The organism is Streptomyces sp. DSM 40868 (genome assembly GCF_011820545.1).
Classification (GTDB): domain Bacteria; phylum Actinomycetota; class Actinomycetes; order Streptomycetales; family Streptomycetaceae; genus Streptomyces; species Streptomyces eurythermus.
The window spans coordinates 4,247,501-4,361,055 of the sequence record NZ_CP050504.1; the positions used below are offsets into that span (position 1 = coordinate 4,247,501).

The 113,555-nt window shown below is 72.9% G+C and carries 96 protein-coding genes, 11 tRNA genes, 1 other RNA gene, 2 pseudogenes and 1 riboswitch (2 of these 111 running past the window's edge); of the genes and pseudogenes, 50 read left to right on the forward strand and 60 right to left on the reverse strand.

Annotation, left to right across the window (positions count from 1 at the left end; all coding sequences use genetic code 11):
* A protein-coding gene (locus tag HB370_RS19290; protein WP_244406036.1) for an MFS transporter crosses the window boundary here: on the forward strand, positions 1-539 show its end. The gene continues 751 nt to the left of window position 1, outside the view; 539 of the gene's 1,290 nt are visible here — the last part of the coding sequence; its start codon lies off the left edge, out of view; its stop codon occupies positions 537-539.
* A gap of 82 nt (positions 540-621) precedes the next feature.
* On the opposite strand, the gene HB370_RS19295 is transcribed toward HB370_RS19290, so the two are convergent.
* Positions 622-2,265 (reverse strand): SpoIIE family protein phosphatase, encoded by a 1,644-nt coding sequence (locus tag HB370_RS19295; RefSeq protein WP_030792629.1) that lies wholly within the window; start codon positions 2,263-2,265, stop codon positions 622-624.
* Between the two features lie 137 nt (positions 2,266-2,402).
* Positions 2,403-3,776, reverse strand: coding sequence for an NAD(P)/FAD-dependent oxidoreductase (locus HB370_RS19300; RefSeq protein WP_030792627.1), 1,374 nt, complete (start codon positions 3,774-3,776; stop codon positions 2,403-2,405).
* A gap of 378 nt (positions 3,777-4,154) precedes the next feature.
* On the opposite strand from HB370_RS19300, the gene HB370_RS19305 reads away from it, so the two are divergent.
* Together HB370_RS19305 and HB370_RS19310 are read left to right on the forward strand one after the other, a co-directional pair.
* The gene (locus HB370_RS19305; protein WP_030792625.1) at positions 4,155-4,970 is read left to right on the forward strand and encodes a helix-turn-helix domain-containing protein; all 816 of its coding nucleotides are present in this window, start codon (positions 4,155-4,157) and stop codon (positions 4,968-4,970) included.
* A 1,114-nt stretch (positions 4,971-6,084) separates the two neighbouring features.
* A complete protein-coding gene (locus tag HB370_RS19310; RefSeq protein WP_030792621.1) occupies positions 6,085-7,968 on the forward strand; it encodes a sigma-70 family RNA polymerase sigma factor in 1,884 nt (627 codons plus the stop codon).
* 45 nt (positions 7,969-8,013) lie between these two features.
* Here the strand turns inward: HB370_RS19310 and HB370_RS19315 are convergent, their stop codons facing one another.
* On the reverse strand, positions 8,014-11,334 hold the full coding sequence (locus HB370_RS19315) for a BTAD domain-containing putative transcriptional regulator (protein ID WP_208974418.1): 3,321 nt from the start codon (positions 11,332-11,334) through the stop codon (positions 8,014-8,016).
* 172 nt (positions 11,335-11,506) lie between these two features.
* On the reverse strand, positions 11,507-13,582 hold the full coding sequence (locus tag HB370_RS19320) for an asparagine synthase-related protein (RefSeq protein WP_030792616.1): 2,076 nt from the start codon (positions 13,580-13,582) through the stop codon (positions 11,507-11,509).
* Between the two features lie 711 nt (positions 13,583-14,293).
* On the opposite strand from HB370_RS19320, the gene HB370_RS19325 reads away from it, so the two are divergent.
* The 4 genes from HB370_RS19325 to HB370_RS19340 all read left to right on the forward strand — a co-directional run bounded on the left by HB370_RS19325 (position 14,294) and on the right by HB370_RS19340 (position 19,290).
* Positions 14,294-15,718: a hypothetical protein gene (locus HB370_RS19325; RefSeq protein ID WP_030792613.1), complete on the forward strand. Its 1,425-nt coding sequence runs from the start codon at positions 14,294-14,296 to the stop codon at positions 15,716-15,718.
* A gap of 100 nt (positions 15,719-15,818) precedes the next feature.
* Entirely contained in the window at positions 15,819-17,030 is a 1,212-nt protein-coding gene (lhgO, locus tag HB370_RS19330; RefSeq protein ID WP_030792610.1) for an L-2-hydroxyglutarate oxidase, read from the forward strand.
* 66 nt (positions 17,031-17,096) lie between these two features.
* Entirely contained in the window at positions 17,097-17,912 is an 816-nt protein-coding gene (gene trmB / locus HB370_RS19335) for a tRNA (guanosine(46)-N7)-methyltransferase TrmB (protein WP_030792607.1), read from the forward strand.
* Between the two features lie 82 nt (positions 17,913-17,994).
* Entirely contained in the window at positions 17,995-19,290 is a 1,296-nt protein-coding gene (locus tag HB370_RS19340; protein WP_030792601.1) for a PrsW family intramembrane metalloprotease, read from the forward strand.
* Between the two features lie 4 nt (positions 19,291-19,294).
* Here HB370_RS19340 and HB370_RS19345 read toward each other — a convergent pair whose 3' ends face one another.
* Positions 19,295-20,239: an aldo/keto reductase gene (locus HB370_RS19345; RefSeq protein WP_030792598.1), complete on the reverse strand. Its 945-nt coding sequence runs from the start codon at positions 20,237-20,239 to the stop codon at positions 19,295-19,297.
* A 77-nt stretch (positions 20,240-20,316) separates the two neighbouring features.
* Positions 20,317-21,381 carry a M23 family metallopeptidase gene (locus tag HB370_RS19350; RefSeq protein ID WP_030792595.1) on the reverse strand — a complete coding sequence of 355 codons (1,065 nt, stop codon included), beginning with the start codon at positions 21,379-21,381 and terminating at the stop codon, positions 20,317-20,319.
* A 7-nt stretch (positions 21,382-21,388) separates the two neighbouring features.
* A riboswitch (cyclic di-AMP (ydaO/yuaA leader) is annotated at positions 21,389-21,559 on the reverse strand.
* Positions 21,560-21,891: 332 nt separating this feature from the next.
* On the opposite strand from HB370_RS19350, the gene HB370_RS19355 reads away from it, so the two are divergent.
* Positions 21,892-21,965 (forward strand) — tRNA-Met (locus tag HB370_RS19355).
* 66 nt (positions 21,966-22,031) lie between these two features.
* Here the strand turns inward: HB370_RS19355 and HB370_RS19360 are convergent.
* Positions 22,032-23,165 carry a dihydrofolate reductase family protein gene (locus HB370_RS19360; RefSeq protein WP_030792592.1) on the reverse strand — a complete coding sequence of 378 codons (1,134 nt, stop codon included), beginning with the start codon at positions 23,163-23,165 and terminating at the stop codon, positions 22,032-22,034.
* 80 nt (positions 23,166-23,245) lie between these two features.
* Between HB370_RS19360 and HB370_RS19365 the strand changes: the two genes are divergently transcribed.
* Together HB370_RS19365 and ribA are read left to right on the forward strand one after the other, a co-directional pair.
* Positions 23,246-23,755, forward strand: a complete 510-nt coding sequence (locus tag HB370_RS19365; protein ID WP_030792590.1) for a MarR family transcriptional regulator — start codon at positions 23,246-23,248, stop codon at positions 23,753-23,755.
* Between the two features lie 96 nt (positions 23,756-23,851).
* The gene (ribA, locus tag HB370_RS19370; protein WP_030792586.1) at positions 23,852-24,487 is read left to right on the forward strand and encodes a GTP cyclohydrolase II; all 636 of its coding nucleotides are present in this window, start codon (positions 23,852-23,854) and stop codon (positions 24,485-24,487) included.
* 13 nt (positions 24,488-24,500) lie between these two features.
* On the opposite strand, the gene HB370_RS19375 is transcribed toward ribA, so the two are convergent.
* On the reverse strand, positions 24,501-25,925 hold the full coding sequence (locus HB370_RS19375) for a DHA2 family efflux MFS transporter permease subunit (protein ID WP_030792584.1): 1,425 nt from the start codon (positions 25,923-25,925) through the stop codon (positions 24,501-24,503).
* Between the two features lie 14 nt (positions 25,926-25,939).
* Positions 25,940-26,572, reverse strand: a complete 633-nt coding sequence (locus HB370_RS19380) for an NAD(P)H-dependent oxidoreductase (RefSeq protein WP_030792581.1) — start codon at positions 26,570-26,572, stop codon at positions 25,940-25,942.
* A gap of 148 nt (positions 26,573-26,720) precedes the next feature.
* Between HB370_RS19380 and HB370_RS19385 the strand changes: the two genes are divergently transcribed.
* Positions 26,721-27,407, forward strand: coding sequence for a TetR/AcrR family transcriptional regulator (locus HB370_RS19385; protein ID WP_030792576.1), 687 nt, complete (start codon positions 26,721-26,723; stop codon positions 27,405-27,407).
* Between the two features lie 290 nt (positions 27,408-27,697).
* Here HB370_RS19385 and HB370_RS19395 read toward each other — a convergent pair whose 3' ends face one another.
* The 6 genes from HB370_RS19395 to HB370_RS19420 all read right to left on the reverse strand — a co-directional run bounded on the left by HB370_RS19395 (position 27,698) and on the right by HB370_RS19420 (position 34,265).
* Entirely contained in the window at positions 27,698-28,492 is a 795-nt protein-coding gene (locus tag HB370_RS19395) for an argininosuccinate synthase domain-containing protein (RefSeq protein WP_051816138.1), read from the reverse strand.
* Positions 28,493-28,998: 506 nt separating this feature from the next.
* Positions 28,999-29,071, reverse strand: a tRNA-Lys gene (locus HB370_RS19400).
* 100 nt (positions 29,072-29,171) lie between these two features.
* The gene (locus HB370_RS19405) at positions 29,172-30,689 is read right to left on the reverse strand and encodes an amino acid permease (protein ID WP_030792569.1); all 1,518 of its coding nucleotides are present in this window, start codon (positions 30,687-30,689) and stop codon (positions 29,172-29,174) included.
* A gap of 108 nt (positions 30,690-30,797) precedes the next feature.
* A complete protein-coding gene (locus HB370_RS19410; protein WP_167513000.1) occupies positions 30,798-32,966 on the reverse strand; it encodes a DEAD/DEAH box helicase in 2,169 nt (722 codons plus the stop codon).
* A gap of 246 nt (positions 32,967-33,212) precedes the next feature.
* A complete protein-coding gene (locus HB370_RS19415; protein ID WP_037703090.1) occupies positions 33,213-33,758 on the reverse strand; it encodes a hypothetical protein in 546 nt (181 codons plus the stop codon).
* Between the two features lie 156 nt (positions 33,759-33,914).
* On the reverse strand, positions 33,915-34,265 hold the full coding sequence (locus tag HB370_RS19420) for a metallopeptidase family protein (protein ID WP_030792559.1): 351 nt from the start codon (positions 34,263-34,265) through the stop codon (positions 33,915-33,917).
* Between the two features lie 93 nt (positions 34,266-34,358).
* Between HB370_RS19420 and HB370_RS19425 the strand changes: the two genes are divergently transcribed.
* The 6 genes from HB370_RS19425 (at position 34,359) to HB370_RS19450 (ending at position 37,470) form a co-directional block, all read left to right on the forward strand.
* Positions 34,359-35,879, forward strand: a complete 1,521-nt coding sequence (locus HB370_RS19425) for a metallophosphoesterase (RefSeq protein ID WP_030792556.1) — start codon at positions 34,359-34,361, stop codon at positions 35,877-35,879.
* Between the two features lie 80 nt (positions 35,880-35,959).
* Positions 35,960-36,032, forward strand: a tRNA-Glu gene (locus HB370_RS19430).
* 36 nt (positions 36,033-36,068) lie between these two features.
* A tRNA-Asp gene (locus HB370_RS19435) sits at positions 36,069-36,143 on the forward strand.
* A gap of 24 nt (positions 36,144-36,167) precedes the next feature.
* A tRNA-Phe gene (locus HB370_RS19440) sits at positions 36,168-36,241 on the forward strand.
* 109 nt (positions 36,242-36,350) lie between these two features.
* Positions 36,351-37,046, forward strand: a complete 696-nt coding sequence (locus HB370_RS19445) for a hypothetical protein (RefSeq protein ID WP_030792553.1) — start codon at positions 36,351-36,353, stop codon at positions 37,044-37,046.
* A 103-nt stretch (positions 37,047-37,149) separates the two neighbouring features.
* The gene (locus HB370_RS19450) at positions 37,150-37,470 is read left to right on the forward strand and encodes an ABC transporter ATP-binding protein (protein ID WP_030792550.1); all 321 of its coding nucleotides are present in this window, start codon (positions 37,150-37,152) and stop codon (positions 37,468-37,470) included.
* On the opposite strand, the gene HB370_RS19455 is transcribed toward HB370_RS19450, so the two are convergent.
* Positions 37,467-38,501 carry an ABC transporter permease gene (locus HB370_RS19455; RefSeq protein ID WP_030792547.1) on the reverse strand — a complete coding sequence of 345 codons (1,035 nt, stop codon included), beginning with the start codon at positions 38,499-38,501 and terminating at the stop codon, positions 37,467-37,469. The genes HB370_RS19450 and HB370_RS19455 overlap by 4 nt on opposite strands.
* Before the next feature lie 115 nt (positions 38,502-38,616).
* Between HB370_RS19455 and hrpA the strand changes: the two genes are divergently transcribed.
* The 3 genes from hrpA (at position 38,617) to HB370_RS19470 (ending at position 43,200) form a co-directional block, all read left to right on the forward strand.
* Positions 38,617-42,561 carry an ATP-dependent RNA helicase HrpA gene (gene hrpA / locus HB370_RS19460; protein WP_030792544.1) on the forward strand — a complete coding sequence of 1,315 codons (3,945 nt, stop codon included), beginning with the start codon at positions 38,617-38,619 and terminating at the stop codon, positions 42,559-42,561.
* A gap of 93 nt (positions 42,562-42,654) precedes the next feature.
* Positions 42,655-42,729: transfer RNA gene (locus tag HB370_RS19465), tRNA-Asp, on the forward strand.
* Between the two features lie 279 nt (positions 42,730-43,008).
* Positions 43,009-43,200 carry a DUF6274 family protein gene (locus HB370_RS19470; protein ID WP_030792541.1) on the forward strand — a complete coding sequence of 64 codons (192 nt, stop codon included), beginning with the start codon at positions 43,009-43,011 and terminating at the stop codon, positions 43,198-43,200.
* A 461-nt stretch (positions 43,201-43,661) separates the two neighbouring features.
* Here HB370_RS19470 and bldC read toward each other — a convergent pair whose 3' ends face one another.
* Together bldC and HB370_RS19480 are read right to left on the reverse strand one after the other, a co-directional pair.
* Positions 43,662-43,868: a developmental transcriptional regulator BldC gene (gene bldC / locus HB370_RS19475; RefSeq protein ID WP_003949541.1), complete on the reverse strand. Its 207-nt coding sequence runs from the start codon at positions 43,866-43,868 to the stop codon at positions 43,662-43,664.
* Positions 43,869-44,387: 519 nt separating this feature from the next.
* Positions 44,388-45,230, reverse strand: coding sequence for a hypothetical protein (locus HB370_RS19480; RefSeq protein WP_030792538.1), 843 nt, complete (start codon positions 45,228-45,230; stop codon positions 44,388-44,390).
* Positions 45,231-45,429: 199 nt separating this feature from the next.
* Here HB370_RS19480 and HB370_RS19485 point away from each other — a divergent pair, with 199 nt between their 5' ends.
* Complete coding sequence (locus HB370_RS19485) at positions 45,430-46,536, forward strand: Glu/Leu/Phe/Val dehydrogenase dimerization domain-containing protein (protein WP_030792535.1); 1,107 nt, start codon at positions 45,430-45,432, stop codon at positions 46,534-46,536.
* 290 nt (positions 46,537-46,826) lie between these two features.
* A complete protein-coding gene (locus HB370_RS19490; protein WP_030619673.1) occupies positions 46,827-47,072 on the forward strand; it encodes a DUF3073 domain-containing protein in 246 nt (81 codons plus the stop codon).
* 99 nt (positions 47,073-47,171) lie between these two features.
* Here the strand turns inward: HB370_RS19490 and purM are convergent, their stop codons facing one another.
* From purM to purS, 7 genes are all read right to left on the reverse strand, one after another.
* Positions 47,172-48,236 carry a phosphoribosylformylglycinamidine cyclo-ligase gene (gene purM, locus HB370_RS19495; protein ID WP_030619670.1) on the reverse strand — a complete coding sequence of 355 codons (1,065 nt, stop codon included), beginning with the start codon at positions 48,234-48,236 and terminating at the stop codon, positions 47,172-47,174.
* A 36-nt stretch (positions 48,237-48,272) separates the two neighbouring features.
* Positions 48,273-49,802: an amidophosphoribosyltransferase gene (gene purF, locus HB370_RS19500; RefSeq protein ID WP_030619667.1), complete on the reverse strand. Its 1,530-nt coding sequence runs from the start codon at positions 49,800-49,802 to the stop codon at positions 48,273-48,275.
* 202 nt (positions 49,803-50,004) lie between these two features.
* Positions 50,005-50,454 carry an META domain-containing protein gene (locus HB370_RS19505; RefSeq protein WP_030792531.1) on the reverse strand — a complete coding sequence of 150 codons (450 nt, stop codon included), beginning with the start codon at positions 50,452-50,454 and terminating at the stop codon, positions 50,005-50,007.
* Between the two features lie 35 nt (positions 50,455-50,489).
* Positions 50,490-51,287, reverse strand: a complete 798-nt coding sequence (locus tag HB370_RS19510) for a maleylpyruvate isomerase family mycothiol-dependent enzyme (protein WP_030792527.1) — start codon at positions 51,285-51,287, stop codon at positions 50,490-50,492.
* Positions 51,288-51,430: 143 nt separating this feature from the next.
* Positions 51,431-53,689, reverse strand: a complete 2,259-nt coding sequence (gene purL / locus HB370_RS19515) for a phosphoribosylformylglycinamidine synthase subunit PurL (protein WP_037703081.1) — start codon at positions 53,687-53,689, stop codon at positions 51,431-51,433.
* Positions 53,686-54,366, reverse strand: coding sequence for a phosphoribosylformylglycinamidine synthase subunit PurQ (gene purQ / locus HB370_RS19520; RefSeq protein ID WP_030792523.1), 681 nt, complete (start codon positions 54,364-54,366; stop codon positions 53,686-53,688). Before purQ ends, purL begins: the two co-directional genes overlap by 4 nt.
* Positions 54,363-54,626 carry a phosphoribosylformylglycinamidine synthase subunit PurS gene (gene purS, locus HB370_RS19525; protein ID WP_014673609.1) on the reverse strand — a complete coding sequence of 88 codons (264 nt, stop codon included), beginning with the start codon at positions 54,624-54,626 and terminating at the stop codon, positions 54,363-54,365. The genes purQ and purS overlap by 4 nt, the downstream gene beginning before the upstream one ends.
* 311 nt (positions 54,627-54,937) lie before the next feature.
* On the opposite strand from purS, the gene HB370_RS19530 reads away from it, so the two are divergent.
* From HB370_RS19530 to HB370_RS19565, 8 genes are all read left to right on the forward strand, one after another.
* On the forward strand, positions 54,938-55,255 hold the full coding sequence (locus tag HB370_RS19530) for an Lsr2 family protein (RefSeq protein WP_030619653.1): 318 nt from the start codon (positions 54,938-54,940) through the stop codon (positions 55,253-55,255).
* A gap of 164 nt (positions 55,256-55,419) precedes the next feature.
* Positions 55,420-55,491 (forward strand) — tRNA-Gly (locus tag HB370_RS19535).
* 80 nt (positions 55,492-55,571) lie between these two features.
* A tRNA-Gly gene (locus tag HB370_RS19540) sits at positions 55,572-55,644 on the forward strand.
* Between the two features lie 126 nt (positions 55,645-55,770).
* Positions 55,771-56,715, forward strand: coding sequence for an ABC transporter ATP-binding protein (locus HB370_RS19545; RefSeq protein ID WP_030792521.1), 945 nt, complete (start codon positions 55,771-55,773; stop codon positions 56,713-56,715).
* Positions 56,712-57,491 carry an ABC transporter permease gene (locus HB370_RS19550; RefSeq protein ID WP_030792518.1) on the forward strand — a complete coding sequence of 260 codons (780 nt, stop codon included), beginning with the start codon at positions 56,712-56,714 and terminating at the stop codon, positions 57,489-57,491. The genes HB370_RS19545 and HB370_RS19550 overlap by 4 nt, the downstream gene beginning before the upstream one ends.
* A 13-nt stretch (positions 57,492-57,504) precedes the next feature.
* Positions 57,505-58,758: a histidine kinase gene (locus HB370_RS19555; RefSeq protein ID WP_030792515.1), complete on the forward strand. Its 1,254-nt coding sequence runs from the start codon at positions 57,505-57,507 to the stop codon at positions 58,756-58,758.
* Positions 58,755-59,369, forward strand: a complete 615-nt coding sequence (locus HB370_RS19560; RefSeq protein WP_030792512.1) for a response regulator transcription factor — start codon at positions 58,755-58,757, stop codon at positions 59,367-59,369. The genes HB370_RS19555 and HB370_RS19560 overlap by 4 nt, the downstream gene beginning before the upstream one ends.
* 23 nt (positions 59,370-59,392) lie before the next feature.
* A tRNA-Gly gene (locus tag HB370_RS19565) sits at positions 59,393-59,468 on the forward strand.
* 67 nt (positions 59,469-59,535) lie between these two features.
* On the opposite strand, the gene HB370_RS19570 is transcribed toward HB370_RS19565, so the two are convergent.
* From HB370_RS19570 to ffs, 6 genes are all read right to left on the reverse strand, one after another.
* Positions 59,536-60,435 (reverse strand): phosphoribosylaminoimidazolesuccinocarboxamide synthase, encoded by a 900-nt coding sequence (locus HB370_RS19570; RefSeq protein ID WP_030792509.1) that lies wholly within the window; start codon positions 60,433-60,435, stop codon positions 59,536-59,538.
* Positions 60,436-60,504: 69 nt separating this feature from the next.
* Positions 60,505-62,001, reverse strand: coding sequence for a N,N-dimethylformamidase beta subunit family domain-containing protein (locus tag HB370_RS19575; RefSeq protein ID WP_030792506.1), 1,497 nt, complete (start codon positions 61,999-62,001; stop codon positions 60,505-60,507).
* Positions 62,002-62,280: 279 nt separating this feature from the next.
* Complete coding sequence (locus tag HB370_RS19585) at positions 62,281-64,152, reverse strand: hypothetical protein (protein ID WP_030792504.1); 1,872 nt, start codon at positions 64,150-64,152, stop codon at positions 62,281-62,283.
* A 279-nt stretch (positions 64,153-64,431) separates the two neighbouring features.
* Complete coding sequence (purD, locus tag HB370_RS19590) at positions 64,432-65,691, reverse strand: phosphoribosylamine--glycine ligase (protein WP_030792502.1); 1,260 nt, start codon at positions 65,689-65,691, stop codon at positions 64,432-64,434.
* A gap of 572 nt (positions 65,692-66,263) precedes the next feature.
* Complete coding sequence (locus HB370_RS19595) at positions 66,264-68,612, reverse strand: DNA polymerase III subunit gamma and tau (RefSeq protein ID WP_030785984.1); 2,349 nt, start codon at positions 68,610-68,612, stop codon at positions 66,264-66,266.
* 78 nt (positions 68,613-68,690) lie between these two features.
* Positions 68,691-68,789: signal recognition particle sRNA small type (ffs, locus tag HB370_RS19600), an RNA gene on the reverse strand.
* Positions 68,790-68,908: 119 nt separating this feature from the next.
* Between ffs and HB370_RS19605 the strand changes: the two genes are divergently transcribed.
* Positions 68,909-68,996, forward strand: a tRNA-Ser gene (locus HB370_RS19605).
* A 62-nt stretch (positions 68,997-69,058) separates the two neighbouring features.
* On the opposite strand, the gene HB370_RS19610 is transcribed toward HB370_RS19605, so the two are convergent.
* The 17 genes from HB370_RS19610 to HB370_RS19690 form a co-directional block, all read right to left on the reverse strand.
* The gene (locus HB370_RS19610) at positions 69,059-70,342 is read right to left on the reverse strand and encodes a site-specific integrase (protein WP_030785989.1); all 1,284 of its coding nucleotides are present in this window, start codon (positions 70,340-70,342) and stop codon (positions 69,059-69,061) included.
* A 78-nt stretch (positions 70,343-70,420) separates the two neighbouring features.
* The gene (locus HB370_RS19615; protein WP_030785991.1) at positions 70,421-70,639 is read right to left on the reverse strand and encodes an excisionase family DNA-binding protein; all 219 of its coding nucleotides are present in this window, start codon (positions 70,637-70,639) and stop codon (positions 70,421-70,423) included.
* A gap of 475 nt (positions 70,640-71,114) precedes the next feature.
* Positions 71,115-72,590, reverse strand: a complete 1,476-nt coding sequence (locus HB370_RS19620; RefSeq protein ID WP_030785994.1) for a hypothetical protein — start codon at positions 72,588-72,590, stop codon at positions 71,115-71,117.
* 2 nt (positions 72,591-72,592) lie between these two features.
* Positions 72,593-73,435 carry a bifunctional DNA primase/polymerase gene (locus HB370_RS19625; RefSeq protein ID WP_030785998.1) on the reverse strand — a complete coding sequence of 281 codons (843 nt, stop codon included), beginning with the start codon at positions 73,433-73,435 and terminating at the stop codon, positions 72,593-72,595.
* On the reverse strand, positions 73,432-74,169 hold the full coding sequence (locus tag HB370_RS19630) for a DNA cytosine methyltransferase (protein WP_030786001.1): 738 nt from the start codon (positions 74,167-74,169) through the stop codon (positions 73,432-73,434). Before HB370_RS19630 ends, HB370_RS19625 begins: the two co-directional genes overlap by 4 nt.
* Positions 74,170-74,255: 86 nt before the next feature.
* Positions 74,256-74,531, reverse strand: a complete 276-nt coding sequence (locus HB370_RS19635) for a hypothetical protein (RefSeq protein ID WP_051815877.1) — start codon at positions 74,529-74,531, stop codon at positions 74,256-74,258.
* Position 74,532: 1 nt separating this feature from the next.
* Positions 74,533-74,694, reverse strand: a complete 162-nt coding sequence (locus tag HB370_RS19640; RefSeq protein WP_157855597.1) for a hypothetical protein — start codon at positions 74,692-74,694, stop codon at positions 74,533-74,535.
* 13 nt (positions 74,695-74,707) lie between these two features.
* Positions 74,708-75,214, reverse strand: a complete 507-nt coding sequence (locus HB370_RS19645) for a hypothetical protein (RefSeq protein WP_030786006.1) — start codon at positions 75,212-75,214, stop codon at positions 74,708-74,710.
* A 207-nt stretch (positions 75,215-75,421) separates the two neighbouring features.
* Entirely contained in the window at positions 75,422-77,581 is a 2,160-nt protein-coding gene (locus HB370_RS19650) for an FtsK/SpoIIIE domain-containing protein (RefSeq protein ID WP_030786009.1), read from the reverse strand.
* A 162-nt stretch (positions 77,582-77,743) separates the two neighbouring features.
* Positions 77,744-77,920 carry a hypothetical protein gene (locus HB370_RS19655; protein WP_030786011.1) on the reverse strand — a complete coding sequence of 59 codons (177 nt, stop codon included), beginning with the start codon at positions 77,918-77,920 and terminating at the stop codon, positions 77,744-77,746.
* Positions 77,917-78,234, reverse strand: a complete 318-nt coding sequence (locus HB370_RS19660; protein ID WP_030786013.1) for a hypothetical protein — start codon at positions 78,232-78,234, stop codon at positions 77,917-77,919. Before HB370_RS19660 ends, HB370_RS19655 begins: the two co-directional genes overlap by 4 nt.
* Positions 78,234-78,581: an RRQRL motif-containing zinc-binding protein gene (locus tag HB370_RS19665; RefSeq protein WP_030786015.1), complete on the reverse strand. Its 348-nt coding sequence runs from the start codon at positions 78,579-78,581 to the stop codon at positions 78,234-78,236. Before HB370_RS19665 ends, HB370_RS19660 begins: the two co-directional genes overlap by 1 nt.
* Positions 78,581-79,723: a hypothetical protein gene (locus HB370_RS19670; protein WP_030786018.1), complete on the reverse strand. Its 1,143-nt coding sequence runs from the start codon at positions 79,721-79,723 to the stop codon at positions 78,581-78,583. The genes HB370_RS19665 and HB370_RS19670 overlap by 1 nt, the downstream gene beginning before the upstream one ends.
* Positions 79,720-80,004 carry a hypothetical protein gene (locus HB370_RS19675; RefSeq protein ID WP_030786020.1) on the reverse strand — a complete coding sequence of 95 codons (285 nt, stop codon included), beginning with the start codon at positions 80,002-80,004 and terminating at the stop codon, positions 79,720-79,722. Before HB370_RS19675 ends, HB370_RS19670 begins: the two co-directional genes overlap by 4 nt.
* On the reverse strand, positions 80,001-80,450 hold the full coding sequence (locus tag HB370_RS19680; RefSeq protein WP_030786023.1) for a Pycsar system effector family protein: 450 nt from the start codon (positions 80,448-80,450) through the stop codon (positions 80,001-80,003). Before HB370_RS19680 ends, HB370_RS19675 begins: the two co-directional genes overlap by 4 nt.
* Complete coding sequence (locus HB370_RS19685) at positions 80,447-81,220, reverse strand: NUDIX domain-containing protein (protein WP_030786026.1); 774 nt, start codon at positions 81,218-81,220, stop codon at positions 80,447-80,449. Before HB370_RS19685 ends, HB370_RS19680 begins: the two co-directional genes overlap by 4 nt.
* A complete protein-coding gene (locus HB370_RS19690) occupies positions 81,217-81,483 on the reverse strand; it encodes a DUF6284 family protein (protein ID WP_030786029.1) in 267 nt (88 codons plus the stop codon). Before HB370_RS19690 ends, HB370_RS19685 begins: the two co-directional genes overlap by 4 nt.
* Before the next feature lie 578 nt (positions 81,484-82,061).
* Between HB370_RS19690 and HB370_RS19695 the strand changes: the two genes are divergently transcribed.
* Both HB370_RS19695 and HB370_RS19700 read left to right on the forward strand, forming a co-directional pair.
* Entirely contained in the window at positions 82,062-82,907 is an 846-nt protein-coding gene (locus HB370_RS19695) for a sigma-70 region 4 domain-containing protein (protein WP_030786032.1), read from the forward strand.
* Between the two features lie 4 nt (positions 82,908-82,911).
* The gene (locus tag HB370_RS19700) at positions 82,912-83,718 is read left to right on the forward strand and encodes a protein phosphatase 2C domain-containing protein (RefSeq protein ID WP_030786036.1); all 807 of its coding nucleotides are present in this window, start codon (positions 82,912-82,914) and stop codon (positions 83,716-83,718) included.
* A gap of 995 nt (positions 83,719-84,713) precedes the next feature.
* Here HB370_RS19700 and HB370_RS19705 read toward each other — a convergent pair.
* The 4 genes from HB370_RS19705 to HB370_RS19720 all read right to left on the reverse strand — a co-directional run bounded on the left by HB370_RS19705 (position 84,714) and on the right by HB370_RS19720 (position 90,631).
* The gene (locus HB370_RS19705) at positions 84,714-86,405 is read right to left on the reverse strand and encodes a copper resistance protein CopC (RefSeq protein WP_030786039.1); all 1,692 of its coding nucleotides are present in this window, start codon (positions 86,403-86,405) and stop codon (positions 84,714-84,716) included.
* Between the two features lie 238 nt (positions 86,406-86,643).
* Entirely contained in the window at positions 86,644-87,423 is a 780-nt protein-coding gene (locus HB370_RS19710) for an SDR family NAD(P)-dependent oxidoreductase (RefSeq protein WP_030786042.1), read from the reverse strand.
* Positions 87,420-87,896, reverse strand: a complete 477-nt coding sequence (locus HB370_RS19715) for a cupin domain-containing protein (protein WP_030786044.1) — start codon at positions 87,894-87,896, stop codon at positions 87,420-87,422. The genes HB370_RS19710 and HB370_RS19715 overlap by 4 nt, the downstream gene beginning before the upstream one ends.
* Entirely contained in the window at positions 87,893-90,631 is a 2,739-nt protein-coding gene (locus HB370_RS19720) for a GNAT family N-acetyltransferase (protein WP_030786046.1), read from the reverse strand. The genes HB370_RS19715 and HB370_RS19720 overlap by 4 nt, the downstream gene beginning before the upstream one ends.
* Before the next feature lie 81 nt (positions 90,632-90,712).
* On the opposite strand from HB370_RS19720, the gene HB370_RS19725 reads away from it, so the two are divergent.
* From HB370_RS19725 to HB370_RS19735, 3 genes are all read left to right on the forward strand, one after another.
* Positions 90,713-91,456 (forward strand): siderophore-interacting protein, encoded by a 744-nt coding sequence (locus tag HB370_RS19725; RefSeq protein ID WP_030786049.1) that lies wholly within the window; start codon positions 90,713-90,715, stop codon positions 91,454-91,456.
* 37 nt (positions 91,457-91,493) lie between these two features.
* Positions 91,494-92,078 (forward strand): HhH-GPD-type base excision DNA repair protein, encoded by a 585-nt coding sequence (locus tag HB370_RS19730; protein WP_030786052.1) that lies wholly within the window; start codon positions 91,494-91,496, stop codon positions 92,076-92,078.
* 67 nt (positions 92,079-92,145) lie between these two features.
* Positions 92,146-92,841 (forward strand): HdeD family acid-resistance protein, encoded by a 696-nt coding sequence (locus HB370_RS19735; protein WP_030786055.1) that lies wholly within the window; start codon positions 92,146-92,148, stop codon positions 92,839-92,841.
* Positions 92,842-92,892: 51 nt separating this feature from the next.
* Here the strand turns inward: HB370_RS19735 and HB370_RS19740 are convergent, their stop codons facing one another.
* Complete coding sequence (locus HB370_RS19740) at positions 92,893-94,461, reverse strand: helicase HerA-like domain-containing protein (protein ID WP_030786058.1); 1,569 nt, start codon at positions 94,459-94,461, stop codon at positions 92,893-92,895.
* A 134-nt stretch (positions 94,462-94,595) separates the two neighbouring features.
* On the opposite strand from HB370_RS19740, the gene HB370_RS19745 reads away from it, so the two are divergent.
* Both HB370_RS19745 and HB370_RS19750 read left to right on the forward strand, forming a co-directional pair.
* A complete protein-coding gene (locus HB370_RS19745) occupies positions 94,596-94,892 on the forward strand; it encodes a type II toxin-antitoxin system VapB family antitoxin (RefSeq protein ID WP_004943146.1) in 297 nt (98 codons plus the stop codon).
* A 98-nt stretch (positions 94,893-94,990) separates the two neighbouring features.
* Positions 94,991-95,641 carry a LytR C-terminal domain-containing protein gene (locus tag HB370_RS19750; protein ID WP_078637603.1) on the forward strand — a complete coding sequence of 217 codons (651 nt, stop codon included), beginning with the start codon at positions 94,991-94,993 and terminating at the stop codon, positions 95,639-95,641.
* An 80-nt stretch (positions 95,642-95,721) separates the two neighbouring features.
* Here HB370_RS19750 and upp read toward each other — a convergent pair whose 3' ends face one another.
* Positions 95,722-96,357 (reverse strand): uracil phosphoribosyltransferase, encoded by a 636-nt coding sequence (gene upp / locus HB370_RS19755; protein WP_030786066.1) that lies wholly within the window; start codon positions 96,355-96,357, stop codon positions 95,722-95,724.
* Positions 96,358-96,452: 95 nt separating this feature from the next.
* Between upp and HB370_RS19760 the strand changes: the two genes are divergently transcribed.
* The 8 genes from HB370_RS19760 to HB370_RS19795 all read left to right on the forward strand — a co-directional run bounded on the left by HB370_RS19760 (position 96,453) and on the right by HB370_RS19795 (position 101,181).
* The gene (locus HB370_RS19760; RefSeq protein ID WP_030786069.1) at positions 96,453-96,632 is read left to right on the forward strand and encodes a hypothetical protein; all 180 of its coding nucleotides are present in this window, start codon (positions 96,453-96,455) and stop codon (positions 96,630-96,632) included.
* Positions 96,633-96,934: 302 nt separating this feature from the next.
* Positions 96,935-97,468: a hypothetical protein gene (locus HB370_RS19765; protein WP_030786072.1), complete on the forward strand. Its 534-nt coding sequence runs from the start codon at positions 96,935-96,937 to the stop codon at positions 97,466-97,468.
* Positions 97,469-97,557: 89 nt separating this feature from the next.
* Positions 97,558-98,019, forward strand: coding sequence for a tRNA adenosine(34) deaminase TadA (gene tadA, locus HB370_RS19770; protein ID WP_030786075.1), 462 nt, complete (start codon positions 97,558-97,560; stop codon positions 98,017-98,019).
* Positions 98,020-98,089: 70 nt separating this feature from the next.
* Positions 98,090-98,174 (forward strand) — tRNA-Ser (locus HB370_RS19775).
* Positions 98,175-98,330: 156 nt separating this feature from the next.
* Positions 98,331-98,510: a hypothetical protein gene (locus HB370_RS19780; protein ID WP_030786078.1), complete on the forward strand. Its 180-nt coding sequence runs from the start codon at positions 98,331-98,333 to the stop codon at positions 98,508-98,510.
* A gap of 9 nt (positions 98,511-98,519) precedes the next feature.
* On the forward strand, positions 98,520-98,813 hold the full coding sequence (locus HB370_RS19785) for a Dabb family protein (protein ID WP_030786080.1): 294 nt from the start codon (positions 98,520-98,522) through the stop codon (positions 98,811-98,813).
* 184 nt (positions 98,814-98,997) lie between these two features.
* Positions 98,998-99,834 carry an RNA polymerase sigma factor SigF gene (locus HB370_RS19790; protein WP_030786081.1) on the forward strand — a complete coding sequence of 279 codons (837 nt, stop codon included), beginning with the start codon at positions 98,998-99,000 and terminating at the stop codon, positions 99,832-99,834.
* 369 nt (positions 99,835-100,203) lie between these two features.
* Entirely contained in the window at positions 100,204-101,181 is a 978-nt protein-coding gene (locus HB370_RS19795) for an RNA polymerase sigma factor SigF (RefSeq protein WP_030786084.1), read from the forward strand.
* An 843-nt stretch (positions 101,182-102,024) separates the two neighbouring features.
* Here HB370_RS19795 and HB370_RS19800 read toward each other — a convergent pair.
* Positions 102,025-102,228: a hypothetical protein gene (locus HB370_RS19800; RefSeq protein WP_030786087.1), complete on the reverse strand. Its 204-nt coding sequence runs from the start codon at positions 102,226-102,228 to the stop codon at positions 102,025-102,027.
* A gap of 206 nt (positions 102,229-102,434) precedes the next feature.
* Here HB370_RS19800 and HB370_RS19805 point away from each other — a divergent pair, with 206 nt between their 5' ends.
* From HB370_RS19805 to HB370_RS19820, 4 genes and pseudogenes are all read left to right on the forward strand, one after another.
* The gene (locus HB370_RS19805; protein WP_030786090.1) at positions 102,435-102,929 is read left to right on the forward strand and encodes a MarR family transcriptional regulator; all 495 of its coding nucleotides are present in this window, start codon (positions 102,435-102,437) and stop codon (positions 102,927-102,929) included.
* Between the two features lie 82 nt (positions 102,930-103,011).
* Positions 103,012-105,463: pseudogene (locus tag HB370_RS19810) on the forward strand (MFS transporter).
* Positions 105,464-105,566: 103 nt separating this feature from the next.
* Positions 105,567-106,388, forward strand: coding sequence for a YceI family protein (locus HB370_RS19815; protein ID WP_030786095.1), 822 nt, complete (start codon positions 105,567-105,569; stop codon positions 106,386-106,388).
* Between the two features lie 49 nt (positions 106,389-106,437).
* Complete coding sequence (locus tag HB370_RS19820; protein ID WP_030786098.1) at positions 106,438-106,908, forward strand: PPOX class F420-dependent oxidoreductase; 471 nt, start codon at positions 106,438-106,440, stop codon at positions 106,906-106,908.
* Here HB370_RS19820 and HB370_RS19825 read toward each other — a convergent pair whose 3' ends face one another.
* From HB370_RS19825 to HB370_RS19845, 5 genes and pseudogenes are all read right to left on the reverse strand, one after another.
* A complete protein-coding gene (locus tag HB370_RS19825) occupies positions 106,909-107,667 on the reverse strand; it encodes a TetR/AcrR family transcriptional regulator (RefSeq protein ID WP_030786101.1) in 759 nt (252 codons plus the stop codon).
* A 102-nt stretch (positions 107,668-107,769) separates the two neighbouring features.
* Positions 107,770-109,155 (reverse strand): MFS transporter, encoded by a 1,386-nt coding sequence (locus tag HB370_RS19830; RefSeq protein WP_244405566.1) that lies wholly within the window; start codon positions 109,153-109,155, stop codon positions 107,770-107,772.
* Between the two features lie 62 nt (positions 109,156-109,217).
* A complete protein-coding gene (locus HB370_RS19835; protein WP_078637615.1) occupies positions 109,218-111,383 on the reverse strand; it encodes a glycosyltransferase family 39 protein in 2,166 nt (721 codons plus the stop codon).
* On the reverse strand, positions 111,380-112,777 hold the full coding sequence (locus tag HB370_RS19840) for a bifunctional glycosyltransferase family 2/GtrA family protein (protein WP_030786108.1): 1,398 nt from the start codon (positions 112,775-112,777) through the stop codon (positions 111,380-111,382). The genes HB370_RS19835 and HB370_RS19840 overlap by 4 nt, the downstream gene beginning before the upstream one ends.
* A gap of 509 nt (positions 112,778-113,286) precedes the next feature.
* A pseudogene (locus HB370_RS19845) lies at positions 113,287-113,555 on the reverse strand (HAMP domain-containing sensor histidine kinase) (its annotated part continues 1,270 nt past the right edge of the window); the annotation flags it as partial.

The window sequence follows — 113,555 nt, forward strand, 5'->3', positions numbered from 1 at the left end:
TGGGAACGGCGCTGGCCGCGAACACGCTGATGATCGTGGTCGCCCAGTTCGCCGTGCTGCGGCTCGTGGAGCGGCGCCGGCGGTCCCGGGTCATCGCCGCGGTCGGCCTGATCTGGGCCGTCGCATGGCTGGCCGCCGGGTACGCGGGGCTGGGGCACGGCAGCCAGGAGATGGCCACGGCCGCCTTCGTGTCGACCTACGCGCTGTTCGGGCTGGGAGAGGCGATGCTGTCGCCGACGGTCGCGCCGCTGGTCGCCGATCTGGCGCCGGAAGGGCTGGCCGGTCAGTACAACTCGGCCTTCGCGCTGGTCAAGCAGCTGGCACTGGCGGTCGGTCCGGCGGTGGGCGGTCCCCTGGGCGCCTCCCTGCACGCGCCGTACATCGTGACCTTCCTGCTGTTCTCGCTGTCGATCACCGTGCTGGCCCTGCGGCTGGGGCGGCGCCTGACCGCGGTGCAGGACCGGCCGTGGACCGGGCGGGAGAGCCGGGTGGTCAGCCGGGGCCAGGCGACTGCGGAGCCGGTGACGGCCGAGGCGTAGGACCGCGCCCCGCAGGGGCGCGGGGAACTGCGCGACCGGCCACGGGGCACCGCGCCCGGCAGCGGGCCCGCGCCCCCGGCGCTCACTCCTTCGGCAGGACGAACTCGCACCAGACCGCCTTGCCGCCGCCCGGTGTGCGGCGGCAGCCCCAGCTGGAGGCGATCGTCGCCACGATGGCGATGCCCCGGCCGGACTCGTCGCCCGGTTCCGCGCGCCGTCGGCGCGGCAGGTGGTCGTCGCCGTCCGTGACCTCGATGATCAGACGGCGGTCGGTGCGGCGCAGGCGCAGCCGCATGGGCGGGATGCCGTGCTGGAGGGAGTTGGCGACCAGCTCGCTCGTGGCGAGGACGCCGAGGTCGTGCAGCTCGGCGGGGAAGCGCCAGCTGGTCAGCACGCCGGAGGCGAACGCCCGGGCGCGGGGTGCCGCCTCGACGCCGCCGAGGAGTTCCAGGGCCGCGTTGCGGAAGAGATCGCCGTCGGGGCCCGTACGCGCCGGGTGCTGGAGGACGAGGACGGCCACGTCGTCGTCGTGGTCGGCGGTGACGCCGGCCGAGCGGACCAGGCGGTCGCAGACGACCTGCGGGGTGCCGGTGGCGCCGGCGAGGGCGCCTTCGAGCGCGGCGATGCTCTCGTCTAGGTCGGCGTCCCGGCGTTCCACCAGGCCGTCGGTGTAGAGGACGGCCGTGGCGCCGGGGCCGAGGGCGATGCAGCCGGAGGAGTGCATCCAGCCGCCGGTGCCGAGCGGCGGGCCGGTGGGTTCGTCGGCGCGGGCGACCACGCCGTTCTCGTCGCGGACCAGGATCGGCAGATGGCCGGCCGACGCGTACACCAGGCTGCCCTCGTTCGGGTCGTGGATGGCGTAGACGCAGGTGGCGATCTGGTTGGGGTCGATCTCGGCGGCGAGGCCGTCGAGGAGCTGGAGCACCTCGTGCGGGGGCAGGTCGAGGCGGGCGTAGGCGCGGACGGCCGTGCGGAGCTGGCCCATGACGGCGGCGGCCCGCACCCCGCGGCCCATGACGTCGCCGATGACGAGGGCGGTCCGGCCGCCGCCGAGGGTGATCACGTCGTACCAGTCGCCGCCGACCGCGGCCTCGGTGCCGCCGGGCTGGTAGGTGGCGGCGATGCGCAGGTCGTCGGGCTGTTCCAGTTCCTGCGGGAGCAGGGAGCGCTGGAGGGTGACGGCCGTCTCGCGCTGGCGGCGCTCGCTGGCGCGCAGGCGTTCGGCGGCCTCGGCGTGGTCGGTGACGTCGGTGGCGAAGACGAGGACGCCCGCGTCGCGGTCGCCGTCCTCGGTGACGGGGGTGCAGGTGAAGGTGTACGAGCGGCCGTCGACGGCCTTGCGGGACTTCAGGGTGCGGGGTCTGCCGCTGCGCAGCACCTGGTCGAGCAGCGGGAGCAGGCCCAGTTCGGCGAGCTCGGGCAGGGCGTCGCGGGCGGGGACGCCGGCGGGGCGGGTGCCGAAGGCCGTGGTGTAGGCGTCGTTGACGTAGCCGATGCGGTGGTCGGGGCCGTGGACGAGGGCGACGAGGGCCGGGACGCGGTCCAGGACCTCACGCGCGGGCAGTACGTCGACGGCGGGCGCCGGGGACGCGTCGGCGGACCGTTCGGCGCGGGCCGCGGGCACGGAACCGTCGCCCCGCCGGTCCGGGGAGACCGCCGACTCGGTCCGCGCGGCGGCGCGGCGCTGCGTTCCGGGGAGCCGGGCGCTCCAGCGCGTGAAGTTCACTGTGGGAAAAGCCTCGTGGGTGCTGTGGGCGGGCGGGGGGCCAGTCCGGGGACGTGGGCAGTCTGGCAGGGGGGCGGACCACGACGACAACCGTCAGACGCCTCGGCGGTGCGCGGAGTTCCCGGGTCCGGTCAGGACTACCCCTTCGGGTCGTCGGAGGGGCTGTGGGGAGGTTTTCCCCCGGCCGCCAGTTCGAACTCCGCGCGAGGATGTTCGAGCGAGCCGAGCGAGACGATCTCCCGTTTGAACAGCCCGGCGAGGGTCCACTCGGCGAGCACCCGGGCCTTGCGGTTGACGGTGGGCACCCGGCTGAGGTGGTACGCGCGGTGCATGAACCAGGCCGGGTAGCCCCTCAGTTTCCGGCCGTAGACCTGGGCGACGCCCTTGTGCAGACCGAGGGAGGCGACGGAGCCTGCGTACCGGTGGGCGTACGTCTCCAGGGGCTCGCCGCGCAGGGCGTGCGCGATGTTGTCGCCGAGCACCCTGGCCTGGCGGAGCGCGTGCTGGGCGTTGGGCGCGGTCTCGGTGCCGGGTTCGGCGGCGGTCACGTCGGGGACGGCGGCGGCGTCGCCCGCGGCCCAGGCGTGCTCGGCGCCGTCGACGGTGAGCTGGGCGGTGCAGCGGAGCCGGCCGCGGTCGGTGCGCGGCAGGCCGGTGGCGGCGATCAGCGGGTGTGGTTTGACGCCGGCCGTCCACACGAGCGTGCGGGTCGGGAAGCGCTGGCCGTCGCTGAGGACGGCGACCCGGTCGGTACAGGACTCCAGGCGGGTGCCCAGCAGTACCTGGATGTTGCGGCGGCGCAGCTGGGTGACGGTGTAGCGGCCCATCTCGGGGCCGACCTCCGGCAGGATCCGGTCGGTGGCCTCCACGAGGATCCACTTCATGTCCTCGGGGCGGAGGTTGTGGTAGTAGCGCGCGGTGTAGCGGGCCATGTCCTCCAGTTCGCCGAGGGCCTCGACGCCCGCGTAGCCGCCGCCGACGAAGACGAAGGTGAGGGCGGCGTCGCGGAGCGCGGGGTCGCGGGTGGAGGAGGCGATGTCCATCTGCTCGATGACGTGGTTGCGCAGGCCGATGGCCTCTTCGACGGTCTTGAAGCCGATGCCGTACTCGGCGAGGCCGGGGACGGGCAGGGTGCGGGAGACCGAGCCGGGGGCCAGCACCAGTTCGTCGTAGCCGAGCAGCTCGGCGGAGCCGCCCCGGTCGGAGGTGGCGAGGGTGCTGACGGCGGCCGTGCGCACCGCGTGGTCGATGGAGGTCACCTCGCCGACGACGACGTGGCACCGGTGCAGGACGCGGCGCAGCGGTACGACGACGTGGCGCGGGGAGATCGAGCCCGCGGCGGCCTCGGGAAGGAACGGCTGGTACGTCATGTAGGGGTCGGGGGTGACGACCGTGATCTCGGCCTCGCCCCTGTTCAGCTCGGCCTTCAGCTTCCGCTGGAGGCGCAGGGCCGTGTACATCCCGACGTAGCCGCCGCCGACAACCAGAATGCGCGCACGTTCCTTCACCATCCCATGACGCACCCGGCGCTGGTGTTTGTCCACAGGCCCGGCAATTTGTGTGACCGGCGGCCGGGTGGGCGCGGGACCGGCCGGGGTGCCCGTACGGGAGGAAACGGGGCAGGTCAGCGGGGGCGGGCCAGTGGGCGGGAAGGGTGGGAATCGGGACGTACACGCCCCGTACTCCGATCGGGGGGCGCACTGTACGGAACCTCCCCCTTCTGAATTGACTGCCTCTCAACTATGTTCGTGTGTCGACGGAGTGTAGGGAATGTGGTCGAACGGGCCCGCGACGGGCGGATCCGGTCGGAACCGATGCCCGTTCCGCGCGCTTCGCAGCCAGTGGCGGGGAGAGTCTCCGGGGGGAGACGTCATTACCGGGGGAAATACATGCATGTTCAGGACACGCATTGGGCATCGGCCACCGCCATCGCGCCCGGTGGCAGAGCGATGAGTACGGCGGCGGGTGCGGGACGCGCGGACGGGGCGCGGACGACTCCGCTGCGGGTCGACGCGCAGCGCAATCTGGAGCACGTGCTGCGTGCGGCACGTGAGGTGTTCGGCGAGCTGGGGTACGGCGCGCCGATGGAGGACGTGGCGCGGCGCGCCCGGGTCGGGGTCGGCACGGTGTACCGGCGCTTTCCCAGCAAGGACGTGCTGGTCCGGCGGATCGCCGAGGAGGAGACCGCGCGGCTGACCGAGCAGGCGCGGGCCGCGCTCGGGCAGGAGGACGAGCCGTGGTCGGCGCTGTCGCGGTTCCTGCGGACCTCGGTGGCGTCGGGGGCGGGGCGGTTGCTGCCGCCGCAGGTGCTGCGGGTCGGCTCCGCCGGGTCGGACGGGGCGGGGGTGGCGGATGCGAGCAGTGCGTCCGGTACGTCCGGTGCGTCCGGTGCCTCGGGTGAGGAGGCGCGGGTGCCTCAGCAGCGGGTGCAGCCGGGGAACGGTGAGCTGCGGCTGGTGCCGGACGAGGCGTCGCTCGGGGCCGACGATGCCGGGGCCGGGGCGTTGCTCGACGTGGTCGGGCAGTTGGTGGAGCGGGCTCGGGCGGCCGGTGAGCTGCGGGCGGATGTGTCGGTGGGGGATGTGCTGCTGGTGATCGCCACGGCGGCGCCGTCCCTGCCGGATGCTGCGCAGCAGGCGGCGGCTTCGGCTCGGTTGCTGGACATCCTGCTGGAGGGGCTTCGGTCCCGGCCGTCGTCGGTGTAGGCGCGCCTCGGCTTCGCCTTCGGCGGATGTGTTTTCCCACCCGCACCACCCGTGCGGCTATCGCGGTCGGGTGCGGGTGGCCCCCGTGCGACGCGTCCGCCGTCGGCGACTGCGGGGGTTCGGGCGGCGGATGCGGGGGCCGGCGGTGCCGGGGGCAGGGGCAGTGCCGGGGTCGGGTAGTGGCGGCAAACCGCCGCGCCGTTGCCGGGTGGTCCTGGAGCATCGGCTCATCGGACGGCGCTGCCTGGTCGCTGTAGCGCGGCGGCCCCCGGCCGGTACTGCCCAGTCGCTGTAGCGCGGCTGCCCCCGGCTGGTACTGCCCAGTGGCCGTAGCGCGGTGGCGCTCCGGGTGGTACCCCGCAGTGGCCGTAGCGCGGCGGCCCGCCGGACGGTACCCCGCAGCGACCGCAGCCTGGGCGGCCCGCCAGTGCCCGGTCGCCGTAACTCGGCGGCCCGCCGGGCCGTACCGCAGGAGAGCCGTAGCGCGGCGGCACGCCGGACGGTACCCCGCAGCGACCGCAGCCTGGGCGGCCCGCCAGTGCCCGGTCGCCGTAACTCGGCGGCCCGCCGGGCCGTACCGCAGGAGAGCCGTAGCGCGGCGGCACGCCGGACGGTACTCCGCAGCGACCGCAGCCTGGGCGGCCCGCCAGTGCCCGGTCGCCGTAACTCGGCGGCCCGCCGGGCCGTACCGCCGGAGAGCCGTAGCGCGGCGGCACGCCGGACGGTACTCCGCAACGGCCATAAGCCGGCGGTCCGCCGAACCGTGCCGCCAAAAAGCCCTGGCGCGGCAGGCCGCCTCGCGATACCCACAGCGGCCGTAACCCGGCGGTCCGCCGGGGCGTGCTGCCAAAAAGTCCTGGCGCGGTAGGCCTTCGGGCGGTGCTCCGTAGGGGGCCGGTTCAGGCGGTTCTGCGGGTGGGGCTGCTTGGTTGCCGTGAGGCAGTAGTGCGTCAAGCGGTGTTCCGTGGTGGTGGGGAACTCCGAGGTGTTCGGGGAGTCGCGGGAAGTGCGCTCGGATGGGTGGATGGGTTGTGCGGGGGCACTTGGCGGGGTGGGGTGTGGCAGTCTGAGCCGGTGTCGGGTTGGGCTGGGTCGGTGTCGGGGGCTTTCCGCGATGAGCGCTGACGGGTGGGACGGGTCACGCGGGGACGCGGAGGCGCGCGGGCCGGCCTCGCCGTACGTACCCAGCCAGGGCGGACCCCGTGCGCGCGGGGACGTGCCCGCTCAGCGGGACGGGAGCGTGCTGCCGCCGCCCCGGGAGGCGCCGGCCGCCGACGGTGAGCTGATCGGCCGGATGCGGGCCGGTGACGACTCCGCCTACGAGGAGCTGTACCGGCGGCACGCCGACGCGGTACGCCGGTACGCGCGGACCTGCTGCCGGGACGGCCACACCGCCGACGACCTCACCGCCGAGGTGTTCGCCGGGATGCTCCAGGCGGTGCGCGGCGGCACCGGGCCCGAGCACGCCGTACGGGCCTATCTGCTGACCTCTGTTCGACGCGTCGCCGCGCACTGGGCCAAGTCCGCCCGGCGCGAGCAGCTCGTCGACGACTTCGCCGTCTTCGCCCAGCAGGCCGCCCGCGCCGCCGAGGTGTCCGACGCCGGCGAGCCCGAGCTGGGCGCCGACGTACGCGCCCTGCACGCGGCCGAGCAGTCCCTGGCCATGCGGGCCTTCCGCTCCCTGCCCGAGCGCTGGCAGGCCGTGCTGTGGCACACCGAGGTGGAGGACGAGTCCCCGAGCGAGGTGGCCGTCCTGTTCGGGCTGGACGCCAACGGCACCCGGGTGCTCGCCAGCCGCGCCCGGGAAGGGCTGAAGCAGGCCTACCTCCAGGCCCACGTCAGCACCGCCCTCACCGCCGACGGGGAGTGCGCCCGCTACGCCGACCAGCTCGGCACCTACGCCCGCCGCAAGCTGCGCATCCGGGCCGAGCGGGGACTGCGCAAGCACCTCGAGGAGTGCGCCCGGTGCCGGCTGGCCGCCGCGCAGATCGAGGAGCTCGCGGGCGGCATCCCGGCGGTCGTCCCGGTCGCGGTGATCGGCTGGTTCGGGGCCGCCGGATACGCCAAGGCGCTCGGCATCGTGGCCGGCGGCGCCGGGGCCGGGGCCGCGGGGGCCGCCGCCGCGGCCACCGGCTCGTCCGGGGCGGGCGGCGCGGGCGGGGCCGCGGCCGCCGAGGGGCTCGGCGCGCCGGTGAAGGCCGGCATCGTGGCGGGCGTGGTCGCGGTGGCCGTGGCGGCGGTAGCACTGGCCCTGGTGAACGACGACCGGCCGGTGAAGGAGGCCGCCGCCAGGCCGTCGCCGTCCGCACCGGCCGTACGCTCCGAGCCGCCGACGCCCGCGCCCGCTCCCCCGAAGCCCCGGCCGAAGCCCTCGTCCCCGAAGCCGGTGGCCGTCGCCCCCGCGCCGCCGGCCACCCCCACACCGGCCCCGAGGCCCACTCCGACCCCGACCCCGGCCCCGAAACCCAAGCCCACGCCGGCACCCGTTCCCCCGCCGAAGCCGAAGCCGACGCCGAAACCCAGGCCGACACCGACCCCGACCCCCACCCCGCCGCCCGCGCCGACCGTCTACGAGCTGAGCGCCCTGCGCTTCGACGTCTCCGGTGACGGCACCGAGCCCGAGATCCGGCTGGGCGGGAGCAGCTGGGTGTGGCAGCGGTACGGCCTGTCGATCGGCGGCAGGACGTACGCGCGCGGGGTCACCGTCCACGGCGAGTCCTCCGTCACCATCGACCTCAACCGGCAGTGCACCGCGTACGACGCGTGGGCCGGCGTGGACGACATGACCCTCGGGCTCGGCAAGGTCTCGTTCTCCGTCTACGCCGACGGGGTCCCGCTGTGGCGGTCCGGCGTGGTCAAGGGCCGTGGCCCGGCCGTCCCCGTCCATGTGGACCTCACCGGGCGCAGGACCGTACGGCTGGTGGTGGAGCCGCACGACCACGGCCTGGGACGGGTGGCGTCGGCGGACTGGGCGGAGTCCCGGTTCGCCTGCCGGTAGCCCCGCGCACCCGCCGGACGTACGGCACACCGCCGGTCGTACGGCTCACCCTCCGGTCGTACGGCTCGTCTCTGTCGCCGCGTTCAGTTCCCGCAGTACGTCCGCCGCGTCGAGCACGGCGCCCCGGGCGCACTCGGCGGCGTAACGCTCGGGGCCGAGGGCCGCGCGGGCGCCGGCGTGCACGCGGGCGGCCTCGCCGCGCTCCGGCTCGGGCCGCGGGACGCCGTCGCGCCAGCCGTCCGCTGCGCTGAACAGCCGTACGGCGGCCGGCAGATCGCCGTACCGGGCCAGCAGACAGGCCGCCGCGTCCGCCAGGCCGGCGGTGACCGCCTCGGCGCACCGGTGGTCCACGGCCTCGCGCAGGGCCTTCGCCAGCACCCGCAGGCCCTGGGCCGGGCCCGACTCGTCGGCGACGAGGGCCCCCTCGACCACCCGCTGGGCCGCCACGAACTGCGGGGGCGCGGTGCTGCCGTCGCCGACCAGCGCGCAGGACGCCCGGTGCAGTTCGCGGGCGCGGCCGAGGTCCCCGTCCGTGAGGGCGATGTGGGCGCGCAGCAGCAGGACGAAGGCCCGGGACTCCGGCACCGCGTACCGCTCGGCGGCCGACTCCGCCTCGTCCAGGGCGGCCAGCGCGCCGTCCCGGTCGCCGGAGCGGTAGTGGATCTCGGCGAGCCGGGCGATCAGGAACGGCGCCTCGGCGTCCGCGCCGACCTCGTAGGCGAGGCGCAGTGCCTCCTGGTACTCGGCGCGCGCCTCGTCGAACCGGCCGCGTGCCATGGCCGCCTCGCCGGCCGCGCCGCACACCTGGGCCAGCATCCAGCGGTCGCCGACGCGCCGGCCGAGGTGCCGCAGCTCGGCCAGGTCCTCGTCGACGCCCTGGAGGTTGCCCGAGGTGTCGACGGTCACGTGGGCGCGGTACATCAGGGCGACGGCCAGCTCCCAGTCGCCCCCGTACCGGCGGGCGTTGGCGACGGACGCCGAGAGGTTCGGCCGGACGTCGGCCGGGCCGCCCAGGTAGTACGTGGTCAGCGGCCAGAGGATGCCGGGGAACCGGGCGGCCTGGGGGCCGCCGCGCTCGTAGGCGCGCCGCACGCCCGCGACGTACTCCGGGGCCCGCTCGTCGCCCGCGAGGTGGTCGGCGTTCGACTCGGCGGTCAGGAACAGGTCGAACATGCGCAGGTCGGTCCGCAACTCGTTCAGCGGGTGCCGGGCCTGGCCGTCGGGGTCGGCGAGGAAGGCGCCCACCGGGTCGGCGGACGCCACCCGGGCCATCAGCTCACCGGGCGGCGCGTGGGCGGGCAGGGTGTCCAGGGCGGCGCCCAGGCGGAGCACCAGCCGTACCCAGGACACCGCCTCCTGGCGGTGGCTGCGCAGCCACCAGAACCAGCCGATGGCCAGCACCAGGGCGCCGGCCTCGGCCTCGTCACCCGCGCGGACCGCGCGGTCCAGGGCCGCGCGGATGTTGTCCAGCTCGCTCTCCAGACGGGAGAACCAGGGCAGCTGGGCCCTGGACCGCAGCTGCGGCCCGGCCTCCTCCACCAGCGAGCGCACCCAGGCGCGGTGGCGCCGCTCGGCCGCCGCGCGCACCGCGGGGAGCTCGGCCGCGCGCTCGGTGGCGTACTCGTGGATGGTCTCCAGCATGCGGTAGCGCATGCCGGTGCCGGTGCCGTCCGGGTCGCCGGGGGCGGCGACCACCAGGGACTTGTCGACCAGGGCGCCGAGCAGGTCCGCGGCGGGGCCGGTGCACACGGCCTCGGCCGCCGCGAGGTCCCAGCCGCCGGCGAACACCGACACCTCGCGCAGTACCGTCCGCTCCCGCTCGTCCAGCAGGTCCCAGGACCAGTCGACGACCGCGCGCAGCGTCTGCTGGCGGGGCAGGGCCGTGCGGCTGCCGGAGGTGAGCAGGCGGAAGCGGTCGTCCAGGCGGTCGGCGATCTGCCGCGGGGTCAGCAGCCGGAGCCGGGCGGCGGCCAGCTCGATGGCGAGCGGCAGCCCGTCCAGGCGGCGGCAGATCTCCGCGACGGCCCCGGTGTCGCCGAGCACCGCGTCGGCGTCGGGGCGGACGGCCCGCGCGCGCTCGGCGAACAGGCGGTGCGCCTGCTCCGGGACGAGGGGCTCGACCGGGCGCACCGACTCTCCGGGCACGCCCAGGGGCTCCCGGCTGGTGGCGAGGATCGTGAGCCCCGGGCACCGGGTGAGGAGGGTCTCGGCGAGGGCGGCCGCCGCGCCGATGACGTGTTCGCAGTTGTCGAGGACCAGGAGCAGGCCGCGCGGGGCGCAGTACTCGACCAGCAGGGCCGTGGGGTCCTGCGGAAGGCCCAGCTCGTTGGTCAGCAGCACGGTCTCGCGCAGACCGAGCGCGCTGACCACCGCGCCGGGGACCGCCTCCGGCCGGTCGAGCGGGGCCAGCTCGACCAGCCAGGCCGAGGGGTGGGCCGCGGCGGCCTCCTCGGCGAGGCGGGTCTTCCCGGAGCCGCCCGGTCCGGTGAGCGTCACCAGGCGGGCCCGGTGCAGGTCGGAGCGGATGGCCTCCAGTTCCGGTCCCCGTCCGACGAAGGAGGTCAGCCGGCGGCGGAGGTTCCCGGTGCGCCGGGGCGGGTGGGCGGGGGCGACGGACGCCGCGGCGGGGTGCTCCGGGGCGGCTGAGCCCTCCTGCCGCAGCAGCTCCGCGTGCAGGTTCCGCAGTTCCCGGCCGGGGTCGGTGCCGAGTGTGTCGGCGAGGGTGCGGCGGGCGGACTCGTAGGCGGCGAGGGCGTCGGCGGTGCGGCCCGTGTCGCGCAGGGCGCGGATGAGCAGGACGCGCAGCGGCTCGTCGTAGGGGTGGGCGGCGGTCAGTTCCCGCAGCTCCGGTACGACCTCCTGGGCGCGGCCCAGGTCGAGGGCGGCGGCGGCGCGGGCTCGGGCCGCCTCCAGGCGCAGGGCCTCGGGGCGGGTGGCGGCGGTGCGGTCGGGCAGGTCGGCGAGGGCGGGGCCGTACCAGAGGGACAGGGCCTCGGTGAGGGTGCGGTGGGCGCCGGCCGGGTCGCCGGCGGCGAGGGCGGCGGTGCCGGCGTGCGTGAGCCGCTCGAAGACGTACAGGTCGACGTCCTCCGGGCCGGCTTCGAGGCGGTAGCCGCCCGCCGTGGAGGTGACGGTGTCCCGGCCGAGGGTGCGGCGGAGCCGGCCGACGAGGGCCTGGAGGGCGGCGGGGGCGTCCTGGGGCGGGTCGTCCGCCCAGATCTCGTCGACGAGGGTCTCGGGGGTGGCGGTACGGCCGGGCCGCAGGGCCAGGGCGGCGAGCAGCGTCCGCAGCCGGCGGCCGCCGACGGGTACGGCAGTGCCCTGGTCGTCCGCCGCTTGGGTCACGCCCAGGATTCTGTACCGCATCCGGCCATTGTGGCGGGGGGCTCGGGGGTGGGGCACGGGGGTTCGGGCGCCGGGGTGTCACGCGGGCCCGGAACGGGTGCGGTGGCCGGGCGGGGCGCTTGCCCGCGCCGGCGGGGTGCCGGGGAACCGCGCGGCCGGCCGCGGTCGACGAGGCCCGGTGGACCCCCGCCGCTCACACCCCCGGCGCCAGCGCCCCCCGCCTCGGCCGGATCCCCGAAGGGACCGCGCGGGAGCGGGACGGTGTGCCCGTCCAGCACGTGCCGCGGCGGGCGAGCAGGCGCCGTAGCCACAGTTCGAGCGAGACCAGGTCGGCGAGGCCGTCCAGCGGCAGGGGTTCGCCCGCCGCCCCGCCCCGCAGGGCCGCGCGGACGACGCGGGCCTCCACCAGCCCGGCGTCGGCGAGCAGCGGTGTGGCGAACAGGTCCAGCAGGGGCTCGGCGGCGGCCCGCAGCCCCGCCCGCGCCGCCGCCACCGTGGGTGCGTGGGAGGGGGCGCCCCAGCCGGCCGGGAGACCGGTGACGCCGGCGCCCTCCAGGACCGTGCGCAGGACGGCGGCGCGGGCGCCGGGCCGGACGCGCAGGGCCTCGGGGAGGTCGCGGCAGGCGCGGACCACCTGGTTGTCGAGGAACGGCGCGTGCAATCGCTGGGAGCGGATCTCCGCGGCCTGCTCCAGGACGCGGAGGTCGGCGGCGTGCCGGGCGAGGGCCGCCCGCGCGCGGTAGTCGCCGGGCCGCTGGACGCCGGTGCCGGAGCGGTCGGCCTCCGCCTGGAGCAGAACCGATACTTCGGCCAGTGCCTCGCCCGTCAGCCACCGCGCGGCGGGACCGGGCCCGGCCCAGCTCAGCGCGGCGAGGGAGGCGTCGGCCGCCCCCTGGGGCTCGTCGAAGCGGCGCCGCATCAGCCGCTCGGCGAGTTCCTCCAGGCCCGCCCGGTAGGGGGTGCGGGCCAGGCGCCGGGCCGCGCCGTACACGCGGGCGGGGACGAACACCGAGCCGTCGGCGCGGGCCAGCGCGGCGACCGGCCGGACCAGGTGGCGCCGCCGGCGGTCCACCAGGAGGTCGGCGAGCCGGGCGGGGTGGGCGTCCAGGACCTGGCGGGCGCCGTGGCCGGTGAAGTGGTCGGCGCTGCCGGCGGCGAGCCGCGCCCGGTGCCGGGCCGCCTGGACCAGGCAGGGGCCGGGTTCGTCGGTCAGGGGGCCGTCCAGGTCGGCGTACGGCAGGGTCTCCTGGCCGCCGGTGACCACGACGTGGTGCAGGCGGGGGCCCGCGGCCAGGGCCGCCGCGCGTTCGAGTTCGGCCTCGCGGCCGGGTACGGCCAGGTCGTTGAAGGTGACGGCGAGGAGGCGTTCGCCGGCGCCGGTGCGGTGGCCGAGGAGCGTGCCGGGCCGGCCGGGCAGCCCGGCGGCCAGCAGGGCGAGGGTGCCGGAGGCGGGCCCGCCGGACAGGTCGGCGCCGACGCCGGGGACCGGCATCCCGCGCGCGGCGCGCCGCTCGGCCGGCCCCATGCCGGGCACCGGCCCGGGGTCCAGGTCGGGTACGTGCCGGGGGGCGGCGAGCCGGGTGCGGACCGCCTCCACCAGGGCGTCCCGTACGGCGTCCACGGCGCGGTCGGGGTCGGCGGGGGGCGCGGCCACGGCGAGGGAGGCGACCGGTTCGTATCCGGCGATCTCGCGCGCTCCGGCGCGCAGCACCAGGGCGTGCCCCGGCGGAACGCGCCGTACGCCGTCGTAGGGGGTGGTGTCGCGCAGCGCGGCCGGCACGTCCGGGGCGGCGAGCAGGGCGGCGAGGTGGGTGAAGTCGAGGTTGGCCTCGATCAGGTCGGCGAGGGGCAGGGCGGCGGTGGCGTAGGCCGTGCCGCCCTCCCAGGGGGTGTGGAAGACCGGCCGGGCGCCCGCGAGGTCGCCGCACACGGTGATGCGGCGGCCGGCCTGGACGACGGCGGTGTAGCTGCCGGACCAGGTGGTCAGATGGCGCACCGCACCCCCGCGCGCGGTGAACAGGCCGCGCCGCAGTTCCTCGTCGGTGGCGCCGCAGATGCCGAGGACGGCGATCCGGTGCTCGGGGTCGGCGTGCACCACCCGCACCTCGTCGGGGCGCCAGTCGCCGACCGCCCACAGGGGGTCCGGGTCGCCCCACAGGAGCTGGGAGCCGACCGGTTGCAGGGTTTCGCCGTCGTATCCGACGGCCCCCGCGGAGCCGGTCCCGGCGGCGCCCGCGGCGGTGCTGCTCCACCCCACCAACCACCGCATCGACGCCTCCACAGGCTGTGGACCACCAGTGCACCGTACGAACCGGCCACCATGCTGCCATGAAGAACAGGCCGGGGAGACGCGGCGGGGCCGCCTTCGACCGCGGGATGTACGCGGCGCGGCAAGGGGAGTTGACGGGCGGCGGGTGGGTGGAGCGGAGGCGGCGCTCCACGGGGGCGATGCGAATGCGCCCCTAATGCGCTCCCCCAAATCCCCTTTCGCGCCCTCAAGTTGCATGGTCACGAAGGAAATCCACCGCACGATCGGGGGATTATTTTCAGCCAAATCCTCGAAGGGGCGCCGGAATCGAGCACTCTCCGTACAGGCCTGCGGAGCGCCAGGGGGCTTACTCGTACGCACGGTCCGGGAGGCGGACGACGCCTCCCGGACCGGTCCGCCACCCGCGGGGATGAAGGCGGCGGTGTCCCCCAGCCCACTGGATCCAGTACAGCGGGCCGACCCACGCACGGCCCATGGAACCGCTCCCCGGATGGCCGGAGAAGAGCGCACGGGCGGGCGCACGGCCACACGGCCGGGGGCACGTCGCGACAGCCCGTGCACGGTGCGTACAGGGCCGCGCCCGCCCACCGACCACAATCCCGCCATCCGGAACATTGCCCCTTAACGCTTGGGATGCGGCGAACTACGCTGGGTTTACGAATGCCGCACGGTTATGCCAGCGCGGCAGCCGTCTGTGTCGAGGGGTGGCGCATGTCCAGGGAGCAACGCGGGCCGAACGAAAAGCTCGGCGCCGTTCTCGCCCTCGCGGGAATCAGCAACGCCGGCCTCGCCCGGCGCGTCAACGACCTTGGCGCCCAGCGCGGTCTGACGCTTCGCTACGACAAGACGTCCGTGGCGCGCTGGGTGTCGAAGGGCATGGTGCCGCAGGGTGCGGCACCGCATCTGATCGCCGCCGCCATCGGCCAGAAGCTCGGCCGCCCGGTCCCGCTGCACGAGATCGGCCTGGCGGACGCGGATCCCGCGCCGGAGGTGGGCCTCGCCTTCCCCCGGGACGTGGCACAGGCGGTGAAGTCGGCGACCGAGCTGTACCGCCTCGACCTGGCCGGCCGCCGGGCCGGCTCCGGCGGCATCTGGCAGTCCCTCGCCGGATCGTTCGCGGTGAGCGCATACGCAACGCCCGCCTCGCGCTGGCTGATAACCCCCGCCGACAGCTCGGTCGCGCGGGAGGCGAGCGCCGCCGAGGGCTCCGGCCCGCCGCTCAAAGTCGGCCACAGCGATGTGCGCAAGCTCAGGGAGGCCGCCGAGGACGCCCGGCGCTGGGACTCCAAGTACGGCGGCGGGGACTGGCGTTCGTCGATGGTGCCGGAGTGCCTTCGGGTGGAGGCGGCACCGCTGCTGCTCGGCTCCTACTCCGACGAGGTGGGCCGCGCCCTGTTCGGCGCCTCCGCCGAACTCACCCGGCTCGCGGGCTGGATGGCCTTCGACACCGGGCAGCAGGAGGCCGCGCAGCGGTACTACATCCAGGCGCTGCGCCTCGCGCGCGCGGCGGCCGACGTCCCCCTCGGGGGGTACGTGCTGGCCTCCATGTCGCTGCAGGCCACCTACCGGGGCTTCGGCGACGAGGGCGTGGACCTCGCGCAGGCCGCGCTGGAGCGCAACCGGGGGCTGGCCACCGCCCGCACCATGAGCTTCTTCCGGCTGGTCGAGGCGCGGGCCCACGCGCGCGCGGGCGACGCGCAGGCGGCCGGCGCGGCGCTGAAGGCGGCGGAGGGCTGGCTGGAGCGGTCCCGCCCCGGCGACAACGACCCCTCCTGGCTGGGTTTCTACGGATACGACCGGTTCGCGGCGGACGCCGCCGAGTGCTACCGCGACCTCAAGGCGCCGCGTCAGGTGCGCAGGTTCACCGAGCAGGCGCTGTCGAAGCCGACGGAGGAGTTCGTGCGGTCGCACGGGCTGCGGCTGGTCGTCTCCGCCGTCGCCGAGCTGGAGTCGGGCAACCTCGACGCGGCGTGCGAGCAGGGGGTGCGGGCCGTGGAGGTGGCGGGGCGGATCTCGTCCGCGCGGACCACCGAGTACGTGAAGGACCTCCTGCACCGGCTGGAGCCGTACGGGGACGAGCCCCGGGTGGTGGAGCTGCGCGAGCGGGCCCGGCCGCTGCTGATGGCTCCGGCGTAGGGCCGCGCCGCTTCCGCGTCCGCCGAAGGGCACCCTGGGCCGGGCGTTTGAAGCCGCTGTCAGTGGCGCAGTGCACTATCGGGAGTGGAGGTGGTGCTCGGTGCTGGGCGGGGCGTACGACTGTGATGTGCTCGTGGTCGGCGGGGGGATCGTCGGGCTTGCGACGGCGTACGCGATCACGCGGGCGGCGCCGGGCACCCGGGTGACGGTGCTGGAGAAGGAGGACGGGCCCGCCCGGCACCAGACGGGACGCAACAGCGGGGTCATCCACAGCGGGATCTACTACCGCCCCGGCTCCCTCAAGGCGCGGTACGCGGTGCGGGGCGCCGCCGAGATGGTGAAGTTCTGCGCCGAGTACGGCATCGCCCACGCCGTCACCGGCAAGCTGATCGTCGCCACCGAGCGCGCCGAGCTGCCCCGGCTGCACGCGCTCGTGCAGCGCGGCCGGGAGAACGGCATCCCGGTGCGCGAGCTGGGACCGGCGCAGATCGCCGAGTACGAACCGGAGGTGCGCGGCCTGGCCGCGATACACGTCGGCACCACCGGCGTGTGCGACTACGCGGCCGTGGCGCGGGAGCTGGCCCGGGCCTCCGGGGCGGAGATCCGCTACGGCGCGAAGGTGGTACGGGTGGACCGGCGGCCGGAGCGGGGCGTGGCCGTGCTCACCGCGGCCGGAGCCGTCGTCCGCGCCCGGGTGCTGGTCAACTGCGCCGGGCTGCGCTGCGACGAGGTGGCGCGGCTGACCGGGGACGAGCCGGGGATGCGGATCGTGCCGTTCCGCGGGGAGTACTACGAGCTGGCCCGGCCCGAGCTGGTGCGGGGTCTGGTGTATCCGGTGCCGGACCCGGCGTTCCCGTTCCTCGGGGTGCACCTGACCCGCGGGATCGACGGCGGCGTGCACATCGGCCCCAACGCGGTCCCGGCACTGGCCCGCGAGGGGTACGGCTGGGGGGTCGTACGGCCCCGGGAGCTGGCCGGGACCCTGGCCTGGCCCGGCTCGTGGGCGATCGCCAGGCGGCACTGGCGGTACGGCGCGGGCGAGCTGCGCCGCTCGGTGTCCAAGGGGGCGTTCCTGGAGGCGGTGCGCAGACTGCTGCCCGGCGTGGACGCCGGGGACCTGGTGCCGGCCCCGGCCGGGGTGCGGGCGCAGGCGGTGCTGCGGGACGGGACACTGGTGGACGACTTCCTGATCCGGGAAGGAGCCCGGGCGGTGCACGTGCTGAACGCGCCCTCGCCGGCGGCCACCGCGTCGCTGCCCATCGGCCGCGAGATCGGACGCCGGGCACTGGCCATGCTCCGGACACCGGACTGACCCGCCCGCAGCCGCGGGCCGCAGGACCGGATCCACAGGAACCGGACCCGTAAAATCGGTCTTACTGTGTCTGACTCCCTGAACTCCCCCGCCGCCCCGCCCGCCCCCGGTGACCCCGTCCGGCCCGCCCGGGCCAAGGGCGAACCGCGCTTCCCGGACGGGCCCAGGGCGGACCCCGCGGGTTCGCACTTCGAGCGGCGGATCCGGAGCTTCCAGCCGCGGCGCAGCCGGGTGACGGCCGGGCAGGCGGACGCCCTGCGGCGGCTGTGGCCGAAGTGGGGACTGGACATCGACGGGCAGCGGGTGATCGACCTGGCCGAGCTGTTCGGGAACGACCGTCCCGTGGTCCTGGAGATCGGGTTCGGGATGGGCGAGGCCACCGCGCGGATGGCCGCCGGCGACCCGGACACCAACATCCTCGCCGTCGACGTGCACACCCCGGGCCAGGGCAACCTGCTGGGCCTCGCCGACCGGGGCGGCCTCACCAACGTCCGGGTGGGCAACGGCGACGCGATCATCCTGCTGCGGGAGATGCTCCGCCCGGACTCGCTGGACGGGCTGCGCGTCTACTTCCCCGACCCCTGGCCCAAGAAGCGGCACCACAAGCGGCGGCTCATCCAGCCCGAGTTCCTGACGCTCGCCGCGACCCGGCTGAAGCCCGGCGCGCTGCTGCACTGCGCCACGGACTGGGAGCCGTACGCCGAGCAGATGCTGGACGTGCTCACCGCGCACCCCGACTTCGAGAACACCCAGCCGGACGGCGGTTTCGCGCCGCGTCCGGAGTTCCGGCCGCTGACCCGTTTCGAGGGACAGGGACTGGACAAGGGACACGTCGTGAACGATCTGCTGTTCCGACGCGTACCGCACCGCCAGGACGGATAGCCGACCGGAAGGCCCGGGCCGCTCGACGTCCGGGCCGGTAATCCGCTCAGCCCCTCGTCCCGTCACCGTTAGGGTCGATGCCGTGGCCACCAGTCCTCCGTTCCCGACCCGTCCTCCGAGCCCCGGCGACGGTGTGCTCCGCCACCCGCACTGGTGGCAGCGCAGGTGGGTGCGGTACGGGGCGCCGAGCACACTGCTGGCGCTGTCCGGGCTGGTCATCCTCGCGCTGGTGAGGCGGCAGACCGGCACGGACGGGTTCCTCGTCGGACTCGGGCTGGCCGTACTGCCGGTGCCCTGGCTGATCGCCGCGTTCCGGTGGCTGGACCGGGTGGAGCCGGGGCCCTGGCGGAACCTGGTGTTCTCCTTCGCCTGGGGGGCCTGCGCGGCGGCGCTGATAGCCATCGTGGCCAACAGCTTCGCCACCGAGTGGATCGCGACCTCCACCGCCGACCCGGCCAGCGCCGACACCCTCGGCGCCACGGTGATAGCGCCGGTCGTGGAGGAGTCCGCGAAGGCCGCCGCCGTGCTGCTGGTCTTCCTCTTCCGCAGACGCGACTTCACCGGGATCGTGGACGGCGTGGTGATAGCGGGGACCACCGCCACCGGGTTCGCGTTCACCGAGAACATCCTCTACCTCGGTACGGCCTTCGGGACCGACCAGCTCACCGGCGACCGGGGCATCGCCTCCGTCACCGCCGCCACCTTCTTCGTGCGCATCGTCATGTCCCCGTTCGCGCACCCCCTGTTCACCGTCCTGACCGGCATCGGCTTCGGCATCGCCGCGCTGTCCGCCGAGCGCCGGCCGGTGCGGCGGATCCTGCTGCCGGTGTGCGGGCTGCTGCTCGCGATGGGCATGCACGCCTTCTGGAACGGCTCGGCCACCTTCGGGCAGTACGGGTTCTTCGCCGTCTACGGCGGCTTCATGGTGCCCGTGTTCGGGCTGGTGACCTGGCTCGCCATCTGGACCCGGCAGCGGGAGCTGCGCGCCGTGCGGGCGGAGCTGCCCGCGTATGTGCTGGCCGGGTGGCTGGGGCCGGGCGAGCCGTTCGCGCTCGGGTCGATGCGGGCGCGCCGGATGGCCCGGGACTACGCCCGGCACCACCACGGCCGCCCGGCGGCCCGGGAGGTGGCCCGCTACGAGGGGTACGCCACCTCGCTCGCCTTCCTGCGCCGGCGCGGGCGCGCGGGCCGGGCCGGGGCGGACTTCACCGTACGGGAGCGGGAGCTGCTGGCGGAGCTGTGGCGGCGCCGGCACGTGGCCCGGCCGGCGCTGGAGTACGCGAGCCGGGCCGCCGCCCCGGCCCCGGTGTACGGGCCGGCGGCGCCGTACGGATACCCGGCGGTGGCGTACTCCCCTTACAACCCGTACCGGACCTGATCTTCTAGGCGGATGCCTCCGTCAGCTTCGCGACCTCCGTGTCCGTCAGCTTCAGCTCCGCCACGCCGAGCAGCGCCGGAAGCTGCTCCGGGGTGCGGGCGGAGGCGATCGGGGCGGTGACCGTCGGCTGGGCGGCCAGCCAGGCCAGGGCGACCGTGGCGACCGGGGCCTCATGGGCGGCGGCGACCTCGTCCAGGGCCGCCAGGACCTTCTGGCCGCGCTCGGAGGCCACGTAGTCCTGCACCCGGTCGGCGCGGGCGCTGTCCACCGTCGCGCCGGGCCGGTACTTGCCGGTCAGGAAGCCCGAGGCGAGCGCGAAGTACGGGACGGCGGACAGGCCCTCGGCGGCGACGAGTTCCTGGAGCGGGCCCTCGTAGGTGTCCCGGGAGACCAGGTTGTAGTGCGGCTGGACGGCGACGTAGCGGGCCAGGCCCTCGCGGTCGGAGAACTCCAGGGAGGCGCGCAGGCGCTCGGCGCCGATGTTGGAGGCGGCGATGTGCCGGACCTTGCCGGCCTTCACCAGCTCGTCCAGCGCGCCGATGATCTCCTCGACCGGCACCTCGGGCTGGTCGAAGTGGGTGTAGTAGAGGTCGATGTAGTCGGTGCCCAGGCGGCGCAGCGAGGCGTCGGCGGCGGCCTTGATGTTCGCGGCGGACAGGCCCTGGAACTCGGGGTGCTGGCTGACCTTGGTCGCGACGACCACGTCCGAGCGGTTGCCGCGGGCCTTGAGCCACGCGCCGAGGATGGTCTCGGACTCGCCGCCCTTGTTGCCCTCGGCCCAGGCCGAGTACACGTCGGCGGTGTCGATGAAGTTGCCGCCGGCCGCGGTGTAGGCGTCGAGGACGGCGAAGGAGGTCTGCTCGTCGGCCGTCCAGCCGAAGACGTTGCCGCCCAGGGCGAGCGGGAAGACCTCGAGGTCGGAGGAGCCGAGTTTACGAAGTGACGTCATACGTCGTGTCAACGCCGGCGGGGGTCGATCGCATCCCGCCGCCGGCGCCGATTTCCGGACCTTCCGGGAAGGAACCGTCAGGGGGTGAGGCCCTTGTCGCGCAGCCACGCCATCGGGTCGATGCCGGTGGGCGCGCCGCCGGGGTGGATCTCCAGGTGCAGGTGCGGGCCGGTGACGTTGCCGGTGGCGCCGACGCGGCCGATGACCTCGCCGGTGGCGACCTTCTGGCCGGCCGTGACGTTGATCGAGGACTGGTGGCAGAACCACACCTCGGTGCCGTCGTCCAGGGTCAGGATGGTGCGGTAGCCGTAGGCGCCGGCCCAGCCCGCCTCGGTGATCGTGCCGCTGTGCACGGCCTTGATCAGGGTGCCGGTGGGGGCGGCGAAGTCCAGACCGGTGTGGTGGCCGGAGGACCACATCGAGCCGGCCTGCCCGAACGTCGAGGTGATGGTGTACGAGGAGGTGGGCAGCGCGTACTGCCTGGCCAGCTCGGCCAGTCGCTTCTCCTCGGCCGCCCGCTTCGCCTCGGCCTCGGCCTTCTCGGCCGCGGCCTCCGCCTTCTCCTTGGCGGCGGCGGCCTTGGCGGCGGCCTGCTGCTCGGCCTGGGCGGCGGCCTCGGCGGTCTGCTTCTCGGCGGCGGCGAGCGCGGCCGCGGCGGCCTTGCTGTCGGCCTGGCCCTGCTGCTGCTCGGCCTGCGCCATGATCCGGTTGCGCAGCACCTCGCCCGCGTCGGCGCTGTCCCGGCTCGCGTCGGAGGCCACGGCGACGATGCTGAGCGTGGCGGTGGCGGCCTCGGCGGGCCGGTCGTCGCCGGAGCCGTCCTGGAACAGGGAGCCGACCGAGGGCAGGTCCGGCATGGAGATGGAGACCGGCGGCTTGCCGGTGTTGGCGCTGGCCATGCCGCCCGCGCCGACCGCGGCCATGACGCCGACGCCGAGGACGGTGGAGCTGCGCGCGAAGCCGCCGCGCTGCTTGGCGACCCGGTGCCGGCCGCGGACCGGGGCGACGGAGTCCTCGGTGGGATTCCACTCCTCCCACGGGCCCTCGTCGGCGCGGTAGGCGCCGTAGCCGAAGGTCTCGGGCTCGGTGTCGCGCTGTGCCGGTATGGACGGGGCTTCGGGGCCAGGCCGGTTGGACGCCACGCGGGCGTTCTCCTTTCCTTCCTCCGCCTACCGGGTTAGCTGACGGGTTCGGAGCAGGAAGGTCTCCTACGCGCGTATATCCGGTCGTGGACTCGCGTGAGTACACGGCGGTATCCGCGTGATTCACCCCAAAGTGGTGGTTCCCCGGTTCCCTCGCGGGATTCGGCGCGTGCGCACGGAGCCGCCTCTTGTGACGGCTGGGACGACCGCGCTGCGTTATCGAACGTTAATAGACCTGACAGTCACTTTCCAAGCCGGTCCCCTTGATCATTAACGTTTTCACCGGTGGAGTTATCAGCAACTATCCCGTCAGAACGGGCAATTTGACCGGCGCTCAGAAGCGGTCAGCAGTCACTCGTGATTTTGATGGTGACTCAGTTGTTATGCGAGCGCGCTCACCCGATCACCTTGCGTGACACCCGCGACCGTCCGTCGAGCGGCCCACCGAGGGGCCCGCGGAAACCGGTGTGCGAAGCATCCCGCACATGGCGTACACTGGAGTCACAACGACGCGGGGTGGAGCAGCTCGGTAGCTCGCTGGGCTCATAACCCAGAGGTCGCAGGTTCAAATCCTGTCCCCGCTACTGAAGGCCCAGGGCCCGGAATCCCAAGGATTCCGGGCCCTGAGTGTATCTCCACCCGGGGCGGTCTCAGCCCGGCAGATGGGCGTTCGGCGCCTTCGCCAGCTCCTCCAGCTCCGGCAGGACGACGACCCGCGCCCCCGCCGCCGTCAGCACGCCCGTCCCGTCGGCCGCCTCGACGAACGTGTCCGGCTCCCGCCAGGCGGTGACCACCCGGCGCACCCCGGCCCGCAGGATCAGCTCGGCACAGGGCGCCGGCCGGGAGGCGCGGCGGGCGCACGGCTCCAGGCTGGAGTAGACCGTGGCGCCGGGCAGCCGCGGGTCGGCCGGGTCGGTCTTCGCTAGCGCCGCCTCCTCCGCGTGCACCACCGGGTCATCGCCCTCGCGCGAGTATCCCCGGGCCAGTTCCGTGCCGTCGGCGGCGACCACGACCGCGCCCACGCTGAACGCCGTCCGGGAAGGCGGGCACAGGGCCGCCAGTTCGCAGGCGGTGCGCAGCCAGTGGCGGTCGGCGGCGGTGGCGTCCGTGCCGGAGCCGGGAGCCGTGGGCGCGTACCGCATGAGCACCACGTCCTCGATCCGTCGGGTCTCCAGCAGGCGCAGGCGTCCGCCCTGGTAGGCGCCCGGTCCGAACAGCCGCGGGGCCGCCGGATCGCCGACGAACAGCGGGGCGAGGACCAGCTGGAGTTCGTCGGCCAGGCCCTGCTGGAGCAGCTGGGTGTGGACCGTGCCGCCACCCTCGACCATCAGCCGCCGCACCCCGCGCACGTCGTGCAGGTGCTCCAGCAGGGCCCGCCAGTCCAGGGCGGGGCCGAGCGGGACCACATCGGCGGTGCTCCCGAGGAGGCGGGCGGCCCGTACGGCGCCCCGGTCGGTGGTGTAGACGAGCTTGTCGCCGCCGGTGTGCCAGAAGTTCGCCGCCGGGTCGAGGTCGCCGGAGCCGGTGACGGTGACCTTCAGCGGGTACGCGGGGCGGCCCGCCGCGCGCCGGGCCGCGCGCCGCTCGGCCGAGTTGACCAGCAGGCGGGGGTTGTCGGCGCGGATCGTGCCGGCGCCGACCAGGATGGCGTCGACCGAGGCCCGTACCCCGTCGACCCGGTCGAAGTCGGCCGGGCCGGACAGCAGGAGCCGCTCGGGGCCGGTGTCGTCCAGGTAGCCGTCGAGGGAGACGGCGGCGGACAGCAGCACGTACGGCAGGGGCATCGGCGCTCTTTCCTCTGGAGGCGGGCGGGGCGGACTGCGGGCGGCTTGGTTCAAGTTTTAAACAAACCTACACTGGCGGCATGACGACCCGCTGGCTCACACCCGAGGAGCAGCGCGCCTGGCGCGCCTACATCGCCGCCTCCCGCCTCCTGGAGGACGCGATCGACCGGCAGCTCCAGCAGGTGGGCGGCATGCCGCACCTGTTCTACTCGGTGCTGGCCGGCCTCTCCGACGCCCCCGGCCGGCGGTTGCGGATGACCGACCTCGCCGAGGCGCTGAAGATCACCCGCAGCCGGCTGACGTACGTGGTGAACCGGCTGGAGCGGGACGGCCTGGTGCGCCGGGAGAACTGTGCCGCCGACAGGCGCGCGTCGCTCGCGGTGCTGACGGACGAGGGGATGGCCGTACTGGAGCGCACGGCGCCCGGGCACGTCGAGACCGTCCGTTCGCTGCTGTTCGACCGGCTCACCGAGGAGCAGGTGGGGCAGCTGGAGGAGATCTGCACGGGGATCGCGCGGGGGTTGCAGGGCGAGAGGGCCGGGGCGGGGGCGGACGACGTTCCCTGGCGGCGCCGGTCGTCCTGCTCCTGACCTCGGCGAGGTCGATTGCTTTAACTTTTAAGCATGGGATAGGGTCCCTGCGAACCACTGCTTCAAATCTGAAGCACATGCTCCGGAGGGATCCGCATGCCCGACATCCCCACCGCCACCCCGCGCGCCCGCGTCCGGGTGCCGCTGCGGTTCGCCGACGGCTACGCCGCCGACGCGGAACTCGTCACCTTCCACGGCCTCGCCGACGGCCGGGAGCACCTCGCCGTCGTCCTGGGCGACCCGGGCCCCGTCCCGCTGGTGCGGCTGCACTCCGAGTGCCTGACCGGGGACGTCTTCGGCTCGGCCCGCTGCGACTGCGGACCGCAGCTGCGCGAGGCGGTCGAGCGCATCGCCGACCGCGGCGGGATCCTGCTGTACCTCCGCCAGGAGGGCCGGGGCATCGGCCTCTACAACAAGCTCGACGCGTACGCCCTCCAGGACGAGGGGCTCGACACCTACGCGGCGAACGCCGCCCTCGGCCTGCCGGAGGACGCCCGCGACTACACGGCCGCCGCCCAGATGCTCACCGCCCTCGGCATCACGGAGCTGGACCTGCTGTCCAACAACCCCGACAAGGCCGACCAGTTGCGCGCGCGGGGCATCGCCGTCCGGGACCGCGTGCCCACCGGCGTCTTCACCACCGCCCACAACATCCACTACCTGCGCGCCAAGGCCCTGCAGACCCGGCACACCCTGCCGCTGACCGAACTCACGGAGCTGACGGCGGGCTGACGGGCGGTCGGGCTCAGCCCTGTCGCCGGGCCGGGAGGCGGAGCGCGGCCGGTATCGCGAGGACGAGCAGCGCCGCCGCCACGGCGTAGGTGAGCCGGAAGCCGGCCGGGTCCGGGCCGGCGGCCCCGAGCAGCACGGACAGCAGGGCCGTACCGGCCGACGCGGCCAGCTGGGCGTTGATGCTCAGCGCGGTGCTCGCCCCGGCCAGCCGGTCCTCGGGCAGCTCACGGCTCGCGGTGGTCATCGCCGGCATCAGCGTCATCCCGGCGCCCACGCCCATCACCATGCCCGCGACGACGATCCGCCACGGCGCGGCTCCGGGCGTCCCGGTCTGCCAGGCCAGCAGGACCATGCCGAGGGCGCCCACCGCGCACCCCGCCGAGATCAGCAGGCGCGGGGCGACCCGGTCGACCCGCCGCGCCGCGATCTGCATCGTCGTACCGACCACGAGCCCGACCGGCGCGCCGAGCAGCCCGGCCGCCGTGGCGCTCAGGCCCCGCTCCTGCTGCCAGTACAGCGGGCCGAGCAGCATCGAGCCGAAGTATCCGCAGGTGAACGGGGCGAGCGTGGCGACCCCGGCGGCGAAGGTACGGTCCCGCAGCAGCCGCAGGTCCAGCAGCGGCGCGCGGACGGTGAGCGCCCGCCGCACGAAGGCCGTGGCGAGCACCGCGCCGGCGAGCGTCGGCAGCAGCGCACCGGGGGCCGTGAAGTCCCCGCGCTCGCCGCCGTGCGAGAGGCCGTACAGGAGCAGGGCCAGGCCGGGCGAGAGCATCAGCAGACCGGGGAGGTCCAGCCGGGGCCGGCCGGTGCCGGGGGCGTGGGGGGCGTCCTTCGGCAGCAGGCGGACCGCGAGGAACAGGGCCAGGGCGCCGACGGGCAGGTTGATCAGGAAGATCCACTGCCAGGAGGCGGCGTCGAGCAGCCACCCGCCGAGCACCGGGCCGGCGACCGGGCCGACCAGGATCGGCAGCCCCAGCAGGGCCATCGCGCGGCCGAGCCGGGCCCGGTCGGCGACCCGCATGCCCATCGCCATGCCGACCGGCTGGAGCAGTCCGCCGCCCAGCCCCTGCACCGCGCGGAACGCGATCAGGCTGGCCGCGTCCCAGGCGCAGGCGGCGAGCAGCGAGCCCAGCGCGAACAGGCCGAGCGCGAGCACGTAGGTGCGCTTGGCCCCGATCCGGGCCATCGCCCAGGCGGCGACCGGGATGACGGCGGCGAGCGCGAGCGTGTACGCGGTCGCGGTCCACTGGATGGTCTCCAGCGGGGCCCCGAAGGACTCCGAGAGGCGGCGCAGCGCGACGTTGACGATCGTCATGTCGAGCACGGACATGACGGTGCCGAGGACCACGACGATGACGACGCGGTAGAGGGCGGTGGGCGGTACGGCGGGCGTCTCGGTGCGGGCCGGGCCGGACTTCGCGGGGCGCACGGTACTCATCTGTCCGCCGCCCCTCAGGCCGCGTAGGGGTGTTCGGCCCGCGCGGCGCGCAGCGCCCGGCCCCACCAGGCGAGCTGGCCCAGCATGCCCTTGGCGGCGCCCGCGCACACCTCGGCGTCGCGCGGGGCGCCGTCCTCGCCGAGCCCGGACCAGGGGCCGTGCAGGCTGACCGAGTCGCGCACGGTCACGGCGTGCAGTTCGGCGAAGACCAGCCGGAGCTGCTCGACCGCGCGCAGGCCGCCGCCGAGACCGCCGTACGACACGAAACCGACGGGCTTGGCCTGCCATTCGCGCAGGTGCCAGTCCAGGAGGTTCTTCAGGGCGGCCGGGAAGCTGTGGTTGTACTCGGGCGTGACGACCACGAACGCGTCGGCGGCGGCGAGCCGCGGCGAGACCTCGCGCAGCGCGGCGACGGCCCCGGGTCCGGGCGTGCCGCCCCAGCCCGGCAGCACCAGCGGCAGGTCCACCCCGGCGAGGTCGATCACGTCGTAGGCGAGGTCCGGGCCGGCCTCGGCGGCGGTGGCGAGGAACCAGTCGGCGACCGCGCGGCCCTGACGTCCCTCCCGCACGCTGCCGACGATCACGGCTACGCGGAGCGGAGAGTCCCCGGCGGCGCGGGCCCCGGTGACGGAATCGGTGACGGACATGGCTGTCCCCCCTCTGGGCGATGCGATGGCGGGCGACCGCGTCCGGCGAGCGCCCCGCCAGCAAAGTACAACGACCGTTGTAAGAATTACAACGGTCGTTGTACTTCGGTTAGAGTTGCCCGGTCACGCGGGAGCCAGGGAGGCACGGATGGGCGGGACGGACGAGGCCCGGCGGGAGCGGACGGGGTCCGAGGTGTCACCGCGCAAGCTGCGCAAGCGGCAGGACATCGCGAGCGCCGCCTGCGCGGTCTTCGGCCGCGAGGGCTACGCGCGCGCCTCGGTCGACGCGCTCGCCGCCGCGGCCGGGGTCTCCACGCGCACGCTCTACAACCACTTCCCCGGCGGCAAGGCACAGCTCTTCCAAGCGGTCGTCACCTGGACGTCGAGCGAGGTCCGGGACGCCCAACTGGCCCGCCTGCGCGCCGCGCTGGACCCCGAGCGCCCGCCGCGCCCCGAGGACCTCGAACGCGACCTCGTCTCACTGGCCCGCGGGCTCATCCGGCTCATGGCCGACTACGCGTACCACTTCGCGCTGGTCCGCCACATCCACGCGGAGGCCGACCACGTGCCGCCCGAGGTCCTCACGGCCTGGCACGAGGCCGGACCGGCACCGGTGGGCCGCGCGCTCGCCGAGGCGCTGGCCCGCCTGGAGGACGCCGGCCTGCTCGACCTGCACGGCGACGCGACACTGGCGGGGGGCCACTTCATGGCCCTGATCTCCCACATGATCATCCAGTTCACCCACTACGGGGTACTGCCCCTGCCCCCCACGGAACAGGACCGCCTGATCACAGGCGGGGTGTCGGCGTTCCTCCGGGCGTACCGGGCGGGGTGAGGACGTACATGGTGCGCAGTAGGCCTTGTGGAACTCGGTACTGAGTGCAGCGCTACTGCTTCGCACCTGTTGGTCGTTGTGCTCCGCCTCGTCTCCGAGCTGACCGAACGCCTCGGTGCCGCCAGCCGCTTCCAGGCCGGGGCCTGTGCCGTCCGGCTCGGCTGGCTGGACGCCTGATCCCACACCGCGGCCTCAGGGCCTGTCCGACGGATCCTGTCCCGGACGCGAAGGCCCGGCACCCCCTCTCTCCCTGCCTCAAGGGCGTGCGGGGGCACCCCCATCGCCCCCGCTCACCTCTCGATGTGCCGGTAGGTGCTCAGCAGCAGCCAGGCGGCCGGCATCTCGCGGATCTCCAGGACCTTCTCGCCGTGGTCCAGGTGCTCCAGGCCCGAGTAGCGGCCCAGCCCGTAGGCGCCCACGCGCCGGTTGAGCAGCTCGATCAGCTCGGTGAGCGGCAGCCGGGCCCCGTCCAGTGCGACCGGGCGGCCGTTCTCGACGGTGACGGTGAGCAGTTCGATGGCGCCCGGCGCGGCGGTGGGCCGGCTCCACGCGTACATCTCCTCCGGCACCTCGTGCCGTTCGGGATCGTCGAGGAGGCGCCCTCGTACCCCAGGAGTGCCAGCGCTCCGTTGAGCCCGCGCAGGGGTGTTCTGCGAGCGGTTGGCGGTGTGCAGGACGGCCTGTGCGCCCAGCGAGCGGGCCAGCCGCACCGCGGTCTCCGCGATGAGCGGACGGCTGAGCGTGGAGCTGACGGGGTGGATGCCGAGGTACACGGCCTGCGCGGCGATGGCCGGTGCGACGAAACGGTCGGCGAACTCCGCGCGTCGGTCGAGCAGGTGGAGCCGTGCGCCGAGCGCCTCGGCCACCAGGCGTTTGTAGGGGCCGGATTCGTCCTCGCCGAGGTCCACGCTCACGGCGTGCACCTCGCGCAGCCCCATCCGGCGCAGGCGCAGCAGCGGATAGGAGCTGTCCAGCCCGCCGCTGAACAGGGTCACGACCGGTCGGTCGGGGTCCAGGTACGCGAGCCGGCCGAAGGAACGGACGAGCCGGGACGGTGCGGTGTTCGCAGCCTCTGTCGTGGTCACGGGGAGCAGACTTCTGCCCGGCGGCGCCTGTCACAACGCTTTCCCAACGACCGCGCCCGGCCTGGCCGGACCCGGACGCCACACGCGGCGGCGGGCTCCGGTGAGTGGACGCCGGCAAGCCCTGACGCGTCGGCGGTCAGCGTGCCCCGCCCGCCCCTGCTGATCCCGCCTTCTCCCAGCGCGGACAGGGCCGTCCCGTACGGCCATCCGGGGTGACCGCCGTTCCGACGGCGATGTCGGGGCGGATCGCGCCGGCACCGGGACGACCCGCCGAAGGTGCTGGGGCCACGGCCCCGGAGAGGACACCGGAGGCGGGCGGCGGGCCGCTCCTTTTGGAGGGGGGAGGCACGGCCCCGGGCTGGGAGCCCCGACCCGGCCGGGGGCCGTTGCGCGTTCCGCACGGGAGTCTGGCTCTCGGGCCAGCTACGGGCCAGCAAGCGACCTCGAAGGCGGGTACAAACACTCGGACCCCAGCTCATTCACGCGCTGAGCTGGGGTCCTTCCCGTAGGCCCTGTGGGACTCGAACCCACAACCAATGGATTAAAAGTCCACTGCTCTGCCAATTGAGCTAAGGGCCCGGGCGATGTTGCTTGTCCGAGCATAGCCGGACGGGGCCGTGTCGCCGATCGGGTATCGGGGAGACGGCCGCGTCACGGGAGGACGGGGCGGGCGCGTTGGTCACTTTTCGGCCGGTGTGGGGGCCGGCCGGCGGGTGAGGAACCAGTGGCGGGCCGACGCCAGCCACCAGGCCGTGGCGAAGCCGAGGACGGCCAGGACGGCGACCGGGGCGTAGTTGAAGGTCTTCCAGGTGACCGGGGAGACCTGCGGCAGCATGAACAGCACCGTGATCGCCAGCACCCAGGTCACCGAGACCACACCGATCGCCCCGGACCAGCGGCCCAGGTGCCAGGGGCCGCGGTCGAACGCGGCGCCCTTGCGGACCCGCAGGAAGGTCGGGATGACGTAGGCGATGTACAGGCCGATGACCGCGATCGACGTCACCGCCGCGTAGGCCGTCGTGTTGATCAGGTAGGGCAGGCCGAGGGCCAGCGCGCCGAGCGCGGCCAGCCAGACCGCCGCCACGGGGGTGCGGGTACGCGGGCCGACCGTGCGCCAGACGCGGGAGAACGGCAGCGCGCCGTCCCGCGAAAAGGCGTAGATCATGCGGCTGTTGGCGGTGACGGAGGCCATGCCGCAGAACAGCTGGGCGCCGATCACCACCAGCAGGAGCAGCTTGCCGGCGGTGGCCCCGAGGGCGTCCAGGAGGATCTGGGCGGGCGGTGCGCCGGTGGGGGAGGCGAGTTCCGCGTCGTAGGACTGGATGGCGAAGGTGAAGCCCAGCAGGAGCACGAAGCCGGCGATCCAGGACGTCCAGATCGAGCGGACGATGCCCTTCGGGCCCGCCGTGGCGGCGTCCCGGGTCTCCTCGGTCATGTGGGCGGAGGCGTCGTAGCCGGTGAAGGTGTACTGGGCCATCAGCAGCCCCAGCAGGACCACGTACGGGCCGCTGCCCCAGCCCGTCTCGTTGACGAAGCGGGTGAAGACGAAGGACGCCGGCTGGTGGTGGTCGGGGACCAGCGCCAGCGCGCCGGTGATCAGCGCGACCCCGAGGACGTGCCACCACACGCTCACCGCGTTCAGGAACGCCACGATCCGGACGCCGAAGGTGTTCAGCAGGCCGTGCAGGACGAGGATCGCCGCGAACAGCGCCACCGTGCGGCCCGGGGTCACCTCGAAACCGGTCTGGAGGTTCAGGTAGGCGCCCAGGAAGGAGGCCGCGCCGAAGTCGATGCCCGCGGTCACCGCCACCTGGCCCAGCACGTTGAACCAGCCCGTGAACCACGCCCAGGCCGCCGCCGACCGCGCGGGCGCCAGCCGGTGGGCCCAGAAGTACAGACCCGCCGAGGTCGGGTAGGCCGAGCAGATCTCGGCCATCGACAGGCCCACGGACAGCGTCATCAGGCCGACCGCGACCCAGCCCCAGGTGATCACGGCGGGGCCGCCCGTGGTCATGCCGAAGAGGTACAGGGTCAGACAGCCGGAGAGGACCGAGATGATCGTGAAGGAGACGGCGTAGTTCGAGAACGCCGACATCCGGCGGGCGAGGACCTGGGTGTAGCCGAGCTGGGCCAGCCGTTCCTCGTCCGACGGGCCGGGCGCCGCCCGCTGTCCGGTCACACGCGCGTCGTCTGCCATGTCCCCAGCAATTCCCTGCCCGCTGTTGTGATATGCGCCACTCGGCAGGGATGCGGAAGGGCCCGTACGACGGGTGTCGTACGGGCCCTTGCCTCAGCTCACTCGGTGTCAGCCGTTGCGCTTCCAGCGCGGCTTGTCCTCGCGGCGGCCGAAGGAGCCGCCGGTGCCACGGTGGTCGTCACGACGGCCGTAGGGGCGGTCGTGGCCGCCGGAGCGGAAGCCCGGGCGGTCGTCACGGCGGTCGCGGTTGAACGGACGGTCGCTGCCCCGGTGTCCGCCACGGTCGTCACGGCGGAAGCCCGGACGGTCGTCACGGCGCTCGAAACCACGGCCACCGCGGTCGTCACGGCGCTCGAACCCGCGACCGCCACGGTCGTCACGGCGCTCGAAACCACGGTCCCGGTCGAACGGACGGCGCTCGCCCCGGTCGTCCCGACGGTCGTCGCGACGCTCGAAACCACGGCCACCCCGGTCGTCACGGCGCTCGAACCCGCGACCACCTCGGTCGTCACGGCGCTCGAAACCACGGTCCCGGTCGAACGGACGGCGCTCGCCCCGGTCGTCCCGACGGTCGTCGCGACGCTCGAAACCACGGCCACCCCGGTCGTCACGGCGCTCGAAACCACGGTCGCGGTCCCGGTCGAACGAACGGCGGTCGCCCCGGTCCTCACGGCGGTCGTCGCGACGGTCGTCCCGGCGCTCGAAACCGCGCCGCTCCCGGCGCTCGTACGGTGCCGCCGCCGGGCGCTCCTCGCGCTCGGTCTCGCGCTCGGCCGGCTCCTCGGCCACGGCGAGCTGCTCCGCGGCCGTCGCCTGGGCCTCGGCCACCGCCGTCTCCGGGTCCTCGCCGCGCTCGCGGGCGACCCGGGCCACCAGCCGGTCGGCCTCCTCGCGCAGCTCGGTGGCGCGGCGCTGGGCGCGCTCCAGCTGCTTGGTGAGCTGGGCGACCTCGCGCTCGGCCTGCTGGGCGGCGTTGGCGGCGGACTCGGCCTGGACCTCGGTCATGGAGCGGGCGCCGGTGATCTCGGCGACCTCCGGGTCGAAGGCGGCACCGCCCTGGATGATGTGGCGGGCCGCGTCGACGCCGGCGTCCTCCATCAGGCGGAAGATCTGGCGCCGCTGGTGCGGCAGGGAGAGCGAGACGACCGTGCCGGTACGGCCCGCGCGGGCGGTACGGCCGGCCCGGTGCAGGTAGTCCTTGTGGTCGCCGGCCGGGTCCACGTTCAGGACCAGGTCGATGCCGTCGACGTGGATGCCGCGGGCGGCGACGTCGGTGGCGACGAGCACGTTCACGTACCCGTCCTTGAAGTCCGCCAGGGTCCGCGTGCGGGCGCCCTGGGTCATGCCGCCGTGCAGCGCGTCGGCCTTCACCCCGGCGTCGCGCAGCTGCTCGGCGACGCGGTCGGCACCCAGCTGGGTGCGGACGAAGATGATCGTGCGGCCCTTGCGGGAGGCGATCGCGGCGGTGACCGGCGCCTTGTCCTTGGGCTTCACGATGAGGATGTGGTGCGACATGGTCGTCACCGCGCCCTGGGCCGCGTCCACCTCGTGCAGGACGGGCTCGGTCAGGTAGCGGTCGACCAGGGTCTTGATCTCGTTCTCCATCGTGGCGGAGAAGAGCATGCGCTGGCCGCCGGCCGGGACCTGGTCGAGCAGCTCGGTGACCTCGGGCAGGAAGCCCAGGTCGGACATCTGGTCGGCCTCGTCGAGGACGGCGATCCGCACGTCCTCCAGGGAGCAGGCGCCGCGGTTGATGATGTCGCGCAGCCGGCCCGGGGTGGCGACCAGGATGTCCACGCCGCGCTCGAGGGCGTAGATCTGGTTGCCCATGGACGTGCCGCCGCAGACGACCTTCATCTTCAGGCCGAGGACGTCGCCGTAGGGCTGGAGGGCGTCGGCGACCTGCATGGCCAGTTCGCGGGTCGGGGTGAGGATGACGGCGCGGGGCCGCTTCTTCTCGGTGCGGCCCTCGGCCAGCAGGGCCAGGGTCGGCAGACCGAAGGAGAGGGTCTTGCCGGAGCCGGTGCGGCCACGGCCGAGGATGTCCTTGCCGGCCAGGGCGTCCGGGATGGTCGCGGCCTGGATCGGGAAGGGGGTCGTCACGCCGTTCTGCGCGAGCTTGCGCACGATGCCCTCGGGGAGGCCGAGGTCGGCGAAGGTGGTCTGGGGGGTGGTGTCAGCGGCCTCGGGGGCCTCGGTGACCTCGTTCGTCACGTCGAGTTCGTTCTCGTTCTCGTTCTCGGACATGACGATCTGGTCAGTACTGGACACGGACATGCGAATGCGAAACCTTCCGGAGTCTCGTCGGCACGCGCCCGTCAACTCCGTGATTCGCTCACGACCGCCTCGATGCGGTCCGCCACGGCAAAGGAGAGTACGCGCCACACGGCGCGCTCTGTGGTGGCGCCGGGCAAATGGGATCAAACGATCTACCACCATACGCACCTACCCCCCGTGAAGGCAAACCGAGCGGCGTAGACGCACGTCACAGCGGTCCGCCCGGTACCGGCGGAGCGGAAGGCGTCACACCGCCACGCCCGCCGCGGGCGCCGGTTCCCGCTGGACCAGCTGTGGCCCGGTCTCCTCGTGCGCCGACGAGGACGGCTCGGCCGACGGCGGCTCCGTGGCGGGCGGCGGCTCCGTGGTGGCCGGAGGCGGGGGCGGTGCGGAGCTGGCCGGGGGCGTGGGCGGCGCCTTGGTGGGCGCCGGGCCGCCGGGCGCGTCGGTCTCGCCCGGCTCCTCCGGCTCGCCGTGCTTCCCCGGCTTTCCCGGCTTCTCCGGTGCGGCCGAGGCGCTGCCCTTGCCCGACGGGGCGGGCGACGCCGGGCCGGACTCCCCCGGCTTCGCCCTGCCACCGTGACCGTGTTCGCCGCCACCGGTCCCGCCCACCTCGACGGGTCCGCCCACGCCCTGCGCCGGGCCACCGTCGGGTGCCTCGCCGGCGGGCTGTCCCGCCGAGTGGGAGGGGCGGGCCCGGCCCGCGCCGTCGCCCACGTTCACACAGCCGGCGGCGGCGGTGACGGCCAGTGCCGTGGCGGCCAGACGGACGGGTACGGACAAGGGGCGCACGGCGGCCACCTCCGGGGGCGGGGGACGGAAGTCAACCTCCCCAACTCCCGCCGCCCGCAAGAGGACACGCGCACGCCCCGGGCGCACGGCGGCACCCGCCGCCCCACGTTCACCCGCGCCGGGCGCCCTCCGCCGGTCACCCGCGCGGCGCGCGGCTCACCCGTACCCGAGGGCGTGCAGCCGGTCGTCGTCGATGCCGAAGTGGTGGGCGATCTCGTGCACCACCGTCACCTCGGTCTCCGCGATCACGTCCTCGCGGCTGGCGCACATCCTGAGCGTCGGCCCGCGGTAGATGGTGATCCGGTCCGGCAGGACACCCGCGTACCACTCGCCGCGCTCGGTCAGCGGTGTCCCCTCGTAGAGCCCGAGCAGCTCGGGATCGTCGGCGGGCGGTTCGTCCTCCACGAACACCGCGACGTTGTCCATCAGCCGCGTCAGCTCCGGCGGGATCCGGTCCAGCGCCTCGGCGACCAGTTCCTCGAACTCCTCGCGCGTCATCTCCAGCACACGGCCATTGTCCGGGAACCCGGCCGCATATCCACCCCTTGACGTGGGAATACGGCACCAATAGCCCGCGTCCCCGTCGCAGCCCCGAGCAGCATGCCGAACCGGACCCCGCCCCGCGTACGCCCCCGACCGCTCCCCCGTCTCGAACTCGCCGCCCGCCCCCGCCCCTGGGCGCGCGCCCTCGGCCTGGCCGCCGTCGTGCTGGCCGGTGCCTGGCTCGGCCTGCTGGTCGTCGGTGCCGTCCGGGTCCCGGTGGGCCCGGTGGACACGACGATGGCGCTGCGGCCCTCCCTCACCGGCGGCACGCGGATCGACGTGTCCCCGCTGGGCGCGCTCTCCCTGGACAGCCATGCGGCCCCGCTGCGCCTGGACGTGAACGTCGACCGGCTGGACCCGCCGCGCTCCCAGGCGCTGGTGGACCATCCGGAGCGGATCTCCGGACTCCAGGACGAGATCGTCCGGGACGTGGAGCACGGCACCCGGGACCTGGCCGTACGCTCCTGCGTCGCCGTGGTCCTCGGGGCCGGCGTCCTCGGTCTCGCCGTCTACCGCCGGCCGCGCCGGGCCCTGGCGGCCGGCGGGCTGGCCCTGGCGCTGCTGGCCGCCTCGGGCGCGTCGGCGTACGCCACCTGGAACCCGAAGTCGGTCCTGGAGCCGAGGTTCTCCGGGCTGCTGGCCTCGGCGCCGTCCGTGGTCGGCAACGCCCGCAGCATCGTCACGGAGTTCGACGTCTACCAGCACGAGCTGGCGCGCCTGGTGACGAACGTGACGAAGCTGTACGACGCCACGTCCACCCTCCCGGCCTACCGCCCGGATCCGACCACCATCCGGGTCCTGCACGTGTCGGACATCCATCTCAACCCGGCGAGCTGGAAGATCATCGGCTCGCTGGTGAAGCAGTACCAGGTGAACGTGATCGTGGACTCCGGGGACACGATGGATCACGGCACTGCGGCGGAGAACGGCTTCCTGGACCCGATCGGGGACCTGGGCGTGCCGTACGTGTGGGTGCGCGGCAACCACGATTCCCGGACCACCCAGCGCCATCTGGAGCGCATGCGCAACGTGCGCGTGCTGGACGACGGCCGGGCCGTGACGGTGGGCGGCCTGCGGTTCGCGGGCATCGGGGATCCGCAGTTCACCCCCGACCGCTCGGCGGCGCCCGGCGGCGAGGCGGCCGAGCGTCTGGCGGGCGCCCGGCTGGCCAGCGCCCTGCGCGACCAGCAGGCGGCCGGGACCCCGGTGGACGTGGCGGTGGCCCACGAGCCGACGGCCGCCGAGGAGACCGACGGCCAGGTGCCGCTGGTGCTCTGCGGGCATCTGCACCACGAGGGGACGCAGATGCTGCCGTACGGCACCCGGCTGCGGCGGGAGGGCTCCACCGGCGGCAGCGGGCTGCGGGCTGTGGAGCGCGAGCACCCCGCCCCGATCCAGGCCTCGATCCTCTACTTCGACCGGGACAGCCGCCGGCTCCAGGCGTGGGACGCGATCGAACTCGGGGGGCTGGGCCTGACAACGGCCGAGGTCAGCCGCCATCTGGTGGACGAGAACCAGCCCGGCGCCACCGCTCCCTCAGGCTCCCCTTCGCCCGCCTCTCCCCGCACCTCTCCGTAAACCGTTTTGGCGATACCCCTCGCCATCCCATATGCTTCTCACGTCCCCGACGCGCTGAGAAGCGCCCAGGCGGGCCGATAGCCCTCATCGTCTAGCGGCCTAGGACGCCGCCCTTTCAAGGCGGTAGCACGGGTTCGAATCCCGTTGGGGGCACGCATTACCGTGTGCGACACTGTTGCACGCACGCTTGGTCCTGTGGAGCAGTTTGGAGTGCTCGCCACCCTGTCAAGGTGGAGGCCGCGGGTTCAAATCCCGTCAGGACCGCTGGTGTTTCACGTGAAACACCGTGGCTGGGTAGCTCAGTTGGTACGAGCGTCCGCCTGAAAAGCGGAAGGTCGCCGGTTCGACCCCGGCCCCAGCCACAACCGCCCTGACCAGGGCAGAGCCCCTCTCCGTTCGCGGAGAGGGGCTCTTTCGTACCCACCATGCCCGACCCGCCATGCCCCCGGTACGCCCATGGAGCCCGCCACGGTGAAGGCCTTACCGAGCATCGATCCCACGCTGCCGCCCGACCGGTATCCCGAGCGGGTCTGGTACACCTCGTACGGCTCCAACACCCACCTGGACCGGCTCGCCGCCTACATCAAGGGCGGGCGTCCGCCCGGTGCGGGCAGGGAGTACCCGGGGTGCCGCGACCCCGCCATGCCGGCCCGGTCGGTCCCGGTGGAGCTGACCGGCGCGATGTACTTCGCCACCGAGTCCGCCGTCTGGGGCGGTGGGCGCGCCTTCTACGACCCGGATGCGGACGGCCGGGTGCTGGCCAGGGCGCATCTGGTGACGAGCGGGCAGTTCGCCGACATCGCGGCGCAGGAGATGTACCGGCTGCCGGTCGGGGACCTGGACCTCGCGGAGGTGCTCACACGCGGGCGCGCCGTCCTCGGCGACGGACGCTACGAGACCCTCGTCTGCGCCGGTCAGGTGGACGGCCTGCCGGTGCTCACGTTCACCGCGCCGTGGGGGATGAACGACGTGCCGTGGGTCGTGCCCTCCGCCGCCTACGTCCGCTTCCTGGCCGCGGGCCTGCTCTCCGCCGGGGCGTGGGACACCGAGGCGGTCGCCTCCTACGTCGCCTCCTGCCCGGGCGCCGACGGCCACTGGTCGCCCCGGGCCGTCGCCGCGCTGCTGGGCGACGGCACGCACGGGCAGCGGCCGCCCGGGAGGCCCTGACCCGGGCCGGGCCGCGTCCCGCCGTGACCGCCTTGGCACCGCGTCCGCCCGGCGCTACGTTCGGCCTCGTCGCGCGTGGTGCGCGGGAACGGGGGGAGCGAACATGAGCCGGAACGAGGACAGAGCCGGACGGGACACCGACCTGGAGAAGGTCCGGGCCCGGTACGGGCTGTTCGCGGTCGTCGTCAGCAATCTCGCGATCGCCGCGGTCGCGATCGTCGGCGTCTGGCAGCTCGACGGGGACAAGGGAGTGATCATCGGCATCCTCACCGCCGCGTTCACCGCCGTGAGCAGCCTGACCACGGCCTACCTGGGCATCAAGGCCGTCTCCAACACCGCCCGGTCGATCGCGCTGGGCGACGGCGCGGCCCGCAGGCACCCCGAGGCCACCCCGGCGGCCCCGCCCGCCCAGGGCGCCTCCTAAGCCCTGGCGTCCTCCTGCGCGGCAGGTCCGACCGGGCGCCCGCCCGGGTGGCGGTGGCGCCAGATCAGGAAGACCGCGCAGGAGACCGCCGCCCAGCCCGCCAGCACCAGGAACGGGACCGCGTGCTGGTGGCCCCGGAAGTACACGGCTGTGTGCTGGGCGTTCACCGAGGCGCCGGGTGGCAGCCAGCGGCCGATCGTGCCGAGCAGGGACGGCAGGAGCGGCCAGGAGACGGCACCGCCGGACGACGGGTTGCCCAGCAGCACCATCAGGCCCCAGGTCGGCAGCATGGCCCACCGGCCGAACAGGGTGTTGAACATCGTGAACACCATGCCGGACGTGAACATCGTGAAGGCGAGGATGGCCCACGACTCCACGAACGGCAGCCGCACCGCGCCCAGCCACCAGTCGGTCACCGCGGCGATCGTGAACCCGCCGAGCACCGAGTAGGCGACGGTGTAGGCGATCCGCTCCAGCGGGTTCAGCTCCCGCGCGTGCACGCTGAGCTGGATGGCGCCGACGAAGCCGATGATCACGGCGGCGAGGGTGATGTAGAAGATGGCCAGCCCGCGCGGGTCGCCCGGCTGCAACGGCTTGAGGTCACGGACCGCCACGGTGGTCCCGGTGGCCTTGCCGACCTGCCGCGCCGCCTGCCCGAGCACCTGGGCGACCGTCGCGCCGGACGCCCCGGACACGTCCAGGGTGATCGTCCGGCCGCCTGCGGGCACGTCCAGCACCGCGAACACCTTCTGCTCGTCCACGGCCCGTACCGCGTCGTCCCGGCTGTCGTACGGGTGCAGCCGCATCGAGGCGTCCAGCGCCTCCTCCATGCCGTCGATGAACCGCCGGGCGGCCGGTTCACCGTAGTGGCCGGTGACCGCCGTGGGGATGCCGTGCGGGGTCGGGTTGGCCATGGCGTACGTGTACGAACCGGCGAAAAGGCCGGCCGCGGCGGCGAGGATGAGGACGAGGACCGTGGCGGGGAGGAAGGGGGACTCCCGGAATGCCGCCCAGCGTTGCGAATCGGGCATAACGGCTACTTTGGCATCCCGTCGTGGGTGGTGCCTCCCGGTGAACCGGCCCGTACACAGGCCCCCGTCAAATCGTTCGCGTGTTTTTCGCCCCGGGTGAGATCCTGGATCGCGTATGTCTACGCATCCTGCCCCCGCCCTCGGCACCCTCGCCCCCCGTCTGACCGAGTTGTCGCTGCGCGACGCGCACCGGCTCGGGCGGCGGCTGGAGGGCGCGCGCAAGATCCGCAAGCCGGAGGCCCGCGCCGCCGTCATCGCCGAGATCGAGACCGAGATCGACCGCGCCGCGCAGCGGATGGCCGAACGCCGCTCGCGCGTGCCTGCCGTCACCTACCCCGAGCAGCTGCCGGTCAGCCAGAAGAAGGACGCGATCGCGGACGCCATCCGCGACCACCAGGTCGTGATCGTGGCCGGTGAGACCGGCTCCGGCAAGACCACGCAGATCCCCAAGATCTGCATGGAGCTGGGCCGTGGCGTGCGCGGCATGATCGGGCACACCCAGCCGCGCCGGATCGCCGCCCGGACGGTGGCCGAGCGGGTCGCGGAGGAGCTGAAGACCCCGCTCGGCGAGGCCGTCGGCTGGAAGGTCCGCTTCACCGACCAGGTGAACCCGGACGCCACCTTCGTCAAGCTGATGACGGACGGCATCCTGCTCGCCGAGATCCAGACCGACCGCGAGCTGCGCGCCTACGACACGATCATCATCGACGAGGCCCACGAGCGGTCCCTCAACATCGACTTCCTGCTGGGCTACCTGGCCCAGCTGCTGCCCAGGCGCCCGGACCTGAAGGTCGTCATCACCTCGGCGACCATCGACCCCGAGCGCTTCTCCCGGCACTTCGGCGACGCCCCGATCATCGAGGTGAGCGGGCGGACGTACCCCGTGGAGGTGCGCTACCGGCCGCTGCTGGAGGAGGAGTCCGAGGACGCCGACCGCGACCAGATCACCGCCATCACCGACGCCGTCGAGGAGCTGATGGCCGAGGGGCCGGGCGACATCCTGGTCTTCCTCTCCGGCGAGCGGGAGATCCGGGACACGGCGGACGCGCTGGAGAAGAAGAAGTACCGATTCACCGAGGTCCTGCCGCTGTACGCCCGGCTGTCCCACGCCGAGCAGCACCGCGTCTTCCAGCAGCACACCGGGCGCCGGATCGTCCTGGCCACCAACGTGGCCGAGACCTCCCTCACCGTCCCGGGCATCAAGTACGTCATCGACCCCGGCTTCGCCCGGATCAGCCGCTACAGCCACCGCACCAAGGTCCAGCGGCTGCCCATCGAGCCGATCAGCCAGGCCAGCGCCAACCAGCGCAAGGGCCGCTGCGGCCGTACGTCCGACGGCATCTGCATCCGGCTGTACTCCGAGGAGGACTTCCTCGCCCGCCCGGAGTTCACGGACGCCGAGATCCTGCGGACGAACCTCGCCTCCGTCATCCTCCAGATGACCGCGGCCGGCCTCGGCGACATCGAGAAGTTCCCCTTCATCGACCCGCCGGACCACCGCAACATCCGCGACGGCGTGCAGCTGCTCCAGGAGCTGGGCGCGCTGGACCCCGCCCAGAAGGACCCCCGCAAGCGGCTCACGGACACCGGCCGCAAACTGGCCCAGCTGCCGGTCGACCCGCGGCTGGCCCGGATGGTCCTGGAGGCCGACAAGAACGGCTGCGTCCGCGAGGTCATGGTGATCGCCGCCGCGCTGTCCATCCAGGACCCGCGCGAGCGCCCGGCCGACAAGCAGGCCCAGGCCGACCAGCAGCACGCCCGCTTCAAGGACGAGACCAGCGACTTCCTCGCCTATCTGAACCTGTGGCGTTACATCCGCGAACAGCAGAAGGAGCGCGGCTCCAGCTCCTTCCGCCGGATGTGCAAGCAGGAGTACCTGAACTTCCTGCGTATCCGCGAATGGCAGGACATCTACACCCAGTTGCGCACGGTCGCCAAGCAGATGGGCATCCATCTGAACGAGGACGACGCCCCGGCCGACCGGGTCCATGTCTCCCTCCTGGCCGGCCTGCTGTCCCACATCGGGATGAAGGACGTCAAGGACGGCAACAAGAACGAGTACCTGGGCGCCCGCAACGCCAAGTTCGCGATCTTCCCGGGCTCGGCGCTGTTCCGGAAGCAGCCCAAGTTCGTGATGTCCGCCGAGCTGGTGGAGACGTCCAGGCTCTGGGCCCGGGTCAACGCCAAGATCGAGCCGGAGTGGGTCGAGCCCCTCGCCGGGCACCTGCTGAAGCGGACGTACAGCGAACCGCACTGGGAGAAGGACCAGGCGGCCGTGATGGCGTACGAGAAGGTCACGCTGTACGGCGTACCGATCGTCGCGCAGCGGAAGGTGAACTACGGCCGCATCGACCCCGAGGTCTCCCGCGAGCTGTTCATCCGCAACGCGCTGGTGGAGGGCGACTGGCGCACGCACCACAAGTTCTTCGCCGACAACCGCAAGCTGCTCAGCGAGGTCGAGGAGCTGGAACACCGCGCCCGGCGCCGGGACATCGTCGTCGACGACGACACGCTCTTCGACTTCTACGACCAGCGGGTGCCCGAACACGTCGTGTCCGGCGCGCACTTCGACTCCTGGTGGAAGCACAAGCGGCACGAGCAGCCGGACTTCCTGGACTTCGAGCGGGAGATGCTCATCCGGGAGTCGGCGGAGGCGGTCACCAAGGCCGACTACCCGGACACCTGGCGCCAGGGCAACCTGAAGTTCAGGGTCACCTACCAGTTCGAGCCGGGCGCGGACGCCGACGGTGTGACGGTGCACATCCCGCTCCAGGTGCTCAACCAGGTCACGGACGAGGGCTTCGACTGGCAGATCCCGGGCCTGCGCGAGGAGGTGGTGACGGAGCTGATCCGCTCGCTGCCCAAGCCGATCCGCCGCAACTACGTGCCGGCGCCGAACTACGCCAAGGCGTTCCTGGAGCGGGCGGTGCCCCTCCAGGAGCCGCTGACCGTCACCATGGCCCGCGAGCTGAAGCGGATGGTCGGCGTGCCCTTCGAGGCGGACGACTTCGACTGGTCGAGGGTCCCCGACCATCTGAAGATCACGTTCCGGATCGTCGACGAGCGGCGCCGCAAACTCGCCGAGGACAAGGACCTCGAGGCGCTGAAGCTCCGGCTGAAGCCGAAGGCGCGCAAGGCCCTGTCCCAGGCCGCGGCGGCGACCGCCTCCCGCGAGGGCGGCGAGTCCCTGGAGCGCAAGGGCCTCACCGACTGGACGATCGGCACCCTCAACCGGGTCTTCGAGACCCGCCGGGCCGGGCAGCCGGTGCGGGCCTACCCGGCGCTGGTGGACGACGGCGACACGGTCTCGGTGCGGCTCTTCGACACCGAGGCGGAGCAGGCGGAGGCCATGTGGAAGGGCACCCGCCGGCTGATCCTGCGCAACATCCCGGTGAACCCGGCGAAGTTCGCGTCCGAGAAGCTGACGAACCAGCAGAAGCTGGCCCTGTCCGCGAATCCGCACGGCTCCATCCAGGCCCTGTTCGACGACTGCGCGATGGCGGCGGCGGACAAGCTGATCGCGGACTTCGGCGGCCCGGTGTGGGACGAGGAGTCGTACCGCAAGCTGTACGACAAGGTGCGCGCGGAGATCGTGGACACCACGGTCCGTACGGTCGCCCAGGTGCAGCAGGTGCTGGCCGCCTGGCAGGCCTGTGAACGGCGCCTGAAGGCCGTGCGCAGCCCCGCGCTGCTCGCCAACCTGACGGACGTCCGCAAGCAGCTGGACGCCCTTGTGAAGCCCGGCTTCGTCACCTGGGCGGGCATACGGCGCCTGCCCGACCTGATGCGCTATCTGGTGGCCGCCGACCGGCGCCTGCAGCAGATGCCGACGAACGTGCAGCGGGACACCACGCGCATGGAGAAGGTGCACGAGATGCAGGACGAGTACGCCTGGCTGCTGGAACAGCTCCCGCAGGGCCGCCCGGTGCCGCAGCAGGTGCTGGACATCCGCTGGATGATCGAGGAGCTGCGGGTCAGCTATTTCGCCCACGCGCTGGGCACGGCGTACCCGGTCTCGGACAAGCGGATCGTGAAGGCGATCGACGCGGCGGCCCCGTAACGGCCCCGGCACGGAGGGTGAGTTCGACCGGAGCCCTCACCCTCCTGTACAGTCCTTCTCGCAGCGCAACGCACGAACAAGCGCCGCGAGCAAGGTCCTGTGGAGCAGTTTGGAGTGCTCGCCACCCTGTCAAGGTGGAGGCCGCGGGTTCAAATCCCGTCAGGACCGCACAGAGAGTTTCGAGGCCCGCATCCCGCAAGGGACAGCGGGCCTCACTCGTGTCCCGCACCACCCCAGGTGGAGGCCGCGCCCGCGGCGAAGCCGCAATCAGACACGGCACATCCCGTCAGGACCGCACAAGAGGAGGGCCCTCGCGAGGGGGCCCTTCCGCTTTTACCCGTCGGCGTGCGCTTTTGCCGTCTCGGCGTGCGGCCTTGACGGCGTCTCGTTCCGCCGGTACCCAGGGAGCAGGGCCCGTTCCTCCTGTGCGGCCCCTGGAGGTGGCGTATGGCGGCGTCGGTCAGGCACGAGACTCGGGCGCTTCTGAGGGCCCACCTGTCGGCCGCCTCGTCCTACCGGCATCTGACCCGCCACTGTCCCGTCTGCCACCACCTGCTGCGGCTGGCGATGGCCGCCGGCCCGCGGGGCCGGGAGGGCGAGCCGGAGACCACCGAGGGCGAGGGGCGCCGCCGCGGGTGACCCCGCCGGGCCCAACACCCGTACAGACGTGGGAATCTGGAACCGGCGCTTCCCTTTAACCCATGCGCACCGCGAGCGGCAAGCGCCCCGCAGTGTGACGGGAGTCACCGCACGAGTTTGGGAAACAGGGGAACTTACCCCCTCCCTACAACGGGTCAATTTAATATGTGCAATTGCACTTGGTCCCGACCTCGCGCACAGCCGTTCCGACAGGCCTCCCCAGAGTCCGACAAGGACGCTCACCAGCGCCGTCCCCACCGCCGGCCCGCGCACAAAAAAGATCGCGCTGGACCCGGCGGAGTCCAGCGCGATCGACGACGCACCCTGTGCCGTATGCCTACGGCGTTCTCATCGGCTTGGGCGTGGGGCCTGTTGGGGCAGGACCCGCGTCGCTTGGAGCTAGGGTTTCGGGCGCCTCGGACAGTTGGGGGACCGTCCGTCTTGCCCGGTTATGCGGTTGTTCAGGCCTCGCTGCGCTGCTGCGGGATGCCCGCCAGCAGCGCCCGGACCTCCGCCTCGCGGTAGCGGCGGTGCCCACCGAGCGTGCGGATGGACGTGAGCTTGCCGGCCTTCGCCCACCGCGTGACCGTCTTGGGGTCGACGCGGAACATGGTGGCGACCTCAGCGGGGGTCAGCAGCGGCTCGGCATCAGGGGTGCGAGCGGTCATGAGCGGCCTCCTCGGGAGAACCGAACCTTCTCGGTTCTTTCCTCTAAATTCTGCACCTTGACCCGCGTTGCCCGAAATGGCGGACGCGAGTCGAGTCGGTTATAGGACGAACGGCTTGTCCTCGGCACTACAACTACACCATCTGTCCAGCCGCGTCGGCCAAACCGATGGAATTGCCCTCCCAGGTGTTCATCAGCGACGGAAGCCGATGGACCATGCCATAGCGGACAGTCACTCCACTGTGACGATCAGTCACAGTGGCGTTCAGGAGTCACCGGACCCCCCAAAGCGTGCAATGCTGAGATTCCGGCCATAGTGGAGCATAGTTGGACGGACGGAGCCCTCCCCGGACTCCTTGTCCTATTTTGGCACGAGGGGTGGCATCCAGGGCAAGGGCCTTGTAAGTGCAGTCCATCACCCTTGGGACAAAAGTCCAGATCGAGTCCAACGTCCCGTCAGGTGGTCAAGCGAGGTAGAACGTACGTCTTCCGGTGCCTGTTTGACTGTGACGCACGCCACTCAGTTCGCGGAACGCCGGTCCCTGACCGCCCGCCAGCGCTCCACCAGCCGTCCGTACGCCTCCCCGGCGGCCACCTCGTCACCCCGGCGCAGTGCCTCGATGCCGGTCGCGACGTCCGCCGCCGAGTGGTCGTCCTCCAACTCGCCCGCCGGCAGTACGTGCACCAGCCCGCCGTAGTCCAGCTCCACCAGCGAGCGCGGGTGGAACTCCTCCAGCCAGCGGCCGACGTCCACCACGCCGTCGACCAGCGGCCCCTCCTCGACGGTGTCCCGCAGGGTGCGCAGCGCCCGTGCCACCCGGCGCCGGGCCTGCACCATCGGGGTGCGGTAGCGCAGCACCGGGGGCACGTCGGCGGTCCCCTTGTCGTACCGCCGCTCCTCGTCCGAGACCAGCACGAACCAGTTCAGCGGCACCTGCCAGGTCGCCGTGCGGATCCACGGGCGGGCGTCGGGGTTGCGGGCGAGCCAGCGCTCGTAGTCCTGGGCCGCCTGCCGGCGCACCACGGGCGGCAGCACCGCGTCCAGCACCGGCGGGGGCAGCTCCTCCGCGAGGTCGTCCAGGGCCTGCCAGCCGCGCAGCCGGGTCCGCCAGGGGCACACGCAGACGATCCCGTCGATCTCCAGCACGAAGGCGTCGCCGCTCTCGTGCACCGGCACCGCGATCGGCGGGGTGGCCACCAAGTCGGCCAGGGAGCGCCGCAGTTCGTCCTGGTAGGAGGGGCGGTCGGGGCGGCGGGCGTAGCGCGCCCAGTGGCCGCGCTCCGGCTCCGGGAAGGCGCCCAGCGGCTCGTACACACGCAGATACGCGGCATAGGGGACGACCACGGAGGACACCTTGGGCACGCCTGCTCCCTCCCCATCGGGCCCGGCTCGAAACCACTGCAAATCGTGCCACGGACATGCGTGCGCGGCGGGCCCGGGAGAGTGATCCTGAACACTGAGCGGATGGTGACGGGGCCGAGGCTCTACGCTCATGCCACGGCTCCCCGCCACCCGTACGGGGACCGACCCCACTCGCCGCTAGTACACAGGAGTCACCACAGTGACCGACGTAACCGGCGCGCCTGCCGATGTCCTGCACACCCTGTTCCACTCGGACCAGGGCGGCCATGAGCAGGTCGTGCTCTGCCAGGACCGCGCCAGCGGCCTCAAGGCCGTGATCGCCATCCACTCCACCGCCCTGGGTCCCGCCCTCGGCGGCACGCGCTTCTATCCGTACGCGACCGAGGCCGAGGCCGTCGCCGACGCCCTGAACCTCGCGCGCGGGATGTCGTACAAGAACGCCATGGCCGGTCTGGACCACGGCGGCGGCAAGGCCGTGATCATCGGCGACCCGGAGCGCGACAAGACCGAGGACCTGCTGCTCGCCTACGGGCGCATGGTCGCCTCCCTCGGCGGGCGCTACGTCACCGCCTGCGATGTCGGCACCTATGTCGCGGACATGGACGTCGTGGCCCGCGAGTGCCGCTGGACCACCGGCCGCTCCCCCGAGAACGGCGGGGCCGGCGACTCCTCGGTGCTCACCGCCTTCGGTGTCTACCAGGGCATGCGCGCCTCCGCCCAGCACGTGTGGGGCGACCCCTCGCTGCGCGGCCGCAAGGTCGGCATCGCCGGCGTCGGCAAGGTCGGTCACCACCTGGTGCGGCACCTGCGCGACGAGGGCGCCGAGGTCGTGATCACCGATGTGCGCGAGGACGCCGTCCGGCGGATCCTCGACGAGCACCCCGAGGGCGTGACGGCCGTCGCCGGCACCGAGGCGCTGATCCGGGTCGAGGGCCTCGACATCTACGCGCCCTGCGCGCTCGGCGGCGCGCTGAACGACCTCACCGTTCCGGTGCTCACCGCCAAGGTGGTGTGCGGCGCGGCCAACAACCAGCTCGCGCACCCGGGCGTGGAGAAGGACCTCGCCGACCGCGGGATCCTCTACGCGCCGGACTATGTGGTGAACGCCGGCGGGGTCATCCAGGTGGCCGACGAGCTGCACGGATTCGACTTCGACCGGTGCAAGGAGAAGGCGTCGAAGATCTTCGACACCACGCTGGCCATATTCGCACGTGCGAAGGAAGACGGGATTCCGCCGGCCGCGGCGGCCGACCGGATCGCCGAGCAGCGGATGGCCGACGCCCGCGCGGGACGCGCCGCGCACTAGTGGTTTCGCACAAATGAGCGGTACCCGTCGGCGGGAACTTCGAGAGAACTCTCACTTCCCCCGGCGGGTCGTTCCCCGATAAGTGGTTAAAATCGCCACTGACCAGCGAGGACGGGGCGCCTCGAAGGTCCTGTGCACACGCGCGTGCTGCGGGCGACGTACCGTATGGGCGCGGGCTCAGGTACCGTGGAAGCCCTACGGACCGGCCTCTCCACGGAGAGTCCGTTCCAGAACATGAACGCGTGTCAGACTCTGGGGCCGTCGAGCCCCGTCGTTGAGGGGGTCGAGCCATGGGGCGCGGCCGGGCCAAGGCCAAGCAGACGAAGGTCGCCCGCCAGCTGAAGTACAACAGCGGTGGGACGGACCTCTCACGCCTGGCCGAGGAGCTGGGCGCATCGACGTCGAACCAGTCGCCGAACGGCGACCGTTTCGAGGACGATGAGCACGACGACGACCTGTATGCACGGTACGCCGACCTCTATGAGGACGACGACGACGAGGACGACAGTCCTCAGCAGCACCGTCGCGGCGCGTAACGCTTGCAGCGGGCTTCACCGCACTTTCCCGGTCCGGGGCCGTAGCACCGGACCGGGTTTTGTGCTGCCGTGGCGGGGCCGGGGCCCCGCCTCCCGGCCTTACGCGTAGTCACCGACCAGTTCGGCGCCCGTCGTCTTCTCGCCGCGCTCGGTGATCTCGCCGGCCACCCAGGCGTCGACACCGCGGTCGGCCAGGGTCGTGAGGGCCACCTCGGCCGACTCCTGCGGGACGATCGCCATCATGCCGACGCCCATGTTGAGGGTCTTCTCCAGCTCCAGGCGCTCGACGCTGCCGGTCTTCCCGACCAGGTCGAAGATCGCGCCCGGGGTCCAGGTGGAGCGGTCGACCACCGCGTGCAGCCCGTCCGGGATCACCCGGGCCAGGTTCGCCGCGAGCCCGCCGCCGGTGATGTGGCTGAAGGCGTGCACCTCGGCGGTGCGGGTGAGGGCCAGACAGTCCAGCGAGTAGATCTTCGTCGGCTCCAGCAGCTCCTCGCCGAGGCTGCGGCCCAGCTCCGCGATCTCCGACTCCAGGGACAGCCCGGCGCGGTCCAGCAGGACGTGCCGGACCAGGGAGTACCCGTTCGAGTGAAGCCCGGAGGACGCCATGGCGATCACCGCGTCACCCGTGCGGATGCGATCGGCGCCCAGCAGCCGGTCGGCCTCCACGACGCCCGTACCGGCCCCGGCGACGTCGAAGTCGTCCTCGCCCAGCAGGCCCGGGTGTTCGGCCGTCTCGCCGCCCACCAGGGCGCAGCCGGCCAGCACGCAGCCTTCCGCGATGCCCTTGACGATGGCCGCGACCCGCTCGGGGTGGACCTTGCCGACGCAGATGTAGTCGGTCATGAACAGCGGCTCGGCACCGCACACCACGATGTCGTCCATGACCATGGCGACCAGGTCGTGGCCGATGGTGTCGTAGACGCCCATGCGGCGGGCGATGTCGACCTTCGTGCCGACGCCGTCCGTGGCGGAGGCCAGCAGGGGGCGTTCGTAGCGCTTGAGGGCGGAGGCGTCGAAGAGCCCGGCGAAGCCGCCGAGGCCGCCCAGCACCTCGGGGCGCTGCGTCTTCTTCACCCATTCCTTCATGAGCTCGACGGCGCGGTCGCCCGCCTCGATGTCGACGCCCGCCGCTGCGTAGCTGGCACCAGTTGTCTCAGACATGGCTGTGAGAGCTTTCGTGTCGTACTGCGGGGGGTGTTACGGGCGGCGGATCGCGTCGGCCGCGGCCGTGGCGGCGGGACCGGCGGCCAGCTCGGTCTCCAGCAGCTGCTTGCCGAGCAGCTCGGGGTCCGGCAGCTCCATCGGGTACTCGCCGTCGAAGCAGGCGCGGCACAGGTTCGGCTTGGCGATCGTGGTCGCCTCGATCATGCCGTCGAGGGAGATGTAGGCGAGGGAGTCGGCGCCGAGGCTGGTGCCGATCTCCTCGATGCTCATGCCGTTGGCGATCAGCTCCGCGCGGGTGGCGAAGTCGATGCCGAAGAAGCAGGGCCACTTCACGGGCGGCGAGGAGATCCGGATGTGGACCTCGGCGGCGCCCGCCTCGCGGAGCATGCGGACCAGGGCGCGCTGGGTGTTGCCGCGCACGATCGAGTCGTCCACGACGACCAGGCGCTTGCCCTTGATGACTTCCTTCAGCGGGTTCAGCTTCAGCCTGATGCCCAGCTGGCGGATGGTCTGCGAGGGCTGGATGAAGGTCCGGCCGACGTAGGCGTTCTTGACCAGGCCGGCGCCGAAGGGGATGCCGGATGCCTCCGCGTAACCGATGGCGGCCGGGGTGCCGGACTCCGGGGTCGCTATGACCAGGTCGGCCTCGACCGGGGCCTCCTTGGCCAGCCGGCGGCCCATCTCCACGCGGGAGAGGTACACGTTGCGGCCGGCGATGTCGGTGTCCGGGCGGGCCAGGTACACGTACTCGAAGACACAGCCCTTGGGCTTCGCTTCCGCGAATCGCGAGCTGCGCAGGCCGTTCTCGTCGATGGCGACGAACTCGCCCGGCTCGATCTCGCGCACGAAGCTGGCGCCGGTGATGTCCAGGGCCGCGGTCTCGGAGGCGACCACCCAGCCGCGCTCCAGGCGGCCGAGGACCAGCGGGCGGATGCCCTGCGGGTCACGGGCGGCGTAGAGGGTGTGCTCGTCCATGAAGACGAGCGAGAAGGCACCGCGCGCCTTCGGGAGCACCGCGTGGGCGGCCTCCTCGACGGTGAGCGGCTTGCCGTCCTCGTCGACCTGGGCGGCCAGCAGGGCCGTCAGCAGGTCGGTGTCGTTGGTGGCCGCGACCCGGGTGGAGCGGCTGTTGTTGTCGTTGGGCAGGGCGGCGACCATCTCGGCGAGCTGCGCCGTGTTGACCAGGTTGCCGTTGTGGCCGAGCGCTATGGAGCCGTGCGCGGTGGCACGGAACGTCGGCTGGGCGTTCTCCCACACGGAGGCGCCGGTGGTCGAGTAGCGGGCGTGTCCGACCGCGATGTGACCCTGGAGCGAACCGAGCGAGGTTTCGTCGAAGACCTGGGAGACCAGGCCCATGTCCTTGAAGACGAGGATCTGGGAGCCGTTGCTGACCGCGATTCCCGCGGATTCCTGACCCCGGTGCTGGAGGGCGTAGAGCCCGAAGTACGTGAGCTTTGCGACCTCTTCACCCGGAGCCCAGACGCCGAAGACGCCGCAAGCGTCCTGGGGGCCCTTTTCGCCGGGAAGCAGATCGTGATTGAGTCGACCGTCACCACGTGGCACGCCACCGAGTGTAGGCGAGGTCGTCCACTGGTCCGAATTGGGGATACGTGCCCTCGACCGGCCGGGCCGTCCCGATCGCCTTGGTGCTTTTTGCGTTTCCGCAGGTCATCGTGCATTCGCTGGTGAGCCGACGGATCCCGGGCCCGGCCGCTGTCAGGCGATTACGAACGATTCGCCGCCGCGATGAGTGAGGTGTCGCACATCATTCGGGAGTGCCACGGGTGAGGTGCACGCGGTCTCCGTGACCGGTGGTGAGGGTGAGTTCGCCGTGTTCGGCCGCGCCGGTGAGCGTCTGGCCGTCGAGCGCCTTGGCGAGCGCCCGTTCGAAGCTCATCCGGTCGGGGTCACAGGCCATCTTGGTGGTGCGCAGCGCCCCGAAGGTGATCCGGTCCCCGTGCACGGCGACGCGGGCGCTGAACCGGTTGCAGCCGAGGTTCCCGGCCGCGCTGCCGTCGGTGCCGATCCGCAGGTGCGGGGAGCCGGCGGCGGGAGCGGAAAGGTCCTCACCGCCGACGGTGATCCGTTCGACCCGCCACTCCACCCCGGTCACCGGTTCGCCCGCGCCCATGGCAGCACTGTCCACCTTCCCGGCGGCACAGGCCACCACCAGGGGGATCGCCGCCGCACCGAGCCACTGCTTGTGCCGTTTCATACCGTTTCGACGCACCCGGAGGGCCGCCGGTTCCGCTATCCGAGCAGCGGCAGCAGCCCTCCGAGGTCGGCCCGCTCCCCGCTGGCGCTGACCTGCGCACCGGCCACGGCGTCCGTCCAGGACAGCCGGCCGGTGGCGAGCCGGATCCAGGTCAGCGGGTCGGTCTCCACGACGTTGGGCGGGGTGCCGCGGGTGTGCCGGGGCCCTTCCACGCACTGCACGACGGCGTACGGCGGCACGCGCACCTCGGTGGAGCCGCCGGGCGCCTTGACGGCCAGCGCGTCGGCGAGCAGCCGGGTGGCGGAGGCCAGGGCCTGCCGGTCGTACGGCACGGCGAGGTCCGGGACGGCGGCGTTCAGGTCGTCGGTGTGGGTGACGAGTTCGACGGCACTGGTGACGAGGTAGTCGTCCAGCGGCATGGCGCCCACCCGGGTCGCCAGCAGCCGGCCGGCGGGGTGCTCGGCCAGCAGCGCGCGCAGGCCGTCCTCGGCCTCGGCGAGGTAGGCGTCGAGGTCCGGGCGCTCCACGGCGAGCCGGCGCGTGCCGTCGTCGATGGCGGCGGAGTCGGCGGCCGCCGCGAAGGCCCAGTCGACCAGCTGGGCGTCCTGCTTCGGCGGCGTCGGCCGGGCGGCGGCCCGCAGCACGGCGTTGACGCCCATGCCGATGTGCGCGACCAGCTCCCGCACGGTCCACTCCCCGAGCCGGGTGGGCAGCCCGAGCCGCTCCTCGTCCAGCCCGCGCACGGCCTCCCGCACATGACCGAGCTGAGCCAACACGGCGGCCCGGGTCTTGGCGGGGTCGTAACTACGCGGACGCTTCTTGGCTGTTGGCATGAGCCGAGCCTATGCGGACGCGCGCCGGAGCCGGAGAAAGGCATGGGGATGCCGAGCCCGGAAGCCCGCGCGCGGAAACGTGTTCGTGCTTCCGCGCGCGGGCTTCCCCGCCGTGGGGAACGTGGCCCCGAAACGGTTGCCGGCTACGCCAGCAGCGCCGGGATCGTCTCCTCGTGGGCCTTGCGGAGTTCTTCCAGGGTGAGGGAGAACTCGCCCTGGATCTCCACCGTGTCGCCGTCCACCACGCCGATGCGGGTGGCCGGCAGGCCGCGGGCGCCGCACATGTCGGTGAAGCGGATCTCCTCCGAGCGCGGGACGGCGACGATGGCGCGGCCGGCCGACTCCGAGAGGAGGAAGGTGAAGGCGTCCAGGCCGTCGGGGACGACCAGGCGGGCGCCGATGCCGCCGAGCAGCGCGGACTCCACGACCGCCTGGATCAGACCGCCGTCGGACAGGTCATGCGCGGAGTCGATCATGCCGTCGCGGGAGGCGGAGATCAGGATCTCGGCCAGCAGCCGCTCCCGCTCCAGGTCCACCGCCGGGGGCAGACCGCCGAGGTGGTCGTGGACCACCTGGGACCAGGCCGAGCCGCCGAACTCCTCGCGGGTGTCGCCGAGGAGGTAGATCAGCTGGCCCTCCTCCTGGAAGGCGACCGGGGTGCGGCGGGCCACGTCGTCGATCACGCCGAGGACGGCCACGACCGGGGTCGGGTGGATCGCCGCCTCGCCGGTCTGGTTGTACAGCGAGACGTTGCCGCCGGTCACCGGGGTACCCAGTTGCTGACACCCGTCGGCGAGGCCGCGTACCGCCTCGGCGAACTGCCACATCACGGCCGGGTCCTCGGGCGAGCCGAAGTTCAGGCAGTCGGAGACGGCCAGCGGCTTGGCGCCCGTGGTGGCCACGTTCCGGTAGGCCTCGGCGAGGGCCAGCTGCGCGCCGGTGTACGGGTCGAGCTTGGCGTAGCGGCCGTTGCCGTCCGTCGCGATCGCGACGCCGAGACCGCTCTCCTCGTCGACGCGGATCATGCCGGAGTCCTCCGGCTGCGCCAGCACGGTGTTGCCCTGCACGAAGTGGTCGTACTGCTGCGTGATCCACTTCTTCGACGCCTGGTTCGGCGACGCCACCAGCTTCAGGACCTGGTCCTTCAGCTCCTCGCTCGTCTCCGGGCGGGGCAGCTTGTTCGCGTCGTCGGCCTGGAGGGCGTCCTGCCAGTCGGGGCGGGCGTACGGGCGCTCGTAGACCGGGCCGTCGTGCGCGACCGTGCGCGGGTCCACGTCCACGATCTTCTCGCCGTGCCAGAAGATCTCCAGCCGGTCGCCGTCGGTCACCTCACCGATGACGGTGGCGATGACGTCCCACTTCTCGCAGATCTCCAGGAAGCGGTCGACCTTCTCGGGCTCCACGACCGCGCACATGCGCTCCTGCGACTCGCTCATGAGGATCTCCTCAGGAGACAGGGTCGAGTCGCGCAGCGGCACGTCGTCCAGCGTCACGCGCATGCCGCCGGAGCCGTTGGACGCCAGCTCGCTCGTCGCGCAGGACAGGCCGGCCGCGCCGAGGTCCTGGATGCCGACGACCAGCTTCTCCTTGAACGCCTCCAGGGTGCACTCGATGAGGAGCTTCTCCTGGAAGGGGTCGCCGACCTGGACGGCGGGGCGCTTGGAGGGCTTGGCGTCGTCGAAGGTCTCGGAGGCGAGGATGGACGCGCCGCCGATGCCGTCGCCGCCGGTCCGGGCGCCGTAGAGGATGACCTTGTTGCCCGCGCCGGAGGCCTTGGCGAGGTGGATGTCCTCGTGCCGCATCACACCGATGGCACCGGCGTTGACCAGCGGGTTGCCCTGGTAGCAGGCGTCGAAGACGACCTCGCCGCCGATGTTGGGCAGGCCCAGGCAGTTGCCGTAGCCACCGATGCCCGCGACCACGCCCGGCAGGACGCGCTTGGTGTCGGGGTGGTCGGCGGCGCCGAAGCGCAGCGGGTCCACGACCGCGACCGGGCGGGCGCCCATCGCGATGATGTCGCGGACGATGCCGCCGACGCCGGTGGCCGCGCCCTGGTAGGGCTCGACGTACGACGGGTGGTTGTGCGACTCGACCTTGAAGGTCACGGCGTAACCCTGGCCGACGTCGACCACGCCCGCGTTCTCGCCGATGCCGACGAGCAGCGCGTCCGACTGGGGCGCCTTCTCGCCGAACTGGCGCAGGTGGACCTTGGAGGACTTGTACGAGCAGTGCTCGGACCACATGACCGAGTACATGGCGAGTTCGGCGCCGGTCGGGCGGCGGCCGAGGATCTCCACCACCCGCTCGTACTCGTCCTTCTTCAGGCCGAGTTCGGCCCAGGGCAGCTCGACGTCGGGGGTCGCGGCCGCGTGCTCGACCGTGTCCAGAGGCGTCCGGCTCATGCGTTGACCAGCTTCTTGAGGATCGAGGTGAAGAACGGGAGCCCGTCGGTACGGCCGGTACCGATCAGCGGCTCGACGGCGTGCTCGGGGTGCGGCATGAGGCCGACGACGTTCCCGGCCTCGTTGGTGATGCCGGCGATGTCCCGCAGCGAGCCGTTGGGGTTGAAGTCGAGGTAACGGAAGACGACCCGGCCCTCCGCCTCCAGCTTGTCGAGCGTGTAGGCGTCGGCGACGTACCGGCCGTCCATGTTCTTCAGCGGGATGTGGATCTCCTGCCCGGCGCGGTAGTCGCCGGTCCAGGCCGTCTCCGCGTTCTCCACCCGCAGCTTCTGGTCGCGGCAGATGAAGTGGAGGTGGTCGTTGCCGAGCATCGCGCCCGGGAGGAGGTGGGCCTCGGTGAGGACCTGGAAACCGTTGCAGATGCCGAGGACCGGCAGCCCGGCCTTCGCCTGCTCGATCACGGTGTCCATCACCGGCGAGAACCGGGAGATGGCCCCGGCCCGCAGATAGTCGCCGTAGGAGAAGCCGCCGGGCAGCACCACGGCGTCGACCTGCTTGAGGTCCTTGTCCTTGTGCCACAGGGCGACCGGCTCGGCGCCCGCGAGGCGGATCGCGCGCTGGGTGTCCCGGTCGTCCAGGCTGCCCGGGAAAGTGACGACGCCAATACGAGCGGTCACTTGGCCGCCTCCGCGACTTCGTCGACGCGGACCGTGAAGTCCTCGATCACGGTGTTGGCGAGGAAGGATTCCGCAAGATCGCGGATGCGGGCGAGGGCGGCCTCGTCGACCGGTCCGTCAACTTCCAGTTCGAAACGCTTTCCCTGACGTACGTCCGAGATCCCTTCGAATCCCAGGCGGGGCAGCGCACGCTGGACCGCCTGGCCCTGGGGGTCGAGGATCTCCGGCTTGAGCATGACGTCGACTACGACGCGTGCCACTGGCACTCCCGGTGTGTGGTGCTGAGCAGGTTCCTTCAGACTACCCGCACAAAATTTCTACGCGGGTAGAGTTGGAGGAAAGTACGTGAGGCGCATCACGATCGGGTGTCGAAGCCACGGACCCGCGAAAAGTTCTGGGAAAGTTCCACAGTCGCCCGCCCGCCCCCTATTGCGCCCGGACACGCGGACGGATTTAGTCGGGCTTCACATTTCATTGCCGGGCACTGTACAAATGAATTGGCAATAGCCGATACTCGGCACGTCATCGGCGTTGAGCTGTAACGACGTGCCGCACGAAGGGACCGATATTCGTGGCGCAAAAGGTCGTGGTCACTCTCTTTGACGACATCGACGGCTCGGAAGCGGCGGAAACGATCGCCTTCGGACTCGACGGCAAGTCGTACGAGATCGACCTGAACGAAACCAACGCCAAGAAACTGCGCAAGGCGCTCGCGCCGTACGTCGAGGCCGGCCGCAAGCGGTCGCGGTCCGGCAAGGCGTACAAGCAGACGGAGGTCGCTCCCGACCCGGCGGCCGTCCGCGCCTGGGCCCAGGCCAACAAGATGGACGTCCCAGCCCGGGGACGCATCCCGAAGAAGGTCTACGAGGCGTTCACCGCCGCGCAGTGAGCCCGCGAAGGGGCGGCTGCCAGGGTCCGTCAGCGGGCCCTGGCAGCCGTGCACTTGGGACAAACGGGACCGGGAGGGAGCCGACTTGCGCTACCCCCCCGATGATCGGCTAATGTCTGGGTCACGCCGAGGGGCGAGGCCGACAGGCCGGATCCCGAGGACACGCGGGTGTAGTTCAGTAGCAGAACATCCCCCTTCCAGGGGGAAGGCGCAGTGTGCGATTCCTGTCACCCGCTCCGCACCGCCGACACGACCACTGTGGTGGATCAGGTAGGCTGGTGCTCGCACCGGTCGGTGAGAGCCGATCGGGAGCAGTGCGGACGTAGCTCAGTTGGTAGAGCGCAACCTTGCCAAGGTTGAGGTCGCGAGTTCGAGCCTCGTCGTCCGCTCGGGAATGAGACCCCGGTCCACTGGACCGGGGTCTTTTCGTGCTCCGGCCCGGTACTGACATTTGTCATGCCCGGGGATGACATCGCGCACTGCCGACGAGGGCGCGCCCGGCGGACGCTGGTGTCATGAACATCGACGGACACGAGCACGTGATCGAGGTCACCGACCTCAGGCGTGTCTACGGGGGCGGGTTCGAAGCCGTACGCGGAATCAGCTTCTCCGTGGCGCGCGGGGAGATCTTCGCCCTGCTGGGCACCAACGGCGCCGGGAAGACCTCGACGGTCGAACTGCTGGAGGGGCTGACCGCACCGGCGGGCGGCCGGATCCGGGTGCTCGGCCACGACCCCTACCGCGAGCGGGCCGCCGTACGGCCCCGCACCGGCGTGATGCTCCAGGAAGGCGGCTTCCCCGCCGAACTGACCGTCGCCGAGACCGCCCGGATGTGGGCCGGCTGCACCACCGGGGCGCGGCCGGAGCCCGAGGTGCTGGAGCGGGTGGGGCTCGCGGACAAGCACGGCGTACGGGTCAAGCAGCTCTCCGGCGGGGAGCGCCGGCGCCTCGACCTGGCACTCGCCCTGCTCGGCGACCCGGAGGTGCTCTTCCTCGACGAGCCGACCACCGGACTCGACGCCGAGGGCCGCCGGGACACCTGGGCGCTGGTGCGCGAACTGCGCGACCAGGGCACCACGGTGCTGCTCACCACGCACTACCTGGAAGAGGCCGAGGACCTGGCCGACCGGCTCGCCATCCTGCACGAGGGCCGGATCGCCGCCTCCGGCACACCGGCCGAGGTCACCGCCGGCCGCCCCTCCCGGATGTCCTTCGAACTGCCCCCCGGCTACTTCCCCGGCGATCTGCCGCCGCTCGCCGCCCTCGGCGTCCTGGACCACGAGTACGACGGCCGGACCGTCCGGCTGCGCACCCGCGAACTCCAGCGGACCGCCACCGCCGTCCTCACCTGGGCCGAGCGGGCCGGGGTCGAACTGGGCGCGCTGGACGTGCGCTCGGCCTCCCTGGAGGAGGCGTTCCTCGGGATCGCCGGGAAGCGGGAGGAGGTGGCGGCGGCATGAGCATGTCCCTCACCGCGCCCTCCGTGCGGCGGCTGCGGGCGCTGGCCCGGGCCGAGCTGACCCTGCTCGGCCGCAACCGCGGGGTCGTCGTCACCGCGCTCCTGGTGCCGCTGTTGCTGCCGTTCAGCGTGCGGCCGGCCCTGGACCACGTGGACCTGGAGAAGCAGGGCATCAGCGTCGGCTCCGCCATGCTCACCGCCGGGATCGGCTTCTCGTTCCTCTTCGCCGTCTACAGCGCGCTCGTCAACGCCTACGTGGCCCGCCGCGAGGAACTCGTCCTGAAGCGGCTGCGCACCGGCGAACCGACCGACGCCGAGATCCTCGCCGGCACCGCCCTGCCCACCCTGACCGTGGGCCTCGCGCAGTCCCTGGTGCTGTGCGCCGGATGCGTGGCGCTGCTGGACGCCGGGGCCCCCGAGGCGCCGTACCTGACCCTGCTGGGCCTGGTGGCCGGGTTGGTGCTGAGTGCCGCGCTGGCCGCCCTCACCGCCACCGTCACCCGGACCGTGGAGAGCGGTCAGGTCACCGCGCTGCCCTTGGTGTTCGGTTCGATGCTCGGCTCGGGGATCATGGTGCCCACCGAGGTCATGCCGGAACCGCTCGCCTCCGTCTGCGAGCTGCTCCCGCTGTCCCCCGCCATCCGGCTCGTCCGGGGCGGCTGGACCGGCCAGTTGAGCGCCTACGAGGCACTGGGCGCGCTCGCGACCGCGCTGGCCTGGACCGTGGTGGCGGTGGTCGCTGTCCGGCGGTGGTTCCGGTGGGAGCCCCGGCGCTGAGGAACGGGGGCGTGTGGTGGGGCCGATACGGCGGTGGCAGCAGCGGCACTGGCGGGAGCGCGGCAAGGCGGACCGGGTGGAGCTGTACACGGTGGTCACCTGGTACGTCACCACCTGGTTCTTCATCCTGAGCTGGCTGATGCTGCCGCTGACCCCCTCACTCGTCCACGGCCGGCCCGCGGCCCTCCTCCTCGGCGTCCCGCTGATCCTGGTGGCCGCGGCGCAGTGTGCCGCCGCGAACCGGCTCACCCGGCCCGCCCTCGACCACTATCTCGGGCGTTCCCGGCTGCCGGCCGGCGCCCACCGCGTCCCGGCCGTCCTGCTGGGCCTCGCCGTGGCGCTGGTCGTGGCCCTCGCCGCCGTACGCGGAGCCGACCGGCCGACGATCCGGCTGGCACTCGGCGCCGCCCTGCTGCCGTACGGGATGCTCTACGGCCTCACCGTCCCGGTACGGGTGTACCTGCGGAACGCGGCGGTGCTCGCGGCGCTGCTCATGGCCGCCCTGGGGGTTGCCGACCGGTCCGTCGCCGGGCTGGCCGGAACCGCCGCGATCACCGCCTTCATGACGGTGTTCGCGCTGCTCGCCTACCGGTGCGGCTCCTGGACCCTGTCCGTGCTGTGGGAGGCGGAGCGCGCCCGCGAGACGGAGGCCCGGCTCGCGGTCGCCGAGGAACGGCTGCGGTTCGGCCGGGACCTGCACGACGTCCTGGGCCGGAACCTGTCGGTGATCTCCCTCAAGAGCGAGCTGGCCGTGCAACTGGCCCGGCGCGGGCGGCCGGAGGCGGTGGAGCAGATGATCGAGGTGCAGCGGATCGCGCAGGAGACCCAGCGGGAGGTGCGGGCCGTCGTGCGCGGCTACCGGGAGGCCGACCTCGCCGCCGAACTCGCCGGTGCCCAGGGCGTGCTGGCGGCGGCCGGGATCGACTGCGAGGTCCGCGCGGAGACCGGCGGCCTGCCCGCCGAGGTGCGGTCCGCGCTCGGCTGGGTGGTGCGCGAGGCGGCCACCAACGTGCTGCGGCACGGGGACGCGAGCCGGTGTCTGGTGGGGCTGACGGTGCGTGAGGGGCGGGCGGTGCTCACGGTGGAGAACGACGGAGCCGTGACGGCCGGCGGCAGCGGGGGCGGCGGCTCGGGGCTGGCCGGGCTGCGGGAGCGGCTGGCCGCCGTGGGCGGGACCTTGGAGGCGGACCACACCGGCCCGGACCGGGACCGGTTCCGGCTGGTCGCGGACATACCCCTGACCACTGTGAGAGGAGCCACCTCGTGAGCGCACCGGTACGGCTGCTGCTGGCCGACGACGAGCATCTGATCCGGGGCGCCCTGGCCGCGCTGCTGTCCCTGGAGGACGACCTGCTGGTCGTCGCGGAGGCGGCGAGCGGACCCGAGGCGCTGGCCATGGCGCGGGCGCACGCCCCCGACGTCGCCGTCCTGGATCTGCAGATGCCGGGCGCCGACGGTGTGAAGGTCGCCACATCCCTGCGCGCCGAACTGCCCGGCTGCCGGGTGCTGATCGTCACCGGGCACGGCCGCCCCGGGCATCTGAAACGGGCCCTCGCGGCCGGTGTGCGCGGGTTCGTCCCGAAGACCGTCAGCGCCCAGCGGCTCGCCGAGATCATCCGGACCGTGCACGCGGGAAACCGTTACGTCGACCCCGAGTTGGCCGCCGACGCGATCTCCGCCGGAGACTCCCCGCTGACCGCGCGGGAGGCCGAGGTGCTGGAGCTGGCCGCCGACGGGGCGCCGGTCGCGGAGATCGCCGAGCGGGCCGCGCTGTCCCCGGGAACCGTGCGGAACTACCTCTCCTCGGCCGTCACCAAACTCGGCGCCGAGAACCGTCATGCGGCGGTGCGTCTCGCACGGGAGCGAGGTTGGGTATAGTTGCTCTCGCGCCACGGCGCAACGCGGACGTAGCTCAGTTGGTAGAGCGCAACCTTGCCAAGGTTGAGGTCGCGAGTTCGAGCCTCGTCGTCCGCTCCATGCGGAAGCCCCCGGTTCCCACCGGGGGCTTCTTGCGTACCCCCGGCTTCCGCCGGGGGTCGCCGGGCTACGACCAGGGGGTGCCGGTCAGCCGCTCGTACGCCTCCACGTACTTCTGCCGGGTCGCGGCCACGACCTCCTCGGGCAGCGGCGGCGGGGGCTGCTCGCTCCGGCGGTCCCAGCCGGACGCCGGCGAGGTCAGCCAGTCGCGCACGAACTGCTTGTCGTACGACGGCTGGGCGCGGCCCGGCTGCCAGGTGTCGGCCGGCCAGAAGCGGGAGGAGTCCGGGGTGAGGACCTCGTCGGCGAGGACGAGCGTGTCGCCGTCGAAGCCGAACTCGAACTTGGTGTCGGCCAGGATGATCCCCCGCTCCCGGGCGATGTCCCGGGCCCGGGAGTACACGGCGAGCGTGGCCTGGCGCAGCTGGGCGGCGGTCTCCGCGCCGATCCGGCGGGCCACCTCCTCGTAGGAGACGTTCTCGTCGTGCTCGCCGACCTCGGCCTTGGTGGCCGGGGTGAAGATCGGGGCGGGCAGCTCGGAGCCGTCGACGAGGCCTTCGGGGAGGGCGAGGCCGCAGACCGTACGGGACTGCTGGTACTCGGCGAGGCCGGAGCCGGTGAGGTAGCCGCGGGCCACACACTCCACCGGGACCATCTTCAGGGACTTGCACACCAGCGTCCGGCCCGCCCAGTCGGCCGGGGCGCCCTCGGGCACCTCGGTGCCGATGACGTGGTTCACGGCGAGGTCGCGGAGCTGGTCGAACCACCACAGGGAGAGCTGGGTGAGGACCCGGCCCTTGTCGGGGATCTCGGTGGGCAGCACCCAGTCGTAGGCGGACATGCGGTCGCTGGCGACCATCACGAGGTCGCCCGCCTCGTTCTGGTACAGGTCGCGCACCTTTCCGGTGTGCAGGTGCACCAGGCCCGGAACCTGGATCGGCTCGGGCTTTTCTACGAATCCGGACACGGTTCCTCCCCGTGGCTCTGTCCAATGCCCCGATTCTCCCGTACGGGGCAGGCCGGGCGCGCCCCGGGGTCAGTCGCGTTTGCAGATGCGGTCCAGCAGGTTCGCCGTGGCCCGCTGGATCCGGGCGTCCACGTGGCCGGGGCGGTCCAGGGCCGGGGACCAGGCGAAGGTCCCGGAGGCGAACACCCAGGCGCCGGAGGGGGCGCGGTAGAGGGACGTCTCCTGGTGCCGGCGGACGCCGTCGGCGTCGGCGTAGGGGGAGTGGGCGAGCAGGATCCGCTCGTCGTGCTCGGGCAGCGCGGTGCGCGGGAAGTAGCGGTCGGCCTCGCCGGCGACCAGGCCCTTGATCTCGTCGCCCTCGTGCGCGCCGGTCGCCTCCCACAGCCAGTGGCCGCCGTTGCGGACGATCAGCGGATGCGGCTCGGGCACCCGGCCCGCGTACTGGATGCCGATCAGCTCCTGTTCCGGCCGGTCGATCTCGCGCCACAGCACCGGCCGCCCCGGGCCCTTGCGCTTGCGGCAGGTCAGCAGCCGGTCCGGGACGCCGGACGGGGACGGCGCCAGCTCCACCTGCCAGTACATGGTGTTGGCGGAGAGGAAGACCAGCGAGGTGCCCCGGTCCCGGGCGTCCTCGACGGCCCGGCGCATCGGCACCGACCAGTACTCGTCGTGGCCCGGGAAGACCAGGCCCCGGTAGCGGGTGGGGTCGATCCGGCCGGCGTGCAGGTCGCGGGCGTCGGCGTAGGCGAGGTCGTAGCCGTAGCGCTCGGCCCAGCGGATGAAGTCGTAGGCGTGGCCGACGTGCAGGGGCAGGCCCGCGCCCGCGTACGGCCGGTCGAAGGAGATGGTGGTGGCGGCGTCGGCCTCGCCGAGGAGGCGGCCGTCCTCGTCCCAGGCGTGGTAGAGGCTGGCGCCGGTGTGGCCGTCCTCCGGGTAGAGGTTGTACGCCTGCCAGGTGACGTCGGGCAGCAGCAGGAGCAGGTCGGCGGGGTGGCTGTCGCGGACCGTGAAGGGCACGTGGGAGCGGTAGCCGTCGTGCGTGGTCAGGACGGCCACATAGGCGCCGATGCTCCAGTAGGAGGGCACCTGGAGGCGCCAGGACAGCCACCAGTGGTGGCAGGAGACCGTGCGGTCGGCGGTCAGCGGCGGGGGCTGGACGATGCCGGAGAGCCGGGGGCTGGTGGTGATCTTCGCCGCGCCGTCGCCGCCGTAGTGGCCGATGCGGTAGATGTCCACGACGAACTCCTGCGGCGGGTCGACCGTGATGTGGAAGTCGATCGCCTCGCCGGGCGCGACGGCGCCGGTGGAGGTGAAGCCCTTGATCTGGAGGCGCACGTCGTCGGCGGAGCGGGGCCCGGGGGAGGAGGAGCGTGCGGCCGTGGCGCGGCGGCCGGTCCCCCCGGACACCTGCGGGCAGGCGTCGACGTACCAGGGCATCACCTTGCCGAAGTCGTCGATGTACGGCTCACTGCCACGCAGCCAGGGCACCGGGCCCTGGCCGAAGGGGTCAGTGACGCCATGCGCGAGCGCTCCGGACTCCCAGCGGCGAATGCGGTCCGAGGCCATGGACGCTCCCCTCCCTCATCCCCCCGTGTCTGGGCTCGCTGTGCGGTGGCTCCGCCGTGTTCGGCCGCGCTGTCGTATGTCGCGCGCCCTTGCCAAAGGCGTGGTCCGTCCCAGCACATCACATTACGCACGGGGCCGGTCACTACTCGTTGCGAATTGACCTGAAGTGGAAGTCGCCTTTCCGTTACGGGAGTGGCCTGTGGGGGTACGGCGCCGGCGCCCCTGAGCTGGGCGCCGACGGCCGTACGGTGACGCCTGGCCGCGGCCTTCGCCGCGGCGTCACACCAGCCGTACGGGCTTCTCGGGGCGTATGCCGAAGGCGGTCAGCCAGTCGCGCAGCGGGCCCGGGTCCCCGTCCTCGATCAGGGTGAGCACCTTGGGCGCGAGGTCGGCGGCGCGTTCGCCGCCCAGCAGCAGGGAGGGGCCGTCCAGCCAGTCCAGGGCGGGGACCGCGCCCGCGGTGTCGACAGCCGCGCAGCACACCATCGCCGTGACGTGGTCGGCGAGCAGCTCACGGGCCGTGCGGTGGGGCTGGAGCGGGAAGGGCGGCAGGCCGTAGTCACCGGGTGCCCAGGCCACGCTGTCGGGGCTCTGGTGGGCGGTGACGGCGCCTGTGCGGGCCCGCTGGGTGCGGGCCTCCTCGCGGGCCAGCTCGGCGGTGAGACGGGCGGCCAGGGCGACGCTGCGGTCGGTGCCGGGCTCCGTCTCCGCCTCGCCGTCGGCGTCCATGTCGCGCCCACCCACACCACCCGCGCGAGTGACGTCGTCGGACGGGGTTGGCCCCTGCGGGGAGTACCCGTCGCCGTCGGCGGCTCGGGGGGCGGGGGCCTGCCGGAAGGGCTCGTGCGGGTGGGCGGGCCCGGCCGGGGCCGTGCGCGCGGTGGTGAGGTGGTCCAGGACCCGGGCCAGGGTGGGGCCGCCCGGATCGGGGGTGCCGGGGTGGCGGGAGGAGCGGACGCCCAGCGCGTCCAGGGCGCGGTGCAGGCGGGCCGCGTCGACGCGCCAGGTGCGGTCCACGACCTCCTCCGGATACGCCTGCCAGTCCACCGGCGCCCAGTCGGAGCACGGCGTCGCGGGGCCGCCGTGGAAGAGGCGGGCGGCGAGCAGGGACGCGGCCTCGTCCACCGCGCCGGGTTCCTCCAGCAGATCGCAGGCCGGGCGCTCGCCGAGCCGGGAGGTGAAGCCCTCGGCCAGCCGGTCGCGGCGGGACAGCTCGGTGAGCGCCGCCACCACGCCCGCGTCCAGCCGGGACGGCCACCGGCCCATGCGCCAGGCGGGCAGCGCCACCCTGGTCAGCAGCCGGTCCCAGCCGGCGTAGGCCAGTCCGACCTGTTCCTGGGCGACGATCCGCAGGCCGTAGTCGACCGCCTGGGCGCGCTCGGCCGCCGCCGCCGCGACCCCGCGCTCCATCTGCGTCGCGTGCTCCCGGCAGCCGCGCAGCAGCAGCCGGGCCACCCAGCCGACGGCCGCGCACAGTCCGCGCACCGGCGGCCGGCGGCCCGGAGCGGAGGCGACGGCCACGGCCGCGTCCAGCCCGCGCACGAAGCGGCGGGCGGCCGCTATGTCCGGGTGCGCCGAGGGCCCCGTACCCGCGATGACCGGGGCGAGGACCGCGCGCAGCTCGCCCACGCGCATCCACCACAGGAAGGGCGAGCCGATGACGAGGACCGGCGGGGTCGGGGTCCGGGGGCGGGCCGGGCCCGCCGGCCCGCCGGGTGCCGGGCGCGGCGGCGGGCCGTGCGCCGAGTGCGCCCGGTCCTCCAGCCAGCTGTCGCAGTCCGGGGTGAGCGCTATGGCCGACGGGGCCGGGACCTCCAGGCGGTCGGCCAGGTCGCGCACCATCCGGTACAGATCGGGGGCGGACTCCTCCGGGATCGGCACCGTGGGGCTGGTGGCGGGGCGGGCCCGGGCCACGACCAGGCCGACACCGGCCGCGGCCAGCAGCACCAGCACCGCCGGCACGCCCACGGCCCAGCGGGCGGCGTCCCAGCCCCGGCCGACGAGATGGCCGGTGGAGGCGCCGGTCAGCAGGATCACCGCGGCGCCCGCGGGCAGCACCGCCACGGCCAGCGCCCGGCTCCGGACCCGCAGCACGGCGAGGGCCCGGGAGCGCGCGGCCTGCGCGCCCGCCTCCACACCGATTCCGGTCACGTGCCGATCTCGCCCCCTCCCTGCCGCTCGCGTGCTGTCCTGGTGTTGCCCACTCCCCCACTGTGGCACCCGCCACTGACATCGCAATGCCGGTGGGCCAAGTGCCGGAACGCTTGCGCGGCACCCTAGTTGGGGCCTGGTCCCCCGTCAGCCGGATAGCCGATTGCTCACTCGATGGAATGGCTTTGGTCAGAGCTGGGTGACAGACAGCAAAGATCAGGCCCCGGATTGTGGATCCGGGGCCTGAGTGGCATACGTGCAGGTCAGAAGGGCATGGGCTCAGGCGCCCGGGGACTGCGCCGCCTTCGCCGCGATGTCGGTACGGTGCTGCGAGCCGTCAAGGCCGATCCGGCCCACCGCCCGGTACGCCCGCTCGCGCGCCTCGGCCAGGTCCTTGCCGGTGGCCGTGACGGACAGCACGCGTCCGCCGGCGCTGACCACCGCGTCGCCCTGGCGCGTCGTACCGGCGTGCAGCACGTACGCGTGCGGGGCGTCCTCGGCGGCCACCGCGTCCAGCCCGGTGATCGGGTCGCCGGTGCGGGGGGTGCCGGGGTAGTTGTGCGAGGCGACGACGACGGTGACGGCCGCGTCCTCGCTCCAGCGCAGCGGCGGCAGATCGGCCAGGTGCCCGGTGGCGGCGGCCATCAGCACGCCGGCCAGCGGCGTCTTCAGGCGGGCCAGCACGACCTGGGTCTCGGGGTCGCCGAAGCGGGCGTTGAACTCGATGACCCGGACCCCGCGCGAGGTGATCGCGAGGCCGGCGTAGAGCAGCCCGGAGAAGGGCGTGCCGCGGCGGTGCATCTCGTCCACCGTCGGCTGGAGCACGGTCTGCAGCACCTCGTCGACCAGCTTCGGGTCGGCCCACGGCAGCGGCGAGTACGCGCCCATGCCGCCGGTGTTGGGGCCCTCGTCACCGTCCAGGGCGCGCTTGAAGTCCTGGGCGGGCTGGAGCGGTACGACCGTCTCGCCGTCGGTGATGGCGAAGAGGGACACCTCGGGGCCGTCCAGGAACTCCTCGATCACCACCCGTTCGCAGCCGGCGGCGTGCGCCTTGGCGGCCTCGATGTCGGAGGTGACGACCACGCCCTTGCCGGCGGCGAGACCGTCGTCCTTGACGACGTAGGGGGCGCCGAAGGCGTCCAGGGCCTCGGCGACCTCCTCGGCGCTGGTGCAGACGTAGGAGCGGGCGGTCGGCACCCCGGCCGCCGCCATGACGTCCTTGGCGAAGGCCTTGGACCCCTCGATCCGGGCGGCCTCCCCGGAGGGGCCGAACACCGGGATGCCGGCCGCGCGGACGGCGTCGGCCACACCGGCGACCAGCGGGGCCTCCGGGCCGACGACGACCAGTTCGGCACCGAGGCGGGTGGCCAGTCCGGCCACGGCGGCACCGTCGAGCGCGTCGACCTGGTGCAGCTCGGCCACCTCGGCGATGCCGGCGTTGCCGGGGGCGCAGTACAGCGCGGTGACGTCGGGGTCGAGGGACAGGGAGCGGCACAGGGCGTGTTCGCGGGCGCCGCCGCCGATGACGAGGACCTTCACGGGGTCAGCCTAATGGCAAGGTCACCGAAACCCGGGGGCCGGGTTTGTCGGAGCTTTCTCCAAAGGGGGCGGGGAGGGGGTTCGAGGTGGGGGGCTGGGGTGCGGCGACCGGGGGCTCGGGGGCTGGGGCCCGGGGTGGGTCCTGGGGCCAAGTGGGCTTGGTGGGCCGGGGGCCGGGTGGGTGGCTCAGTGGTCTGGAACCGGGAGCCGACGGGGCGGGGCCCGCTGGATGGCGGGCGCCGTGAGGCAGACCGGGCGGGGTGGTGAGCCGGGGACCGGCCGGCCAGTGGCGCGGGACCAGGTGGACTCGGCGGCCCCGGGACCGGACCGACTCGGCGGGCCGGGGCCGGGTGGAACCGGTGAGCTGGGGACTGGGTGGGCTTGGTGGACCAGGTCCGAGGCCGGGGGCTCGGGGCCGGGCGGCTGGGGGCCGGGTGGAAGCGGTGGCCCGGGAGGGGCGGGTGGCTCGGTGGGCCGGTGCTTCGTAGGCCCGTGGGCCCGATGGCCGGGGCCGGAAACCCCGTGAGCCCGGTGGTCGGACTGTCCTCGGGGGCTGTTCGACCACCGGTGGGCTACTCGTTGGTGAACTCCTCCACCACCGTCGCGCCCAGCTCGCGCACGATCAGTTCGTGGCCGGAGAGGGCCGACTCGTCCAGATCCGGGTCGTCGTCCTCGGGGATGTCGTCCTCGGGGGCGACGGGCGGCGGCTCGGGGGCGGCGGCCGGCTGGGGCGCCGGTGCGGGCGCGGGCGCGGCCGGAGCGCTGTTCCGGGTGGCGGCGGGAGCCTGCGCGGCAGCCTGGGGAGCCGCCGGGCGGGGCGCGGCGGGAGCGCCGTAGCCACCGCCGGGAGCGCTGCCGTAACCACCGGCGGGGGAGCCGCCGTAGCCGGACGCGCCGGCCGGGGCCTGCGGGGCACCGCCGCCGGACGGGTCGACGACCGCCTCGATCTTCCACTGCACGTTGAACTGCTCGGCCAGCGCCTGCCGCAGCACGTCCTCGCTGCCGCTGCTCGCGAAGTTGTCACGGGCACCGGCGTTGACGAAGCCCAGCTGGAGGGTGGTGCCGTCGAAGCCGGTCACCTGGGCGTTCTGGCTGAGCAGGATCCAGGTGAAGCGGCGGCGGTTCTTGACGGTCTCCAGGATGTTCGGCCAGAGCGCGCGGGGGTCGAGGCCGCCGGTGGGGGCGGGCGCCGGAGCCTGCGGCGCGGGGGCGGGCGCGGCAGCAGGAGCCGGACGGCCCGGCTGCTGCGGCTGGCCCGCGCCCTGTCCCTGGCCTGCCCGCCCGCTCGCCGGAGCGGCGGCCGTGGGCCAGCCGCCGGGACGCCGGCCGCTGCCGGCGGGGGCCGCGGTGGGCCAGGCGCCGGGGGCGGGGGCGGCCGGGGGCTGAGCCGCGGGCGCAGGGGCGGCCGTTGCGGCCGGGACCGCCGGGACCGGGGCCTCCGGGGCGGCGGGGGCAGGGGCAGGGGCGGGCGAAGGCGCCGCTGCGGCAGGGACGGCAGAGGCGGCGGGGGCGGCAGCCTCGACCGGGCCGCCGGGGGCCGCCGGGTCCCCGGCGCCAGGTCCTACCGGGACCCCCGCACCCGCCGGAACACCAGGACCACCGGCACCACCGGGGCCACCCGCGGCCCGGACAGCCGCGCGGGCCGCGGCGGGCCCTCCACCGGGCGGCACCGACAACGCACCGGCACCCGCAGCCGCGCCGCCGTGGGTCTCGGGGCCCGGGACGTAGCCCATGGCGGGCATGCCGCCCCCGCCCGAGAAGCCGATGCCGCGCTCCAGGCGGTCGAGGCGGGCCATGACGGACCGTTCGTCGCCGTAGGCGGCGGGGAGCAGGACGCGGGCGCAGATCAGTTCCAGCTGGAGGCGGGGCGAGGTGGCGCCGCGCATCTCGGTCAGGCCCTCGTTGACCAGGTCGGCGGCGCGGCTCAGCTCGGCGGCGCCGAACGTCTCGGCCTGGGCCTGCATCCGCTCCAGTACGTCGGCCGGGGCGTCGAGGAGGCCCTTCTCCACGGCGTCCGGCACGGCGGCGAGGATCACCAGGTCCCGCAGCCGCTCCAGCAGGTCGGCGACGAAGCGGCGCGGGTCGTTGCCGCCCTCGATGACCCGGTCCACCACCTCGAAGGCGGCGGCCCCGTCACCGGTGGCGAAGGCCTCCACGACGGAGTCGAGCAGGGAGCCGTCGGTGTAGCCGAGGAGGGAGGTCGCCATGGCATACGTCACACCGTCCTCGCCGGCGCCGGCGAGGAGCTGGTCCATGACGGACATGGAGTCACGCACGGAACCGGCGCCGGCACGCACGACGAGCGGCAGCACGCCGTCCTCGACCGGGATGTTCTCCTTCTGGCACACCTCGCCGAGGTACTCGCGCAGGGTGCCCGGGGGGACGAGCCGGAACGGGTAGTGGTGGGTCCGCGACCGGATGGTGCCGATGACCTTCTCGGGCTCGGTGGTCGCGAAGATGAACTTCAGGTGCTCCGGCGGCTCCTCGACGACCTTCAGCAGCGCGTTGAAGCCGGCCGACGTGACCATGTGGGCCTCGTCGATGATGTAGATCTTGTAGCGGCTGCTCGCGGGGCCGAAGAAGGCCTTCTCGCGCAGCTCACGGGCGTCGTCCACACCACCGTGAGAGGCCGCGTCGATCTCGATGACGTCGATGGACCCGGGTCCGTTCCGGGCGAGGTCGCGGCACGACTGGCACTCCCCGCAGGGGGTCGGCGTGGGACCTTGCTCACAGTTCAGACAGCGGGCGAGGATGCGCGCGCTGGTCGTCTTGCCGCATCCGCGGGGGCCGCTGAACAGGTACGCGTGATTGACCCGGTTGTTCCGCAGCGCCTGCTGCAGCGGGTCGGTGACATGCTCCTGCCCGATGACCTCCGCAAAGGTCTCCGGGCGGTAGCGGCGGTACAGCGCGAGAGACGACACGCATACGAGGTTAATGGGGCGCACTGACAACGGACCCCGCCCGCGGATCCGGACCCTGACCCCGACCCTGCCCCCGGGAACGCAAGCGCCCCCCACGCACCCGCCAGAGCCGACCTACCCTTGCTGCCTTCCGGCCCTGGGGGAGTTCAGTCAGATAGCGCCGCGTGAGGGGCTGTGCCCCACAGTACCCGATGGCGGCGCCCGGACCGAACCCGATCGCCCCGCCCCCCGCACCCGGGGACGGCCTGCGGGAACGGGTTCGCGAGCACTCCCCTCGGTCATGTAATGTTCTCGGCGGAGGATTCGCCTAGAGGCCTAGGGCGCACGCTTGGAAAGCGTGTTGGGGGCAACCCCTCACGAGTTCGAATCTCGTATCCTCCGCCAGTGCCTCACCGGGCACGTTGCCGAAGGGCCCCCTGGAAACAGGGGGCCCTTCGGCGTTGTCCTCAGACCTCGTTGTCCTGGTCTTTGTCCATAGGGTGCGCCGGCATCGGTCCCCAGATCGCTTCGGCGATCATTCCGGCGACCTCCTTGAACATGACGTCCGGCACATGCTGGTATCGCGCCCGCATCCGGGCGGAGGTCCCGGGCTCCCATCCCATGATCAGATCGATGACCCGATCCGGTACGCGGAGCAGCATGAGCACGGTGGCGGCCGTGTGCCGGGCATCGTGCAGCCGGGCGCTCCGAACCTCGGCGGCCTGCAACAGCCGCTTCCACTCGTGATAGTCGGTGTTCGGGCTGAGCGGGCCGCCGAGCGGCTTCGTGAACACGTAGTCGGACTCAACCCAGAGGTCCCCGGCGACCTTGCGCTCACGCGCTTGTTCCTCGGCGTGCGAGCGCAACATGACGATCAGGGGGCCCGGCAGAGGGACCACACGGCGCCCCGCTCTCGACTTCGTGTTCTTAGTCTCGCGCCGCACCTGCACCCGGTCCGGGCAGTACCCCGCCTTCCGGCCGCACGGTGCCGTCTCCGCACAGCCGTGCTCGTACCTGGGGCGGAGACGGTTCCGGCGCAGCTTCAGGTACTCGTTCTCCAGGTCGACATCACACCAGCGCAGGCCCAGCGTTTCCCCCTGCCGCAGGCCGAGCGCCAGCGCCAGCATCCAGCGGGCACTGTTCCGGTGCCGCCTCGCTTCGACCAGTAGGCGCTTGATCTCATGCAGCGAGTAGGGCTCTACCTCTGTCTCGTCTTCTTCCATCCGGGGCGGCTTGGCCAGAGCGGCAGCGTTCTTCGCCGCGTATCCGCGCCGTACAGCCTCGCCGAGAGCGGTCCGGGCAGTGCGGTGCGCCTGGTGGGCCGTGCCAGCCTTGCGCTGCCCGTTGGCCTGCATCCGGCGGTACAGGCTCTCCAGATGCTCGGGCTCCAGGCGGTCAAGGCGGTGTTTCCCGATGCCGGGCACGAGGTGAACCCGAACCGCGACCTCGTAGCCGTCGTAGGTGTTCTCGCTGACGACGGGCTTGGCGATGTTCTCAACCCAGTGCTGGAGCCACTTCTCAACCGTCCATGGCTTCCCAGGCTGCTGTGCCGAGCCCTGGTCCCGCTGCTTCTCCAGCCGGCGGACTTCCTCGACCAGTTCCTTGCGCGTGGGGCGGGTGAGGTGGCGGCGGTACGGCGTCCCGTCGTCCTTGTAGCCCATCGGGACTCGGGCGTGCCACCGTTCGTCCTTTCCGAAGTAGATCGCCGATTCGCCGTTGGCGCGGCGGGTGCGCTTGTTCTGCTCTGCCACAGGCAGGCTCCCGTTGTTCAGTCCTGGTGGATCACGGGCGGCGGTCTGCCTCTCCCGGTAGACCGCCGCCCGACGTGGTCAAGCCGCCCGGTGGACGGTGCGGAGGCTGTTGGCGAAAGCGGGGATGGCGTCCGCAGGGATCCTGCGGAGCCTGCCGACCGTCACGGACTCCAGCTCTCCGGAGCGGACCAGTGCGAAGCAGGTGGTACGTCCGACGCTGAGGCGGCGGGCGGCTTCCTCGACCGTCAGCAGTACGAGGGACGGGTCGGCGGCGTCTGCATATGGGGCCGTGGGCATGCGCGTGACACTCCTTCGCTTCACGGTGAGTGGTAGGCGGTGCGCGGTGGGGCCGTGTGTCCGAGGTGCGGATTTCTGCGTCACCGCGTCATCTGCGTCAACCGCGCTTCTGACCAGCGGCTTTGGGTGACACAGCAGGGTTGGGGCGCGTCACGGGGTGACGCAGGCGTCCGTCACGGGGTGACGCAGGTGACGCGGGTGACGCGGGTGACGCAGCCGTTGGCCGTCTGCGTCACCGTCGTTCGGGCTGGTCACGGTGGGATTTCCGTCCGTGGGTGACGCAGGTGACGCAGCGTCTTTCTACATCGGACAAGGGAGGGGGTGTTTGTGGTGGTGTGGTGCGGCTCAGGGCGTGAAGAAGGAGCCGCTTCGCGGCGCGTCCATCGCAGGGCGGCAAGCCGCCGAACAGCAAGAAGAGCACGCGTCACGCCCCCGGGTGCTCTTCTTGCTCGTCCAGCGCCGCCCCCGCCGCCGGTCAGAACGCCGGTTCCTGCTCGTGCGGCGGAGCGGCCAGGGGTCGGGCCATTTCGATGTAGCGGGCCGTTCGGGTGCGCCCCCAGTCGATGAGGACGCCCCGGGCGGCGAGTGTGGGCTGAAGGCGCTTGAGCCGGTCTGAGAGCACCTTGCCGGTGGTCGGCCAGCCTTTGGGCAGGGGACGGCACTCCTCGCCGCTGTAAAGGCCGGTGAGGCAGTGCAGCCACTCGGCGGAGGTCATCCGCTGCTCCGCCCCGGCGTCCAGGCCGGCGGCGTACTTCAGCACGGTCTGCGCCAGCAGGTCGCCCTCGATCACGTCGTCATTGAGGTCGTCCAGGCTGGCCCGGTAGGCGGCAAGTGCTCCGAGGCCGGTGGCCGCGTCGAGCTGCGCGCACAGGTGGGCGAAGTCGGCCATGCGCAGGTCGGTGGGGATGTCTGCCTGGGCCGCGCGGACCTTGACTGTGAGGTCCAGGAGGGAGCCGAGGATCACGGGCAGGGCCTCGGCGTACTCGGTCCAGAGTTCTGCCTCGGTGCGCCGGACCTTCGGCCGCTCCAGACGCAGCGGCAGGAGGCGTTCGGCAAGGTCGGGGCGGATGACTCCCACGTCGATGCCGGTCAGGAGCAGGGGGCGGCGGTAGCCGATGCGGAAGACGTCTCCGTCGGTGAACAGGGCGCGCTTGACGTCCTCGGCGCCGGTGACGATGCGGCACATGGCGTCGGACAGGTCGGGGGTCATGTGGGAGAGGTTGTCCAGGGCGGTGACCCACCCTGCCGCCACGGTTGTGGTCAGGTTCTCTTCGTCCTTCGGGGCGCGGCGCAGGTCCCCACTCATGCCCTCGACGACCCGCACGAGCATGCGCCCGCCGGTGGACTTGCCCGCGCCTTGCGGCCCGGTGAGGAACGGGGCGGGGACGGGCACGGATGGTTCCAGGCAGCCGATGAGCCAGGCGATGGCCAGGCACTCGGTCTCCGCGCTGGCGAAGTTGCACAGCCTCAGCAGGGCGTCGATGCCCTTGCCGTTAGTGTCCTTGGCCGGCAGGGGCAACTCCCCGGTGAGCTGGGTGCGCCGCCAGCACACCTCGCGCGGATCGGGGACGGTGATGTCCCAGCCGGTGGGGTGGATGCGGACGGACTGCCCGTCGTCGCGGCCCAGGTCCAGCCACGTCGCACCGTTGAATCCGGGGGCCACGCGGATGTGGACGGGCTGCACGTCCTCGGTCAGCGCGAGAGCTTCGATCAAGTCAAGTGCCTCCTTCAATGCGGTCCCGTTGAACACGCCGACCCCGTCCCTGTACAGACCGACCATGAGTTCCTGGCGGTGGCTGCCCGTCGTTCCCTGGGAGCGGATCGGTCGGGCCACGGGGTGGCCGTTGCGCTGCGCGTATACGGTTCCGTCGGCGGTGCGGAAGTACCGGAAGTGCTGCTGCGCGTAGTCCGTGATGACCTGACGCGCGGGGTTCTTGTCGTCGTCGGCCACAGTCACAGCCCCAACCGGGTGCAGGCGTTAGCCCACGCGTCGGTGCAGTGCCGCGGGGATTCGCCCTTGGCCTGCGCGGCGGTGAACAGCCGCGAGACGTGGCTGTCGGTGAGGCAGCCGCACCGGCCGTGCGTGGACAGCACCGCCAGGAACGTCCGGTACACGGTCGCGTGGACCTGGTTGCGTGCCTCGGTGATGCGCTGCTCAGCCATGCGGATGCCACGCTCCAGATAGGCCGGCGTCCGGTGCGGGCAGGACCCCCCGCCGGCCAGTACCGGCACGGTGAAGGCGCGGGGCGCGGGCCGGACCGTGGGCGGCTTCTCCACGGTCAGCGCGCGCACGGCGTCCGGCAGGGGAGCCGTGGCGCCGGTGCCGGGACCCAGGTAGCGGGCGTAGGCCATCGCGGACTTGATGTCCACGCCCTCACGGACTGCGTTCACTGAGCGGGTGGTGCCCTGGTAGATCCAGTGCTCCCCGCGCGTGGTGGCCACGGTCCGGGTCGGGGGCAGGGTCTGCCGGGCCCAGGTGATGGCCGACTCGTCGTCCAGGTCCACCACGGTCAACCCGGCCCCGCCGGGGTGGTAGGCGACCGCCACGGCCTGCCGCCACGCCGTGGCCCACAGCGGTGAGGTGAGCACGTGGGGGTCGGCGGTGGCGGCGGCCCAGCCGTGGCAGGGGGCAGGGCAGCGGCAGGGGCCGGCCGCCTTCATGTGGGGCCGGTCCCCGCACGCGCTGTCTCGGCATGCGGGGCAGTTCCCAACTGGGACCTTGCCCTTGCGCAGGGGCAGCACGGGCAGACCGATCGCCGCCAGCCGCAGGGCGGTGTGCACCAGGCTCACGCTCATGCCGCCACCCCCAGCTCGGTCGCGGCGCGGGTGGTGAGGAAGGCGTGGCCGATGAACTGGGTGTAGGCCGGGGGGATGGCCTCGGTGAGTTCCTCGCGCACGTCGGTCCAGTCGATGCCCATCGCGGCCTGGAGTTCGGGGACGGTGGGCTTGCCGCCGCCGTTGCCGTACGCGGCGACGTAGGGGCCGTCGTAGAAGCGGCCGTGCCGGTAGCCGCGCACGCGGCCCCGGTGCGGGACGTGCGCGGGCCGGCGGATGGTCCAGCCGCCCAGCTCGAAGTTGCGGTGCCGGATCACCCCGAGACCGAACATCTCCCCGCACAGGGTCAGGTCTTTGCGGATCTCCGCACGCCCGTTGGGCTGCTCGATCACGTAGGGCAGGCCGGTGGCGTCCAGCAGTTCCCGGGTGGGCGCCACCAGGTCGACGTGCGTCCCGCCCCAGCCCTGCGACCGGTTCGTGTCCACGGTGAGCGCGCATCCGTACTGGCAGGGCGGGGAGGCGTGGACGAACGCGTACCGGCCGATCTCACCCGTGGCGATCAGGTCGGCGAGGTGGGCCAGAGCATCGCCCCGGTGGTAGGGGAAGGGGTAGTTGGGCCGGTCGGCGATGTCGCACCCGTCGACCGTGAAACCGGCGCGCTCGTAGCCGGTACCGGCGCCGCCGGCGCAGCAGAACAGATCCAGCAGGCGCGGCCGGTCGCCGGACACTCGCCGGATGAGGGTGGGTTGGGTCATGCTGGGAGACCTCCACTGTTCAGTTGGATGGGTGGAACAAGGGCGGCCCCGGTTCTTGGCGGAATGGGGGGCCGCCCTTGGCGTTGCTAGAAGGGGGGTTCGGTGCTGTAGCCGGGCGGGGTCCGCCGGGGGCGGCGCGGCAGGGGCAGCAGGACCCAGCGGCGGGTTTCGTCCCAGCAGGTGCAGGGCTCCCACTCGGTGTCGATGTACTCGCCGGTCTCGGGGTCGCCGTAGTCGTAGCCGATGGCGCCCTCTCCCTCGCACTCCGGGCAGTCGGGGCGGGGGGTGTCGGTGAGGATCAAGGCCCGGCGGGGCCAGTTCCTGACCTGGAGGCGCAGGCGGGGCAGGAAGTGCGGGCTCATGTCAGCTCTCCTGGATGACGACGAAGAAGAGAGTTCCGTCGGTGGTCTCGGTGCCGATGACGCGCTGGTCAGAGGCGCCCTCATGGATCTCCGAGACGGAGTCGATGACCGGGTGGGCGTTCAGGGACTCGCGGAGCAGGTCGCGCATCGTGTCGATGTCCACGGGTGGCGTCTCCTCAGTCGAGTTCGTTGTGGGTGCGGGCGATCAGGCCCCGGGTGTGGGTGATGGTGGTCTCGTGCCGGACCGGCCCGGAGTAGTGGTGGTGGTGCACGTCCGGCACCACGCCCGTGGCGCGGCGCAGGAGGCGGGCGATGGCGAGGATGGGCACGGCGACAGCGGCGGGGGCGGCGCAGATCATGCCGATGACGGTGGGGTCGGCGTGCTCGGACGCGATGAGCAGGCCGATGGCGACGAGACCGGGCGGGACCGTGGCCAGCCCGCCGGTGAGCATGAGTCGGCCGGCGTCGACGGCTCGCTGGGACATGGGCGGGGTGCCCGGCTGCACCACCGGCGGCGTACTGCCGTAGGCCGGCACGGGGGTCTCGTCCCAGTACGCGGTCGGCACCGCAGGCACGGGCCGGTAGGCGTCGGCGATGATCCGGCGTGCTTCGGCGGCGGCGACGTCGTCGCTCATTCCGGCGGTGGCCGGCGGGGGCGTGTTGGGGGTGGTGTCGGGGTGCATGCGGAATCCTTTCCGGGGTGCGGTCAGGGAGGTTCAGGCACCCCCTTCTGGGTGCCTCGTGAAGGGGGGTTTCGGGGGTGTGACCTGCGTGCCTCCCTGACTCCCTGATGGATCATTTGTGCTGGTCAGGGCCAGGGAGGCGGGGCAGGGAGGGGGTGAGGGAGTTCTCCCTGCCTCCCTGCCCCGTCGGAGGTCGGCTCCCTGCCGTCAGGAGGCGGAAGCGGAACCGTCGGCGTCGCGGTCGGCGAGGGCGCGGAGCACGCGGTCGCGGCCGACGACCATGCGGCCGTCGGACTTGTACGGCTCGGCGCCGGCGGCCTCCAGGACGCGGGTGAGGTCGACGGGCGACCAGTCGCCGTATGCCTCGGGGTTCAGCGCGGAGAGCCGCTTGATCACCTCCTGGGTGCGCAACCGGGGCGCGTCGCCGAGGACGGTGGCGATGTCGGTGAGCGGGTCCCGCTCGGCGGTGTCGCGGGCGGTGGCGTGCAGGGTGGTGACGCCGTCGCGCAGGGCGCGGGCGCGGTCGGCGATGGCGCGGGCGTCGTCGTCGCCGATGTAGTGCGTGCGCACGGTGATGGACGCCTGACCGGCCGGGATCTCGATACCGTCCGAGGCGACGACCAGCGTTCCCTTGTCCAGGCCCTGACGGAGCAGGTGCGGGGCGGCGCCGCCGTCCACGGCCTTGTCACCCAGCGCCATCCGGGCCTGCGACTCGGTACCCAGCGCAAGGGACGCGCGGGTGTGGGCGCCCTCGCGGACCAGCTTGGGAAGGTTCTGGTCGGTGGGGTCCTGCGTGCCCTCCCACATCAGCACGTCCACGGCACGGCCCTGGTTGTGGACCTTGCGGACGGCCATGAAGTACCGGCTGGTGGCCTTGGAGCCGCCGTAGGGGCGGCCGTCCTCGTCCTTGACCGGGCACATGAACGCCACCTGGGCTTCGTCCACGATGCCGATCAGCGGCACGAACACCGTGCCCGGGTCGCGCCTGCGGGCCTCCATGCGGCGGTTCATCTCCTCCACCAGGCCCTCGACCATCTCGGTGGCCTGGATGACCTGCTCGTCGGCCGGCCCCTGGATGAGCACGGTGGCCAGCCCCTCGAACATGGCCCAGTCCCCGGCGCCCTTCAGGTCGGCGATCCGGAACTCAACCGTCTTGTCCAGGGCGGCCCACAGCGCGAGCGCGCGCAGAGCGGCCGTCTTGCCCTGGTTGGACAGTCCCGTGATGAGCAGGTGGCGCTGATACAGGCTCAGCACGGCGGCGTCGCCGCGTAGGTCCTGGCCCCAGGGGGCGCGGCCCTTCTTGTAGTCGGCGGTCAGGGTCTCGTCCGTGACCAGCGGAGAGGGGCCGATGGGCTCGTCCAGCGCGCCGGAGTCGGCGATCCACAACCTGACGGTGCGGGCCGCTTCGGGGATGGTGATGAAGACCTCGTGTTCGTGGCGGGACAGGTTCTCGGCGAGCTTGCGCCGCCTGGCCTGGACCTCGACCGTGGAGACGCCGGACGGGAGGGTGACATCGACTTCCACGCCGCATCCGGCGATCACGATGGGGGACAGCATGGCGGCGCCGGCGTCGCCCATCTCGGTGATGGCCTTGCGCAGGGCGGGGATGCCCAAATCCCGCAGGGCCTTGACCACGATCGAGGGCGTGATCGGCTCCCCGCCCCCGGTGCGGGCGCCGGCGGGCAGGGTCCACTGGGGTGCGGCCTTCTGGTGGGCGCCGACCGACCACAGGGCGAGCAGGGCCAGGAACGGGCCGATCGTCAGGGCCGGGCCCCACACCACCCGCACGATGGTGATCATCAGGTTGATGAACTCGATGACCGCCATCAGCGGGGTCACGACATCGGCGGGGTGCTTCGTGGCGACGGCCATGGCGATGCCGAGCAGGACCAGACCGCCGATGCCCATGCCCGCGCCGATGGCCGCGCCCTTCGCGGCCGTCTGCGGGGAGCGCAGCAGGTCCATGCGGCGGCGGTGGCGGGCCTCACGGAAGCGCTGCCCGCGTTCCTCCCACTCGGCAGCCGCCTCCATGTTGCCCGCGGCTTCGGCCGCGCGGAGCATGCGTTCGTAGCGGGCGGCGGTCCGGCCGTCCCACGCCCGGCGGGCCACGATCCGGGTCCCGCCGACCACGTAGAGGGAGTGCCGGACCATCGCGCGGGCGGCCGTCCGGGTCTGCTCGTGCGTGACCGCGCGCCGGATGGCCCGGCTAGAGCGCACCCACAACGGCAGCACCGGCGCCGTCGGGTCGGTCGGGGTGGGGGTGTCGTCGGTGACGATGGTCAGAGTCGGCCCCTGACCGGCACCCGAGCCGCCGGAATCGGGGTCGGGGTCGGGGGTCTTGTAGAGGTGCACGACGTTGCCGCTCATCGGCGGGTCTCCTGACTGCCCCCGTCGATCCCGGGGGCGGAAAGCGGGGGAGGCGGCCTAGGGGGCTCGATCCGCGAACGGAGAACCCCCGGGACCACCGGGAAGAACGGGGCACCCGGGTGCGGGCCGCGCGACGCCGGCAGCGCGCGCGGCCCGGCACGGTCACCACCAGAAGGACTTCTTCTTCGGCACCAGGTAGGGACAGCCGTTGATCATGTGGTCCACGCACTGCGGGCAGTCCTCACGCGGTGCGAGGTGGCGGTGTACGCGCTTGTCGTGGGCGTGCTGCCAGCACTGCGGGCACTCACCCGGCGGCGTCTCCTGCGCGGTCACGGTCACCACCACCCGGACGACTTCTTGGCCGCCTTGGCGGCGGCGGCCTCGTTCACCACACGCTGACGCTCGGTGCGCAGGGCTTCGATCTCCGCGCTCAGCCGGGTCTCGGCCGCCTGCCAGGCGGTGTCCATCTGGCGGTCGGCGCGGGCGGTGCCGTTGCCCCGGTGCAGGCTGTACGCCCCACCGGCCACGGCCCGCAGGATCGCGCGGCGCTCACGGCCGTCCAGCGGCCACAACTCCCGCTCGCGCACGGCCTTCAGCTTGCGTTCGGTCTGCTGGATCTCCCGGTCCAGCCGACGGGTGTCGGGCTTGCCCATCAGGCACTCCTCGGGAACTCGGCCGGCTCGGGAAAGGCGCAGGGCACGCAGACGCCGAGCCGTGAAGGGATGACGTAGCCCGCATCGGTGCCGCACTGCGGGCAGACACGACGCGCGGCGTTGGCCTTGGCCAGCGCCGCCCGCTTGGCCGGCGTCATGGGCCGTACGGGCTTGGCCAGGTCAACGCGGTAGAGGTAGGCGACCAGCGGGCCCCGGCGGCGGCGCGGCCGTTCGAGCTGCGCCGCCACCCCCTGCCCACCCGGGCGCAAGCCCTGCGCCCGCAGCTGGCGGTAGGTGGCGTAGCCGTCCGGGGCCAGGCGCCACCGGAACACCGGCAGCGCCCCCATCACGCGCTCGCTTCCTCAGCCGGCGCGGTCTTGCCCAGCAGGACATCGCGCAGCATGCGGGCCCGCTCCGGGGAGATCCGCATCTCCCGGCGCAGCCGCTCCGCCGTGATGTCCTTCTGCGGCCAGCCCTCCGTCAGCTCCATGGCCTCGGTCAGGAGCTGTTCGGGCGTGCGGCGCGGACGGGGCGACTTCGCCGACTCCGGCACCTTGAAGGTCATCCGGTGCGGTCGAGTCGACTCCGCCGCCACCGGTCGCGTACTGCGGATCGGCGTGACCGAGGCCGACTCGATCGGGGCGGCGAGAGCGCGGACGGGCTTGAGGGGGAGGGTCGATTTCCCGGCATCGACCGGGATGGGATCGGGCACCGGAAGCCGGGTCAGCGTGACCGTGACCGGGGTCGATTCCGGCACGTCAGCCGTCGACTGAAACACCCCGCTCTGGGTCGATTCCTCCGCATTTGAGTCGGCGGTGTCGATCGGGGCGGCGGTCGGCGGTGCGGGCGGTTCGATCGGGGTGGTGAACATCTCCGCCAACGCAGCGTCCGCGCCCGAGGTGAGGCGTTCGCGCTGCACGTCGATCAGCCGCACGCCCAGGGTGTGGTCGCCGGTGCCGACCTTGCGGGCCAGGCTCCAGGACCGGCGGTCCGACCACGTGCGGTGCCGCTTGCTGGGGTGGTTGGCGGCCACGGCCCGGTGATAGGCCAACCGCCGCACGACGGCCGCCGTGCGGGCCTCTGCCTCGGCGTCGCGGCCGTCGGTGTGCACCACGATCCGCCGGGCCAGGAACGCCATGCCCTCCGCCGAGACGCACATGCCCATCGGGGTTACCGCGTAGATCACGGTCCGTCCGGCGTCCGGGCCGGCCATCGCCGCCATGACCGATGCGGCGGCCGGCAGCGCCCAGAGCCCGAGGCGGACCATCCGGGGCGAGGACTGCCCCAGCATGGTCAGCCCCAGCAGGACCAGCCCGAGAACGGCCGTGGCGCCCTCACCGGCGGCCACCGCACCGAGCGCGGTGCCGGTGCCGTAGGCGTGGCCGATGTTGGAGAACGTGCCGTACCCGCCGAAGCCGCCGACAGCGGCCATGATGACGAACGCGGCCCCGAGCACCACCTTCTGGGCCCGTGTCAGCTTGCGGTTCATACCGCCCCCCTGCCGTCGGTCCAGGGGGTGTAGTTGACCGGCAGTTCGGCCGTCCAGGTGTTCAGCCTCTCGGCCGCCGGCCCCAGTTCGTGGCCGTCGATCAGGACGCATTCCAGGATGATTCGCGCCTGGCTGGCCCGGTCGTGCATCAGCACGTGGTAGGCGCGCTCGTCGGCGTCGGTCAGCCCCGGCAGCGGGAGCTCCAGCGCGCCGTGGACCGCGCGCAGCAGCGCCACGGCCGGCGCCGGAAGAGAGTCGGCACGGACATACGGTTCGCTCATGCCGCACCCCCGACCGTGAGCAGGGCGGCGAGGACGAGCAGGGCGCCGCCGGCCAGGGTGAGGTCGACCGCCCGGCGCAGACCCGTGAACTTGGCGACGGCCAGGCGGGACAGGCCCGCGATGTCGGCGGCCAGGTCCCGCGAGACAGCCGCGGTGACTTCCTCGGGGGTCAGGGTGGCCCACAGCGGGAAGCCGTGCCGGCCGCGAATGTTCGGGCGGACCGACCACAGCAGCAGACCGGCCGCCGCGAGCAGCGCCAGCATGCCGGCGCCGCCGGTGATGCGGGCGGGCCAGCCCAGGGCCAGGTCGTGGCCGACCGTCCAGGCACCGGCGAGAACGGCGCCGACGAACGCGAGCAGAAGACTGGTCTTGCCGTCGGTCCGCGCGATCTCCGATTTCACCTCGGCGAGCGCGGCCATCAGGTCCCGTCCGGTCGTGGCGCTCATGCCGCACCCCCGATCAGGCTCGCCGCCGGCATGCGGCTGGCGGGAGCGGCCAGCACCCGCAGCGCGCGGCGCAGCAGCGGCCGGTGCGCGGCATACAGGGTGCGTCCGGCGGCGCGGATCGCGGTGTCGAGCTGGTCGAGGGACCCGAAGGGGTACCAGGTGGCGTCCAGGGCGTCATCGGCGCCGACGGCGGCCACCGTGGCGGGCAGCAGGTACAGAGCGCTGGTGGAGGCCACCCAGGCGTGGTCCGACTGCCGCCAGTCGTCCACCAGGTCCCGGCCGAGGATGACCGGCTCGTGGTCGGAGAGGTCGACGCCGGTCTCCTCCAGCAGCTCCCGCCTCAGCGCGTCCGGCGCGGTCTCGCCCGGGTCGACCATCCCGCCCGGGATCGCCTCCTGCTCGATGTCACTGCGAGTGATCAGCAGCACCCGGCGGTCGGCTCCGGCCCCCGCGACCACGATCGGGTCTGCGGCCTGGTTCTCGCCCCACTTGCCCAAGTTGCGGCCGGTGCGACCGGTGCGCCCCAGCGGGTGTAGCGGCCAGCCACGGTCGTCCAGCTCGTACGGGAAGAGCGCGTCGGCCTGGCGCTGGGGCCAGTCGTGGACGTCGGCCGGGGTCGCCGCCGCCTCGGCCCAGTTGGGCACGTGCTGGGCCAGGGCGGCGGGCAGCAGCTCCGGGGGCGTGACGTCGGCCGGCGCGTACTCGGGCCAGGGCACCGACCAGCTACGCAGTTCGGCAGGGATGACCTTGCTGATGGGCGTGGTGCTCATGCGGCACCCCCCGCCGGCACCGTGACGGTGCGGTTGGCGAGCGCGGCCCGCTCGGCCAGCACCCGGCGGCGGGCCCGGCGCATCCGGCGCTCGTCCAGCTCGCTGGGGGTGCGGTCCAGGGTGATGATGTGCGCGTCGAGCAGGTCGACGTCCGCCAGGATCAGCGGCATCTCCTGCTCGATCGCGTCCAGCTCCGCGCTGGTGGGCTCGATCCAGTCCGCGAACGCGGTAACAGCGTCCTGAACTGTGACGATGAGGTCCATGGGTCGTGGTTCCTCTCCAAGGGTGAACGGCCCGAACAGCGGCTCCCGGGGTGCCACCCGGGAGCCGCGCGCCGTTGAAGTCGGTAGATCCGGCTCCCCACGCCCCGCCCGTACGACCGACGCACCGAGTGCGTGACCGGACGGGCGAGGGAGGCAACCAGCCGCAGCAGACGAGCTGCGAGCGGTGATGGACCGTGCTTGCTGTCCAGGCGCCGCCGACCGGTCCGTAACGGGCGGCGCTCAGGGTTTTCGTCGGTACATCAGGAGTCCTTTCGACGAGGTCAACAGTGGTGAAGCACTGCAAGGGGGATCGCGTCCCCACTCTCCGGCCGTTGCTCGCGGTCGCCGGGCCACCTCGCCAGTACGGGTCGAAACCCTGTTCCACCTGGCCTTTAGCGGGATTGCAGCGTCCCCGCCCTGTGCATCCGTGCAGGTCAAAGCAGTCGCGAAAGGCTCCCGTCCTGCTTAGGGGGGGTTACCGCCTCGCTTGATAGGTACGGTAGGCAAACCTGGGGTCCCCGCGCAACCCCCTCTCGCGATAGAGTCAGTTAGACCCCCTAGGCGAGGTTGGGAGACGCATGCAGAACGAGATGGAGAAGGTCGCGGGGATCACGGACCCCGTCGATCGCGCGAAATCCGCAATTGACCTGATGGCGCGGTACCAGAGCCACGTCAACGAGCTGTCCCGCATCCGCCGGGAGGCCATCGAAGAGGCCCAAGCATCCGGGATGACCCAAGCTGAGATCGCGAAGCGACTCGGAGTCAGTCGCGGGCGTGTTGGTCAGCTCGCTTCCGCCGGCCCGCCCCCAGAGCGCGCCTTCTTCGGTACGGACCTGGTGACCGTGTCGCTGGGCGGCAAGTACGAAGCAGGCAAGGGGCCCGACCAGCACCCCAGTGAGGTAGTCACCCGGGAAGATCTCTCCAACTTCGAACACCTGCGCAAATTGCTGGGTGGCATGAAGCTGGACACGCAGTACGAGGTGATTCCGCCGACCGGCATCGTCAACCTGAACCGGGACAACCATGTCGTCATCTGCGGCCCGCGGCTGTCCCCGATCCTGGCGCAGGTTCTGGAAGGCGACGACAACCTGCGGTTTGCCAAAGACAGGGCGTGGCACCTTGTGGACCAGGTAGCCGGCAAGGAGTACAGGTCACCCGAAGACGAAGACGGCTCGGCCGGCGACATCGGCTATCTGGGACGGCTCCCCCGCCTGGACGGCAAGGGGACGTTCCTCTACATCGCTGGCATCCATGCCATCGGCGCGAACGGCGTCGTCCACTTCCTGGAGAACAACTTGGCAGAGATCTACCGCGAGGTACGCACTCGCCGCTTCTCTACCTTGATCTCTTGCCGCTACGACCCGAAGACGCTCGAAGTGCTGGAGAGTCGACGCGTCACCCCGCTGTACCGACACGAAAGTTAGGGACATGCGCGTCGCAATCGACACCCACCCTGGTGGAGCCGCTCCTAATGAAGACTGGGCGGCCGGCACCCCATCCCTTGCCGTCGTGCTGGATGGGCTCAGCACCGCAGGTCTGGACACCGGATGCCGTCACGGCGTGCCGTGGTACGTCGCTCATCTCGGGAGCCGATTGGTGGCCACCCTCGCCGACCCGGACCGCTCACTCACAGATGGTCTCGCGAGCGCTCTCGAACAGGTAGCGGCGCTCCACCCCGAATGTGACCTCGGCAACCCAGGAACGCCATCCGCCACCGTGGCAGTTCTTCGACAACGGGACGAGACCCTGGACCACCTGGTTCTAGCGGACTCCCCCATCGTGCTCGAACGGCACGATGGGCTCACAGTGCTCACCGATCTCCGTGTAGATGAGGTGCTCCCCGAGCTGCGAGCGGAGGTGGAGCAGCACGAGACGCACACGGTCGAGCACCAGGCAGCATTGCGACGCTTCGTGAGTGCACAGCGGCAGACACGCAACACCCCTTCGGGGTACTGGGTAGCAGCCGCCAGCCCAGAAGCAGCAGAACACGCGCTGGTAGGTAGCTCCTCCGTGAAGGACGTACGAGCCGCAGCAGTTTTGTCCGATGGCGTCTCACGCCTCGTCACCGAGTACGCCATGGCAACGTGGTCCGAGGTCTTCGCGATGCTGCGGAAGGGAGGCCCACGGGAGTTGATCGACACCGTCCGGAAGGTTGAAGCGACAGACCCGACCGGGCGGCGCTGGCCACGCTACAAGTCGGGGGACGACGCCACCGCAGTGTTCTGCCAATGGTGATCGCTGCCGGTCGGCAGGGCTGGAAGAAGGCGACCTCGATCTGAGTTCGCGAACCCTACTGAGGCCCCGAGGGGCTCCAACGCGCCGCATGTGGGGGAGGCTGACTAAAGCGCTCCCCCCGACCCGGACATGTGAAGTGCGTCACTCATGCTTCGGATGCGTTGGCAACCGCCCTTGCGACCTCCTCGGCACGCACCCCAGGCGACTGCCCCTAAATGCCGTACGGACGGATAGTGCAGCCGTGCGACGGGGTCGCATGGTGGGGGCAACATGGATGCCCACAACCTGCGTTAACGCTATTTCAAAGTGCAACACAGGTCGCATCGCTGTACTGTTCAAACCCGCTCTAGGCATTGCCATGCCATGCCTAGAGCGATACAGCGAAAGACTTCACTTTTGCAAATCATGGGCTTCTTGACTACTGCCGGAACGATGCGCGCTCGGGCTCAATACGTCACTCTGGGGTCTCCAAGCCAGCGGCGTACCGCCCCGCTCACTTTTGCCGGCGGACGGGGCAGTACGCCTGACTCCACGAGGGAGCCAACATGAGTGTTGCTCACTGCCTACCGCAGTCGTCAACTGACTCTTCGATCCGTTGGATCGTTCTTGTGATCGTGGTGCTTGTTGCCGCAGCCTGGCCCGGCGCCGCACAAGTGTTGGGCGTGGCCGCCAGTGCCGCAGTCATTGTTGGCTGGGGAGAACGCGGCTGAGTTCGTCGGCATCGTCTCGCGGACTTGATCTCGTTGTCCTGATCGTTGTCCAGTTCACCAGCGGTCGCCACTGTTCAACCACGTTCGCGGATGCTCTCTGACCTGCTGTGCGAACCTCTACGAACAGCCCCGTACGGCCACACGCACAGTTGGAAAGCGTGTTGGGGGCAACCCCTCACGAGTTCGAATCTCGTATCCTCCGCCAGTGCCTCACCGGGCACGTTGTCGAAGGGCCCCACCGTTCGCGGTGGGGCCCTTCGACGTGCGCCGGCCGGGACGGGACACTCACCGCCCCACCCGTACCGGCGCCGACACCGTCACCTGGTCCAGGGCCGAGACGCGGACCGTCGCCTTCAGGGTCCAGGTGCCGGGGAGGGGGAGGGTGAAGGCGTCGGTGGCCCAGTAGCCGCCGCGGTCCGTGACGCGGGTGTCCAGGGGGCCCACGCGCCGGTCCGGGAGTGTGAGGGTGACGCGGAGTTCCGGGATCGCGGAGAGGCCGCCGTCGGGGCCGTAGACCACCGCTTGGACGGAGTTCCGGCCCACTCGGCCGGGGTCCAGGGTGATCTGGACCTTGCCGTGCCCGCCGGGGGTGCCGGTGTCGAAGGGGAGCGTGGTGACGGAGGCGGTGGGGATGCCCGTCGCCGGGGCGGTGACGGCCCGGGCGGACTCCGTCGCCGCGCGGCCGGGGGCGGTGCCGGTCAGCAGGGTGGTCAGGGCCAGGACGACCGTGGCCACGGCCGCCTCCGCGAGCACCGAGCGGCGCAGGGCACGGGGGTGCGGGACCGTGGGCGCCTTGGTCGGGCGGGTGGTCCAGGCGCGGGAGCAGGCCGCCGCGAGGAGCAGCACGGCGACCGCCGCAAGTTTGGCCAGCAGGATCCGCCCGTACGTGGTGCCGGTCAGCGCCTGCCAGGAGCCGAGACCGCGCCAGGACTGGTAGGTGCCGGTCAGCGCCAGGACCGTCACCGAGGCGGTCGCCAGCCGGGAGAAGCGGGCCGTGACCGAGGCGGGCAGGCCGTCCGGTGCCGGGACGCGCCGCAGCGTCCACAGCAGCGCGGCCAGACCGCCCAGCCAGGCCGCCGTCGCCAGCAGGTGCAGGGTGGCCGAGACGATCGCCACCGGGACCTGGATGCCGGCCGCCGCGTGGCCGGAGGCCGGCCAGGTCAGGGACAGGGCGACGGCGAGGACCGCGCCCGCCGCCAGGGTGGTGCGGCGCGGGAGGCGGACGCGGCGCCGGCGCAGCAGGACCGCACCCGCGGCCACCAGGAGCAGCAGCCCGATGCGGGCCAGGAGCAGCAGGCCGGGGCGGGTCGTCGCCGTGCGGGCGAGGGCGGTGGCGGTGAGGGCGGTCGCCGGGGAGGTGCCCTGCTCGTACGGCGCCCGCAGGAGGTAGGCGGCGGCCGTGGCGGCGAGCAGCGTGCCCGCGGCGGCCAGGGCGGGGGCGCACAGGTGGGCCGCTCTGGGCGGGCGGCAGTACGCCACGAAGGCGGCGGCGCCCAGGAGCAGGGCCAGGGAGAGGTAGGCGAGGTGGCGCGCGACCGTGTACAGGGCGGTGGTGGCCGGGTCCTCCGCCGGGGGCGGGGCCGGCGGGGCCGCCGTGCGCTCGCCCACCGAGAAGGTGAGGGCGCCGGACACCGGGTGGCTGTCGGCCGACACCACCCGCCAGGCCACGGTGTACGTGCCCGGGGCGAGGCGGGCGGGCAGGGTGATCCGGGCGGTGTCGGAGCGGCCGGGGGCGTGGTCGGCGGGGGCGGTGCGGACCCGGTGGTTGCCGGGGTCGTAGACCCGGAAGGAGTCGGCCGGCAGCCCGACCGACTCGCTGAAGCGCAGGGTCACGTGCCGGGGTGCGGTACGCAGGACGGTCCCGTCGGCGGGGTCCGTCGCCCGCAGCACGGCGTGCGCGGAAGCGGGGGCGGCCGCGGCCAGGAGCAGGCCGAGGAGGAGGACGGGGAGCAGGACGGGGAGCCGGAGGCCGGCCAGTGGCGGGCGGACGGGGCGGCGGAAGACCGGCTGCCGGCGCACACCTGGCCCGAGCGCCGGCAGCCGGCGGTGAAGGAGCCCGAGCGCGGTGGACCGGCACGCGAAGTCCCGTGGGGCATCGCGTCGTGGTGGTGTCGCCTCTGCGCCGCGCTCCACCCTCGGCCTCCGTCCGTCGCCTCGTGTGCCCGCGTCCCCTGACAGGGCCCCGGGTTACGTACGGAGGGAACGGCCGGTGTGCTCACCAGGTCGGGCGGGACGTCACCCCGCCGTCCACCACCAGGTCGTGCCCGGTGATCCAGGAGGCGAGCGGGGAGGCGAGGAAGGCGCAGGCGTCGGCGACGTCCTCGGGGCGGCCCAGGCGGCCGGCCGGGGCGGCGGCGAGCCAGCGGCGTACGCCGTCCGGCCAGGACTCGGTCAGCCCGGGCCGGTCGATCAGCCCGGGCGAGACCGTGTTGACGCGGATGCCGTCGGGGCCGTACTCCAGGGCCGCCGCTCGGGCGTGCATGACCACCGCGGCCTTGGCCGCGCCGTAGTGGGCGTGGCCGGGGGCCGGGTGGGCGGCCTCGATGGAGGCGATGTGGGTGATGGTGCCGCCGTCGTGGGCGCGCATATGGGCGGCGGCGGCCTGGGTGCAGGCGAAGACGCTGGTGAGGTTGGTGTCGACGACCGTGCGCCAGTCCTCGGCCGTCAGCTCCGGGAGCGGCTGGACGGGCTGGACGGCCGCGTTGTTGACGAGCGCGGTCAGGTGCCCGCCGGACCAGGCCGTCGTCTCCTCGACCAGGCGGTGGCAGGCGGTCTCGTCCGTCAGGTCTGCCTGGAGCACGACCGCCCTGCCGCCCGCCGCCCGGATGCGGTCGGCCACCTGGGTGGCGGCGGCGAGCGCCGTACGGCAGTGCACGGCGACGGCCGCGCCGTGCTCCGCGAAGCGCAGGGCGATGGCGCGGCCGATGCCGCCGCCCGCACCGGTCACCAGCGCGGTCTGTCCGTCGAGCAGGGGTGCGGGGGGAGACGGGGTCATGGGCGGCACAATTCCGTGATCAGCGGTGCCTCGGCCGGGTAACGCGCCGTGAGGTCTGCCTGGTCGCCGTGTTCGTAGTCCGCGTAGGTGAATCCGGGGGCCATCGTGCAGCCGAAGAACGTCCACGCGCCGCCCGCCACCACCCGCGCGCCCATCCAGGTGCGGGCCGGCACGGTCAGCTGGAGGTGCTGGCCGGAGCCGGGGTCCGGGCCGAGGACGGGCCTGCCGGTGGTGCCGTCGGGGGCGAGGAGCAGCAGCTGGAGCGGGTCGCCGAGGTAGAAGTGCCAGACCTCGTCGAAGGGCAGCCGGTGCAGGGCGGAGAAGTCGTCGGCGGTGAGCAGGGCCACGATGGCCGACCCCTCGGGGCGGCCGTCCGGGCGCTCGGGCCCGGCCCAGGTGCGCCGGAACAGGCCGCCTTCGCGGGGAAGGGGTTCGAGGCCGTAGCGGGCGGTCAGCTCTTCGGGCGTCGTCACCCGGGGAAGGCTACCGCCCGCTCCAGGAAGGCGAGTTGGGCGTGCTTCTCGGGCAGGTACACCTCGGGCAGGTCGACCTCGGGGAGGACGACGGCCGGGCCGCGGGTGAAGCCCTGGCGTTCGAAGCGGGCGATCGCCTTGGCGTTGCGTACGTCCGGGTCGATCACGATCCGGGGCCGGTCCAGGACCCGCAGCACGTATGTCGCGATCGCCTCCACCAGGCCGGACGTCCAGCCGGGGTGCGGACCGTCGGGACCGGCGGGGGCGAGGAGGAGGTGGACGCCGAGGTCGCCGGGGCGGACGTCGTAGCACTCGCCGACCCGGTCGGCGGACGGCTCGTAGGTCTGGAAGAGCGCGGCCGGCTCGCCGTCCTTGGTGACCAGGTGGGCGTGGTGGGTGTCGAGGCCGGCCATGTGGGCGTATATCTCGGCGACCTGGTCCCTGGTCAGGCCGTTCATGCCCCAGAACACGGCGCGTTCGTCGCTCACCCAGGAGTGGATCAGCTCCGCGTCGCCCTCCGGGTCGACGGGGCGGATACGGACGGTGCCGAAGCCGTCGATGTGCTGGACGTGCAGGTCGGTCATCGGGTTCCTCGGGGTGTCGGGGATGGTTCGCTCGAGGGTGAGCCGGGCCCAGTCGGTGACCACCGGGGCGAGTTCGCCCTGGAGCCACAGCGGGAGCTGGTCGTGGTGGTGGGGGCTGCCGGGTACGCCGTCGGCGCCGAAGGGCACCACCCAGCGGCTGCCCTCCCGGTCGGCCAGGTCCCAGACGTAGCGGGCGGCCGGACCACGGGCGGCGCGGTCGGTGACGCCGGGGACGGCCGAGGTGCACAGCACGCAGTCGTGGTCGCCGCCGAGACCGGGTTCGGCGGCGTCGGCGGCCGGCTGCCCGGGCAGCGCCCGCCAGGGGGCCAGCCGGTGGGTGGCGGACCAGGGGCGGTCCGGCGGTGCGGCGGCGACCTCCTCCAGAGCTTCACGGACGGCGGCCGTGCGGTCGATGTCGTACAGCTCCTTGGCGTCCAGGAGGTGTTCGAGGGCGTGGCCGACGCGGGGTACGAGGGCCAGCCAGGGCAGCAGGACCTCCGGGTAGGCCGGGGGCTCGGCGAGCGGGGCGAAGACCGGGTGCGCGGCGAGCCGGCGTACGACCGCGTGGCGCAGCGCCGCGAACGCGGCGGCGTCGGTGCTGTCCGCGTCCATCCGGCGGTCCCAGTCGAGCAGGCGGTCGCGGAGGGCCGCGGCGGCGGGGCCGAGGCCGGTGAGGGCGGTGAGGCGCTCCAGCAGCGGGGCGGCGGAGCCGAGGTGGGTGTCGGTGTGGATGGCGGCCATGTCGTCGGCCGTCCAGGTACGGCGGGTGTCGAGCAGGGCGCCGATACGGGCGGCGCGGTGGGGCGGGGCGAACTCGACGCCGAGGGGGGTGGCGAGGCCGCGGGCGTTGGCCATCACGGCGATGCCGTCGGTGGTGGGCGGGTCGGCGTACGGCGTCTCGTGCGTGCCGAGCCAGTCGTGGCCGGGGAGCCAGGCCGGTACCGGGTGGTGGCGGTTGGCCTCGGCGCGCAGGGGGACCTTTCCGGCGACGCGGTGCAGGGTGCCGCCGGCGGTGTCGGCGGCCTGGACCACGTTGACCGGCTCGGTCCAGGCGTCCAGGGCGCGGTCGACGTCGGTGACGGTGCGGGCGCGGAGGAGGGGGAGGAGGGCGCCGAAGCCGAGGTCCTCGGTGACGCGGGGCGGGTAGCGCAGGGCGAGTGCCTCGGCTTCGCCGTCGGCTTGGGGTGCGTACGGCGGCTCCTCCCCCGGAACGGTGATCGCGTCCAGCCCCTCCGGGCCGCCGGCTATCACCGGCCCCCGGGGCGTCTCGACGATCTCTATTTCCAGCGGTGGTTCGGACGCGATGTGGACGGTCTCCGTGTGGCGGGTGGCGCGTCGCCAGGTGCCGTCCGGGCCGAGGGCCTCGATGCCGGCGCCGGTGCGGCGGAGGCGCTCGCGGTAGAGGTCCTGGTAGTCGGCCATGGCGTTGGTGATCGCCCAGGCGACCGTGCCGGTGTGGCCGAAGTGCGGGATGCCGGGCACGCCGGGGACGGCCAGGCCGACGACGTCGAACTCCGGGCAGGCCAGGCGGATCTGCTGGTAGACACCGGGGTCCTCGATGAACCGGTGCGGGTCGCCGGCCAGCAGCGCCCGCCCGGTGGCGGTGCGTTCGCCGGTGACCAGCCAGCCGTTGCTGCCCGCCGTGCCCGTCCCGTCGGTGGCGAACAGGCCGACGGCCTCCGGGCCGAGGTGCCGTATCGCCTGCTCGCGCCAGAGCTTGGCGGGGAACCCGGCGAACAGGATGTGCGTGCCGAGCCAGACCGCGAGGGGCGTCCAGGGCTGCCAGCGGCCCGGGGCCAGTCCGGTGCGGGCGAACTCGGGGGCGCGGCGGGCGCCTTCGGCCAGGCCCTCGTTGACGCCGGCGACGTACGCCCGTACCCAGTCCGCCGTCTCGGCGTCCCGGTGTTCCAGCGCGGTGAAGCAGCGGCGGGCGGTGTCCGCCAGCCGGGCCCGGCGGGCGAAGACGTCCCAGGACAGGGCGTCGGCGCCGAGGAAGGACGCGGACGTGCCCTGCGCCCGGTGCCGTTCGACCTCGAGCTGCCAGGCCCGGTCGTGCGCGGTGACCAGGCCCTGGGCGCGGGCGAGTTCGCGGGTGTCGGACGCGCGCAGGTGGGGGACGCCCCAGGCGTCGCGGTGGATCTCGATGGCCACGGGGGACCCCCTAGGAAATTTTAGGTTAGCCTTGCCTAAGTATTTTCTGTGGCGGAATCGTACGCGAACGATGGAGGGGGCATGGGACAGGGGCGGGGCTGGGAAGGCGCGGTCCTACGACTGCTGCGCGCCAAGGACTTCGTACTGACCGTCCTCGAGACCGAGGACGTGACCCCTCACTACCGGCGGCTCCGGCTGAGCGACGGCGGGCTGCTCGCCGCGACCGGCGTCCACCCGACGATGTGGGTCCGGCTGTGGTTCACCGACCAGGGCCGGCCGCACCAGCGGGCCTACACCCTGGTCGACCCCGACCCGGCCACCGGCACCTTCGGCCTCGAATTCGCCCTGCACGAGGGCGTGGCCTCCGACTGGGCCCGGACCGCGCGGCCCGGCGACACCGTCGAGGCGACCGTCCAGGGCACCGGCTTCCAGGACCCCGACCCCGCACCCTCCCACCTCGTCGCGATCGGCGACCCGGCCTCGCTGCCCGCCGTCAACTCCCTCCTCGCTGCCCTGGGTCCGGCCCCGGCGACCGTCTGGTTCGAGGGCGACCCGGCGGGACTGCCCTGCCGGGCCGAGCCCGGCCGGCACGAGATCCGGCCGGTGCCCCGCCGGGACGCGGGCGCCCACCTGGTGGAACGGGTCCGCGCCGAGCTGCCCGCCGTCCTCGCCGGCACCCCGCACCCGTACGTCTGGATCGCCTGCGACACCGCCACCACCCGCACCCTCGCGGCCTACGTGCGCAAGGAACTGGGCGTGCCGAAACAGCGGGTGCACGCGCTCGGGTACTGGCGCGCCCAGCCCGCGCCCCGGGGAACGGACTGAGCGGGCGGGGCGGGCGGGGGCGCGGGATCATCGACGCATGGACGTCACCCTGCACCTCGCCCAGGACCCCGCGGCCGACGCGCTGCTCGGGCGCTCCCCGCTCGCCGCGCTGACCGGGATGCTGCTGGACCAGCAGATCCCGATGGAGTGGGCGTTCAAGGGCCCCCGGACCATCGCCGACCGGCTCGGCACCGAGGACCTGGACGCCCACGAGATCGCCGCGATGGACCCGGAGGCCTTCGCGGCGCTGCTCTCCGAGAAGCCCGCGGTGCACCGCTACCCGGGCTCGATGGCCAAGCGCGTCCAGCAGTTGTGCCAGTACCTCGTCGAGCACTACGACGGGGACGCGGAGGCGGTCTGGCGGGACGCCGGCAGCGGGCCGGAGCTGCTGCGCCGGCTCCAGGAGCTGCCGGGGTTCGGCAAGCAGAAGGCGCAGATCTTCCTGGCCCTGCTCGGCAAGCGGCTCGGGGTCACCCCGCAGGGCTGGCGGGAGGCCGCCGGCGCCTACGGCGAACCCGGCTCCTTCCGGTCCGTCGCCGACATCACCGGCCCGGAGTCGCTGGCCAAGGTGCGCGCCCACAAGCAGGAGATGAAGGCGGCGGCCAAGGCGGCGAAGAAGTAGCGGACCAGCCTCCCCCGTTCGGCCCACCCCAGTGGCCGCCGCCCTCCGCCCGCTCCCAGCATGAGGCATGACCGAGGCACCGAGCGGCGGCCCCGCCGGGGACCGTGAGTACGACGACCGGCACGTCCACGCGACGGAACCGTCCCGGGGGCACCCGGCGGCGGAACCGGCCCGCGGCCACCCGGAACCGGAACTGCCGTTCGAGGGCCCGCTGCACGCCCTGTCCCGGGCCGCCTGGCAGACCGTCCTGCTCACCGGGATCGGCTCCCTGGTGCTCGGCGTCCTGGTGCTGGTCTGGCCGGGCGCCTCCCTGCTCGCCGCCGGCGTCCTCTTCGGCCTGTACCTGCTCTACACCGGTGTCTTCCAGCTGGTCTCCGCCTTCGGCACCCATCAGGCGACCTCGCTGCGGGTACTGGCCTTCATCAGCGGCGCGCTGTCGATCCTGCTCGGCCTGCTCTGCTTCCGCGGGCCCACGCGGTCGCTGCTGCTGCTCGCCCTGTGGATCGGCATCGGCTGGCTGTTCCGGGGGATCACCCAGTTCCTGGCCGCCGTGCACGATCCCCGGATGCCCGCCCGGGGCTGGCAGATCTTCCTCGGGGTCCTCACCTTCGTCGCCGGTGTCGTGCTCATCGACTCGCCCTTCGAGTCGGTCGCGGTGCTCACCCTCGTCGGCGGGATCTGGCTGGTCGCGGTGGGCGTCGGGGAGATCCTCACCGCGCTGCGCATGCGCGGCCGGGCCCGCCGGGTGCCCCGGACGCTGTGAACCCCGGCCCCCCGGCACCCCGGCCCGGTCCCCGGGCACCCCGGCCCGGGGCTACCGTCTCCGCCGGGCCGTGCCGAACAGGGACCGGGTGATCTCCCGGCCCAGCTGGGTGCCGACCGAGCGGGCCAGCGATCTGAACACACCGCTGTTCACCACCTGTTCCACCAGCGACGGCTCCTCCATGGGCCGTTGCCGGGCCGTCGGTGCCGGTGCCGGTGCCGTTTCCGGGGGCCGGGCCGCGCTCAGCCTCTCGTACGCCGACTCCCGGTCCACAGCCTGTGCATAACGTCCGTGGAGCGGCGAGCGGCGGACCGCCTCGTCCAGCCCGGCGGTGTCCACCGGGCCCATCAGGGACTGAGGGGCGCGCAGCCGGGTGGCGGCGACCGGGGTGGGCGCGCCGGTCTCGCCCAGCACGGTCACCACGGCCTCGCCGGTGCCCAGCCCGGTGAGCAGTTCCTCGAGGTCGTACGCCGATTCGGGGAAGGTCCGCACGGTCGCCCGCAGGGCCTTGTGGTCGTCCGGGGTGAAGGCGCGCAGCGCGTGCTGGATCCGGTTGCCGAGCTGGGCGAGGACGTCGCCGGGCACGTCCTTCGGGGTCTGGGTGACGAAGAAGACACCGACGCCCTTGGAGCGGATCAGCCGCACGGTCCGGGTGACGGACTCCAGGAACGCCTTGGAGGCGTCGTCGAACAGCAGATGCGCCTCGTCGAAGAAGAAGACCAGTTTCGGCCGGTCCACGTCGCCGACCTCGGGCAGGTCGTGGAAGAGGTCGGCGAGCAGCCACATCAGGAAGGTGGAGAACAGCAGCGGCTTGTCCTGGACGGCGGGCAGCTCCAGGACCGAGACGATCCCCCGGCCGTCCGGTGCCGTGCGCAGCAGATCGGCCGTGTCGAACTCCGGCTCGCCGAAGAAGTCCGCCATGCCCTGCGCCTCGAACGCCGTCAGCGAGCGCAGGATCACCCCGGCGGTGGCGGAGGACAGCCCGCCGACGGACCTCAGCTCGGCCCTGCCCTCGTCGGAGGTGAGGAAGGCGGTGACCGCGCGCAGGTCCTTGAGGTCGACCAGCTCCAGGCCCTTGGTGTCGGCGTAGTGGAAGATCAGGGCGAGGGACTGCTCCTGGGTGCGGTTCAGCCCGAGCACCTTGGCCAGCAGCAGCGGGCCGAAGCTGGTGACAGCGGCCCGTACTGGAATGCCGTGGCCGAGACCGCCGAGCGCGTAGAACTCCGCGGGGCAGCCGGCCGGGGTCCACTCCTGGCCGACCTCGCCGGCCCGTCGCCGTACCCGGTCGCCGTCCTGTCCGGGCCGGGCGATGCCGGACAGGTCGCCCTTGACGTCGGCGAGGAACACCGGCACGCCCCGCGCCGACAGCTGCTCGGCGATCAGCTGGAGGGTCTTGGTCTTGCCGGTGCCGGTGGCGCCCGCGACCAGGCCGTGCCGGTTGAGCACGGACAGCGGGACGCGGACCGGCGCGCCGGGAAGGCACCGCCCGTCCCACAGGAGCGCGCCGAGGTCGAGCGCGGGGCCGGTGAAGGCGTAACCGGAGGCGATCCGGCGGGCCGGGTCGGGCAGTGCGGCGGCCCGCGGGGTGCCGACGGGCGGCACGGACTCGCTGTCACTCATCTCCGGCCCCTGTTCCCCTGGCGGCCCGTATGACCGTTTGGTCCGTCTTTCACCTGTCTTTGATCCGTCTTTTCAAGCGTCGCACCGGGCCGCCATGGCTGCGCCCGGAACGTCTGGGCCGGTAGGCTTTCCGTGTGATCTTCAAGCGCATCGGAAACGGCCGGCCGTACCCCGACCACGGCCGGGAGAGCACCCGGCAGTGGGCGGACGTCGCGCCGCGCCCGGTCCGCCTCGATCAGCTCGTCACGACCAAGCAGCAGCTCGATCTGGAGACCCTGCTCGCGGAGGACTCGACGTTCTACGGCGACCTCTTCGCGCACGTCGTGAAGTGGCAGGGCGACCTCTACCTGGAGGACGGGCTGCACCGCGCGGTCCGCGCCGCCCTCCAGCAGCGCCAGGTGCTGCACGCACGCGTGCTCGAACTCGACTGACCCGGCACGACACGGCCGTTGACCCTTTCGGGTTCCGCTGAGCCCCCTCGGCTGATCATCTGATAGGCATCGCCGCCCGGGCGCACTACGCTGCGTTCATGAGCATGCTGACTCCCCCCGGCATGGGCGGCCAGTACCGGATCACGGGGGACAAGTACCCCCGCATGCGTCCGTCCCGTCGGCGCGGCAGGCTCGTGGCCGCGGCGGTGGCCTCCGCCGCCGTGCTCGGCCTGCTCGGCTGGGGCACCGTGCAGCTCATCGACGTCTTCACCGGCGGCAGCGGCGGCACCACGGCGGCCGGCCGTACGGCGGACTGCCGCACCAAGGCCGCCGTCGCCGGGACCGGCCAGGCCCCCGCGGCCCGGGCGGAGTCCCTGCCCGCGCCCGGCCGGATCACCGTGAACGTCTACAACGCCACCCCGCGCAGCGGGCTCGCCAAGAAGACCGCGGAGGAACTGCGCCGGCGCGGCTTCAGGATCGGCAAGGTGGGCAACGCGGCCAAGGAGTACGACAAGAAGGTCAAGGGCCCGGGCCTGCTCCTCGGCTCCCCCGCCGCCCAGGACACCTCGCTGCGGGTGCTCGCCACCCAGCTGTCCGGCGCGTCCCCGCGCGCCGACGCCCGCAAGGGCGCCGACGTGGACCTGATCATCGGCGACGCCTTCAAGACCCTGACCCGTCAGCAGACGGCCGACAAGGCGGTGACGACGCTGACGGCCCCGGGCACCACGGCCCCCGCGAAGACCTGCTGATCAGCGCGCCCCGAAAGGGGCGCGGGAAACGGCGCGATCGGCCACGGCGCACCCCACTCGGGAACCGGACCCCGAAGGAACTACTCGGCGGACCCGTACAGCCGGTCCCCGGCGTCCCCGAGCCCCGGCACGATGTACCCCTGCTCGTTGAGGTGGTCGTCGACGGCCGCGGTGACCACGGTCACCGGCGTGCCCGCCAGCTCGCGCTCCACCACGGCGACGCCCTCGGGAGAGGCCAGCAGCACCACGGCCGTCACATCGTCCGCACCGCGCTTGATCAGCTCCCGGATCGCCGCGACCAGGGTGCCGCCCGTGGCCAGCATCGGGTCGAGCACGTACACCTGGCGGCCCGACAGGTCCTCCGGCATGCGCGAGGCGTACGTGGACGCCTCCAGCGTCTCCTCGTTGCGGATCATGCCCAGGAAGCCCACCTCGGCGGTCGGCAGCAGCCGGACCATGCCGTCCAGCATGCCGAGACCGGCCCGCAGGATCGGCACCACCAGCGGACGGGGGCGGGCCAGCTTCACACCCGTGGTGCGGGCGACCGGTGTCTGGATGTCGACGGCCTCGGTGCGCACGTCCCGCGTGGCCTCGTAGGCGAGCAGGGTGACCAGCTCGTCGGCGAGCCGCCGGAAGGTCGCGGAGTCGGTGCGCTGGTCGCGCAGCGTGGTGAGCTTGTGAGCGACCAGGGGGTGGTCGACGACATGGAGACGCATGCTCCTAACGGTACCTGCGCCTCCGGCCGCCCTCACGCTGGCGTCAAACCGGCCGTCCGGGGGAATGCGGTAAGGACGGAGTGGGGTGGTGTGACGTGTCCGACCTGCCTGACCAGCCCGAGAAACCCGAGACCGACGCCGAACGCCGCAGGCGGCGCGCCCGGTTCCTGCGCGATCTCGCCGAGGCCCGGGAGCTGCGCGCCCGGGTGCGGCCCCGGCGCACCAAGGCCGCCCGGCTGCGCCAGGCGCTGCGGATGAGCACGTTCCGCTGGTAGTCCCGCGGGGCCGTGACCGGCGCGGACGAGCGGCGCCCGCACCGGTGTTGGAGAGGTGGCCGTGCGTGAGCCCGGGGAAAAGCCGCGTACGATCCGCAGGTGGCCGCAATGAGTGCGCTGCTGAGCCGATCACGGATCCACGATCGAAACAGCCAGACACAGGGAGCCGAAGACGTCCCCTGAACGCCTTGTTTCTGCCACGATTCCGAGTGGGTGGGGCTCGGAGCCCAGCTCTTCCCGCCCATGTACCTCCGCCGGGGGGACCCCCAACCGGCACGCCTATGACCAGTGGGAGAGTCACGGTGTACTTCGCCGCACTGCTCGCGCGCACCGAAGACGGGTGGGAAGCGAGCGACACAGAGCTCGACGATGTGGAGACCCTGTCGGATCTGGCCGACCTGGCCCGGGAAGCCTCTCCCGACGAGGACACGGTGCTCGTCCTGATCGAACAGGAGGACTCCTGGTTCGGTGTCGTCCGCGTGGACGGCGAGGACGACCCTCGCATCTACGTCTCGGACGCCGCCGCCGCCCGCCGCAGCGCTTACGGGGAGCTGCTGCTCACCGACGAACTGCTCGGCCGGGAGCCCGGCGCGGACGACGGCCCGGACCTGGACGCCCTCGACCTCGACGGCACCGAGGACGGCGAGTCCGAGGACGACGACGAGGAGGTGGTCGGCGCCGCCGACGCGGTGACGCACAGCCCGGTGGGCGACAGCGGCATCCTCGACGACCTGGGCATCAGCGAGAAAGAGCTGCGTTCCCTGGACGCGAACGACGCGCTGAACACGATCGCCGAGGCGCTGGGCGCCTCGGAGGTGCTGGAGACCGTCCGCTGACCACGGCACGGAATCCGCAGGACACCCCGGACCCGGTACGGAGCCCCGAGGGCACCCCGGACCCGGTACGGGACCGCTGGCGGGCGGCGATGCGGCTCGCCCTGGACCAGGCCGGCCTGGCCGTCCGGGGCGGCGACGTCCCCGTCGGCGCCGTCGTGCTGTCCCCGGACGGTACGACGGTGCTCGGCGCCGGGCACAACGAGCGTGAGGCCACCGGCGATCCCACGGCCCACGCGGAGATCCTCGCCATCCGGCGGGCCGCTGCCACCCTGAACGAGGCGGCGGGCGCCGGGCGGCGGGCACGCGAGTGGCGGCTGACCGGCTGCACGCTCGTGGTGACCCTGGAACCGTGCACGATGTGCGCCGGCGCGCTCGTCCAGTCCCGGGTGGACCGGGTGGTCTACGGCGCCCGGGACGACAAGGCGGGCGCCGCCGGATCCCTGTGGGACGTGATCCGCGACCGGCGGCTCAACCACCGCCCGGAGGTGATCGAGGGCGTCCTCGCGGCGGAGTGCGCCCGGCCGCTCACGGAGTTCTTCCGGGACCGCTGATCGGGATCACCGGACCGCCGCCGGGATATCGATTTCGAACCATGCCGCCCCGTGCTGTAGGGTCTCCCTCGGTAGCGTGTCCGAGCGGCCGAAGGAGCTCGCCTCGAAAGCGAGTGTGGCGCAAGTCACCGAGGGTTCAAATCCCTCCGCTACCGCGCTTCGAAAGGCCCCGCCGTCCGGCGGGGCCTTTCGCGTGTTCCGGATCACAACGGACGGGCGCCCGTGGGCCGTCGGCCCGGCGCGCGGGGCCCGGAGGTTACACTCGCGGCCGGCGACAGGGGGCCTCGGGGCCCGGTACAGGGGAGGCCGTGGTGGCGGTGAACGTCAAGAAGATCGCCGTGTACGTACTGGTGGTCTTCGCGCTGTACGTGATCATCACGGACCCGGCCAAGGCGGCCGACTACGTCCAGATAGGCTTCGAAGGCATATCGGACGCGGCCGGGGCCATCGGGGACTTCATGACCTGGGCCGCCAACGGAGGAAAGAGCTGAGGTACCCCCATGATCCGTCATCTGGTCCTCTTCAAGCTCAACGAGGGTGTCGAGCGCGACGATCCGCGGGTCGTCGCGGGTGTCGAGACCTTCCGCGCCCTCGGCGGACAGATCGAGGAGGTGCGGTTCTGGGAGTGCGCCTGGAACATCAGCGACCGGCCCATCGCCTATGACTTCGCGATCAACTCGGCCGTCGACGACGCCGACGCCCTCAAGCGCTATCTGGAGCACCCCGCCCACCAGGCGGCCGGCGCACAGTGGCGCGAGTTCGCCACCTGGGTGATCGCCGACTACGAGTTCTGATCCCCGAGGCCCCCGAAAGCCCCCCGCCGGCCGTGTCCGGCGGGGGGCTTTCGCATGGCCACCCACCCGTCAACTTGTCGGTATCCGGCGACAACACGGCGTTATCAGGTGCTTGCACACAGTGCACATGTCTTGTGATGCTATGACCGCTTTTGACGGATGATTGACGGATGAAGAGGTGGCGTTGACCGTGTCGGCCAGTACTGCGCCCCCTCAGGACGAGGCGGCGTCCCCGACCCCGTCGGCCCCCGGAAAGCGGCGCGGCGCGGACACCCGCGCCCTGACCCAGGTGCTCTTCACCGAACTGAAGCAGCTGACCCCCGGCACGCCGGAGCACAACCGGGTGCGCGGGGCGCTGATCGAGGCGAACCTCCCGCTCGTACGCTACGCCGCCGCCCGTTTCCGCTCCCGCAACGAGCCGATGGAGGACGTCATCCAGGTCGGCACCATCGGCCTGATCAACGCCATCGACCGGTTCGACCCGGACCGGGGCGTGCAGTTCCCGACCTTCGCGATGCCCACCGTGGTCGGCGAGATCAAGCGCTACTTCCGCGACAACGTCCGCACCGTCCACGTCCCGCGCCGGCTGCACGAGCTGTGGGTGCAGGTCAACAGCGCGACCGAGGACCTGACCACGCTCTACGGCCGCTCGCCGAGCACCGCCGAGATCGCCGAGCGGCTGCGGATCAGCGAGGAGGAGGTGCTCAGCTGCATCGAGGCGGGGCGCTCCTACCACGCCACCTCGCTGGAGGCCGCCCAGGAGGGCGACGGACTGCCCGGCCTGCTGGACCGGATCGGCTACGAGGACCCGGCCCTGGACGGCGTCGAGCACCGCGACCTGGTCCGCCACCTCCTCGTCCAGCTCCCCGAACGGGAACAGCGCATCCTGCTGCTGCGCTACTACAGCAATCTGACGCAGTCCCAGATCAGCGCCGAGCTCGGCGTCTCCCAGATGCACGTCTCCCGGCTGCTCGCACGCAGCTTCCAGCGGCTGCGCTCCGCGAACCGCATCGACGCGTAACCCCCGAACGGTACGCGAACTCCCCCGCACCGGAACCGGAGCACGCCGGGTGTTCGTCTGGTGCATGACGGGCGCACGGAAGCACGGCACCGATGGTGCTGCATCGCAAACCCGATCGATCGGTAACCGGCGCGAGCGAATCGCTCACCAGGGCGGATGCCGACAGACACGGGCCGAAATGCCGTCAGACCCCTTCTCTCCAGCGGTGATTCACCCATCGCATGTCGACATGTCGGTACAGAGCGTTGCCGACATGTGACATTCTGCGGGAAGCGCGTTTGCCGTGGCTTCGGCTCCGGTATTCAGGTGAAGGCTGCGTTGCTCGTAGACGGCGCCGCCGCGACCGTCCCGCGACCCAAAGGGGGTGGCATGTCCGCAGACCAGGGCAGCTCGAAGGTGCTGACGCCGACGAAGAGCGAGGCAGCGCCCAAGGAGCTCGACGCTCTCGACGTCCTCGACGGATTCGAGGGTGTCACGGCCCTCGACGCCGTGCCTTCCCTCGACGCCGTGCCGGCCCTCGACACCGTGCCGGCCCAGGCCGTCGACCCGTCCGCCGAAGCGCTCCCGGCCCCGCAGGCGGCGGCGAACATCGACACCCGCACCCTGTCCCGGTCGCTGTTCCTGCGCCTGGCCGCGCTGGAGCAGGACAGCCCCGAGCGGGCGTACGTCCGGGACACCCTGATCGAGCTGAACCTCCCGCTGGTCCGGTACGCGGCGGCCCGCTTCCGCTCCCGCAACGAGCCGATGGAGGACATCGTCCAGGTCGGCACCATCGGCCTGATCAAGGCGATCGACCGGTTCGACTGCGAGCGGGGCGTGGAGTTCCCGACGTTCGCGATGCCCACCGTGGTCGGCGAGATCAAGCGGTTCTTCCGGGACACCTCGTGGTCCGTGCGGGTGCCGCGGCGCCTCCAGGAGCTGCGCCTGGCCCTGACCAAGGCCAGCGACGAGCTGTCCCAGAAGCTGGACCGCTCGCCCACGGTCACCGAACTGGCCGCCGTGCTCGGCGTCTCCGAGGAGGACGTGGTCGACGGCCTCGCGGTCGGCAACGCCTACACCGCCTCCTCCCTCGACTCCCCGGCCCCCGAGGACGACGGCGGCGAGGGCTCGCTGGCCGACCGGCTCGGCTACGAGGACACGGCGCTGGAGGGCGTGGAGTACCGCGAGTCCCTCAAGCCCCTGCTGGCCAAACTCCCGCCCCGGGAACGCCGGATCATCATGCTGCGCTTCTTCGCCAACATGACGCAGTCGCAGATCGGCGAGGAGGTCGGCATCTCCCAGATGCATGTCTCCCGGTTGCTCACCCGGACGCTGGCCCAGCTGCGCGAGGGCCTGATCTCGGACTGAGGTCCGCCGCCCGATTCCTGACTGACGTTCCATCAGTCACCGTGTGCGGATGCCGCGTACCGGGGTACCACACACGACGGCACGGACACGCGGCCGCCGGGGCGCCGTCACGGCGGCTTCGGCGGCCGTCGTCGTCCTGGGCGCGGTGCGGCCACGTGCGGGGGGGCAGCCCGGGTGGCGGTTGCACCGCGGGCGGCGCGGACCGGGGCGGACCGACGGCCGTGGCGACGACGGAGCCGGTGACGCCGGTGCCGCTGGACGGGCCCGCGGCGGGCGGGGCGAGCGGAGGGGACGCCCCGCACGCGAGCGACCTGGCGGCACGCACGCGAGGCCCGGCCGGTCACGCGAGCGCCGGCACCCCGGGGCACGGCGGGCACGCACGGCGCGGCCCCCGGCGCCCCCGGAAGGAGCGGCGGACAGGACGACCGTACGACGGCGCCCCGACGGCCTCGGCGCCCCCGGCCGCCACGCCCGCGCCGGGCGCCACGACCGGCGGCCCGGCGCCCGGCCGTACGACGCCCGCCGCGCTGTCCTGGGGGGAGCCGGTGACCGGGGGCACCGACCGGCGCCGGTGTCAGGAGGTGACCGTCACCTTCCACAACTCGGGCGGTACGGCGGTGCGTTCGGGCTCGGTGACGTTCGGGACGCACATCATCGGCGCGCTCGGTGTGGACGGGGGGACGGTGGAGTCGACCGTTCCGCTGCCGGTGCCGCTCGCTGCGGGCGCGCGGCGGAGCCCGGCGTGGACGGTGTGCGTGGACGCGTGGAGGGTGCCGCTCGGGATGCGCGTGGAGACGCGCGAGGTCTCGGCCGACCGGGACCGAGCCCCTTACGGGCCGGCCCCTACTTCAGCGCCAGCCAGGCGACGCCGGCCACCACGACGAGCGCCACGATGACGCCGACGATCACACCGAGCCGGGGGCCGGAGGAGGAGGCCGCCTGCCGCTGCCCCTGCCGCCCCTGGGGCGCCTCGTCGACGAAGGCGCGGAACATCTGGGTGCTGCCTGCGGGGTCGTAATTGCCCTGGGGGCCCTGGGTGTTAGCCATGCCCCGAGACCCTAGCGAATCCAGGTGACCTGCCCAAGTGCGGGGCCTTCGGGACAGACGGGGGCACCCCACCCGCACTCACCTGCACATTTACGTTAGCAATACTTGCCTTTGCCAAGTTTTTGCAGCGGCCACCCCCATGATTGTTTGCCTTCAGCAACCAAACAGTCCTATGGTTGCCCCAAGCAACGAATACGGGAGGTGTGATGGCCGAGCGGGCGCAGTTTGAAGAGCTGGCGCGTCAGCTCAGTGCCGTCGGAGCCGTGAAACGGGACATGGGGCGGATCCTGCCGCCCGACTGCCCGGCAGGCTCGGCCGCCGTGCTGACCCTGCTCGGCCGCCACGGCGACATGCGCATGAGCAAGCTCGCGGAACTGCTCGCCGTGGACATGTCGGTCACCAGCCGGCATGTCGCGCACGTGGCCGCACGCGGCTGGATCGAGCGGCTCCCGGACCCGGCGGACAAACGGTCGCGCATCCTGCGCCTGACCCCGGAGGGTCTGGACCAGCTCGACGAGCTGTCCCGGCGGACCACGCATCTGCTCGCCGAACGGCTGGCGGACTGGACCGACGACGAGGTCGGCCAGCTGATCCGGCTGATGACGCGACTGCGCGACTCGTTCGGCGACTGCCGGTCCGCCCCGGTCCGGCTCCCCGCCCCCGTAGTCGATGAGACCACCCGTACACCCGCAAGCACGTAAGAAAAGGAAGCCCATGGCAACGACCACACCAGCCGGTGTGCGGGCTCACGCCAAGCACGGGGGAGGCCAAGGCGACGCCCCGATGACGCACCGGCAGATCATGGAGGCCCTGTCCGGGCTGCTGCTCGGCATGTTCGTGGCGATCCTGTCGTCCACGATCGTCTCCAACGCCCTGCCGGAGATCATCGGGGACCTCGGCGGCGGCCAGTCCGCCTACACCTGGGTGGTCACGGCCGCCCTGCTGTCGATGACCGCGGCCACTCCCCTGTGGGGCAAGCTCGCCGACCTGTACAGCAAGAAGGCTCTCGTCCAGATAGCCCTCATCATCTACGTCGTCGCCTCCATGGCGGCCGGTCTGTCGCAGAACCCCGGCATGCTCATCACCTTCCGGGTGTTCCAGGGCATCGGCGTCGGCGGTCTGTCCGCCCTGGCCCAGATCGTCATGGCCGCGATGATCTCCCCGCGCGAGCGCGGCCGGTACTCCGGCTACCTCGGCGCCACCTTCGCCGTCGCCACCGTCGGCGGCCCGCTGCTCGGCGGTGTCATCACCGACACCTCCTGGCTGGGCTGGCGCTGGTGCTTCTACGTCGGTGTGCCCTTCGCGATCCTCGCGCTGATCGTGCTGCAGAAGACCCTGCACCTGCCCGTGGTCAAGCGCCAGGTCAAGGTCGACTGGGGCGGCGCGACCCTGATCGCCGCCGCCGTCTCCCTGCTGCTGGTCTGGGTCACCTTCGCCGGTGACAAGTACGACTGGCTGTCCTGGCAGACCTACGCGATGGTCGGCGGTTCGATCGTCCTCGGCGCGCTGTTCGTGCTCGCGGAGTCCAAGGCGAGCGAGCCGATCATCCCGCTGCGCCTGTTCAAGAACCGCACGATCACGCTGGCCTCGCTCGCCTCGCTGTTCGTCGGTATCGCGATGTTCACCGGCACCGTGTTCTTCAGCCAGTACTTCCAGCTGGCCCGCGACAAGTCCCCGACCATGTCGGGCGTCATGACCATCCCGATGATCGGCGGTCTGTTCGTCTCCTCGACCGTCTCCGGTCAGTTCATCACCCGCACCGGCCGCTGGAAGGCGTGGCTGGTCAGCGGTGGCGTGCTGGTCACGGCCGGACTGATGCTGCTCGGCGGCATCCGGTACGACACGGACTACTGGAAGATGGCCGTCTTCATGGCCCTGCTGGGTCTCGGCATCGGCATGATGATGCAGAACCTGGTGCTCGCCACGCAGAACCAGGTGGCGCCCTCCGACCTCGGCTCGGCCAGCTCCACGGTCACCTTCTTCCGCTCCCTCGGCGGTGCGGTCGGCGTCTCCGCGCTCGGTGCCGTGATGTCCCGCCGGATCACCCACTACGTCCAGGACGGCGTCGCCGCGCTGGACCCGAAGTCCCAGGCCGCGCTGGCCGGCAGCTCCGGCTCCACCGACAGCATCCCGGACATGGACAAGCTCCCGGCGCCCATCCGGACGCTGATGGAGAGCGCCTACGGCCACGGCATCGCCGACGTCTTCTTCATCGCCGGCTGCCTCGCCGCCGTCGCCTTCCTGATCACGCTGTTCATCAAGGAGGTCCCGCTGAAGACCAAGGGCGCGCTCGCGCAGTCCGCCGACGGCGACACCCCGGCCCAGGCCGAGACCCCGGCCGCCGCCCAGGCCGCCCAGGCCCCGGTGCCGGCCGCGGTCGCCCAGACCGCCCCGGCCGCGTCCGACGGCACCGCCGCCGACACACCGGCCCATGGCGGCCGTCGCCACGATCGCCGAGCCCGGCGCGGGCCACGGCGGCACCCCGGTGCACGGCTTCGTCCGCGGCGCCGAGAGCGCCCCGGTCCCGCAGGCCGCGGTCACCCTGATCTCGCTGTCCGGCCGCCAGCTGGGCCGCTCGGTCGCCCAGGCCGACGGTTCCTACGCGCTGAACGCCCCCGGCACCGGCAGCTACGTCCTGATCGCCTCCGCCGACGGCTACCAGCCGCAGGCCTCCACCATCGTGGTGGGCGAGGAGCCGGTGGCGTACGACATCCTGCTCAGCGGCACCAGCGGGCTGACCGGTGTGGTCCGGGCCGCCGGGAGCGCGCTGCCGGTCAAGGACGCCATGGTGATCGTCACCGATGTGCGCGGTGACCTGCTGGCCACCGCCGCCACCGGCGAGCAGGGCGACTTCGCCCTCGCCGACCTGGTGCCCGGCACGGTGACCGTCGCGGTCAACGCGAGCGGATACCGGCCGCGGGCCCTGCCGGTCGAGGTCGGCGCCACCGGTGTCACCCGGATCGAGGTCGACCTGGACGCCGGCGCCCGGCTCCAGGGTGTCGTCCGGGCCCCGCACGGCCCGCTGGCCGACGCCCGGGTCACCCTGGTCGACCAGGCGGGCAACGTGGTCGGCACCGCGACCACCGGGGCGGACGGCGCGTACGCCTTCACCGACCTGGACGGCGGCGAGTACACCGTCATCGCGACCGGCTACCCGCCGGTGGCCACCGCGCTGACCGTGACCGGCCCCGGCGTGGACGGCCACGACATCGAACTCGCCCACCCCGGCGAGTAGGCACACCCCGGCCCGTGGCGGTGCGCGCCCTGAGCGGAGGGCGCGCCCGCCGCGGGCCGGTCTCGTACGAGCAATTTTTGAGCCTTTTTCAGGGAGAAACGGGATGGGACTGACCGCGAAGATCCGTACGCGGGACGGGTGGGCCGTGTCGCACGCGGTCGTCACGGTGACCGACATGACCGGTACGCAGGTGCTGCGCGCCGAGGCGGATCACGAGGGAGCCGTACGGGACACCACCGAGCTGGCCCCGGGGGCGTACACCGTGATCGTGACGGCCGTCGGCTACGCGCCCGCGGCCTCCTCCGCGATCGTCACCGCGAGCGGCCGGGCCGAGGTCGGCACGGTCACGCTGGCCCGGCAGGGCGGCACCGAGCTGCCGCCGCCCGGACCCTGGACCATCGACCCGGCGCACTCCTCCGTCGCCGCGGTCGCCCAGCACCTGGGCATCTCCAGCGTGCACGGCCGGTTCACGGAGTTCGGCGGCACCATCGAGATCGCCCCCGACGACATCGCCAAGTCCCGGGTGGAGGCGGTGATCCGGGCGGCCTCCGTCGACACCGGCAACGGCATGCGCGACACCCACCTGCGCTCCGCGGACTTCCTGGACGTCGAACGGCACCCGGAGATCACCTACCGTTCGACGGGCCTGACCCAGGCCGGCTCCGACCGCTGGACCGTGCACGGCGAACTGTCCCTGCACGGCGTCGTACGACCGGTGGACCTGGACCTCGCCTACCTGGGCACCGGCGCCGACCCCTGGGGCGGCACCCGCGCCGCGTTCCGGGCCACCGCCGAACTGCGCCGCGAGGACTTCGCGATGAACTACAACCAGGTCCTCCAGGCGGGCATCGCCGCCATCGGCACCACCCTGAAGGTGGAGCTGGACATCCAGGCCGTGCAGGGCGACTCGCTCCCCCAGGCGTAGGCACGGCAGGGTCAGCCATGGGGGCACCCGCTGCCCCTAGGCTGCCCCCATGGCACCGAACATCGCTACCAACACGCGTGTACCGCTGGACGAGCTGCTGGACTTCGTACGGCCCCGGCACCGGGCCCTGCTGATCACCCGCCGGTCCGACGGCTCCCCGCAGGCGTCGCCGCTGACCTGCGGGGTGGACGACTCCGGGCGGATCGTGGTCTCCACCTATCCGGAGCGGGCCAAGACGCGCAACGCCAAGCGGGACGAGCGGGTCAGCCTCGTCGTCCTCAGCGACGACTGGAACGGTCCCTGGGTGCAGATCGACGGCACGGCCGAGGTCATCGACGCGCCGGACTCCGTCGAGCCGCTGGTCGAGTACTACCGCAACATCGCCGGCGAGCACCCCGACTGGGACGAGTACCGGCAGGCCATGATCAAGCAGGGGAAATCCATCATCCGGGTGACCCCGAAGCGGTGGGGTCCGGTGGCGACCGGCGGGTTCCCGGCGCGGCTGGTCCAGGAGGACTAGTCAGCCCCGGGCCACCATCGCCTCGATGCCCGCGATCAGCAGGTCCAGCGCGAAGGTGAAGTCGCGGTCCAGCATCTCCGCCACCGTGTCGCCGCCGCGCGCCGCCATGATGTCCTTGGACTCCCCGACGATCTCGGCGGTCCCGGGGACCTCGTCCACCAGGGCCATGGCCTGCTCGAAGTACTCCTCCGGGGACAGCCCCGTGTCCGCGACCCGGGTCATGAAGTGGCTCTCGATCGTGCCGAAGCCGTACACGAACTGGAAGACGGCCGAGATCGCCCCGGTCACCCCGCGCGCCGGCAGCCCCGCCCGGCGGACCACCCGCTGCACCGCGCGGGAGAACGCGAGCGACTTCGGGCCGATGTTGAGGTAGCGCCCGGCCAGCGGCGACAGCCAGGGGTGGCGCACCAGCAGCTGCCGGTAGGCGGTGGCCATCCCCCGCAGCTGCTCGCGCCAGTCCTCCCCGGTGTCGTCCGGGTCGGGCAGCCTCAGCTCGGCGTAGACCGCGTCCAGGGCGAGTTCGAGCAGGTCGTCCTTGGTGTCGACGTACCAGTACAGGGACATCGCGGTGACGTTCAGCTCGGCGGCCAGCCGGCGCATGGAGAACTTGGCGAGCCCCTCGGCGTCCAGCAGCCGCACCGACGTCTCGGTGATCCGCTCCCGGTCGAGCCCGGAGGGCTGCCCGCCGCGTCCCCCGCGCCGGACCGCGCGCTCCCGCCAGACACTGTCCCGCGCCGACCGCCCTGCCGCCTTCGCCACCGGCGCACCTTCCTCGAACTCGATCGCTTGCCACGATGCTAGGACCGCGGCCGCCCCGAAGGGGGGCGGGGCGGTGCCGACGTGCGGCTCGGCCCCGCGCTGTCAGACGGACACCCTCTCCGCCCGCCGCAGCAGGCCCGCCGCCACGAACCCTCCGACCAGCACGGCGACGGCTCCCACCAGCTGCCCCGTGCCCAGCCCGGCGGACAGCGACTGGCCCGACGCCACGGAGGAACTGAGCACCGCACCGAGGACGGCGACACCGAGACCGTTCCCGAACTCGGCCAGCGTGCCGTTGATGCCGGCGCCCACCCCCGCCTTCTCCGGCGGGATGGCGCTCATGATGGCGTGCGCCATCGCCGGGTTCGCCACCGCGCACCCCGCGCCGATCAGCAGCAGCCCGAGCAGCGTCCCCGCGTAGCCGCCGGAGTCCACCTCCGCGATGGACACCAGGCCCGCGGACATGCACACCATCCCCAGCGCGATCGACGCCGGCGTGCCCAGCCGCGCCGACCACTTCGCGGACAGCCCGCTGAAGTTGAGCACCACGACCGTCAGCGCCAGCGGTGCGGTCCGCAGACCGGCCTCCAGCGGCTCGTAGCCGAGGACGAACTGGAGGTGCTGGGTCAGCAGGAACAGCGCGCCGCCCATGCCGAACACGATGAGCACGGCCCCGGCGACCGCGCCGGTGAACCGCCGGTCCCGGAAGAAGTGGATGTCGAGCATCGGATCCTCGGTCCGGTTCTCCCACCAGGCGAAGGCGCCCAGCACCACCACCGCGACGGCCGCCGTGACCAGCACCCGCGCCGACGTCCAGCCGTGGCCGGGCCCGGAGATGATCGCGTAGACGAGCGAGGCCATGCCGATGGTGGACAGCACCGCGCCGATCAGGTCCGGGCGGTCGCCGCGCGGGTTCTTGGACTCGGGGACGAGGATGACCACCGCGACCACGGCCAGCGCCGCGACCGGCAGGTTGATCAGGAAGATCGCGCCCCACCAGAAGTGGTCGAGCACGAAGCCGCCGATCAGCGGGCCGCCGGCGAACCCGAGCGCGTTGACCGCGCTCCAGATGCCGATCGCCTTCGGCTGCTCCTCGGGCGCGAAGATCTGCATCGCCACGGCCAGCGTGGTGGTCATCAGCAGCGCGCCGCCGATGCCCATGCCGGCCCGCGCGGCGATCAGCTGGCCGGTGCTGCCGGCCAGTCCGGCCACCAGCGAACCGGCGCCGAACAGGACGAGCCCGGTGATCAGCATCTTCTTGCGGCCGTAGCGGTCGGCAGCGCTGCCCGCGGTGAGCAGCAGGCCGGACTGGACCAGGGAGTACGCGTTGATCATCCACTGGATGTCGGAGGTCGTCGCGTGCAGCTCGCGGGTGAGCGAGGGGATGGCCACGTTCAGGACGGTGTTGTCGAGCAGCACGGTGAGCTGCGCGAGACAGATGACGCCGAGAATCAGCCAGCGCTGGGGATGGCCTTGGGAGGTGGACATGCCGTACACCGTATAGGCGTCGCTATACGGTGTACAACGCAGTTTCCGGTCGGCCTCCGGACTCAGTCGCCCGCCTTCCGCGTCAGGTCGTAGAACGTCGCCGAGCCCACCGTCACCTTCGTGAACGTGCTCTGCACCCAGGAGCTGATCTCGGAGGCGGTGCTGTCGCCACCGCCCATGCCGCCGCCCATGCCGCCGCCCGCGATGAAGTAGTGGATCCTGCCGTCCTCGACGTACTTCTTGAACCGGGCGAGCGTCGGGGACGGGTCGGTGCCGTTGAAGCCGCCGATCGCCATGACCGCCTCGCCCGTGGCCAGCTGGTAGCTCGCCGCGTTCTGCGAACCGATGGAGGCGGCCACCCAGGTGTAGTCACCGGCGTCCTCCTCCAGCAGCCTCCTGGCCTCGGCCGGCACGCTCGCGCCGTTCAGCAGGCCGCCGACGCCGCCCATGCCGCCCTCGCGGGTCCGGCCGCCGCCACCGGGGAAGCCGTTGCCGTTCGGTTGGGTGCCGTTCGGTTGGGTGCCGTTCTGCTGGTTCTGGCCCGGCGTGCCGCCGGGGAAGCCACCACCGCCCGGGAAGCCGTTGCCGTTCTGCTGACCCTGCTGGTTCTGCTGACCCTGGCCGGGCATGCCCTCCCAGGTGCGGCCACCACCGGGTCCGCCGGTGCGGCCGGGGCCACCTCCCCGGCCGCCCATCATGCTCGCGCCCGCCGGACCGGCCGTGACGATCGAACCGGTGTGGCCCTGCCGGACGGTGCTGAGGGTGTACGCGGCCGGTCCGGCCAGCGCGGCGACGAGACCGACGGCCGCCGTCGCGAGGGCGAGCCGCCGGGTCAGCCGTCCGGCGAAGACCAGGCCGAGCGCCGCGGCCAGCCCGCCGACCAGGACCAGCCACCGCAGCCAGGGCAGGTAGTCGGGGGTGCGGTGGAGCAGGACGTAGCCCCAGGCCGCCGCCGCGACGAGGGACGCGGCGAGCGTGACGGCCGCCCACCCCTCGCGCCGCCGCTCCCACAGCAGCCCGGCGCCCATGCCGGTCACGGCCGCGAGGTAGGGGGCGAGGGCCACCGTGTAGTACTGGTGGAAGATGCCCGCCATGTAGCTGAACACCACCATGGTCGTCAGCAGCGAGCCGCCCCAGACCAGGAACGAGGCACGGGTGACCGAGGTCCGGCGGGCCCGGCGCGTGGCCACCAGACCGGCGGCGAGCAGGATCAGCGCGGTGGGCAGCAGCCAGGAGATCTGGCCGCCGATCTCGGAGTCGAACATCCGGTCCCAGCCGGTCTCGCCCCACATTCCGCCGCCGCGCGGGCCGCCACCGCCGCCGACGCTGCCGGTCTCCTCGCCGTTCAGCCGGCCGAGACCGTTGTAGCCGAAGGTCAGCTCCAGGAAGCTGTTGTGCTGCGAGCCGCCGATGTACGGGCGGGAGGACGCCGGCCACAGCTCGACGACCGCGACCCACCAGCCGCCCGAGACGACCAGCGCGAGCGTCGCCGCGGCCAGCTGGGCGAAGCGCTTCCTCAGCGGCACCGGGGCGCACACCGCGTAGACGGCCGCCAGCGCCGGCAGGATCAGGAACGCCTGGAGCGTCTTGGCGAGGAACGCGAGACCGACCGCGGTCCCGGCCCACACCAGCCACTTGGTCCGGCCGTCCTCCAGGGCGCGGACGACGAGGTAGCAGGCCACCGACATCAGCAGGGCCAGCAGCGCGTCCGGGTTGTTGAAGCGGAACATCAGCGCCGCGACCGGGGTGAGCGCCAGCACCGTACCCGCGACCAGACCGGCCACCGGGCTGAACCGGCGGCGCACGGCCGCGTACACCACGGCGACGGTCGCCACGCCCATCAGCACCTCGGGCGCCAGGATCGCCCGGGAGTTCAGGCCGAACAGGCGCACGGACAGCGCCATCGGCCACAGCGCGGCCGGCGGCTTGTCGACGGTGATGGCGTTGCCCGCGTCCAGCGAGCCGAAGAAGAACGCCTTCCAGGACGTGCTGCCCGCCTGGACGGCCGCCGAGTAGAAGGAGTTGGCGTAGCCGGAGGCGCCGAGGCCGTACAGGTAGAGCAGGAGGGTGGCGGCCAGCAGGACCAGCAGGGCCGGGCGCGCCCAGCGGGGGTCCTCGGGCCGGCCGCGCCACAGCCGCCGTACGAACGGCTGCCCCGGCCCGGCGGCCGGCTTCCCCGCGGTCGTGGCGCCGGGCGCGGTCGTCGGCGGGGCGTCATGGGTGGTCATCGGGTGTCCCCAGGGTCGGTGGAGTGCGGGCGCGCCGGCCGCGGACGCGCGAGGGCGTCCGTGGCCTCGGCGGCGTGCGGGTGGGCGGTGGCCTGGTGCGGCCATGCGTACGGGGGCCGGGCGGACGAGGTGGCCGTCGGGGGCGGGACGGGCTCCGTCCGGTCCGGGAAGACCCAGGCGCGGAAGAGCAGGAACCGCAGCACGGTCGCCGCGAGGTTGGCGGCGATGAGCACCGCCAGTTCGGTGGAGTGCGCCGGGCTGTCGCCGGCCGCGTTCAGGGCGGCGAGCGAGCCGCTGGTCAGGGCGAGGCCGATGCCGAAGACGACCACCCCCTGCGCCTGGTGGCGGACGGCGCCGCCCCGGCCGCGCACCCCGAAGGTGAGCCGGCGGTTGGCGGCCGTGTTGGCGACGGCGGAGACCAGCAGCGCGAGCGCGTTGGCGGTCTGGGGGCCGACGGCCTGCCGGAAGGCGCTGTACAGCACCAGGTAGAAGAGCGTGGACAGACCGCCGACCACGCAGAAGCCGACGAGCTGGCGGGCCAGGCCGTGCGGCACGCCGGTCAGCTCGCGGTCGCGCGGATCGTCGCCGAAGGGCCGGGTCAGCCGGTCCAGCGGCAGCGAACCGGTGGCCAGGGCCTTGCCGACCCGCCACACGCCCTTGAGGTCCTCGGCGGCCGTCCTGACGATGTGCACGGTGGAGTCGGGGTCGTCGACCCAGTCGACCGGCACCTCGTGGATCCTCAGGCCCGCCCGCTCGGCCAGCACCAGCAGCTCGGTGTCGAAGAACCAGCCGGTGTCCTCCACCAGCGGCAGCAGCACCTGGGCCACGTCCCGGCGGATCGCCTTGAAGCCGCACTGCGCGTCCGAGAAGCGGGCCTGGAGCGAACCGCGCAGGATCAGGTTGTAGGCCCGGCTGACGAACTCCCGCTTGGGGCCGCGTACGACGCGGGAGGCGCGGGCCAGCCGGGAGCCGATCGCCAGGTCCGAGTGGCCGGAGATCAGCGGCGCCACCAGCGGCAGCAGGGCGTTGAGGTCGGTGGACAGGTCGACGTCCATGTAGGCGAGGACCGGCGCGTCGGAGGCCGACCACACGGTCCGCAGCGCCCGTCCCCGGCCCTTCAGCTCCAGCCGTACGGTGCCCACCTCGGGAATCTCGGCCGCCAGCCGCGCCGCCACCAGGGGGGTGGTGTCCGTGGAGGCGTTGTCCGCGATGGTGATGCGGAACGTGTACGGGAAGGTGCGCGCGAGGTGCTCGTGCAGCCGGCGCACACACGGCGGGAGGTCCTTCTCCTCGTTGTAGACGGGGATCACTACGTCCAGGACAGGCGTACCGGCGTCTCCGGCCGGGAGGTGCTCCCGCGCCGGCAGGGTGCCGGGAGAAGAGTCGGTTCGCATGGCACCGACTCTTCTCAGGCCCCCTGTCGCGCCGATGTGCCGACGCTGTGCTGCGGCTGTGAGTGCGGGGGCGGGGGTGCTGCCGGGGCGGGGGCGGAGGGGGGTCGGGGCGCTGCCGGCACCGGGGCGACGGAGGGCCGGGGCGCTGCCGGCACCGGGACGACAGACGACCGGGGCGCTGCCGGCACCGGGACAACGGACGGCCGGGGCGCTTCCGGAACCGGGACGACAGACGGCCGGGGCGCTTCCGGAACCGGGACAACGGACGGCCGGGGCGCTTCCGGAACCGGGACGACAGACGACCGGGGCGCTTCCGGAACCGGGACAACGGACGGCCGGGGCGCTTCCGGAACCGGGACGACAGACGACCGGGGCGCTTCCGGAACCGGGACAACGGACGGCCGGGGCGCTTCCGGCACCGGGACGACAGACGACCGGGGCGCTTCCGGAACCGGGGCGGTTGGAAACGGGTGCGCTTCCGGCACGGGGCCGGTGGCGGCCGGGGTGGTCAGGGCGGGCAGGTACAGGGTGAACACCGTGCGGCCGGGCACGCTGTCCACGGTCACGGTGCCCCCGTGCGCGCCGGCCACGGCCTGCACGATGGCGAGCCCGAGGCCCGTGGAACCGGTGGCGCGGGTCCGCGCGGAGTCGCCCCGGGCGAACCGCTCGAAGACGTGCGGCAGCAGCCGGGCGGGAATGCCCGGACCGTCGTCCTCCACGTCCACGCACGTCCACGGCCCGTGCCGGCGCACCCGCGCGGTGACGGTCGTACCGGGCG

Excerpts from the sequence above, each read along its gene's own strand:
- bldC (WP_003949541.1), bottom strand. The coding sequence starts at position 43,868 with ATGACCGCTCGCACCCCTGATGCCGAGCCGCTGCTGACCCCCGCTGAG.
- HB370_RS19450 (WP_030792550.1), top strand. The coding sequence starts at position 37,150 with ATGAGCCGGAACGAGGACAGAGCCGGACGGGACACCGACCTGGAGAAG.
- HB370_RS19380 (WP_030792581.1), bottom strand. The coding sequence starts at position 26,572 with ATGTCCGTCACCGATTCCGTCACCGGGGCCCGCGCCGCCGGGGACTCT.
- HB370_RS19830 (WP_244405566.1), bottom strand. The coding sequence starts at position 109,155 with ATGTCCACCTCCCAAGGCCATCCCCAGCGCTGGCTGATTCTCGGCGTC.
- purM (WP_030619670.1), bottom strand. The coding sequence starts at position 48,236 with ATGTCTGAGACAACTGGTGCCAGCTACGCAGCGGCGGGCGTCGACATC.
- HB370_RS19800 (WP_030786087.1), bottom strand. The coding sequence starts at position 102,228 with ATGGCTAACACCCAGGGCCCCCAGGGCAATTACGACCCCGCAGGCAGC.
- tadA (WP_030786075.1), top strand. The coding sequence starts at position 97,558 with ATGCGGCTCGCCCTGGACCAGGCCGGCCTGGCCGTCCGGGGCGGCGAC.
- HB370_RS19405 (WP_030792569.1), bottom strand. The coding sequence starts at position 30,689 with ATGGCAGACGACGCGCGTGTGACCGGACAGCGGGCGGCGCCCGGCCCG.
- HB370_RS19510 (WP_030792527.1), bottom strand. The coding sequence starts at position 51,287 with ATGCCAACAGCCAAGAAGCGTCCGCGTAGTTACGACCCCGCCAAGACC.
- HB370_RS19820 (WP_030786098.1), top strand. The coding sequence starts at position 106,438 with ATGGCACCGAACATCGCTACCAACACGCGTGTACCGCTGGACGAGCTG.
- HB370_RS19835 (WP_078637615.1), bottom strand. The coding sequence starts at position 111,383 with ATGACCACCCATGACGCCCCGCCGACGACCGCGCCCGGCGCCACGACC.
- upp (WP_030786066.1), bottom strand. The coding sequence starts at position 96,357 with ATGCGTCTCCATGTCGTCGACCACCCCCTGGTCGCTCACAAGCTCACC.
- HB370_RS19615 (WP_030785991.1), bottom strand. The coding sequence starts at position 70,639 with ATGCCCACGGCCCCATATGCAGACGCCGCCGACCCGTCCCTCGTACTG.
- HB370_RS19805 (WP_030786090.1), top strand. The coding sequence starts at position 102,435 with ATGGCCGAGCGGGCGCAGTTTGAAGAGCTGGCGCGTCAGCTCAGTGCC.
- HB370_RS19385 (WP_030792576.1), top strand. The coding sequence starts at position 26,721 with ATGGGCGGGACGGACGAGGCCCGGCGGGAGCGGACGGGGTCCGAGGTG.
- HB370_RS19710 (WP_030786042.1), bottom strand. The coding sequence starts at position 87,423 with ATGACCCCGTCTCCCCCCGCACCCCTGCTCGACGGACAGACCGCGCTG.
- HB370_RS19305 (WP_030792625.1), top strand. The coding sequence starts at position 4,155 with ATGCATGTTCAGGACACGCATTGGGCATCGGCCACCGCCATCGCGCCC.
- HB370_RS19725 (WP_030786049.1), top strand. The coding sequence starts at position 90,713 with ATGGGACAGGGGCGGGGCTGGGAAGGCGCGGTCCTACGACTGCTGCGC.
- HB370_RS19545 (WP_030792521.1), top strand. The coding sequence starts at position 55,771 with ATGAACATCGACGGACACGAGCACGTGATCGAGGTCACCGACCTCAGG.
- HB370_RS19740 (WP_030786058.1), bottom strand. The coding sequence starts at position 94,461 with ATGAGTGACAGCGAGTCCGTGCCGCCCGTCGGCACCCCGCGGGCCGCC.
- HB370_RS19550 (WP_030792518.1), top strand. The coding sequence starts at position 56,712 with ATGAGCATGTCCCTCACCGCGCCCTCCGTGCGGCGGCTGCGGGCGCTG.
- HB370_RS19660 (WP_030786013.1), bottom strand. The coding sequence starts at position 78,234 with ATGGGCAAGCCCGACACCCGTCGGCTGGACCGGGAGATCCAGCAGACC.
- HB370_RS19455 (WP_030792547.1), bottom strand. The coding sequence starts at position 38,501 with ATGCCCGATTCGCAACGCTGGGCGGCATTCCGGGAGTCCCCCTTCCTC.
- hrpA (WP_030792544.1), top strand. The coding sequence starts at position 38,617 with ATGTCTACGCATCCTGCCCCCGCCCTCGGCACCCTCGCCCCCCGTCTG.
- HB370_RS19575 (WP_030792506.1), bottom strand. The coding sequence starts at position 62,001 with ATGGCCTCGGACCGCATTCGCCGCTGGGAGTCCGGAGCGCTCGCGCAT.
- HB370_RS19625 (WP_030785998.1), bottom strand. The coding sequence starts at position 73,435 with ATGAGCGTGAGCCTGGTGCACACCGCCCTGCGGCTGGCGGCGATCGGT.
- HB370_RS19750 (WP_078637603.1), top strand. The coding sequence starts at position 94,991 with ATGAGCATGCTGACTCCCCCCGGCATGGGCGGCCAGTACCGGATCACG.
- HB370_RS19635 (WP_051815877.1), bottom strand. The coding sequence starts at position 74,531 with ATGAGCCCGCACTTCCTGCCCCGCCTGCGCCTCCAGGTCAGGAACTGG.
- HB370_RS19685 (WP_030786026.1), bottom strand. The coding sequence starts at position 81,220 with ATGAGCACCACGCCCATCAGCAAGGTCATCCCTGCCGAACTGCGTAGC.
- HB370_RS19345 (WP_030792598.1), bottom strand. The coding sequence starts at position 20,239 with ATGACGTCACTTCGTAAACTCGGCTCCTCCGACCTCGAGGTCTTCCCG.
- HB370_RS19325 (WP_030792613.1), top strand. The coding sequence starts at position 14,294 with ATGTCCAGGGAGCAACGCGGGCCGAACGAAAAGCTCGGCGCCGTTCTC.
- HB370_RS19840 (WP_030786108.1), bottom strand. The coding sequence starts at position 112,777 with ATGCGAACCGACTCTTCTCCCGGCACCCTGCCGGCGCGGGAGCACCTC.
- HB370_RS19695 (WP_030786032.1), top strand. The coding sequence starts at position 82,062 with ATGCAGAACGAGATGGAGAAGGTCGCGGGGATCACGGACCCCGTCGAT.
- HB370_RS19375 (WP_030792584.1), bottom strand. The coding sequence starts at position 25,925 with ATGAGTACCGTGCGCCCCGCGAAGTCCGGCCCGGCCCGCACCGAGACG.
- HB370_RS19690 (WP_030786029.1), bottom strand. The coding sequence starts at position 81,483 with ATGGACCTCATCGTCACAGTTCAGGACGCTGTTACCGCGTTCGCGGAC.
- HB370_RS19645 (WP_030786006.1), bottom strand. The coding sequence starts at position 75,214 with ATGCACCCCGACACCACCCCCAACACGCCCCCGCCGGCCACCGCCGGA.
- HB370_RS19675 (WP_030786020.1), bottom strand. The coding sequence starts at position 80,004 with ATGAGCGAACCGTATGTCCGTGCCGACTCTCTTCCGGCGCCGGCCGTG.
- HB370_RS19735 (WP_030786055.1), top strand. The coding sequence starts at position 92,146 with ATGACCGAGGCACCGAGCGGCGGCCCCGCCGGGGACCGTGAGTACGAC.
- HB370_RS19680 (WP_030786023.1), bottom strand. The coding sequence starts at position 80,450 with ATGAGCGCCACGACCGGACGGGACCTGATGGCCGCGCTCGCCGAGGTG.
- HB370_RS19630 (WP_030786001.1), bottom strand. The coding sequence starts at position 74,169 with ATGACCCAACCCACCCTCATCCGGCGAGTGTCCGGCGACCGGCCGCGC.
- HB370_RS19795 (WP_030786084.1), top strand. The coding sequence starts at position 100,204 with ATGTCCGCAGACCAGGGCAGCTCGAAGGTGCTGACGCCGACGAAGAGC.
- HB370_RS19670 (WP_030786018.1), bottom strand. The coding sequence starts at position 79,723 with ATGAACCGCAAGCTGACACGGGCCCAGAAGGTGGTGCTCGGGGCCGCG.
- HB370_RS19360 (WP_030792592.1), bottom strand. The coding sequence starts at position 23,165 with ATGCCCCTGCCGTACGTGCTGCTGTCCGCCGCCGTCTCCCTCGACGGC.
- ribA (WP_030792586.1), top strand. The coding sequence starts at position 23,852 with ATGCCCGACATCCCCACCGCCACCCCGCGCGCCCGCGTCCGGGTGCCG.
- HB370_RS19505 (WP_030792531.1), bottom strand. The coding sequence starts at position 50,454 with ATGAAACGGCACAAGCAGTGGCTCGGTGCGGCGGCGATCCCCCTGGTG.
- HB370_RS19425 (WP_030792556.1), top strand. The coding sequence starts at position 34,359 with ATGCCGAACCGGACCCCGCCCCGCGTACGCCCCCGACCGCTCCCCCGT.
- HB370_RS19365 (WP_030792590.1), top strand. The coding sequence starts at position 23,246 with ATGACGACCCGCTGGCTCACACCCGAGGAGCAGCGCGCCTGGCGCGCC.
- HB370_RS19410 (WP_167513000.1), bottom strand. The coding sequence starts at position 32,966 with ATGTCCGTGTCCAGTACTGACCAGATCGTCATGTCCGAGAACGAGAAC.
- HB370_RS19490 (WP_030619673.1), top strand. The coding sequence starts at position 46,827 with ATGGGGCGCGGCCGGGCCAAGGCCAAGCAGACGAAGGTCGCCCGCCAG.
- HB370_RS19700 (WP_030786036.1), top strand. The coding sequence starts at position 82,912 with ATGCGCGTCGCAATCGACACCCACCCTGGTGGAGCCGCTCCTAATGAA.
- HB370_RS19310 (WP_030792621.1), top strand. The coding sequence starts at position 6,085 with ATGAGCGCTGACGGGTGGGACGGGTCACGCGGGGACGCGGAGGCGCGC.
- HB370_RS19785 (WP_030786080.1), top strand. The coding sequence starts at position 98,520 with ATGATCCGTCATCTGGTCCTCTTCAAGCTCAACGAGGGTGTCGAGCGC.
- HB370_RS19665 (WP_030786015.1), bottom strand. The coding sequence starts at position 78,581 with ATGGGGGCGCTGCCGGTGTTCCGGTGGCGCCTGGCCCCGGACGGCTAC.
- HB370_RS19650 (WP_030786009.1), bottom strand. The coding sequence starts at position 77,581 with ATGAGCGGCAACGTCGTGCACCTCTACAAGACCCCCGACCCCGACCCC.
- HB370_RS19470 (WP_030792541.1), top strand. The coding sequence starts at position 43,009 with ATGGCGGCGTCGGTCAGGCACGAGACTCGGGCGCTTCTGAGGGCCCAC.
- HB370_RS19320 (WP_030792616.1), bottom strand. The coding sequence starts at position 13,582 with ATGCGGTGGTTGGTGGGGTGGAGCAGCACCGCCGCGGGCGCCGCCGGG.
- HB370_RS19315 (WP_208974418.1), bottom strand. The coding sequence starts at position 11,334 with ATGCGGTACAGAATCCTGGGCGTGACCCAAGCGGCGGACGACCAGGGC.
- HB370_RS19815 (WP_030786095.1), top strand. The coding sequence starts at position 105,567 with ATGGGACTGACCGCGAAGATCCGTACGCGGGACGGGTGGGCCGTGTCG.
- HB370_RS19300 (WP_030792627.1), bottom strand. The coding sequence starts at position 3,776 with ATGGTGAAGGAACGTGCGCGCATTCTGGTTGTCGGCGGCGGCTACGTC.
- HB370_RS19730 (WP_030786052.1), top strand. The coding sequence starts at position 91,494 with ATGGACGTCACCCTGCACCTCGCCCAGGACCCCGCGGCCGACGCGCTG.
- purL (WP_037703081.1), bottom strand. The coding sequence starts at position 53,689 with ATGAGCCGGACGCCTCTGGACACGGTCGAGCACGCGGCCGCGACCCCC.